This window comes from Novispirillum itersonii subsp. itersonii ATCC 12639 (assembly GCF_000381985.1).
GTDB classification, from domain to species: domain Bacteria; phylum Pseudomonadota; class Alphaproteobacteria; order Rhodospirillales; family Rhodospirillaceae; genus Novispirillum; species Novispirillum itersonii.
This window is the reverse complement of record NZ_KB907339.1, coordinates 173014-288356: the sequence shown is the minus strand read 5'-3', so window position 1 is coordinate 288356 and position 115343 is coordinate 173014. Positions and strand designations below refer to the sequence as shown.

At 63.3% G+C, this 115343-nt stretch carries 98 protein-coding genes and 1 pseudogene (2 of these 99 only partly in view); 49 read left to right on the top strand and 50 right to left on the bottom strand.

Translation table 11 applies throughout. The annotated features are described in order from the left end of the window. Both gatA and gatC read right to left on the bottom strand, forming a co-directional pair. Positions 1 to 410: the 5' portion of an Asp-tRNA(Asn)/Glu-tRNA(Gln) amidotransferase subunit GatA gene (gatA, locus tag G365_RS0106995; protein WP_019644797.1), read on the bottom strand. 1066 nt of this gene lie to the left of the window's left edge; only the first 410 of its 1476 coding nucleotides appear in the window; its start codon is at positions 408 to 410; its stop codon lies off the left edge, out of view. Next, the gene (gene gatC, locus G365_RS0106990) at positions 410 to 697 is read right to left on the bottom strand and encodes an Asp-tRNA(Asn)/Glu-tRNA(Gln) amidotransferase subunit GatC (RefSeq protein WP_019644796.1); all 288 of its coding nucleotides are present in this window, start codon (positions 695 to 697) and stop codon (positions 410 to 412) included. Before gatC ends, gatA begins: the two co-directional genes overlap by 1 nt. A gap of 202 nt (positions 698 to 899) precedes the next feature. Here gatC and ruvX point away from each other — a divergent pair, with 202 nt between their 5' ends. Then, the gene (gene ruvX, locus G365_RS0106985) at positions 900 to 1349 is read left to right on the top strand and encodes a Holliday junction resolvase RuvX (RefSeq protein ID WP_043741839.1); all 450 of its coding nucleotides are present in this window, start codon (positions 900 to 902) and stop codon (positions 1347 to 1349) included. A gap of 236 nt (positions 1350 to 1585) precedes the next feature. Here the strand turns inward: ruvX and G365_RS0106980 are convergent, their stop codons facing one another. From G365_RS0106980 to G365_RS0106960, 4 genes and pseudogenes are all read right to left on the bottom strand, one after another. Then, positions 1586 to 2650, bottom strand: a complete 1065-nt coding sequence (locus G365_RS0106980) for an LPO_1073/Vpar_1526 family protein (protein WP_019644794.1) — start codon at positions 2648 to 2650, stop codon at positions 1586 to 1588. Next, positions 2640 to 2864 carry a hypothetical protein gene (locus G365_RS0106975; protein ID WP_155976162.1) on the bottom strand — a complete coding sequence of 75 codons (225 nt, stop codon included), beginning with the start codon at positions 2862 to 2864 and terminating at the stop codon, positions 2640 to 2642. Before G365_RS0106975 ends, G365_RS0106980 begins: the two co-directional genes overlap by 11 nt. 59 nt (positions 2865 to 2923) lie before the next feature. Next, positions 2924 to 3866, bottom strand: a pseudogene (locus G365_RS23465) (winged helix-turn-helix domain-containing protein). Positions 3867 to 4026: 160 nt separating this feature from the next. Next, positions 4027 to 4233, bottom strand: a complete 207-nt coding sequence (locus tag G365_RS0106960; RefSeq protein ID WP_019644790.1) for a hypothetical protein — start codon at positions 4231 to 4233, stop codon at positions 4027 to 4029. A gap of 158 nt (positions 4234 to 4391) precedes the next feature. Here G365_RS0106960 and G365_RS23460 point away from each other — a divergent pair, with 158 nt between their 5' ends. Next, positions 4392 to 5024, top strand: a complete 633-nt coding sequence (locus G365_RS23460; protein WP_043741733.1) for a GIY-YIG nuclease family protein — start codon at positions 4392 to 4394, stop codon at positions 5022 to 5024. Positions 5025 to 5088: 64 nt separating this feature from the next. Here G365_RS23460 and G365_RS0106950 read toward each other — a convergent pair whose 3' ends face one another. Next, complete coding sequence (locus G365_RS0106950; protein ID WP_019644788.1) at positions 5089 to 5586, bottom strand: acyl-CoA thioesterase; 498 nt, start codon at positions 5584 to 5586, stop codon at positions 5089 to 5091. A gap of 232 nt (positions 5587 to 5818) precedes the next feature. On the opposite strand from G365_RS0106950, the gene G365_RS0106945 reads away from it, so the two are divergent. The 5 genes from G365_RS0106945 to G365_RS0106925 all read left to right on the top strand — a co-directional run bounded on the left by G365_RS0106945 (position 5819) and on the right by G365_RS0106925 (position 10357). Beyond that, positions 5819 to 6772, top strand: a complete 954-nt coding sequence (locus G365_RS0106945) for an aspartate carbamoyltransferase catalytic subunit (RefSeq protein WP_019644787.1) — start codon at positions 5819 to 5821, stop codon at positions 6770 to 6772. Then, positions 6772 to 8070 (top strand): dihydroorotase, encoded by a 1299-nt coding sequence (locus tag G365_RS0106940; RefSeq protein WP_019644786.1) that lies wholly within the window; start codon positions 6772 to 6774, stop codon positions 8068 to 8070. The genes G365_RS0106945 and G365_RS0106940 overlap by 1 nt, the downstream gene beginning before the upstream one ends. Then, a complete protein-coding gene (gene plsY / locus G365_RS0106935) occupies positions 8060 to 8668 on the top strand; it encodes a glycerol-3-phosphate 1-O-acyltransferase PlsY (protein WP_026345163.1) in 609 nt (202 codons plus the stop codon). The genes G365_RS0106940 and plsY overlap by 11 nt, the downstream gene beginning before the upstream one ends. Before the next feature lie 126 nt (positions 8669 to 8794). Next, on the top strand, positions 8795 to 9733 hold the full coding sequence (locus G365_RS20650; RefSeq protein WP_019644784.1) for a substrate-binding periplasmic protein: 939 nt from the start codon (positions 8795 to 8797) through the stop codon (positions 9731 to 9733). A gap of 162 nt (positions 9734 to 9895) precedes the next feature. Further along, positions 9896 to 10357, top strand: a complete 462-nt coding sequence (locus G365_RS0106925; RefSeq protein ID WP_026345162.1) for a GNAT family N-acetyltransferase — start codon at positions 9896 to 9898, stop codon at positions 10355 to 10357. A 50-nt stretch (positions 10358 to 10407) separates the two neighbouring features. Here G365_RS0106925 and pspF read toward each other — a convergent pair whose 3' ends face one another. After that, positions 10408 to 11427: a phage shock protein operon transcriptional activator gene (pspF, locus tag G365_RS0106920; protein WP_019644782.1), complete on the bottom strand. Its 1020-nt coding sequence runs from the start codon at positions 11425 to 11427 to the stop codon at positions 10408 to 10410. A 206-nt stretch (positions 11428 to 11633) separates the two neighbouring features. Between pspF and pspA the strand changes: the two genes are divergently transcribed. The 3 genes from pspA (at position 11634) to G365_RS0106905 (ending at position 13205) form a co-directional block, all read left to right on the top strand. Further along, positions 11634 to 12293 carry a phage shock protein PspA gene (gene pspA / locus G365_RS0106915; RefSeq protein WP_019644781.1) on the top strand — a complete coding sequence of 220 codons (660 nt, stop codon included), beginning with the start codon at positions 11634 to 11636 and terminating at the stop codon, positions 12291 to 12293. A 122-nt stretch (positions 12294 to 12415) separates the two neighbouring features. Further along, positions 12416 to 12649, top strand: a complete 234-nt coding sequence (gene pspB / locus G365_RS0106910; protein WP_019644780.1) for an envelope stress response membrane protein PspB — start codon at positions 12416 to 12418, stop codon at positions 12647 to 12649. A 1-nt stretch (position 12650) separates the two neighbouring features. Beyond that, a complete protein-coding gene (locus G365_RS0106905; protein WP_019644779.1) occupies positions 12651 to 13205 on the top strand; it encodes a PspC domain-containing protein in 555 nt (184 codons plus the stop codon). Between the two features lie 84 nt (positions 13206 to 13289). Here the strand turns inward: G365_RS0106905 and G365_RS0106900 are convergent, their stop codons facing one another. Beyond that, positions 13290 to 14522, bottom strand: a complete 1233-nt coding sequence (locus tag G365_RS0106900; protein WP_211217668.1) for a threonine ammonia-lyase — start codon at positions 14520 to 14522, stop codon at positions 13290 to 13292. Between the two features lie 367 nt (positions 14523 to 14889). On the opposite strand from G365_RS0106900, the gene G365_RS0106895 reads away from it, so the two are divergent. After that, entirely contained in the window at positions 14890 to 15225 is a 336-nt protein-coding gene (locus tag G365_RS0106895; protein WP_019644777.1) for a hypothetical protein, read from the top strand. Between the two features lie 498 nt (positions 15226 to 15723). On the opposite strand, the gene G365_RS0106890 is transcribed toward G365_RS0106895, so the two are convergent. Then, positions 15724 to 17637 (bottom strand): propionyl-CoA synthetase, encoded by a 1914-nt coding sequence (locus tag G365_RS0106890; protein ID WP_019644776.1) that lies wholly within the window; start codon positions 17635 to 17637, stop codon positions 15724 to 15726. A 953-nt stretch (positions 17638 to 18590) separates the two neighbouring features. Continuing rightward, positions 18591 to 18758: a YdcH family protein gene (locus G365_RS23455; protein ID WP_019644775.1), complete on the bottom strand. Its 168-nt coding sequence runs from the start codon at positions 18756 to 18758 to the stop codon at positions 18591 to 18593. Positions 18759 to 18910: 152 nt separating this feature from the next. On the opposite strand from G365_RS23455, the gene G365_RS0106880 reads away from it, so the two are divergent. Continuing rightward, positions 18911 to 19498, top strand: a complete 588-nt coding sequence (locus G365_RS0106880; RefSeq protein WP_019644774.1) for a UbiX family flavin prenyltransferase — start codon at positions 18911 to 18913, stop codon at positions 19496 to 19498. Between the two features lie 57 nt (positions 19499 to 19555). On the opposite strand, the gene G365_RS0106875 is transcribed toward G365_RS0106880, so the two are convergent. Next, positions 19556 to 20944, bottom strand: a complete 1389-nt coding sequence (locus tag G365_RS0106875; RefSeq protein ID WP_019644773.1) for an MFS transporter — start codon at positions 20942 to 20944, stop codon at positions 19556 to 19558. A 99-nt stretch (positions 20945 to 21043) separates the two neighbouring features. Between G365_RS0106875 and G365_RS0106870 the strand changes: the two genes are divergently transcribed. Beyond that, on the top strand, positions 21044 to 21949 hold the full coding sequence (locus tag G365_RS0106870) for a LysR family transcriptional regulator (protein ID WP_019644772.1): 906 nt from the start codon (positions 21044 to 21046) through the stop codon (positions 21947 to 21949). An 18-nt stretch (positions 21950 to 21967) separates the two neighbouring features. Here G365_RS0106870 and G365_RS0106865 read toward each other — a convergent pair whose 3' ends face one another. After that, positions 21968 to 23956, bottom strand: a complete 1989-nt coding sequence (locus tag G365_RS0106865) for a methyl-accepting chemotaxis protein (RefSeq protein WP_169545067.1) — start codon at positions 23954 to 23956, stop codon at positions 21968 to 21970. An 82-nt stretch (positions 23957 to 24038) separates the two neighbouring features. Then, a complete protein-coding gene (locus tag G365_RS0106860; RefSeq protein WP_019644770.1) occupies positions 24039 to 24818 on the bottom strand; it encodes a DODA-type extradiol aromatic ring-opening family dioxygenase in 780 nt (259 codons plus the stop codon). A gap of 207 nt (positions 24819 to 25025) precedes the next feature. Here G365_RS0106860 and G365_RS20645 point away from each other — a divergent pair, with 207 nt between their 5' ends. Beyond that, positions 25026 to 25925 (top strand): LysR family transcriptional regulator, encoded by a 900-nt coding sequence (locus tag G365_RS20645; protein ID WP_019644769.1) that lies wholly within the window; start codon positions 25026 to 25028, stop codon positions 25923 to 25925. Positions 25926 to 26223: 298 nt separating this feature from the next. On the opposite strand, the gene G365_RS0106850 is transcribed toward G365_RS20645, so the two are convergent. Together G365_RS0106850 and glgA are read right to left on the bottom strand one after the other, a co-directional pair. After that, positions 26224 to 28740 (bottom strand): glycogen/starch/alpha-glucan phosphorylase, encoded by a 2517-nt coding sequence (locus tag G365_RS0106850; RefSeq protein WP_019644768.1) that lies wholly within the window; start codon positions 28738 to 28740, stop codon positions 26224 to 26226. A gap of 39 nt (positions 28741 to 28779) precedes the next feature. Continuing rightward, a complete protein-coding gene (gene glgA / locus G365_RS0106845) occupies positions 28780 to 30249 on the bottom strand; it encodes a glycogen synthase GlgA (protein ID WP_019644767.1) in 1470 nt (489 codons plus the stop codon). 272 nt (positions 30250 to 30521) lie between these two features. Between glgA and glgC the strand changes: the two genes are divergently transcribed. Then, positions 30522 to 31805, top strand: a complete 1284-nt coding sequence (gene glgC / locus G365_RS0106840) for a glucose-1-phosphate adenylyltransferase (RefSeq protein WP_019644766.1) — start codon at positions 30522 to 30524, stop codon at positions 31803 to 31805. A 9-nt stretch (positions 31806 to 31814) separates the two neighbouring features. Next, complete coding sequence (locus G365_RS0106835) at positions 31815 to 32693, top strand: helix-turn-helix domain-containing protein (protein WP_019644765.1); 879 nt, start codon at positions 31815 to 31817, stop codon at positions 32691 to 32693. A gap of 74 nt (positions 32694 to 32767) precedes the next feature. Here the strand turns inward: G365_RS0106835 and G365_RS0106830 are convergent, their stop codons facing one another. The 3 genes from G365_RS0106830 to G365_RS0106820 form a co-directional block, all read right to left on the bottom strand. After that, complete coding sequence (locus G365_RS0106830) at positions 32768 to 34051, bottom strand: TRAP transporter large permease (RefSeq protein ID WP_019644764.1); 1284 nt, start codon at positions 34049 to 34051, stop codon at positions 32768 to 32770. Further along, positions 34051 to 34689 carry a TRAP transporter small permease gene (locus tag G365_RS0106825; protein WP_019644763.1) on the bottom strand — a complete coding sequence of 213 codons (639 nt, stop codon included), beginning with the start codon at positions 34687 to 34689 and terminating at the stop codon, positions 34051 to 34053. Before G365_RS0106825 ends, G365_RS0106830 begins: the two co-directional genes overlap by 1 nt. Positions 34690 to 34803: 114 nt before the next feature. Then, positions 34804 to 35793, bottom strand: a complete 990-nt coding sequence (locus G365_RS0106820; protein WP_019644762.1) for a TRAP transporter substrate-binding protein — start codon at positions 35791 to 35793, stop codon at positions 34804 to 34806. Between the two features lie 231 nt (positions 35794 to 36024). On the opposite strand from G365_RS0106820, the gene G365_RS20640 reads away from it, so the two are divergent. Both G365_RS20640 and G365_RS0106810 read left to right on the top strand, forming a co-directional pair. Beyond that, positions 36025 to 38052, top strand: a complete 2028-nt coding sequence (locus G365_RS20640; RefSeq protein WP_019644761.1) for an ATP-binding protein — start codon at positions 36025 to 36027, stop codon at positions 38050 to 38052. Then, positions 38049 to 38675, top strand: coding sequence for a response regulator transcription factor (locus tag G365_RS0106810; RefSeq protein WP_019644760.1), 627 nt, complete (start codon positions 38049 to 38051; stop codon positions 38673 to 38675). Before G365_RS20640 ends, G365_RS0106810 begins: the two co-directional genes overlap by 4 nt. 51 nt (positions 38676 to 38726) lie before the next feature. Here the strand turns inward: G365_RS0106810 and G365_RS0106805 are convergent, their stop codons facing one another. Next, positions 38727 to 39287, bottom strand: coding sequence for a hypothetical protein (locus G365_RS0106805; RefSeq protein WP_019644759.1), 561 nt, complete (start codon positions 39285 to 39287; stop codon positions 38727 to 38729). Between the two features lie 450 nt (positions 39288 to 39737). Beyond that, a complete protein-coding gene (gene prmB / locus G365_RS0106800; RefSeq protein WP_019644758.1) occupies positions 39738 to 40691 on the bottom strand; it encodes a 50S ribosomal protein L3 N(5)-glutamine methyltransferase in 954 nt (317 codons plus the stop codon). A gap of 353 nt (positions 40692 to 41044) precedes the next feature. On the opposite strand from prmB, the gene G365_RS0106795 reads away from it, so the two are divergent. From G365_RS0106795 to G365_RS0106785, 3 genes are all read left to right on the top strand, one after another. Then, positions 41045 to 42742, top strand: a complete 1698-nt coding sequence (locus tag G365_RS0106795; protein WP_051089855.1) for a methyl-accepting chemotaxis protein — start codon at positions 41045 to 41047, stop codon at positions 42740 to 42742. Positions 42743 to 43057: 315 nt separating this feature from the next. Continuing rightward, a complete protein-coding gene (locus G365_RS0106790; RefSeq protein WP_019644756.1) occupies positions 43058 to 44755 on the top strand; it encodes a methyl-accepting chemotaxis protein in 1698 nt (565 codons plus the stop codon). Positions 44756 to 44850: 95 nt separating this feature from the next. Next, on the top strand, positions 44851 to 45543 hold the full coding sequence (locus G365_RS0106785) for a hypothetical protein (protein ID WP_026345157.1): 693 nt from the start codon (positions 44851 to 44853) through the stop codon (positions 45541 to 45543). A gap of 34 nt (positions 45544 to 45577) precedes the next feature. On the opposite strand, the gene G365_RS0106780 is transcribed toward G365_RS0106785, so the two are convergent. Further along, positions 45578 to 46345 (bottom strand): substrate-binding periplasmic protein, encoded by a 768-nt coding sequence (locus G365_RS0106780; RefSeq protein ID WP_019644754.1) that lies wholly within the window; start codon positions 46343 to 46345, stop codon positions 45578 to 45580. A 243-nt stretch (positions 46346 to 46588) separates the two neighbouring features. Between G365_RS0106780 and folE the strand changes: the two genes are divergently transcribed. Continuing rightward, positions 46589 to 47071: a GTP cyclohydrolase I gene (gene folE, locus G365_RS20635; RefSeq protein WP_019644753.1), complete on the top strand. Its 483-nt coding sequence runs from the start codon at positions 46589 to 46591 to the stop codon at positions 47069 to 47071. Here folE and thiD read toward each other — a convergent pair whose 3' ends face one another. The 3 genes from thiD to corA all read right to left on the bottom strand — a co-directional run bounded on the left by thiD (position 47072) and on the right by corA (position 50374). Beyond that, a complete protein-coding gene (gene thiD / locus G365_RS0106770; protein WP_019644752.1) occupies positions 47072 to 47884 on the bottom strand; it encodes a bifunctional hydroxymethylpyrimidine kinase/phosphomethylpyrimidine kinase in 813 nt (270 codons plus the stop codon). A 4-nt stretch (positions 47885 to 47888) separates the two neighbouring features. Beyond that, positions 47889 to 49259: a phosphoglucosamine mutase gene (gene glmM / locus G365_RS0106765; protein WP_019644751.1), complete on the bottom strand. Its 1371-nt coding sequence runs from the start codon at positions 49257 to 49259 to the stop codon at positions 47889 to 47891. Positions 49260 to 49375: 116 nt separating this feature from the next. Further along, a complete protein-coding gene (gene corA / locus G365_RS0106760) occupies positions 49376 to 50374 on the bottom strand; it encodes a magnesium/cobalt transporter CorA (RefSeq protein WP_019644750.1) in 999 nt (332 codons plus the stop codon). Positions 50375 to 50710: 336 nt separating this feature from the next. Here corA and G365_RS24090 point away from each other — a divergent pair, with 336 nt between their 5' ends. Both G365_RS24090 and sppA read left to right on the top strand, forming a co-directional pair. After that, complete coding sequence (locus G365_RS24090; protein ID WP_019644748.1) at positions 50711 to 51037, top strand: rhodanese-like domain-containing protein; 327 nt, start codon at positions 50711 to 50713, stop codon at positions 51035 to 51037. Between the two features lie 47 nt (positions 51038 to 51084). After that, complete coding sequence (gene sppA / locus G365_RS20630; RefSeq protein WP_019644747.1) at positions 51085 to 52875, top strand: signal peptide peptidase SppA; 1791 nt, start codon at positions 51085 to 51087, stop codon at positions 52873 to 52875. An 81-nt stretch (positions 52876 to 52956) separates the two neighbouring features. Here the strand turns inward: sppA and G365_RS0106740 are convergent, their stop codons facing one another. Continuing rightward, a complete protein-coding gene (locus tag G365_RS0106740) occupies positions 52957 to 53472 on the bottom strand; it encodes a SixA phosphatase family protein (RefSeq protein ID WP_019644746.1) in 516 nt (171 codons plus the stop codon). Between the two features lie 443 nt (positions 53473 to 53915). Between G365_RS0106740 and G365_RS0106735 the strand changes: the two genes are divergently transcribed. Together G365_RS0106735 and G365_RS0106730 are read left to right on the top strand one after the other, a co-directional pair. After that, positions 53916 to 56069: an RNA degradosome polyphosphate kinase gene (locus G365_RS0106735; protein ID WP_026345156.1), complete on the top strand. Its 2154-nt coding sequence runs from the start codon at positions 53916 to 53918 to the stop codon at positions 56067 to 56069. Between the two features lie 180 nt (positions 56070 to 56249). Continuing rightward, the gene (locus tag G365_RS0106730) at positions 56250 to 57737 is read left to right on the top strand and encodes a Ppx/GppA family phosphatase (protein ID WP_019644744.1); all 1488 of its coding nucleotides are present in this window, start codon (positions 56250 to 56252) and stop codon (positions 57735 to 57737) included. Positions 57738 to 57850: 113 nt separating this feature from the next. On the opposite strand, the gene rnd is transcribed toward G365_RS0106730, so the two are convergent. Continuing rightward, on the bottom strand, positions 57851 to 59023 hold the full coding sequence (rnd, locus tag G365_RS0106725) for a ribonuclease D (protein WP_019644743.1): 1173 nt from the start codon (positions 59021 to 59023) through the stop codon (positions 57851 to 57853). Between the two features lie 566 nt (positions 59024 to 59589). On the opposite strand from rnd, the gene G365_RS0106720 reads away from it, so the two are divergent. The 6 genes from G365_RS0106720 to G365_RS0106695 all read left to right on the top strand — a co-directional run bounded on the left by G365_RS0106720 (position 59590) and on the right by G365_RS0106695 (position 67078). Then, a complete protein-coding gene (locus tag G365_RS0106720) occupies positions 59590 to 60615 on the top strand; it encodes an amino acid ABC transporter substrate-binding protein (protein ID WP_019644742.1) in 1026 nt (341 codons plus the stop codon). 79 nt (positions 60616 to 60694) lie between these two features. Continuing rightward, entirely contained in the window at positions 60695 to 61876 is a 1182-nt protein-coding gene (locus tag G365_RS0106715) for an amino acid ABC transporter permease (RefSeq protein ID WP_019644741.1), read from the top strand. A gap of 2 nt (positions 61877 to 61878) precedes the next feature. After that, on the top strand, positions 61879 to 63021 hold the full coding sequence (locus tag G365_RS0106710; protein WP_019644740.1) for an amino acid ABC transporter permease: 1143 nt from the start codon (positions 61879 to 61881) through the stop codon (positions 63019 to 63021). Then, positions 63018 to 63797, top strand: coding sequence for an amino acid ABC transporter ATP-binding protein (locus G365_RS0106705; RefSeq protein WP_019644739.1), 780 nt, complete (start codon positions 63018 to 63020; stop codon positions 63795 to 63797). The genes G365_RS0106710 and G365_RS0106705 overlap by 4 nt, the downstream gene beginning before the upstream one ends. A 254-nt stretch (positions 63798 to 64051) precedes the next feature. Next, positions 64052 to 65845, top strand: a complete 1794-nt coding sequence (aspS, locus tag G365_RS0106700) for an aspartate--tRNA ligase (protein WP_019644738.1) — start codon at positions 64052 to 64054, stop codon at positions 65843 to 65845. A 297-nt stretch (positions 65846 to 66142) separates the two neighbouring features. After that, positions 66143 to 67078 carry an EipB family protein gene (locus tag G365_RS0106695; protein ID WP_169545065.1) on the top strand — a complete coding sequence of 312 codons (936 nt, stop codon included), beginning with the start codon at positions 66143 to 66145 and terminating at the stop codon, positions 67076 to 67078. A 65-nt stretch (positions 67079 to 67143) separates the two neighbouring features. Here G365_RS0106695 and G365_RS0106690 read toward each other — a convergent pair whose 3' ends face one another. After that, on the bottom strand, positions 67144 to 67716 hold the full coding sequence (locus G365_RS0106690) for a peroxidase-related enzyme (RefSeq protein ID WP_019644736.1): 573 nt from the start codon (positions 67714 to 67716) through the stop codon (positions 67144 to 67146). 358 nt (positions 67717 to 68074) lie between these two features. Between G365_RS0106690 and G365_RS0106685 the strand changes: the two genes are divergently transcribed. Both G365_RS0106685 and G365_RS0106680 read left to right on the top strand, forming a co-directional pair. Continuing rightward, positions 68075 to 71560 (top strand): indolepyruvate ferredoxin oxidoreductase family protein, encoded by a 3486-nt coding sequence (locus G365_RS0106685; RefSeq protein ID WP_019644735.1) that lies wholly within the window; start codon positions 68075 to 68077, stop codon positions 71558 to 71560. Between the two features lie 434 nt (positions 71561 to 71994). Next, positions 71995 to 72960, top strand: coding sequence for a DUF808 domain-containing protein (locus tag G365_RS0106680; protein WP_043741828.1), 966 nt, complete (start codon positions 71995 to 71997; stop codon positions 72958 to 72960). A gap of 4 nt (positions 72961 to 72964) precedes the next feature. On the opposite strand, the gene G365_RS0106675 is transcribed toward G365_RS0106680, so the two are convergent. The 13 genes from G365_RS0106675 to G365_RS0106615 form a co-directional block, all read right to left on the bottom strand. Continuing rightward, positions 72965 to 73357 (bottom strand): RidA family protein, encoded by a 393-nt coding sequence (locus tag G365_RS0106675; RefSeq protein WP_019644733.1) that lies wholly within the window; start codon positions 73355 to 73357, stop codon positions 72965 to 72967. Positions 73358 to 73439: 82 nt separating this feature from the next. Further along, positions 73440 to 73844: an acyl-CoA thioesterase gene (locus G365_RS0106670; protein ID WP_019644732.1), complete on the bottom strand. Its 405-nt coding sequence runs from the start codon at positions 73842 to 73844 to the stop codon at positions 73440 to 73442. A 1-nt stretch (position 73845) separates the two neighbouring features. Then, positions 73846 to 74547 carry an ABC transporter ATP-binding protein gene (locus G365_RS0106665; protein ID WP_019644731.1) on the bottom strand — a complete coding sequence of 234 codons (702 nt, stop codon included), beginning with the start codon at positions 74545 to 74547 and terminating at the stop codon, positions 73846 to 73848. Then, a complete protein-coding gene (locus G365_RS0106660; protein ID WP_019644730.1) occupies positions 74547 to 75293 on the bottom strand; it encodes an ABC transporter ATP-binding protein in 747 nt (248 codons plus the stop codon). The genes G365_RS0106665 and G365_RS0106660 overlap by 1 nt, the downstream gene beginning before the upstream one ends. Further along, positions 75286 to 76287, bottom strand: coding sequence for a branched-chain amino acid ABC transporter permease (locus tag G365_RS0106655; protein ID WP_019644729.1), 1002 nt, complete (start codon positions 76285 to 76287; stop codon positions 75286 to 75288). The genes G365_RS0106660 and G365_RS0106655 overlap by 8 nt, the downstream gene beginning before the upstream one ends. After that, the gene (locus G365_RS0106650; RefSeq protein ID WP_019644728.1) at positions 76280 to 77200 is read right to left on the bottom strand and encodes a branched-chain amino acid ABC transporter permease; all 921 of its coding nucleotides are present in this window, start codon (positions 77198 to 77200) and stop codon (positions 76280 to 76282) included. Before G365_RS0106650 ends, G365_RS0106655 begins: the two co-directional genes overlap by 8 nt. A 95-nt stretch (positions 77201 to 77295) precedes the next feature. Continuing rightward, the gene (locus tag G365_RS0106645) at positions 77296 to 78459 is read right to left on the bottom strand and encodes an ABC transporter substrate-binding protein (protein ID WP_019644727.1); all 1164 of its coding nucleotides are present in this window, start codon (positions 78457 to 78459) and stop codon (positions 77296 to 77298) included. A gap of 125 nt (positions 78460 to 78584) precedes the next feature. Beyond that, a complete protein-coding gene (locus tag G365_RS0106640) occupies positions 78585 to 80219 on the bottom strand; it encodes a benzoate-CoA ligase family protein (protein WP_019644726.1) in 1635 nt (544 codons plus the stop codon). A gap of 147 nt (positions 80220 to 80366) precedes the next feature. Further along, a complete protein-coding gene (locus G365_RS0106635) occupies positions 80367 to 81524 on the bottom strand; it encodes an acyl-CoA dehydrogenase family protein (protein WP_019644725.1) in 1158 nt (385 codons plus the stop codon). Positions 81525 to 81529: 5 nt separating this feature from the next. Next, on the bottom strand, positions 81530 to 82360 hold the full coding sequence (locus G365_RS0106630) for an enoyl-CoA hydratase family protein (protein ID WP_019644724.1): 831 nt from the start codon (positions 82358 to 82360) through the stop codon (positions 81530 to 81532). A gap of 22 nt (positions 82361 to 82382) precedes the next feature. After that, on the bottom strand, positions 82383 to 82856 hold the full coding sequence (locus tag G365_RS0106625) for a MarR family winged helix-turn-helix transcriptional regulator (protein WP_019644723.1): 474 nt from the start codon (positions 82854 to 82856) through the stop codon (positions 82383 to 82385). Further along, a complete protein-coding gene (locus tag G365_RS0106620; protein WP_019644722.1) occupies positions 82853 to 83614 on the bottom strand; it encodes an SDR family NAD(P)-dependent oxidoreductase in 762 nt (253 codons plus the stop codon). The genes G365_RS0106625 and G365_RS0106620 overlap by 4 nt, the downstream gene beginning before the upstream one ends. Positions 83615 to 83618: 4 nt before the next feature. Beyond that, the gene (locus G365_RS0106615; protein WP_019644721.1) at positions 83619 to 85913 is read right to left on the bottom strand and encodes a bifunctional salicylyl-CoA 5-hydroxylase/oxidoreductase; all 2295 of its coding nucleotides are present in this window, start codon (positions 85911 to 85913) and stop codon (positions 83619 to 83621) included. 256 nt (positions 85914 to 86169) lie between these two features. On the opposite strand from G365_RS0106615, the gene G365_RS0106610 reads away from it, so the two are divergent. The 4 genes from G365_RS0106610 (at position 86170) to G365_RS0106595 (ending at position 89984) form a co-directional block, all read left to right on the top strand. Further along, the gene (locus G365_RS0106610) at positions 86170 to 87084 is read left to right on the top strand and encodes an alpha/beta hydrolase (RefSeq protein WP_019644720.1); all 915 of its coding nucleotides are present in this window, start codon (positions 86170 to 86172) and stop codon (positions 87082 to 87084) included. Between the two features lie 115 nt (positions 87085 to 87199). Further along, on the top strand, positions 87200 to 88171 hold the full coding sequence (locus G365_RS0106605) for an ABC transporter substrate-binding protein (RefSeq protein ID WP_019644719.1): 972 nt from the start codon (positions 87200 to 87202) through the stop codon (positions 88169 to 88171). 77 nt (positions 88172 to 88248) lie between these two features. After that, a complete protein-coding gene (locus G365_RS0106600; protein ID WP_019644718.1) occupies positions 88249 to 89193 on the top strand; it encodes an ABC transporter permease in 945 nt (314 codons plus the stop codon). Next, entirely contained in the window at positions 89190 to 89984 is a 795-nt protein-coding gene (locus G365_RS0106595) for an ABC transporter ATP-binding protein (RefSeq protein ID WP_019644717.1), read from the top strand. Before G365_RS0106600 ends, G365_RS0106595 begins: the two co-directional genes overlap by 4 nt. Before the next feature lie 100 nt (positions 89985 to 90084). On the opposite strand, the gene G365_RS0106590 is transcribed toward G365_RS0106595, so the two are convergent. Next, entirely contained in the window at positions 90085 to 90651 is a 567-nt protein-coding gene (locus G365_RS0106590; RefSeq protein WP_019644716.1) for a gamma-glutamylcyclotransferase, read from the bottom strand. Positions 90652 to 91023: 372 nt separating this feature from the next. Here G365_RS0106590 and G365_RS0106585 point away from each other — a divergent pair, with 372 nt between their 5' ends. Next, positions 91024 to 91908, top strand: coding sequence for a DMT family transporter (locus tag G365_RS0106585; protein WP_019644715.1), 885 nt, complete (start codon positions 91024 to 91026; stop codon positions 91906 to 91908). 47 nt (positions 91909 to 91955) lie between these two features. Further along, positions 91956 to 92840, top strand: coding sequence for a DMT family transporter (locus G365_RS0106580; RefSeq protein WP_019644714.1), 885 nt, complete (start codon positions 91956 to 91958; stop codon positions 92838 to 92840). Positions 92841 to 92876: 36 nt separating this feature from the next. Here G365_RS0106580 and G365_RS0106575 read toward each other — a convergent pair whose 3' ends face one another. Beyond that, positions 92877 to 94439 (bottom strand): thioredoxin-like domain-containing protein, encoded by a 1563-nt coding sequence (locus G365_RS0106575; protein WP_019644713.1) that lies wholly within the window; start codon positions 94437 to 94439, stop codon positions 92877 to 92879. Positions 94440 to 94646: 207 nt separating this feature from the next. Here G365_RS0106575 and G365_RS0106570 point away from each other — a divergent pair, with 207 nt between their 5' ends. Both G365_RS0106570 and G365_RS0106565 read left to right on the top strand, forming a co-directional pair. Then, positions 94647 to 95489, top strand: coding sequence for a universal stress protein (locus G365_RS0106570; protein ID WP_019644712.1), 843 nt, complete (start codon positions 94647 to 94649; stop codon positions 95487 to 95489). Between the two features lie 206 nt (positions 95490 to 95695). Further along, complete coding sequence (locus G365_RS0106565) at positions 95696 to 97684, top strand: PhoX family protein (RefSeq protein WP_019644711.1); 1989 nt, start codon at positions 95696 to 95698, stop codon at positions 97682 to 97684. Positions 97685 to 97804: 120 nt separating this feature from the next. Here the strand turns inward: G365_RS0106565 and G365_RS0106560 are convergent, their stop codons facing one another. Beyond that, positions 97805 to 99886 (bottom strand): methyl-accepting chemotaxis protein, encoded by a 2082-nt coding sequence (locus G365_RS0106560; protein WP_019644710.1) that lies wholly within the window; start codon positions 99884 to 99886, stop codon positions 97805 to 97807. A 240-nt stretch (positions 99887 to 100126) separates the two neighbouring features. Continuing rightward, complete coding sequence (locus tag G365_RS0106555) at positions 100127 to 100816, bottom strand: orotate phosphoribosyltransferase (RefSeq protein WP_019644709.1); 690 nt, start codon at positions 100814 to 100816, stop codon at positions 100127 to 100129. 273 nt (positions 100817 to 101089) lie between these two features. Between G365_RS0106555 and G365_RS0106550 the strand changes: the two genes are divergently transcribed. Together G365_RS0106550 and G365_RS0106545 are read left to right on the top strand one after the other, a co-directional pair. Further along, entirely contained in the window at positions 101090 to 101884 is a 795-nt protein-coding gene (locus G365_RS0106550; RefSeq protein ID WP_019644708.1) for an enoyl-CoA hydratase-related protein, read from the top strand. Next, complete coding sequence (locus G365_RS0106545; protein ID WP_245554711.1) at positions 101841 to 102935, top strand: mitochondrial fission ELM1 family protein; 1095 nt, start codon at positions 101841 to 101843, stop codon at positions 102933 to 102935. Before G365_RS0106550 ends, G365_RS0106545 begins: the two co-directional genes overlap by 44 nt. Positions 102936 to 102972: 37 nt before the next feature. Here the strand turns inward: G365_RS0106545 and G365_RS24320 are convergent, their stop codons facing one another. Continuing rightward, positions 102973 to 104673 (bottom strand): helicase HerA domain-containing protein, encoded by a 1701-nt coding sequence (locus tag G365_RS24320; protein WP_026345150.1) that lies wholly within the window; start codon positions 104671 to 104673, stop codon positions 102973 to 102975. Between the two features lie 586 nt (positions 104674 to 105259). On the opposite strand from G365_RS24320, the gene sdhC reads away from it, so the two are divergent. The 5 genes from sdhC to G365_RS0106515 all read left to right on the top strand — a co-directional run bounded on the left by sdhC (position 105260) and on the right by G365_RS0106515 (position 110628). Continuing rightward, a complete protein-coding gene (gene sdhC / locus G365_RS0106535) occupies positions 105260 to 105643 on the top strand; it encodes a succinate dehydrogenase, cytochrome b556 subunit (protein ID WP_019644705.1) in 384 nt (127 codons plus the stop codon). A gap of 22 nt (positions 105644 to 105665) precedes the next feature. Continuing rightward, a complete protein-coding gene (gene sdhD, locus G365_RS0106530; RefSeq protein ID WP_019644704.1) occupies positions 105666 to 106046 on the top strand; it encodes a succinate dehydrogenase, hydrophobic membrane anchor protein in 381 nt (126 codons plus the stop codon). A 5-nt stretch (positions 106047 to 106051) separates the two neighbouring features. Beyond that, complete coding sequence (sdhA, locus tag G365_RS0106525) at positions 106052 to 107842, top strand: succinate dehydrogenase flavoprotein subunit (protein ID WP_019644703.1); 1791 nt, start codon at positions 106052 to 106054, stop codon at positions 107840 to 107842. Between the two features lie 24 nt (positions 107843 to 107866). Continuing rightward, the gene (locus G365_RS0106520) at positions 107867 to 108649 is read left to right on the top strand and encodes a succinate dehydrogenase iron-sulfur subunit (protein WP_019644702.1); all 783 of its coding nucleotides are present in this window, start codon (positions 107867 to 107869) and stop codon (positions 108647 to 108649) included. 290 nt (positions 108650 to 108939) lie between these two features. Continuing rightward, positions 108940 to 110628, top strand: coding sequence for a methyl-accepting chemotaxis protein (locus G365_RS0106515; protein ID WP_019644701.1), 1689 nt, complete (start codon positions 108940 to 108942; stop codon positions 110626 to 110628). Between the two features lie 112 nt (positions 110629 to 110740). On the opposite strand, the gene G365_RS20625 is transcribed toward G365_RS0106515, so the two are convergent. The 4 genes in view from G365_RS20625 to G365_RS0106495 are tightly spaced (at most 39 nt apart) and all read right to left on the bottom strand, a layout consistent with a single transcriptional unit that may run on beyond the window. Further along, positions 110741 to 111364 (bottom strand): hypothetical protein, encoded by a 624-nt coding sequence (locus G365_RS20625; protein WP_155976160.1) that lies wholly within the window; start codon positions 111362 to 111364, stop codon positions 110741 to 110743. A 39-nt stretch (positions 111365 to 111403) separates the two neighbouring features. Beyond that, a complete protein-coding gene (locus G365_RS0106505) occupies positions 111404 to 112354 on the bottom strand; it encodes an L-threonylcarbamoyladenylate synthase (protein ID WP_019644699.1) in 951 nt (316 codons plus the stop codon). Then, positions 112354 to 113163, bottom strand: coding sequence for a 3'(2'),5'-bisphosphate nucleotidase CysQ (gene cysQ, locus G365_RS0106500; protein WP_019644698.1), 810 nt, complete (start codon positions 113161 to 113163; stop codon positions 112354 to 112356). Before cysQ ends, G365_RS0106505 begins: the two co-directional genes overlap by 1 nt. Next, a protein-coding gene (locus tag G365_RS0106495) for a xanthine dehydrogenase family protein molybdopterin-binding subunit (protein ID WP_019644697.1) crosses the window boundary here: on the bottom strand, positions 113163 to 115343 show its 3' portion. The gene runs 123 nt beyond the window's last position; 2181 of the gene's 2304 nt are visible here — the last part of the coding sequence; its start codon lies off the right edge, out of view — the gene reads right to left on this strand; it ends in the stop codon at positions 113163 to 113165. The genes cysQ and G365_RS0106495 overlap by 1 nt, the downstream gene beginning before the upstream one ends.

Here is a 115343-nt window from a genome sequence, read left to right as displayed (position 1 = left end):
TAATAGCTGGTCTGGTTCGATCCGCCCATGGCGAATTCATCAAGGTTCAGCTTGCCCAGCATCACCGCACCGGCCTTCTTCAGGTTGGCGGAGACGGTGCTTTCATAGGGCGGCTTAAAACCGTCCAGAATGTGGCTGGCGGCAGTGGTCAGCACGCCTTCGGTGCAGAACAGATCCTTGATGCCGACCGGAATCCCGGCCATTGCCCCGGCAGTGCCGGCGGCAAGGGCGGCATCGGCGGCCTTGGCCTGTTCCCGGGCCAGATCCGGGGTTTCGGTGATATAGGCGTTCAGGTCGCGGTGCTTTTCGACCATGCCCAGATAGGCATCGGTCAGTTCCACGGCAGTGAATTCCTTGGCGCGCAGCCCGTCGCGGGCTTCGGCCAGACTCAGATCCAGAAGCGACGTCATTACTCGACCACCTTCGGCACGGTGAAGAAGCCATCCATGGCTTCCGGGGCATTGGCGAGAATCTTTTCCGGGATGCCGCCATCGGTGATGACGTCATCGCGCCACCGCAGCACGGCATCGGTGACGCTCGACATCGGTTGGACGCCGTCGGTATCCACTTCCTTCAGCTGCTCGAACCAGTCGAGAATGCCGGAAAGCTGGCCCGCGAGGGGTTCGAGCTTTTCGTCGGCCACCTCGATGCGGGAAAGGAAGGCGATCTTCCTGACGGTGTCTCTGTCAAGCGACATTGAAAAGTGTCTCCTGGTGGGAGTAAGTGTCTGTACACACCCTGCGGGCCGGACGGCACCGCAGGAAAGAGAATACTGGAAAAACCGGCGGAAGGTAGCACCCGGCATGGACGACCGCAACCCTGAGAACCAGCCCCCCGCAGCCCTGCCGGAGAGCCCCGCCCCCCGCCCTGCCCGCCCTGCGGACCTGACCCCGGCGGAGATGAAGGCCCTGCTGCCCCGCCACGGCCGCCTGCTGGGGCTGGATCTGGGCACCAAAACCATCGGCCTTGCCCTGTCCGACGCCCTGCTGATGGTGGCAACACCCCTGCTGACCATCCGCCGCACCAAGTTCACGCAGGATGTGGACGAACTGGCCGCCGTGGTCAAAAAGCACGAGGTCGCCGGGCTGGTGCTGGGCCTGCCGCGCGAAATGGACGGCAGCGAAGGCAAACGCTGCCAGTCCACCCGCCAGTTCGCCCTGAACCTGCGGACCAAACAAACCCCGGTCGCCGCCCTGCCGGTGGCGTTCTGGGACGAACGCCTCTCCACCGTCGCCGTGCAGCGGATGATGATCGAGGAAATGGACCTCTCCCGCAAACGCCGCGCCGAAACCGTCGACCAGTCAGCGGCGGCCTATATCCTTCAGGGCTTTCTGGATGCGTTGGGGTGAGGGTGTGGGAGTTGGGAGCGTGAAGCGTGGGGATCTTATCCCCACACCCCTGCGTGAGAGGCTTAGCCTCTCACGCTCTCTGAGCTAACGGCAGTCAGCCAGATCAGACAGAATGTCTGATCTGACGTAGATAACGGAATAGCGGTTTTGGCTATCAATTTCTGCGCGGACCGTCAAGTCCGTGAACAATACTGTTGTTTGTCAAAGGTCATATGCTGCGGATTTTCCGCTGCGGCCTATTGAATCCAGATGCTCAGCGGAGGGCTAAGCTTGCTAAGGCGGTAGAAGTTTGTATGGCCGATGGCGATGCCTGTGGTCGTTAAGGTGAATTTATTGATCGGTGTGTCGTCCCAGGCCGCTTTTAGCTGCTCAAATTTCGGAAACACATCGGTCACGGCCTTGCGGAAATCCTCGACCGTCGGAAGCCCTTCCTCCACCAGAACTTTAATTTTGTTTTGGTCTTCTTGGTCAAGCGAGGTTGCCGCCAGCCTTTGAGCGAATTCTATATGGCTGCAGGCATCGAAGCGCACCTCGCTAACGTTCTCTGGATTGAACCTCTTGATCAGGTCGTTGGCGATCAAGAAATCCAGCAGTTGCTGTCCCAGTCGCTGTGCCACATTCTCGATCATATGAGGCGGGGAAAACACCAAACGGAACCTGTCATTAAATACATCACCGAAGGGAAGCGAGGTGATGTTGTTGAGGCTCCCACAGCCGAGCGACTGCATGTATGCATAGCTCGATGTCGTGTTTTCGATGAATGGAAGCAGTTCACCAGCCGTGTCAGACAGGAAGCGTCCAAGACTTTCAGGCGAAACCCAGTTTATAATACGGACATGATGGATGCTGAAGATCAGGGTAATCTCGGCGAACTCATTAACCGTAAGAAGCGCCGACTTTTCGACGGCATCGTTGAGCGACAACGAAAGCCGGGACCGCTTGCCGTGTTTTGACCGTTCGACAATTAGGTCCACGAGAGTCTCTTGGATCATCTCATCGCCAGACCGTGCATAAGCATGCTGGCCTCGTGTCAAGAGGGACTGGAAGTCAGGGTCTTTAAAGGCTTCACTGTTGGCATTTTCGTCTGTTGTGAAGCGCAGAATCAGCCTTTCCTCAAATTTTTCAAGGCGGTCGTCAACGATCTGTCGGGCTACTGCCGTATAGGCTGGAAGCTGCTTTGCCAAGGCTTCCAAAATCACCCCCATCTGTTCCGGCGAAAGACCGATATTTGTGTCTCGGCCAGACTGGATGGCGAAGGAGTTTTCACCGACTTCTTGGTCTTGGTCGTTCTTATCGGCCATCCTTACCCCCTCCCGCCCTGGGCGAAGCCGGATAGTTTGTGTCTCGGCCGGACTGAATGACGATTCCGCTGCCCTTGTTTTTCTGCGTCTGCTTGTTGATGTGCGTCTTTTTCATCAGAGTCTTTACAGTGAAGAACCCGGCAATCGTCACCCCAATAGAAATTAGTGTGACGACGATCCCCGTCACGTTTAGATAATCCCCTAAAGCTTCCACGCCCCTCTCTCCGAAAATCTCCATCCAAGGTAGTTAGTTGTATATTTTTTCACCTATCTCTAAAAGAGGGTAAAACTAGGTAATTGCACCATCTTGCGTTGATTAAAATTTATGTCCCACTGGTAGAATTCAATGGACACGATCTTCCATGGCTGGTCGATGAGCTTGTTCCAGGCATGGCAGCAGAGGGCGATGATTTGGTCGCAGGACTCGAATACGCGGTTAGACAGCCAGTTGTCGCGGATGAACTGCCAGATATTTTCCACCGGGTTGAGTTCCGGGGTCCGGGGCGGGAGAGGCAGGATGGTGATGTTGGCGGGCACGGCCAGTTTGTCGGTGGTGTGCCATCCGGCTTGATCCATCGTAAGCGCGCAGGGCGCCACGGGGCGGGTCCCGCACTTGGCCCAGCGTCGTGTGATCTTAACTTTTCTGACCGTCTCGGGCCTCGTCCTTCCACCACAGCTCTATGTGGGCTCCCGCCAGTAAGGCGGCCCGGACCACCGCCAGTTCGGCTTTTAAAATCCTCAATAGCTTCGCCGTTCTGGCCATGGCGGCGAGGGCGAGCCGACAGCTTTCGGAATCCCATCGCTTTCAATTCGCGCCCCATTGTCGTCTCGTCCAGCGAGATGCCGAATTCCTCGAAGATCCACTGTACCAGATCCTTCAGCCGCCAGCACACGACGCCGTCGACCGCCGCGATCGGCCCGTGATCCACCTTTTCGGCCAATGCCTGACGCTGAGCGGCATTCAGCTTCGGCGTTTGCCCCAGAGCCTTGCACTCAATCAGTCCGTCCGGCCCCTGCGCGTTGAAGCGCAGAACCCAGTCCCGAATAATTTGCAGGCCAACCCCACCTAATTTGGCGTCGATCTCCGGCTGCCACCATCGTAGATCGACGCCAGCACCAGCAACCGCCGTGCCTGGTCGGCGTCCTTCGAGTGTCGGGCAAGAGAGCGAAGGCTGGAGCCATCATAATCGAGGCGAAGGGGGATCGGTGCTGCCACGGTAAGTCTCCGGCTGTTTGCCTGAGTGACTCATATTCGGCAGATCTTGGGAATCCCCCTCAGTGAGTCAATCTCACCGCAGGCTGGTATCACACTCTCTCGCAAGTCAAGTTCAACTTGGACACCTCCCGGCATCGACACTCGAAAGCGAATCACACAGTCAACCGACAGGCCAGTTTTCGGAGGTATCCACATCGAAGCCCGGACGGCCACCCTTCGACGGATCAGACCGTTGGACAGCCTTGAGGAGGAGCGGACGGAACTGTTCGAACGGCACCGTCCGATCCAGCTTTTCCAGCGGATCACCCTCCGCGGAAAGCACTTCAAGGCTGTTCTCAAGATCCCAAAAACCCGCCTGACCTGTCATCTTTACCTCCCGCCATCGACGCCCGAAAGCGAATCACACATTCAGCCAAAACGTCAACTTCCGGAGGCGTCCAATTTTGAATATTGCAAACCCTCAAAAATCGTATTTAGATTGTAGAAGACCTTACTATATAACCTTTACTACCGTCGGAGATAAAAGTGTCTGAAGGAAGTATTTATATTCTCGTGAACCAGTCTATGCCGGGTTACATTAAAATTGGCATGACGAGCTCAACAGTGGCTGATCGTATGCGCTCTCTTGATGGAACTGGAATCCCGCTTCCATTTGAGTGTTTTTATGCTGTTACTGTTGAAAATATGGAGCTTGCTGAAAAGAAGATTCATGATGCGTTTGGAGATTATAGAGTTAGAAAAAATCGAGAATTTTTCACTGTAAGCCCCGACAGAGTGAAATCTATTCTGGAGCTTATTGGGAAGGACGACGTCACTCCAAAGTCGGATATTGTAGAGAATCTTGATGACCAGGGCGCCCTTGATGCAGCTAGGAAGAGAAAATCTATTTTTAGTTTTGATGTTGTCAATATCCCCGTAAATGCTGAATTGGTATCTATTTTCTCTGACACTGAAAAATGCGTTGTATCCGGAAGGCGGAAAGTTATTTTCCGAGATAAAGAAACCAGCTTGAGCGATGCTGCGATGATACTCGCCCGTGAGCATGGATACCAATGGAGGACAATCAACGGCCCCATGTACTGGACATATAATGGAAAGACACTTCCTGAAATACGTGAGGAGGTCGAGAGCGGGACAGGTGACGTCGAGGCTGATTGATCGCCACTTTGTGTTTTTGGGGGAGCAGCGCCCCGCGCTTCCCCTTCCCCAAATCCACTCCCCCTCACCCCTTCTGCGGCGGGAAGCCTTTGACGTGGGCTTCCATTTCCTCGCCGATCTGGCGGCGCATTTCGACCAATTTGATGGCGGAAGCGTGGAGGTATTTGTCTTCTTCCGTCACCGGCACCCATTCCGGCACCGGCGACGGTCGCCCGGCGTTGTCCACGGCGACCATGATGACGATGCAGTGGGTGGTCAGGTAGCGCTGGCGTTCCTTGGGGTCGCCGGCGTCAACGCGGATGCCGATGTGCATGGAGGTGCGGCCGGTGTAGATCACCTTGGCGGTGACCTCGACCAGACTGCCGACGTGGATCGGCTGCACGAAGCGGATGCCCCCGGCATAGGCGGTGATGCAGTATTTGCCGCTCCAGCCCGCCGCGCAGGCGTAGGCGGCAAGGTCGATCCACTTCATCACCGCGCCGCCGTGGACTTTGCCGCCGAAGTTCTGGTCGCCCGGCTCGGCCATAAAGCGCAGGGTGATTTCTCTTTGCATATCAGACATGCCTGATGGTTCCGCTGTGTACTGCCCCGGTCGGGGTGGGTCGGAAAGGGTACGGGAGCAGGCGGAAAACGTCCACGGCGATATCAGATCCGCCCACCGACCTGATGGAAAACTGGACGTCTGGCCGTGATGCTGTAAAAGAAGGGCCAGAAACGCCGTCCGGCGGGGGTGGCCGCACCCGGCCATGCCCCACCTTGCCCTTCAGTCCTGCTGAGGTCATAAGTCCGCGCCCATGAAAAACGAAGCCCCCAACTATTCCCACCGGCACCTCCTCGGCATCGAGGGGCTGTACCCGCACGAGATCAGCTATCTGCTGGATCTGGCCGATTCCTATGTCGAGACCAACCGCCGCCCGCTGCGGAAGTTCGATATTCTGAAGGGCCGCACGCAGGTCAATATGTTCTTCGAGGCATCGACCCGCACCCGCGCCTCGTTCGAGCTGGCCGGGCAGCGGCTGGGTGCCGATGTCATCAATATGCAGTCGTCGGGGTCGTCGGTGACCAAGGGCGAAACCCTGATCGACACCGCCGTCACCCTGAATGCCATGCACATTGATGCGCTGGTGGTCCGGCATCAGGATTCCGGGGCGGTGAAGCTGCTGGCTGACAAGGTCAACTGCGCCGTGGTCAACGGCGGCGACGGCGCGCACGAGCACCCGACGCAGGCGCTGCTGGATGCCCTGACCATCCGCCGCCGCCGGGGCCGTCTGGACGGGCTGCTGGTCGCCATCTGCGGCGACGTGCTGCATTCCCGCGTCGCGCGGTCAAACATCCACCTGCTGACCACCATGGGCGCGGTGGTGCGGGTGATCGGGCCGAAGCCGCTGATCCCCGGCGGCATCAGCGAAATGGGCGTGGAGGTGTTCCACGACATGCGCAAGGGCCTGAAGGATGTGGATATCGTGATGATGCTGCGCGTGCAGAACGAACGCATGCAGGGCAACTATATTCCGTCGGTGCGCGAATACTTCCACTTCTTCGGTCTGGATAAGGAAAAGCTGGCGCTGGCCAAGCCCAACGCCCTGATCATGCACCCCGGCCCGATGAACCGGGGGGTGGAAATCGACTCTGACGTCGCGGATGACGTCGAACGCTCCGTGATCCGTGAACAGGTGGAAATGGGCGTGGCGGTCCGCATGGCGGTGCTGGAAACGCTGGTCCGCAACACCACCGGAGGGAAGGTCTGATGCCCGTTTTCGATACCCCGACGCAGGTGGCCTATACCAACGCCCGCCTGATTGATCCGGCCACCGGGCTGGATACCCCCGGCACGCTGGTCACCACCGGCGAAGTGATCACCGCCTTCGGGCCGGATGTCACCCCGCCTGCCGGGGCGACGGTGGTGGACTGTGGCGGCAACGCCCTGATCCCCGGTCTGGTCGATATGCGCGCCCAGCTGCGCGAACCCGGCGAAGCGCATAAGGAAAGCATCAAGAGTGCGGGCAAGGCGGCGGTCTCCGCCGGGATCACCACGCTGGTGGCCCTGCCCAACACCGACCCGGTGATCGACGACGAAGCGGCGATTGAGTTTATGGCCCGCCGCGCCCGCCAGATCGGCCTGACCAAGGTCTACCCCTATGCCGCCGCCACCAAGGGCACGGACGGGAAAGAGCTGGCCGAGATGGGCCTGCTGTCGCTGGCCGGGGCGGTTGCCTTCACCGATGGCACCAAGCCGATTGCCCATGCCGGGCTGATGCGCCGCGCCCTGCAATACGCCGCCACCTATGACCTGCTGGTGATGCAGCACCCGGAAGAACCCGGCCTGTCCGGCGGGGTGATGAATGCCGGGGATCTGGCCACCCGCCTCGGCCTGTCGGGCATCCCGCGCGAAGCCGAGATCGTCATGCTGGAACGCGATATGCGTCTGGTGGAAATGACCGGGGCGCGGTACCACGCCGCCCATCTTTCCACCTCGGAAAGCGTGGAGATCATCCGCCGCGCCAAGGCGAAGGGCCTGCGGGTCACCTGCGACACCGCCCCGCCCTACTTCGCCCTGAACGAGCTGGAAGTGTCGGATTACCGCACCTTTGCCAAGCTGAACCCGCCGCTGCGGTCGGAAGAGGACCGTCAGGCGATTCTGGCCGGGCTGCGCGATGGGGTGATTGACGCCATCGGGTCGGACCATTCACCGCAGGATCAGGACACCAAGCGGGTGCCGTTCGCCGTTGCCGCCTTTGGCGGGATCGGGCTGGAAACCCTGCTGCCGCTGGTGCTGGAGCTGGTGCACACCGGCCAGTTGCCGCTGATGCAGGCGCTGAAGCTGATCACCTGTGGCCCGGCGGATCTGCTCGGCCTGCCCGCCGGGCGGCTGGCGGTCGGCGCTGCCGCTGATCTGGCGGTGGTCGATCTGGAAAAACCGTGGAAGTACGACGCCAAGAAGTCGCTGTCCAAGTCCAAGAACTCGCCGTTTGATGGCCGTCTGTTGCAGGGTCGGGTCCTGCGCACGGTGATTGATGGTCGCACGGTGTACCAGCATGACGCCTGAACTCCTGTTGGGCCTGTGCGCCCTTGGCGGTTATCTGCTCGGCTCGGTGCCGTTTGGCATCGTGCTGACCAAACCGTTCGGCTATGACCTGCGCAGCATCGGTTCCGGCAATATCGGGGCCACCAATGTGCTGCGCACGGGGCGGAAAGATCTGGCGCTGGCCACCCTGCTGCTGGATTCCGGCAAGGGCGGGATTGCCGCTGCCGTCGCCGCCCTGCTGGTGCCCGATCAGGCCGGGCTGGCCGGGCTGATTGCCGGGTGCTGCGCGGTGGTCGGCCACAACTTCCCGGTGTGGCTGGGGTTCAAGGGCGGTAAGGGCGTGGCGACCACGCTGGGCGTGCTGCTGGTCACGTCGTGGCCGGTCGGTCTGGCCGCCTGCGCCACGTGGCTGATTGTCGCCGCCCTCAGCCGCTATTCGTCGCTCTCCGCGCTGGTCTGTCTGGCGCTGGCCCCGGTGGATGCGTGGTTCCTGTCTGATCAGGACCATGTCATCGCCTATGCCCTGCTGGCGGTGCTGGCCTTTATCCGCCACCACGAGAACATCCGCCGCCTGCTGCGCGGCGAGGAAAGCAAGATCGGCAAAAAGAAGAAAGACTGATCAGTCTGTTTTTATTAATGCAGCCGCCCCGCCGCCGCTTTGGCGCGGGGCGGTTTTCTTTTGTCCCGTCTCTCCCGCTGCTCTGGCATACTGAAGGGCCGTACTGATCTTTCCGGGAGGCCCCAGATGCGCATCCTCCACCGGCTTACCGGGCTTGCGGCGGTGGCCCTCAGCGGCCTGCTGCTCTGGCTGCCCCCGGTATCAGCGGAAACCGTCGTCCGTATCCCTGCCGCTGGCAGCGCGGCGGATACCAGCCACCGCTTTTTCGCTGATCTTCTGGCGCAGGTGCTGGCGCGCACTGCCGCCACCGATGGCCCCGCCCGGGTGGAAATAACCGCCAGCAGCCCGGCGCAGGAACGGATCCTGCGCGATCTTGAAACCGGCGGACTGGATGTTTACTGGGTCGGCACCAACCCAACGCGGGAACAGCGGCTGTTGGCGGTGCGGGTTCCGCTGACCGGGGGCATGCTCGGTCTGCGGGTTCCGGTGATCCGGGCCGACCGCGTCGCTGATTTTGACCGCATCACCGGCCTTAATGATCTGCGCGGACTGACCGCCTGTCAGGGGGACCAGTGGCCGGACAGTGATATTCTGGAAGCAAACGGCCTGACCGTGGCCCGTATCAATCACTTCCGGCTGATGTATGACATGCTGAAGGCCGGACGGTGCGATTACTTCCCCCGGGGCCTGCAGGAAGTCTACGCCGAGGTCGCGGGCCAGCCGCCCGGCACCGTCGTTGCCTATGACCGGCTGGTGATCGCCTACCGCTACCCGATGTATTTCTTTACCGGGCCGAACAATGGGGCGCTGGCGCAGCGCCTGACTGCCGGGCTGACCGCGATGGCCCATGACGGCAGCCTGCGCCGCTTCTGGGAGAGCCATCCGGTGACGCAGGGTGTCTTTCCGCTCACCCGGTTCAACGACAGCCGGGTGCTGCTGCTGACCAATCCGATGCTGCCGAAAGAAACCCCGGTGCAGGATCAGGCCCTGTGGCTGCCCTTCCCCGGCCTGCCGCCGGGGGCTGACTTCCGGGGTAACGCCCCGCTGCGGGATGGGGCTTTTTAGCGGTCATCAGCCGAGAACGACGCGCAATCCGGCTGACCTTCAGGGGATCTGTCTTAATAATTCTCACAAATGAAGAAACTCTCTTTTACGGTCGCCCCACCCCGGTAGACTGAACTCCAGCCCTTCCCGCCGCGTGATGCCGCCGCACAAGAGTGTCCGCCAATGCCTTTGATCCGTCCCGTAAAACCCGAGGATTACGCCCAGTGGCTTCCTCTGTGGACTGGTTACAACACATTTTATGGTCGCTCCGGACCCAGCGCCCTGCCCGCAGACATCACCGCGATGACGTGGCAACGCTTTTTCGATGACGCCGAACCGATGCACGCCCTTGTCGCAGAACAGGACGGAACGCTGATCGGTCTGGTGCATTATCTGTATCATCGCAGCACCATAAGCATCGGCCCGACCTGTTACTTACAGGATCTGTTCACCCTTGAGGCCGCGCGCGGGACCGGGATCGGCACAGCCCTGATACACGAAGTGTACAGACAGGCCGCCGCTGCCGGGGCCGGGCGTGTTTATTGGCAAACCCACGAAACCAACCTGACCGCGATGAAACTTTACGACAGGATTGCCGACCGGTCCGGCTTTCTGGTCTACCGCAAAACCCTCCCCCCGCTTTAAAGCGGGCCAACACAGGCCGGAAGGGTCTGCGCCAAGGGGGCTGGCGGGCCTTAACCGACCCCGTGCTTTTTCAGCAGCCGCCGGAACTGGTGATACCCCAGCCCCAGCCACTCCGCCCCCTTGGTCTGCTGATTGTCACAGGCCCGCAGCGCAGCTTCCAGCAACTGCCGTTCATAGGCCGCCACCGCATCGGTGAACGGCAGCGGCCCGGCGGGCGCTGCCGGGGCCGGTTGCGGCACTGTTCCTGCCGGGTCCGCTTCCGCCGGGGGCGGATCGCCCAGCGTCTCCCCCGGGCGGCCTTCGGCGGCGAAGGGGTCAAACACCACCGCCGCCACCGGCTGCTCTTCCGGTGTTTGATAGACGGCCCGTTCCACCACGTTTTTAAGCTCGCGCACATTGCCCGGCCACGGGTGCCCCCGCAGCAGCGCCAGCACCGCCGGATCAAAACCGGCAAACACCGACCGCCCCAGTTCCTGCGTCATCCGCAGGGCAAAATGATGCGCCAGTACGGGAATATCTTCCGGGCGCTGCCGCAGGGCAGGCACCGTCACCACATCAAACGCCAGCCGGTCGAGCAGATCCGCCCGGAACCGGCCCTGCCGGGCCAGCGCCGGAAGATCAACGTTGGCACAGGCAATCACCCGCACATCGACCGACACCTGCTCGACCCCGCCGACCCGCTCAAAATCGCCGTATTCAATCGCCCGCAGCAGTTTTTCCTGCACCTGTAACGAGGCAGAGGCGATTTCATCAAGGATCAGCGTCCCCCGGTGGGCCCGCTCAAACCGCCCGGCCCGGCGCTTCTGTGCCCCGGTGAAGGCCCCGGCCTCGTGGCCGAACAGCTCGCTTTCCAGCAGTGTTTCCGGCAGGGCGGCGCAGTTGACCTTCACCACCGGCCCATCCCACCGCCCGGACAGATAATGCAGGCGTTCCGACGCCAGTTCCTTCCCCACGCCACGCTCCCCCACCACCAGCACCGGGCGGTTGAGCGGGGCCAGCCGCCGCACTTTGTCGAGCATGGCCAGAAAGGCCGGATCTTCACCGATCGGGGCGGATAACGGGGCGCGCATCAGTCAGACTCCTGCGGGGATAGATCCGGGGTGACAGTTTCCGACACTCTGGCGAAAACCGCCACCATTATCCGCCAAACAGCTGAATCCTCTCTGAACACCCAGCAGACAACGCTTTGAAAAACAATGAAACCTCAGTCTGGCACGGGTCTTGATAAGAGAGAGGCAAACCAACCGTTCCCCCCACTGCCTACAGGAGTAGCATCATGGGTATTTTCTCCCGCCTCGGCGACATCCTGAACGCCAACATTTCTGCCCTGCTCGACCGCGCCGAAGACCCGGAAAAGATGATCCGGCTGGTGATTCAGGAAATGGAAGACACGCTGATTGAAGTGCGCTCTTCCGCCGTCAAGGCCCTTGCCGACCGCAAGGATCTGGAACGCCGGGTCGCCGACCACCGCCGCGCGCAGGAAGACTGGAACCAGAAGGCCGAATTCGCCCTCAGCCGTGACCGCGAGGATCTGGCCCGCGGTGCCCTGATGGCCCGCCAGAAACTTGGCGAAGACATCGCCCTGCTGGAAGCGGAACTGGCCGGTGTCAATGAAGCCATCGCCAAGTTTGACGAAGACCTCGGCAATCTGCAGAAGCGTCTGGAAGAAGCGAAGACCCGCCAGAAGGCGCTGGAAATCCGCATGAACACTGCCAGCCGCCGGGTGCAGGTGCGCCAGACCCTGTATGATGGCCGGATTGATGCCGCCCTTGGCCGCTATGACAGCATCGAACGCCGTATTGCCGAGCTGGAAGGCAAGGCCGATGCCTATGATCTGGGCCGTGGCAAGGATCTGGCCGGGGAATTCGCCGAACTGGAGGCCTCTTCCGCGGTCGAGGACGAACTGGCAGCCCTGAAGCGCAAGCTGGGCCGCTGATCCGTCCCTGTCACAGGGCGGGACCATAATGCTACACTGGCCCGGTCATACGGGCCGGCACGCGCCCCGCGCCTGCGGGATGGCCCGCCCCTCCCCCCTTCCTTACCCGGTAGAGACGGATCATGGTTGAAATGCTCGCTTTCCTGAAGGTTCCGCTGATCCTGTTCATGGCGGTGGTTGCGCCGCTGTGGATCATTCAGCACTACCGCCACAAGAGCAAAGCAGCCGCCCGCGCCGATGCGGTCACCGGCAGCGATCTGGCCCGCATGGCCGAGACCGCCCGCCGTCTGGAAGACCGCATCACCGTGCTGGAACAGATCCTGGACCGGGAGGCCCCCGGCTGGAGGACCCGATAACATGGCCTTTCACACCTGCCGCCCCGGCGGCTTTGCATCCGGCAGCAGGCCGGGCCGCCGCCACCGCTGCGGCACCGCCAGCCCCCTGCGCGATGCCTTTGACAGACTGGAGCAGTCCATGCACCGCTCGCCTTTCCATCGTACAGGCCACAGCAGAAGCATCGGCGGCCTGAAAACCGACAAGGCCAACGGCAAGCTGATGGGCGTCTGCGCCGGGCTTGCCCGCCGCCTTGGCATCACCCCGACCACGGCACGGGTGCTGTTCATCATCGCCGCCATCCCGATGGGGATGCTGTGGTTTCTGGTGCCGCTGTATGTCATCCTTGGCTTTGTGCTGGATGATTACGGCGACAGCGCGGAAACCGTGACCGCCACGGCGCAGCCACAGCAGGCGACCCATGACATTCCGCCCGACCTGCGCTTCGCCGATCTGCGCCGCAAGTTCGACGATCTGGAGCGCCGGACCGGATCAATGGAACGCGAGGTCAGCAGCCCGGATTTTGACCTGAAGCGCGCCTTCCGTGATCTGGGCGCCAAAGACAGCCCGCGCGGCTGATGCCAATAAAAAAACCCCCGGATTGCTCCGGGGGTTTTTATGCTTATGACGCCGGTGGGCGCTACCCGTATGGCGGCACGCCGGTCACGGCTGGCCGCGCAACGGCCCGTCCAGCACCTCCACCACATACCCGGCATCCCGCAGACCGGCAATCAGCAGGCCCATGCGGCGGGCATCGATGGTTTCCAGCGCCACTTCCAGCGTCGTATCCTTGGCGGGCAGCGAGCTGAAAATACGCTGGTGCGATACATCAATAATGTTGCCGCCCAACTGGCCGATCAGGGCGGTGACCTTGGCAAGCTGCCCCGGCATATCCATCAGCGCAATGCGCAGGCGGCCCATACGGCCCGACCGCACCTGATGGCGCATGATGACCCCGGCCAGCAGACGCTGGTCGATGTTGCCACCGGACAGCACCACGCCGACAGTCTTGCCGTTGAACTTATCCGGGTGGGCCAGCACCGCCGCCAGCGCCGCCGCCCCGGCCCCTTCCACCACCGTTTTTTCGATCGACAGCAGATGGGTGATCGCCGTTTCCAGCGCATCTTCATCAACCGTCAGGATCTCATCAACGGTTTTGGCAACAATCTGCCGGGTCAGGTGCCCCGGCTCTTTCACCGCGATCCCTTCGGCAATGGTATCGCCCCCACCTGCCGGGGGTTCGCCACGGATGACACGGTCCATGCCCGGATACAGCGCCGCCTGCACCCCGACCACGCGGATATGCGGAGCCAGCGCCTTGATGGCCGTCGCCATGCCGGAAATCATGCCGCCGCCCCCGATCGGGACAACGACGATATCCAGCGGCAGCGGAGTATCTTCCAGCATTTCCAGCGCGATGGTCCCCTGACCGGCGACCACGTAAGGATCGTCGTAGGGATGGACGAACACCAGATTCCGCTCTTTCTGCAGTTGAGAGGCGTACTCGCTGGCTTCAGAGAAATTAGCCCCTTCCAGCACCACCTCAGCCCCGAAGACGGCGGTATTCTCCACCTTCACGAACGGGGTCGACTTCGGCATGACGATGGTGGCGGGAATGCCGAGGCGGCTGGCGTTGTAAGCCACCCCCTGCGCATGGTTGCCCGCCGACACCGCGATCACGCCGCGCATTCGTTCTTCCGCCGTCAGGGACATCAGCTTGTTGAGAGCCCCGCGCTCCTTGAAGGAGGCGGTGAACTGCAAATTCTCAAACTTCAGCACGATGCGCGCCCCGGTGACACGGCCGAGTGTCAGGGACTCGGTCGTCCACGTCCGCTCCACCGCATCATGGATGCGGGCGGCGGCAGCGCGGATATCCTCCAGCGTAGGCAAAGTCACGAACTGGGTCTCCTGCAAGACAGCACCCCGGCCACACGGGCAACGGGGCCCCCGCCCGGAAAAGCGGGGTCAACATCATGCCGGGAACCGCTGGCCCTTCCAACTGTTTAACGCGACACATTTTTCTGATCATAATCAGAAATAAAGAAGCATATACATCCTCATACATCTGCCTTCAGATCGGCAAATCGCCTTGAGAAACGGCCATAAATCATTCTTTAGCCATAAACACGCAACAAAATTACCGATACATTTATGAGTCTCACTTGCCATTTTTATGTGTCATATTAGCCCCATGCGGCCACACCAAGAGCCGCAGTCCACCCACAGAGGAAACAGGCCCACCGCCACCGGAAAGGGGAGTCTCATGTTTTTTGACGCCTGTGACGCTGACAAGATCGCCACCTGGAAAGGGGAGATCGAAAGCTATATCCGCACGCTGGATACTCTGGAAGAGGAGATCCGCGACTATTTCCGCACCAACGGGGAACACGACCCGGCAGCGGTGATCGCCCGCTGGAATGACATTCAGACCATCAATCAGGGGGATGCCCTGTGGGCAGCCTTTGCCGATGACGGCGTCACCGTCGCCAGAGCCCGGGCGGAAGAGGCTGGCATGACCCTGCATCACGGCACGCCGCCCGACGGATACGGCAATGCCAACTGGTATGGCATGAGCCTGTGGTACGTACAGGAGAGCTGACCGTCGCCCGCACTGCCCCGTCCGGCAGGGCTGTGGCCTTTTTCACATACCGGGATGATAATCTTCGCGAAATGCGGAATCCCCCGTTGAGCAGGCTTCCCCTGACCGTCAAATCATGGCAATGTGATCAGGCGTTTCTGGACGGGACAGAACGCAACGAGTGACCCGAAAGCCCTGTCAGCGCCGTGCAAACGCTGCCGACAGACGGCCAAGGGTCCCGCCCCCGACTTTTGTGGAGGACGTCGGGGTCTCGGATCGCACCTCCCATCCCGGGTATCCGATGCCGGTTTTCCGGCGGCGGTATCCGGTTCTTCATCCGCACACACCCTCACCTTCAGGCGGCCAGAAACGGCCGCCTTCTTTTTTCTGCCTTCTTTTTCTGAAGCGGCGGAAAGACCCGGCACGGGCGAGAAGCCTGCGGGGGTATCCCCACAGGCTTCCTGTTCTGCGTGTGCTTTCCCTGACGGGTTATACAGTTTCAGGTTACACGGTCTCAGATTACACGGTCTCAGGGCGCTTTCCGGCCAGACCGATCTCTTCCAGCGCCTCTTCAATTTCCGGCAGGATATCCGGGTCGTCGATCGTGGCGGGCATCTTGTAGTCCTGATGATCGGCAATCTTCTGCATGGTGCCACGCAGAATTTTACCGGACCGGGTCTTGGGCAGACGCTTGACCACCACAGCCTGCTTGAAGGCCGCCACCGGGCCGATTTCGTCACGGACCAGCCTGACCAGTTCCTTAACGATCTGATCGCTCTCACGGTCAACGCCGACCTTCAGGCAGACAAAGCCCAGCGGCACCTGCCCCTTCAGGTCATCGGCGACACCGATCACCGCGCATTCCGCCACATCCGGGTGTTTGGCCAGCACCTCTTCCATCGCCCCGGTGGACAGGCGATGCCCGGCAACGTTGATCACGTCGTCGGTACGGGTCATGACGTAGACATAGCCGTCATCATCAACAAACCCGGCGTCGCCGGTCTGATAATAACCGGGGAACTCGTTGAGATAGCTCTTGCGGAAGCGCTCTTCCGCATTCCACAGGGTCGGCAGCGCGCCGGGGGGCAGCGGCAGCTTACACACCAGCGCCCCGATCTGGCCCGGCTCGACCTGATGACGCCCTTCATCCAGCACCTGCACGTCCCACCCCGGCATCGCCTTAGTCGGAGAGCCGTGTTTGACGGGAAACTTCTCCAGCCCCATCGGGTTGCCGCAGATCGCCCAGCCGGTTTCAGTCTGCCACCAGTGGTCGATCACCGGCACCTTCAGCTGCTCTTCCGCCCACTTCAGGGTTTCCGGGTCCGACCGCTCCCCGGCGAGGAACAGGTATTTGAGGCTGGAACGGTCATACTTGCGCACCAGCTCGCCGTTGGGGTCCTCGCGGCGGATTGCCCGGAACGCGGTGGGGGCAGTGAACAGCACCCGCACCTTATGCTCCTCGATCACCCGCCAGAACGTTCCGGCATCCGGGGTGCCGACCGGCTTGCCCTCAAACACCACAGTGGTGCAACCGGCAAGCAGCGGCGCATAGCAGATGTAGGAATGGCCGACCACCCAGCCCACATCAGACGCCGCCCAGAAGACGTCGCCCGGCTCCACGTCATACAGGGTGGTCATGGTCTGGCGCAGGGCAACCGCATGACCGCCATTGTCGCGCACCACGCCTTTCGGCTGGCCGGTGGTGCCGGAGGTGTACAGAATATACAGCGGATCGGTGGCCGCCACCGGCACACAGGCCTGCGGTTCTGCCACGGCCATTTCAGCAGCCCAGTCAACATCACGCCCGGCGATCAGGCTGGCGGTTTCCTGCTCCCGCTGGAACACCACCACGCTGGGAATCTTGTGGCTGGCGGCGTCAATCGCCGCGTCAATGTTCGGCTTGTACCGGACGATCCGGCCCGGCTCCAGCCCGCAGGAGGCACAGACCAGCGCCTTCGGGGTGGCATCGTCAATACGGGTCGCCAGCTCATGCGGGGCAAACCCGCCGAACACCACCGAATGCACGGCACCGATGCGGGCGCAGGCCAGCATGGCCACCAGCGCTTCCGGGATCATCGGCATGTAAATGATGACGCGGTCGCCCTTTTCCACCCCTTGCCGGGTCAGCACCCCGGCAAAGCGCGACACCTGATCGAGCAGGTCAGCATAGGTGATGGTGCGCTTGGCCCCGGTGATCGGGCTGTCATAGATAATCGCCGCCTGATCCGCCCGGCCCGCGGCCACGTGACGGTCGAGCGCATTATGGCAGGTGTTCAGCACCCCGCCGGTAAACCAGCGGTACAGCGGCGCGGCGCTGTCATCGAGAACCTTATCCGCCGGTTTGATCCAGTCGATCTGCCGGGCAGCCTCGCCCCAATACCCTTCGGGATCTTTCAGGGACCGCTCGTACGCGCTGGCATATGCTGAAGTCATGGCCGCAAACCCTCCGCTTATCCGTCACACGGCCGCAGTGTCAGGCAGCCGGATGCGGGTGTTGATCTGTTCTTCTCTGGCCGGAGATGCCCGCTGTTGTTGTTCCGGGGGCCTTCCGTCTTTCCGCAGCCGGTTTCGCCGGGAAAGGGTGGGGAAAACCTACCCGGTCGGGTCAGTCATTCCGGTATCCGCCTGCGCAGTGTGCGGAAATTTTCAGAAAATGCAAATGGCCGACTTCGCAACTTCGCAAAAGCTGCATTCCCCTGCGGAAATATGACTTAGAATTTTGAATTAAATCGCAAATTTCAAAAGGTCGGGCAGGCTGAAAATTCCTATGCCCCCGCTGGCACTGATGCCATTCCTTCGCAAGCGCCAGAGACTCGTGGCCCCCATGCAGCCTGCCCCTTCCGGCAGGGGTACCCCACCCCCAAAAACCAAAAGCCCCGCTGGTACGCTAATCCAGCGGGGCCCCTCTGACGAGATCTGGGTTCAGAACCTTTGGTCGGTGCAGCGGCTGCGGTCAACGGCCACCTCTGTCAATCGGCACGGCGACCACACGCTGCAGTCAACGCAGGTGTGTAAGGGAACGTCAGAATTACCGTCTCCATCTCTGGCGGCAGTCAACGGCGACACAGACTTATCCTTTACAGGGAATAGTGCCCGGCGTGACGTGCCGGTGTTGTGTCCAACATAAAGCGATTGTTCAGCATCAGCGCCACAGGTCAGCGGATATATATCCGGCAGTCCCTCCGGCGATCTACGGAACCCGTTCCCGTCTTCGGCCCCCAAGCCATCATCCTTGGCGGTTACGCGACCCCCGTGGTGATCGTGTTTAAAGATCAACCGTGGCGGACAAGCCCCTTAAGAGGGACACCGCAGGCCATCTCTGACCTCTGGAAGCTGTTGCGGTACGGTACGATCAGATCTGCTTTGGTTCAGAAAACAGCGGACCGTCAATGCATCGTGATGCGTTGGATTTCGTCCTTAATCCGAAGCTTCTGACGCTTCATATCAGCGATCGCTTTCGCGTCCGGCTGCGGACGGCGCTTCTCCATTTCCAGCGCGCTATCCAGTTGGGCATGTTTGGTACGCAGGGACTCAATCCGAGCATCAAGGCTCATTGCATTTTCTCCCTTTATTGCCTCTAGGACACAGTGTAATAGTACGCGTTTTTTTTGAGTCCGCCAGCCTTTTTATGAAGGTTCTGTGTCTGCTGGCTTTTTTCCGGCGGACCCCAGACGGCGGGGAGCCCCCTTGAACGGAAGGACAGTCCATGACGGCCCCCAAGCGTCTTGTCGTTGGCATCAGCGGTGCCACGGGTGTGGTGTACGGAATCAGAATTCTTCAGGTTTTACGCACCCTTGGCATTGAAAGCCATCTGGTGATGACCAAGACGGCAGAGATTACCCTGGCATACGAATCGGACCTGAAGGTGGCGGATGTCCATGCGCTGGCTGACGTGGTGCACCGGGTGGATGATCTGGCCGCGCCGCCGTCCTCAGGCAGTTTCCGCACCATGGGCATGATCGTCGCCCCGTGCAGCGTGCGGGCACTGGCGGAAATTGCCACCGGCACCGGGGCCAATCTGCTGACCCGCGCCGCCGATGTCACCCTGAAGGAGCGCCGCCGTCTGGTGCTGATGGTCCGCGAGACCCCACTGCACCTCGGCCATCTGCGCAATATGACCGCCGTGACGGAAATGGGCGGCGTCATCGCCCCGCCTGCCCCGGCCTTCTATACCCGCCCGAAAAGTCTGGATGAGATTGTCGATCAGGGCATCGGGCGGGTGCTTGACCTGTTTGACATTGATACCGACGCCTTCCCCCGCTGGGGGGAAGACTGCGGCCCCAACCGCCGCTGACCCGCCTTTTGCTTCCCCCCTTCAGGCATCAGGAAACCCACCCCATGTACTCACGCCCTATCCCCGCCCGGTCCGGCGGAGCAGGACCAGTATCCCGATCACCCCCGTCGCCAGCATCAACAGCACCGTTCCCGCCGCAAAGACCGCGCCGATCCGCTGCGCCAGCGCCGTGTGTCCCGTCGCTTCCGGCGGCAGCGCATGAGAAAACACCACCACCAGCACCGCCAGCCCCAATGTTCCGCCCAGCTGGTGTGCCGCATTGACCAACCCGGAGGCGGCACCGGCCCGTTCTGCCGGCACCCCTGCCACGCTCACCACGGTCAGCGGGCTCAGCGTCAGCCCCTGCCCGATCCCCAGCCCAACCATCGGGGCAGCAATACTCCAGATACCGGCATCGGCGCTGACTGCCATCATCATTCCTGCCATTGCCATCAGCGTCAGCCCCATGCCCGCCAACAGCACCGGCCACGACCCAAAACGGCGGCTGATCCGTGGCACCACCATCGCCGCTGCAAACTGGGGAACTGCCGTCAGCAGAAAGCTGATCCCGGTTGCCGAAGCGCTGAAGCCCAGACTCCCCTGTAAAAACTGGCTGGTGAAAAACCAGAATCCCACCATCGCCCCCAGATAAAACATCCGGGCCAGCAGCGCCCCGCTCCGGCTGCGGTCGGCAAACAGCGCCAACGGCATGATGGGCTGGGCCGCCCGCCGCTCGTGCCACAGCAGCACCGACAGCAGCAGCACCCCGGATGCCAGTGCAGCAATCGTCAGGCTCTGCATCCAGCCAGCCTCTGCCGCGTGTACCAGCCCAAAAACCAGCCCCCCCATCCCCAGCGTTGAACACACAGCGCCCGGCAGATCGAACTGCCCGCGATGGCGGTCCGTTTCCGCCACATACCGCCGCGCCCCGGCGATCAGGGCCAGCCCGACCGGGAGGTTGAGAAAGAAACCGGCCCGCCACGAAACCCAGTCAGCCAGAAGCCCGCCCAGAACCAGACCGATGCTGGCTGCGACCCCCGCAGTTGCGCCATACAGACTTAAGGCCTGTGTCCGCTCTGCCCCCTCGGGAAAATGGACCGTCAGCAGGGCCAGCGTCGCCGGAGCCAGAATAGCCGCGCCCAGCCCCTGCACCGCCCGCCCGGCCACCATGACCCCCGCTGTCGGTGCCAATGCAATCACCACCGATGTCAGCGTAAAAATCCATAATCCTGTGATGAAAATCCGCCGCCGCCCCAGCAGATCACCGGCCCGCGCCCCAATCAGCAGAAACCCCCCGAACGTCAGGGTATACGCACTGTGAACCCACGACAGTCCCGCTGCGGAAAACCCGAGACTGTCCTGTATCCGCGGCAGGCCGGTGATGACGATTGAGACATCAATCACCAGCATCAGATAGCTGGCCAGCACCAGATACAGAATTGGCAGACGGTCTTTGGCGATTGGCATCGTAAAAATCCCGGAATGGAGAGGTGCGGGACAATACGTCTTGTCTGTTTTGACGATTAGGCAGAAAAATAAGTATGCACTTATCGAAATGGCTCATGAATGCAGCGCCTGCCCCTGAATGACCTGTCAGCTTTTCTGATCGTCGCCGAAGAACGCAGCTTCACCCGGGCCGCCGCAAGGCTGGGGGTTTCGCAATCTGCCCTCAGCCATACCATCAACACGCTGGAACAGCGCCTGGGGCTGCGCCTGCTGACCCGCACCACCCGCAGCGTCGCCGTGACGGAAGCCGGAGAACGCCTGTGCCTGTCCGTCGGGCCCAAGCTGGCTGGCATTGAGGCCGATTTAACAGCCCTGACCGCCCTGCGCGATAAACCGGCAGGCACCATCCGTATCACTGTCGCCGAACATGCGGCCAATACGGTCTTATGGCCGGTTCTCGACAGTCTGCTGCCTGAATATCCGGACATTCATGTTGAAGTGATGATCGAAGCTGTTCTGCGCGATATCGTCGCGGAACGTTTTGATGCCGGTATCCGGCTGGGGGAAGCCGTCGACCGGGATATGATCGCGATCCCGTTAAGCCCACCCCTGAAAATGGCCGTGGTCGGCTCTGCCTCCTATTTTGCCGTCCATCCGGCACCGCACACCCCGCAGGATCTGACCGGCCACCGCTGCATCAATCTGCGCATGCCCACGTCAGGCGGTCTGTACGCGTGGGAGTTTGAAAAGAACGGGCGCAGTCTGCGGGTGCGGGTTGACGGCAGCCTGACCGTCAACAATTCCGCCCTCGCCCGCCGCGCCTGTCTCGCCGGGCATGGTCTGGCCTATGTTCTGGCCGATACGGTTGCACCGGCCATCGCAGACGGCAGCCTGATTCAGGTTCTGGAAGACTGGTGCCAGCCCTTTTCCGGTTACCATCTGTACTACCCCGGCCGCCGCCAGCCGACGCCCGCCTTTTCGGTGCTGCTTAACGCTCTGCGGCGCCGGGCCCCGTCACCCCCTTAAGCCATCCGGACAGAAACCTTACTGGCGGACATCGCCGATAAAGCGGTCGATCAGCTGGCGCAGGACCTTTTCCTCTTCGGCCATCATCTCAGCCGCCTGCTTAACGGTCGCGGCGGCGGTCCGGGCTTCTCCGGCCGCCAGCTCCACATCCGCCACCATCTGCGTCACCTCTGCCGTGCGGTCTGATGTCTCGGTGATGTTACGGGTGATCTCTTTGGTGGCGACCGTCTCTTCATCCATAATCTGCGACACGGAGCGGGCAATTTCGCCGCTCTCGATAATCACCTGACGCACCGCCTCGATGGTGCGCAGCACATCCTGCGTGCTGGTCCGCACATCGCGGATGTGGGCGTTGATCTGCACCGTCGCCTGTGCCGTCTGCGAGGCCAGCGTCTTCACCTCGCCCGCCACCACGGCAAATCCCTTTCCGGCATCCCCGGCGCGGGCAGCCTCGATGGTGGCGTTCAGGGCCAGCAGATTGGTCTGGCTGGCAATGGCGCTGATCAGGTCGGTCACATCGCCGATCCGCCCGACGGTTTCCGCCAGACTGACCGCCGCAGCCCCGGCGCGGGCCGCCTCGGCATCGGCACCGGCGGCTTTTTCCGCCGAGGAGTCGATCTGCGCCGTGATCCCGGCAATGGCACTGCACAGCTCTTCCGCCGCCGCGCTGATCACTGTGGAGCGGGACGAAACATCCTGCACCGCCGCCGAGACCGCAACAGCCTCTGTCCCGGTCCGGGCCGCCACATCGGCCATCACCGCCGCCGCCGTACTCAACGCCTCCGACGCGGTGGCAACCCGCCCCATCGACTCTGCCACCGCCTGATCGAAGGCGGCAATCACTGCCTGAACCTGCGCCGCCCGCCGGATCTTTTCCTGCTGTTCCGCCGCCAGACGGTCCTGATTGCGCCGGTCCTGCTGCAAGGCAAGCCGCAGATCGGCCACAGCCGCCGCCGCCCTGCCGATTTCGTCAGAGCGGGCGGTATCCGTCACCGGGTCTTCCAGATTGCCACCGGCCAGATCCGTCAGACGCCCGGTCAGCCGCAGGATTGGCCGGGACAGGGCCCGTGCCAGCCAGACAGCCACCAGACCACCGGAAACCGCAGCGACTGCAAACGACAGAATCGCCTGCACCAGCGCCGCCCGCTCTTCCGCCGCGAACCGTGCCCGGTCTGCCGACACTTCCAGCACCGCCACCGTGCGACCGGAATAATCGGCCACCGGTGCCAGCAGAATATCCGTGTTGCCGTCCGGCCCGGTGGACAGGACCGTCTGCCGCTCTCCGCCATCAAGCACGGCGGCGACAGCCGGGGCGGCGCTGCCGTCAGCCAGCGACGGATCAGAGGCGGCCAGCCGCTGCACACCCTTTTCACGGCGGGCATACAGGGCAAAGTCGATGCCGTCGTGACGCAGCCGGGACAGGAAGGCATCCTGAATCAGAAATCCGGCCTCCAGCGAGCCGACATGCCTGCCATCCGGCCCGGTCACCGGCACCGCGCCCCGCACCGCCAGACCGGAAACCCCGTCTTCCAGCCCCTGCAAACTGACACGGTCCCGGTTAACCTGCACCAGCATATGACGGAATGAGCTGAGATCATCCCCGAACTGATCCGGCTTGTTCACCCGCAGGAAGGAATGAACATCGGGGGTATGCACCTGCATCTGGCTGATCCCGGTGCGGGCCTGCAGGGATTTGAACACCGGCCCCAGCACCTGCAGCATCTGCGCACGGTCGCCTTCGGCCAAAGAGGCTCGCACCCGGATCAGCGAGCCCAGCGTTTCCGCCACCGACCGCACTTCCCGCGCATGCACATCCAGCGTGGAGCGGAAAGTGGTTTCCGCCTGACTCAGGGCTTCACGCTCTGCCCGGTTGATCACGCCGTGTATCAGGCGGCCCTGTACCAGAGACTGCGCCAGCGACACCGCCGCCACCAGCAGGGCAATCGCCACCGACAGACGCCCGGCGAGAGACCGCCCCGTAAACAGACGGAAAGATAAAGCGCTCATCACCCCAAAGCTCCCCCGCAGCCGGATCACCATAAGCCGCGGGAGAGTACAGGATTGCTAATTCAGTGGTCCATAATATTCATTATGCGAAGCGGTAGGCATCCAGCGACAGCACACCGTATTCCATCGCCCGGTGAATCCGCTGCCCGGCCCCGCCTGCCCCCATCGCGACAAACAGCGGCAGCAGATGTTCCGGGGTCGGGTGATTCCGCCGCGCATTGGGGGCCTGCGCCGCCCAGTCCAGCAGAGCTGCCGTATCATCCCGCTGGAAGGCATCGGCAAACCATTCGGCGAAATCATCGGCCCAGCCTTCCGGTGTGGCATCAAAGGCTGCGCGGCGCATCATCCATTCCCGCAGGTTATGGGTCATCGCCCCCGAGGCCAGAATCATCACCCCTTCCTCCCGCAGCCCTTTCAGGGCCTGCCCGACCCGATAGGCATGGGCCGCGCCCAGATGCGGCTGAACAGAAAGCTGGAATACCGGCAGATCAGCCTGCGGATACATCAGCCGCATCGGCACCCAGGCACCGTGATCCAGACCATACTCAGGGTCAGCCGCCACCGGCAGACCGGCATCGCGCAGCAGCCCCTGTACCCGCAGCGCCAGATCCGGCGCCCCCGGGGCAGGATAGGTCATGCGGTACAGCTCCTGCGGGAAACCGTAGAAATCGTGAATGGTCTCCGGCCGGGCCGCCGTGCTGACTGCCACGTCCTCGGTGCACCAGTGCGCCGAGACTGCGATCACCGCCGCCGGGCGCGGCAGGGCCCCGCCCAGCGCATCAAGGAAAAACCGGGTCGGAGACTGCTCCAACGGCATGGTCGGCGCACCGTGCGACACAAAAACACTGGCAGCGGTCTGCATGGGAAAATCCTCCTTCGGCGGAAGCAAGTGTGCCCGGTCCATCCCCGGAGGGCATCTGAAAAAAGCAGGCCCGGTTCCGGGGCGGTTCAGGCCGCGTCAGGCCGGGGGCCGCTGATCACGGCCCGGTCGACAGACAGACCTTACCCCCTCGCCACATCCTTCCGAACTTTGTTATAGTGAGTGATACTATTCATCCGGTGAATGCCCATGTTGCCTGACCTGAACCTGCTGCGGGTGTTTGATGCCATCTGGCACGAACGGTCGCTGACCCGTGCCGCCACCCGGCTGAACCTGACCCAGCCTGCGGTCAGCAATGCCCTGCGCCGCCTGCGTGATCATCTGGGCGATGATCTGTTTCAGCGTGGTCCCGACGGCATGACCCCCACCGCCACCGCTGCCGCAATGGCCCCGCATGTGCGGTCGGCGCTGGAAGCGGTCGGCACCGCCTTTGCAGCAGGAAAACCTTTTGATCCCTGCACCGCCACCGACCGGCTGGTGCTGGCGGTTTCCGATCAGGCGGAAATCGCCCTCGGCACCCCCCTGCTGTCGGCGCTGCGGCGGCAGGCCCCCGGCATGCAGGTGCTGTTCCGGCATGTCGGGCGCGATGATATGACCGAAGAGCTGGACAACCAGCGGGCCATTCTGGCCCTTGGCGTCCTGCCGGAACCACCACCACGGATGACCCGCATCCGCCTGTACCGGGATCCGCTGATGATGCTGGTGCGCCCCGGCCACCCTTTGCTGGCCGCCGAAGACAGACTGAAAGCCTATCTGGAGATGCCGCACATCCTGTTATCTCCGGTCGGAGATCTGCGCGGAGCGGTGGACCGGATGCTGGACCAGATGGGGTATCAGCGCCATGTGGCGGTGGTGGTGGCCCATATGGCCTCTGCCGCGATCATGACCGCCCAGGATGATCTGATCTGGTCAATCCCGGACCGGGCCGCCCGCCTGTGGGAACAGCATATGGGGCTGATCCGTCTGCCGGTGCCGTTTGAGCCGGAAGCCGCGCCGCTGTCGCTGGTTTTCCACCGCCGGTTTGAAACGCACCCCCCGCACCAGTGGCTGCGTCGGCTGATTGTGGAGGTTGCAGGCAAAAAAACCTGACCGCAGAGGGGCCGGGCACGGAGGCGGCCCCGGAAACGGACACCGCGCTTCTGACAAAAAAGAAGGCGGCCAGACAGGCCGCCAAGTGCGCTCTTGAGGGAAAGAGGATACCGATATCCCTGATCATCTCAGGGCCGGTGCCCACAGGGCCCGATACGGGCTGTGGAGGATGCAGTGTGCCAGCCCCCGCCAGCACACCGCAGTGATTTACATCACGCCCCCAAGACTGCACCCCTGATGCAATCAGGGCAAGGAAAAACCATCCCTGATTGCAAAACTTCTCTTCTCCACGCTGTTTTTATGCCGGCGACTGCAGCGGAGAAATCCGCCAGATCTTCCGGGCGTAGTCATGGATCGAACGGTCAGAGGAGAACCCCCCCATATTGGCGACATTGATCACCGCCTTGCGCATCCAGTCCGCCGGGTGGCGGTAGGTCTGTTCCACCTCGGCCTGTCCGCGCAGATAATCAGCGTAATCGGCCATCACGAAGAAATGGTCGCCGTGGGTCAGGATTGCATCGAAAATGCACCGGTAGCGGCCCGGATCATCCGGGGTGAAGTAGCCGTTGCCGATCATATCCACCGCCTGCCGCAGCCCGTCATCGGCGTGGTAAAGATCCCACGGGCGGTAGCCCTGCATCCGCATCTCCGTCACCTCGGCAGCGGTTTTGCCAAAGATGAAGATATTGTCGTCGCCGACCGCATCCTTGATTTCAATATTGGCACCATCCAGCGTGCCGATGGTCAGCGCCCCGTTCAGGGCAAACTTCATGTTGCCGGTGCCCGATGCTTCCATCCCGGCGGTGGAAATCTGCTCTGACAGATCGGTGCCGGGAATGATCACCTCCGCCGCCGACACGTTGTAATTGGGCAGGAAGGCCAGCGACAGCCGCCCCTTACAGGCCGGATCGTTGTTGATGACCATCGCCGCGTCGTTGATCAGGCGGATGATCTGCTTGGCGAGGAAGTAGCCCGGTGCCGACTTGCCGGCAATCAGCACGCAGCGCGGCAGAATGCTGTCGCCCTGCCCGGCGCGGATACGGTTGTACAGGGTGATGACGTGCAGCAGGTTGAGAAGCTGCCGCTTGTATTCGTGGATGCGCTTGACCTGACTGTCAAACAGCGCCGCCGGATCGAACCGGACCCCGGTCCGGGCCTCAACCAGTGCGGCCAGCCGCTGCTTGTTGGCCTGCTTGATGGCGGCAAAGCGGTCGCGCACCCCGGCGTCATCGGCAAACCGCTCAAAGGCTTTCAGCTCGGTCAGATCGGTTTTCCAGCGTGGCCCGATGCACTCGTCGATCAGCGCGGTCAGGGCCGGGTTGGATTGCACCACCCAACGCCGCTGGGTGACGCCGTTGGTGACGTTGACGATCTTGTCAGCATCCAGCCGCTGAAAGTCCGCGAAGACATGGCGGCGCATCAGATCGGTATGCAGGGCGGCCACCCCGTTGACATGGCCGGACCCGACCACGGCCAGATGCGCCATCCGTACCCGCCGCGCCGCATCGTCAATCAGCGACAGCCGCCCGAGGATATCCGGCTGCCCGGGGAACGACACTTTCACCTGCTGCAGGAACTGGTAGTTGATCTTGTAAATGATATCCAGATGGCGGGGCAGAATCTGCTCCAGCATGGCGATCGGCCAGGTTTCCAGCGCTTCCGGCAGCAGGGTATGGTTGGTGTAGTTGAAGATGCCGCGGGTCATCGTCCACGCCACATCCCAGTCATAGCCATACTGATCGACCAGCAGGCGCATCATTTCCGGCACCGCCAGCGCCGGGTGGGTGTCGTTCAGCTGAATGCACACCTTTTCCGGCAGCGCCGACAGGTCGCCATAGGTGCGGGTGTGGCGGGCCAGAATATCCTGCAGCGAGGCGGAGACGAAGAAGTACTCCTGCATCAGCCGCAGTTCCTGCCCCATCAGGGTGGTGTCGGCGGGATAGAGCACCTTCGACAGGTTTTCCGACAGGGTCTTGGCCTTCACCGCGTCGATATAGTTGCCCTGATTGAAGGTCTTCAGGTCAAAATCGCGGGTCGCCCGGGCCGACCACAGCCGCAGCTTGGTCACCACGCCGGAGCCAAAGCCCGACACCGGCACGTCATAGGCCATGGCGATCACGTCTTCGGTATCAATCCAGCGGCAGACCTCGCGCCCGTCCTCGCCCCGGAAAGTCATCATCCGGCCACGGAAGCGCACCGGATAGATGATCGACGGGCGCTCGAATTCCCACGGATTGCCGTGACGCAGCCAGGTCTCCGGGTGTTCCACCTGCTCACCATGCTCAATGCGCTGGGTGAACATGCCGAACTCATAGCGGATACCGTAGCCGAAACCGGGGTAGGAATGGGTGGCGAGGGAATCTAGGAAGCACGCCGCCAGACGGCCAAGACCGCCGTTGCCAAGCGCGGCGTCGTACTCATGCTCCTGAATATCTTCCAGCTCCTGCCCCAGTTCGGTCAGGGCGGCTTCCACCCGCTCCAGCAGGCCGATATCCAGCAGGGTTTTACGCAGGGACCGGCCCATCAGATATTCCAGCGACAGGTAATAAACCCGCCGCGCCTGCTGCTCCCGCTCCCGCACCGCAGTGTCAAGGTACTGCTCTGACAGCACGCCGCGCACCAGTGTCGCCACCGCCACCATCCAGTCCCGCGGCGAGGCATACTGCGGCGCCACCCCGACACCGTGCACCAGATGACTGAGCAGGTGACGCTTGATCGCCGCAACGGTGGACACGTCGATCAGGTCCACCCCGGCCATCCCTTCTGCGGCCATCCCTTCGGCGGTCATCGGTTCCACGGAAACTGTCTTCTGCATTGGTCTTATCCCCTTAAGACGGCATCAGATCGGTCAGGGTCAGGCGCTGTGGCCCAGACCCTGATAGAGATCGAAATAGCGGCGGGCGGCGCGCTCCCACCCGAAATCCTGCGCCATCGCCCGGCGACGGGCCGCGGCCCAGTCCTGCGGACGACGGTAAACGCCCAGAGCATGATAAAAGGCCCCCAGCAGCCCTTCGACCGTGGGGGAATCAAACAGAAAGCCGGTGCCCCGGTCATCGCCCAGCTCGCTGACCGTATCCGCCAGCCCGCCGGTGCGGCGCACCAGCGGCAGGGCCCCATAGCGCAGGGCATACATCTGGGTCAGACCACAGGGCTCAAACCGCGACGGCACCAGAAACACATCGCTGGCCGCCTGAATGCGGTGAGACAGGTCTTCATCATACCCGATCCGCACGCTGACCTGCCCGGGGAACCCGTGCGGCAGGGCCGTCAGGGCCTGTTCCAGCCCGGCATCCCCCGAACCGAGGATCACCAGCTGCGCACCGGAATCGACCATATGGCGGGCGGCATGCAGCACCAGATCCACCCCTTTCTGGTCAGTAAACCGGCTGACCAGCCCCAGCAGCGGGGCTTCGGGGCGGGCATCCAGCCCGACCTCGGCCTGAAGGGCGGCCTTATTGGCGGCCTTCCCCGCCCCGACTGTGGCGGCATCATAATGATGCGGCAGAGCCGGATCGGTGGCAGCATTCCACTGGGCGTAATCAACCCCGTTCAGAATACCGGTCAGGTGACCGGCATGGGCCCGCCCGGCCAGCAGACCTTCAAAGCCGCGCCCGCCTTCCGGCGTGGTGATTTCCCACGCATAGGTCGGGCTGACGGTGGTGATCCGGTCGCTGTAAAACAGACCGGCCTTCAGCATCGACAGACGGCCATAAAACTCTAGGCCGTTGATGCCATAAAACGGTGACGGCAGGCCGATCTCGCCCAGCACTGCCGGATCGAACACCCCGCCGAAATGCAGATTGTGAATGGTGAAGACAGTCCCCGGCCCTTGCGCCGCGCCGCCCTGCTGTTCCGCCAGTCGCAGATACGCCGGAACCAGCCCGGTCTGCCAGTCATTACAGTGCACCACGTCAGCCCGCCAGCCGGGGCCGATATCGCCCCGGGCCAGCAGGGCGGCAACTTTCGCCAGCAGGGCAAAGCGGCGGTGATTGTCGGGGTGATCATGCCCGTCAGGCCCGACATAGGGGCCACCGGGGCGCTGATACAGCCCGGGATGATCCAGCAGCCATACCGGGCACGGTGTGCCGGGCAGAATCCCTTCCAGCAGCCGGGCCGGGCCATACCCCAGCGGATCCCCGATTTCGGTCGCGGTCAGCGGGCCCGCAGCCTCCATGGCTTTCAGGGCCGCCGGATAGGCAGGCAACAGCACACGGGCATCACACCCCAGCGCCGCCAGCGCAGGCGGCAGGGCCCCGGCGACATCAGCCAGCCCCCCGGTTTTGATCAGGGGGTAGACTTCAGATGACACCAACAGAACACGCATGATCAGGCTGATACCCCATTCCGGACCGCACAGATCCCCTACAGTCGCGCACTTATGCTGCAAAGCGCAATGCAGAATCCTACACTCTTTCCGCCGGATCTGCGGTCAGCGTTTTATGACAGGCTTTGCGCTGCCTGCACACGGGGGATGCCGGTAAAAATTTCGCAAAATTCATGGGGATAAATCCCGAAAAGGTGGCATGCTGTCGTGTGGGAGTTAACCGGGGGCACCGCATCTGGCCGGTCCGCCGACGTCATAAGGGGATGGTGTACATGTCCATGGCTGCCGCGAAAGTCGATCTCAACCGCGCCCTGAAGGGCACGCTGGCGCTGGTGCTGGCCGGGGGACGCGGATCCCGCCTGAAAAGCCTGACCGATGACGAAGCCAAACCGGCGGTCCCCTTCGGCGGCAAGTTCCGCATCATCGACTTTCCCCTGTCCAATTGCCTGAACTCCGGGATCCGCCGCATGGCGGTGCCGACCCAGTACAAGGCCCACACGCTGATCCACCACATCCAGCGCGGCTGGGGGTTTCTGCGGGCCGAAGTGAACGAATTCGTCGAGCTGTGGCCCGCCCAGCAGCAGACCAGTGATGAAAGCTGGTACCGGGGCACCGCCGATGCCGTGTATCAGAACCTTGATCTGGTCCGCCGTCACGACCCCGACTACATCCTGATTCTCGCCGGGGATCACATCTACCGGCAGGATTATTCCAAGCTGCTGGCCGACCACATCCAGAAAGGGGCCGACCTGACCATTTCCTGCGTCGAGGTGCCGCTGGAAAAGGCGAAGGAATTTGGCGTGGTGGCGGTGGATGACACCGACAGCATCACCGGCTTCCTTGAAAAACCGGCTAACCCGCCCAGCATCCCCGGCCAGCCGCATCTGGCCTTTGCCTCAATGGGCATCTACATCTTCAATGCCCGGTTTCTGATTGACCTGCTGGAGCAGGACGCCGCCAACCCGTCCTCCTCCCACGATTTCGGCAAGGATATCATTCCGTCGCTGCTGGGCTCGGCCCGTCTGTTCGCCCACCGCTTCGCCGACAGCGCCGTCACCCCGGAGGGGGCGACCGAACCGTACTGGCGCGACGTCGGCACCGTCGATGCCTATTGGGAAGCCAACCTTGACCTGACAACGGTGACGCCGGAACTGGACCTGTACGACGACCTGTGGCCGATCTGGACCTATCAGCTGCAGAAACCCCCGGCCAAGTTTGTGTTCGACGACGACAGCCGCCGGGGCATGGCGGTGGACTCTCTGGTGTCGGCGGGCTGCATCATCTCCGGTGCGTCTGTCCGCCGCAGCATGCTGTTCAGCAATGTCCGGGTAAACAGCTATGGCGTGGTTGAGGATACCGTCATCCTGCCGGATGCCGACATCGGCCGGTCCTGCCGGATCCGCAAGGCCATCATCGGCAGCGGCTGCCGGGTGCCGGAAGGGCTGGTGATCGGGGAAGACCCGGAGCTGGACGCCCGACGCTTCCACCGCACTGAGGGCGGCGTGGTGCTGGTGACACAGGCCATGCTGAATGCCCTGCCGCAGCAGGCTGACTGACCGGCGGCAATGAGCCCGTCCCCCCTGCTGACAGCCGTACAGGCGCTGGCGGTCCGGCTGGACCGTCAGACGCCCGACGGTGCCGGAATCAACTGGCTGTCCGTACCCTTTGCCCGCTTCGGCGGCTATTTCCGGCGACAGCGGGAACGGCTGGTGGATGCCAGCCTGTCCCGGCCCATTCTGTTCATCGTCGTCAGCGGCACCAAACATGTCACCACCGGCAACACCACGCTGGATTACCGGCCCGGTGACATGGCCGTGCTGCCCGCCGGTCTGCCGCTGACGGTGCTGAACCTGCCAGACGACAGCGGCCCCTACCGGTCGGTGATGCTGGAATTCACCGATACCGTCCGCGACCGCTGCCGCCAGAGTCTGGCCGATGCCCCGCCGGTCCCCGCTGCCGCCAGCCTGAGCCTGCCGCCGGATCTGGCCCACGGCCCGGCCCTGCAACAGGCGATGACCCACCTGCTGGCCGGGGTCGATACCGTCGATGCCGCCCTGATGGAACACCGCCTGCTGGAAGTGCTGCTGATCCTGTGCCGGGGCGGCTACGCCGACCATCTGCTGCCCGCCGCCGCACAGGCGCTGTCGGCCCGGCTGCGGGCAATGGTGCGGCAGGCACCGGATGGCGACTGGTCCGCCGGGGCTGTTGCCCGGCTGCTGGCGGTCAGCGTGCCGACCCTGCACCGCCGCCTGCGCGCCGAAGGCACCACCCTGCGGGCAGAAGTGGAATCAGCCCGGCTGGAACACGGTCATACCCTGCTGACCAGCCGACAGGTCAGCACCGTGACCGAAGCGGCGCTGCGCAGCGGTTATGGATCCCCGTCGCGCTTCGCCAGCCGGTTCCGGCAACGCTTCGGGGCCAATCCCTCGGCACTGTCGGCCTGATACCCCGCCTTAGCCCAAAAAAGAACCCCGCCGGTTTTCCGGCGGGGTTTTCAGTCTGCTCAGGAATGATGGTATCAGCGCATGCCCAGCACGTGCGGCAGCCACAGGCTGATTTCCGGGATGTAAGTCACCAGCATCAGGAAGCCGAGCATGGTGAACAGCCACGGTGCCACTGCCACGGTCAGCTCGGTAATCCCCATTTTGGTGATCCCCGATGCCACGTAGAGGTTAAGGCCCACCGGCGGGTGGCACATACCCACTTCCATGTTCACCACGATCAGAATGCCAAAGTGCACCGGGTCAATCCCCAGGCTGACCGCCACCGGGAACAGGATCGGCGCCATGATCAGCACGATCGACGACGGCTCCATGAAGTTACCGGCCAGCAGCAGCAGCACGTTGACCACCAGCAGGAACACCCACGGCGCCAGATTGTGGCCCTGAATCCACGCCGCCATGGTCTGCGGAATGTTTTCAGAGGTCATCAGGAAGGAGAACAGCACCGCATTGGTGATGATGTACAGCAGCATCGCCGACATGTTGGCCGAAGACAGCAGCACCTGCGGCACCTGCTTCAGGGTCATGTCCTTATACACAAACACGGCGATGATGAAGGCGTAGACGGCGCTCATCGCGGCGGCTTCGGTCGGGGTAAACACCCCGGAATAAATCCCGCCGATGACGATGACGATCAGCAGCAGACCCCAGATGCTTTCCTTCAGCGCCTTCAGACGGTCACCGAAGCTGGCCTTGGCCATACGCGGGTAGCCGAACTTCCAGGCCCGGTACCAGGTGGTGATCCCCAGCAGGGTCGCCAGCATCAGACCCGGCACCACACCGGCCATAAACAGCTGCCCGACCGAGGTATTGGTGGACACCGAATACATCACCATCACGATCGACGGCGGGATCAGGATGCCCAGCGCGCCGGAGGTGGTGATGACCCCCGCCCCGAAGCGGTTGGGAAAGCCCTGTTTGACCATCGCCGGAAGCAGGATCGACCCGATGGCGACCACCGTGGCCGGGCTGGAGCCCGACACAGCGGCGAACAGGGCGCAGGCCAGCACCCCGGCCAGACCCAGACCACCATGCCAGTGCCCGACCATCGAGGTGGCAAAGTTGATCATCCGGCGGGCAACCCCGCCATGGGTCAGGAAATTCCCGGCAAGAATGAAGAACGGGATCGCCATGATCTCGAACTTTTCAATCCCGGTGAACAGCTTCAGCGCCACAGCCTCAATCGGCACATGGGTCATGGTGAACAGGAAGGTCAGAACGGTCAGGCCGAGCGAGATGGAGATCGGCATGCCGGTCAGCATCAGGGCCAGCAGCAGCCCGAAAATGATGGCGGCGTTCATCAGTGCTTCTCCCCGTTCTTGTCTTTCGCGCCTTCGTTATGGGCGACATCCTTCGGGTGCAGACCGTCCTGCATCTGGAACCAGTTGATATCCTGCCCCTCTTCTTCTTCCATGCCCGCAACGTGTGCATGGTCGTGGGTCGGCAGGGCCCCGGTCCGGACAAAGTTGACGGCAACCTGAAGGAAGCGGAAGCACATCAGGTAAGACCCGCAGGGGATGGCGAGGTACACCCACCACATCGGGATTTCCATATCGGCCGACACCTGATCGGTATGACCGATTTTCCAGACGAACTCAGCGCCCAGCGTGCCGACGGTGCCGGTGAACAGCGCCCCGGCCAGCAGGCCGAACAGGATGAAGCGGCCCCGGTTAACCGGGTTCATCCGGTTGATCAGCACGTCAACGCCGACGTGGATGCCGGTGCGCACCCCGTAGGCAGCGCCGAATTTAGCCATCCACACGAACATGTAGATGCACAATTCCTGCGCCCAGGCCATGTGGATGTGTCGGGTGATCGGGAAAAGGAATGACACGCCGGAGGCGTAGCGGTGCATGACCGCCGCAAAAATGACGAGCGTCGCCGCCGCCATCAGGGTGGCGATCAGCCACTCCTCAAGATGGTCGAGGAATTTCAGCATGATTGATGTCCGGTATGGCAGGGGGCCGATACAGTCCGGCCCGGCTTTTTCCACCGCACCCCGCAGCAGCGGGGGGATATCAGGAAAACAACCGGGCCGGAAACGATAAGCGAATTACTTCGCTTCGGCTTCAAAGGCTTCAATCAGGTCCTTGCCGACGCGGCCGGCCATTTCTTCGCGGACCGGCTGCAGAGCCTTCTTCCATTCAGCCGCTTCTTCAGCGGTCTGAACGTGGATCTGGGTCTTGCCGGAAGCCTTGATGCCTTCCAGCGACTTCACGTTTTCTTCTTCAGCGATCATGTTGGCGTAGGCGGTGGATTCAGACATCGCCTTTTCCAGATTGGTGCGCACCTCACCCGGCAGGCCATCCCAGAATGCCTTGTTCACGATCACCGCATAGCCGAGATAGCCATGGTTGGAGACGGTGGCATACTTCTGCACTTCGTGCATCTTCTGGGTGAACATGTTCGACGGCGGGTTTTCAGTGCCGTCAACCACGCCGGTCTGCAGCGCCTGATAGACTTCAGAGAAGGCCATCACCTGCGGCAGGGCGCCAAGGGCGCGCATCTGGGCGTCCAGCACCTTGGAAGACTGGATGCGCATCTTCTGGCCCTGGAAGTCGGCAACCTTGATCAGCGGCTTGTTAGAGCTCATGATCTTGAAGCCGTTATCCCAGTAGGCAAGGCCCTTAATGCCCTTGCTTTCCAGCTTGTCCAGCAGCTTGCGGCCGACCGGGCCGTTGGTGACCTTCCGCAGAACGGTCTTGTCCGGCAGAATGTAGGGGATATCGAAGGCTTCGAATTCCTTCACGCCCAGCGGGCCGAACTTGGCCAGCGACGGGGCCAGCATCTGCACGGCACCCAGCTGCAGGGCTTCCAGCTCTTCCTTATCCTTGTAAAGCTGGCTGTTCGGATAAACTTCCACCTTCACGGCATTGTTGGTGTAGCGCTCCGCCAGTTCCTTGAACTTGTCGGCGGCCTTGCCCTTCGGGGTATCGGTGGCAACGACGTGGCTGAACTTGATCACGATCGGATCGGCGGCCAGCGCCGGGGCAGACAGCAGCATACCGGCCACCAGACCGTACACAAGGCGGGACATTTTCATGGACCTACTCCCGTTGTCTCAGGGATACCGCACCGGCTGATGGCACAGCGCCGCATCCTGACGTTTTGTTGTGTCACATCGTTGCACCCGGCACCTGAAGGCCACTTTTGCGCACGATGCTCCAGTGATAGAACGATGTTTCCGCACCGTTGCCCAACGTTCTGCGCCGGTCCGTCCCCCGATGCAATGTGTGGATATCCGCAGGTGACATAACAGGGCTGCATATTTGTCATGTCTTCGCACCGCACACTTTGGCAGGGCCGCCCCCTGACCCGCCAAATTCTGCCGTTTTTTCCCGCATTGCTGGTGCTGTTGACCGCCGGCCTTGTTGCAGTGCTGATGTCGCTGGTCCATTCCGCCGAAACCCAGTCGGAGCAGGAACGGACCATCAAAGATGTGCTGTGGGTGGAACAGGACCTCCGATTCCTTCTGACCACCACGCAGGAACGGATGTCCGGCCTGTCGAATCTGGCCGCCGCCGGTGACATGGATAAACTGCAGCGGCAGGCCGTCGCCCTGCTGAATGCCCAGAGTGAACTCAGCCGGATCAGGGTGCTGGACGCCCACGGGGCAACCACCCTGAGTATACCGCCGATCGGCAACCCGGCAGCGATGGCCCGCGGTGAATCACAGCGCCAGAAAGCGATTTCCACCGCCCGCGCCCTGGGCCGCGCCACCTTCAGCGCCCCGTTTTTGACCCCGACGGGGGAAATGGGGCTGGAAGTGCTGGCCCCGGTGTTTGACGGTCAGGTCTTCAGCGGGGCCATCAGCGCCACCCTGTCGCTCGACGCCCTGCTGACGCGGCATATCCCGTGGTGGTTCGCTGAAAACTACCGGCTGGAAATTCTGGACACCGACGGGGTGCCGATTGTCCCCACCTCGCGGATCGGCAGCGACACGGTCAGTCTGGCCGCCGCCCATACCATGGTGTTTGATCCCCCCGGCGGCGGCCTGTATCTGCGCGCCACCCCCTATCCGGCTCAGGGCAAACGCAGCCGCTGGCTGATCCTGACCGCCATTGGCGTGCTGACCGCCTCCACCGTCGGCAGTCTGGTTGCGCTGGCCCGCCACATCCGCCGCCGCCTGAAGGCTGAACAGGCCCTGCGGGAAGAAATCGCCTTCCGCCGTGCCATGGAAAACAGCCTGACGGTCGGGATGCGGGCCCGCGATATGGACGGGCGGATCACCTACGTCAATCAGGCCTTCTGCTCGATGGTCGGGTACACGCCGGAAGACCTGCTCGGCATGAAGCCGCCGATGGCCTACTGGGATCCCGCCGGTGTGGAACGGGCACAGGCCCTGCACGACGCCGTTCTGGCCGGAAACGGCCCCAGCGAAGGCTTTGAGCTGAGCTTCCTGCGGCGGGACGGATCGCGGTTTGATGTGCTGGTCCACGAGACGCCGCTGATTGACGCCAGCGGCCACCAGACCGGCGGGATGGGATCCTTCCTTGATATCAGTGACCGCAAACAGATGGAGGATCTGGCCCGCCGTCAGGATCAGCGCCTGCAGCACACCTCGCGCCTGATCACCATGGGGGAGATGGCCTCGTCGCTGGCACATGAAATCAATCAGCCGCTCGCCGCCGTTGCCAGCTATGCCACCGGCTGCCTGAACCGCCTGAGATCAGGCCGCTATACGGTGCCGGAGCTGACAGACGCGCTGGATAAACTCGACCGGCAGGCTAAGCGCGCCGGTAAGATCGTCCGGCACATGCACGATTTCGCCCGAAAAAGCAGCCCCAACTTTTCGCCGCTGGATATGACGACACTGGTGCGCGAGGCGGTGGGCTTTATCAGCCGTGACGCCGTGCAGCGCGGTGTACGGCTGACGATTGAGCCTGCGGCCCCGACCCCGCCGGTCATCGCTGACCGGGTGCAGATCGAACAGGTGCTGCTGAACCTGATCCGCAACGCCATTGACGCCTCGCCCGCGTCAGGGGGGCGGGGCAGCGGCCATGCCCGGGTGACGATCGGCATCCGGCTGGACAGCGGCGGGGTACAGGTACGGGTGCGGGATTACGGCGACGGCATCCCCGAAGAGACCGCGGCCCAGCTTTTCACCCCGTTTTTTACCACCAAACCCGATGGCATGGGCATGGGGCTGAGCATCTGCCGGTCCATCATTGAAGCACACCATGGACATCTGTGGTATGAACAGGCAGAACCGGACGGGGGCGGAACCGTGTTCTGCTTTACCCTGCCCTGCCAGACCCAACCCGCACCAAAAACCGGCGGACTCCCCGAGGAAACCCAGTGACCACACAGCCAGAACATCCGGCAGGGGCCGGCTGCGTCTATATCATTGATGATGACGAAGCGATCCGTGATTCGCTGGGCTGGCTGCTCCAGTCCCGCGATGTCGAAACCCGGGCCTTTGCCTCCGCCGAGGCCTTTCTGGCCGTCTGGTCAGCCGATCTGGCCGGGTGCGTCCTGCTCGATATCCGGATGGACGGCATGAGCGGGCTGGCCCTGTTCGACCGCCTGCGCGATGCCGGAAACCGCATGCCGGTGATCTTCCTGACCGGGCACGGCGATGTGCCGATCGCCGTGGCATCGCTGAAAAAAGGCGCGCACGACTTTGTCGAGAAACCGTTCAACGACAACGAACTGGTTGACCGCATCATCGAAGCGCTGACACTGGATGCCACCACCCGCAGCCAGAACAGCGCACGGCAGGATGCCGCCGCCCGCCTTGCCTCGCTGAGCCCGCGGGAGCGGCAGGTGATGGACAAAATCATCGAAGGCAAGCTGAACAAGATCATTGCTGACGAGCTTGCAATCTCGATGCGGACGGTGGAAATGCACCGCGCCCACGTTTTCGAGAAAATGGGGGTCAAAAACTCTGTCGAGCTGGCGCGGATGCTGGCCCTGCTCGACTGACACCCCCGCCCCTGACCGGCGGATGAGGCGGCCACCGAATAAGCCCGGCTTTTAAAGCGGGGCATCCCCGTCACGCGGGGCCCGCAGCAGATCGAGGCCGTCATCCAGCATGCGGGTCACCACTGCCGTCTGCCCGGCGGCCGACATTGCCCCCAGATCGGGGGCATCCATCAGGGCACGGAAAGATTTGGCAATCAGCCGCGCCAGCATCGGCCCGGTCAGATCAATATCGTTTTCCTCCAGCCACGCCAGTGTGGTCGCCACCGCCAGTTCCGCCAGCCGGGCACAGTCGCCGCTGATGTGTGGCATACTTTCCCTTGGCTCCCCCGGTTCATCCGGCCCCTCCGGCCTTGCCCCCTCCCCCCCGAAGGCCAGCCAGTCCAGCGACACCCCGGCCTCAGCCGCCACGGCGGCAAGGGCAAGAAACTGCGCCAGTCCCTCTCCCCGGCTCCAGGCGGTGATGGTTTCCTGCGTCTTTCCGGCGGCAATGGCTGCGGCTTTGCGAGACGGAAACAGCGCGAGCATCGCCGCAATCCGTTGGGCCAGCCCATCCCGGTCTTCCAGAATTTTTTCCCGGTCCACAGACGGGATGTTCGATTTAAACCGGATCATACCACTCCTTTGGCGACGAAGTTTTCCGTTATCTGGAAAATTTTCGTTCAGAAGCACGGTCACAACTTGCCGACTAAAGATTTTTTTCGTAGTCTCAGAACAACCGATGCCCACTCAGGTCGTATGACCACGGAAAATTTCGATGACAGTTCATCGCAGTTGTTCCCGGTCCGGCCAGAACCGTATGCCGGAATGCCCCGCTTTACCGGCCGGAAAACCACTCAGGCCTGCCCGGATCACCCCCGGGCAGGCTCCAGCGGTCTGCCATTTCCGCAGGCCAGAAAAGCACTGAGCCAAGAACGCACGCGTGATCTTCCCCTGTGCGGCAACTGCCGTTGCGGCACAGGAATCTTTTTAATTTATCACAAAGATACGGTTATACCGATGACGGCCATCACCACAGGCCCCCGGCGGCGGCGGGCGGCGCCACACAGGGGCGGCGCCTTTGCCTCAGCGGATATCAGCCAGCTGATCACGGGTCAGCCAGAACACCTCGCCAAAGCTGTTGGCTGTCTCCAGCCACAGGAAATCGACGTCAGGATATTCTTCTTCCAGCACCTCGCGGCCAGTGCCGAACTCGCAGATCATCCCGCCTTCCGGCGTCAGGTGTTTCGCCGCCGTTTTCAAAATCCGGCGGACAATGTCAAACCCATCGTCGCCCGACCCCAGCGCCATCGCGGGTTCATGACGGAATTCCGGCGGCAGGGCCTCCATCGCCTCGGCATCGACATAGGGGGGATTGGTGATGATCAGGTCGTACTTCCGGCCTTTCAGCGGCGCGAACAGATCCCCCTCCAGCAGGGTGATCCGGTCCTCAAGGCCATGATCGGCGACATTCCGCCGTGCGACCTCCAGTGCTGCCGGGGACAGGTCAACCGCATCAATCTGCGCATCGGGGAAAATCTGACTGGCCAGAATGGCCAGACAGCCCGACCCGGTGCAGAGATCAAGCACCCGGGTGACCTCGGTCGGGTCCTCAACCAGCGTGAACTCTTCACCGCCGAACATCTCGGAGAACAGCAGCTCCCCGATGTAAGAGCGCGGCACGATCACCCGCTCATCCACGTAAAACGGCACACCCTGAATATAGGCGCTGTTGGTCAGGTACGACGCCGGTTTGCGGGTGGTCACCCGCGCATCGATGATTGCCGCCACCGCCTGCCGTTCCGACAGGGTCAGGCGGGCATCCAGATAGGGATCAAGCTGATCAATCGGCAGCTTCAGGGTCTCCAGCACCATAAAGACCGCCTCGTCATAGGCGTTGGTGGTGCCGTGCCCATAGGTCAGGTCCGCCCGGGTAAAGCGGCTGACCCCGTAGCGGATGAAATCCCGCACCGTTTTCAGCACCGCCGCATCGGCAGCGGGATCATGGACCACGGCAAAGGGGCTGTCTGAAAGGGTCATCACTGGCAACTCCGCATATTCCCTGTTTCCGCCTTCTATCGCGTTTCCCCGGAAAGGGAAAGCACAGCGCAACCGGCCGGGCTCTTCCGGCCCCGGCTTTTTACCACCGCTTCAGGCCCACCGTCAGTACGGCGGGCAACCTGCCGGACACAAAAACCCACAGACCACAAGATTGTATACTTTTTCCTTCCAAATCAAGCCATTGAGCGCCCGCCAAAAGATGCACATCTAAAGACGGATACCCCTGCCGGAAAATCCCCCGCCGCGCCCTGCGCCCGGGTGGACCGGAAAGGGGAGCAGATGGTTTGAGGCACTTCAAAATTAGGTCTGCAACATATTATGGAGTCATGGATATGGCCTCTCTCGCCTCCATGCGCATCCTGACAAAGGTGTCGCTTCTGGTCGGCATCCTGCTGACGATTTTGCTGGGTGTCAGCGCCATAGGCCTGACCGCCCTGTCGTCAATCAGGACCAAAACAGAAGGGCTGACTGTCAGCGCCAGCCTGACCGATGCGGTCAACGGGCTGGAAAAATCCGTCCTCCGCCTGACCCGCAGCGAAGTCCAGATCGCGGCGGATGTCAGCGTGCTTGAGGCCGCCAAAAAGGATATCGCCCGCAACCGCACCGCGGCTGAAACCGCCTTTACCGAGGCACTGGCCGTCGCCCGTCCCGAGCAGAAAGCGACCCTGCAGGACATCCACGAAAAATTTCAGGTCTACGAAAAAAATCTTGAATCGACCCTGACTCTGGCCGCAGGCCTTGGCAGCATTGAGCTGGCCGAGGGGCAGCGCCGCCTGCTGGCCGAAGCCCGCAGCAGTCAGGCCGATGCCACGGCAATGCGTCAGGCGCTGGAAAAGTTCTCCGCCGACATCACCGCCGAGGCTGACAGCATTGCCCTGTCGACCAAGCAGACCGCTGACCGGGTGCAGATGGTTCTGATCCTCTCCACCGCCGCCGGTCTGCTGATCGGGGTGATTCTTGGCGTGTATATTGCCCGCTATGGCATTGCCCTGCCATTGGGGCGCGGCGTGACCGCCCTGAATGAACTGGCCGCGGGCAATCTGGATGTCACCATCCCCGGGGCCGACCGGAAAGATGAAGTCGGCGATATTGCCCGGGGTCTGGCCGTTTTCCGCGAGAATGCCATTGCCCGGCGCGACGCCGATGCGCGGGAGCGGGCCGCGGTGGAGGAGCGGGCCGCCCGCGCCCGCCGGATTGAAGACCTGACCAACAACTTTGACCATCAGGCCAGCGCGCTGGTCGAGCACCTGCACGAGCAGGCGTCCGAGCTGCAGGGCAGCGCCGAAAACATGGCGGCCATCGCCGAGGAAACATCCCGTCAGTCCAACGGGGTTGCCGCCGCCTCCGGGCAGCTGACCGCCAATGTGCAGACGGTCGCCGCCGCCACCGAAGAGCTGGCCGCCTCCATCACCGAAATCAGCCGCCAGATCACCACCTCGTCACAACAGGCGGAACAGGCGACGGTAACGGCGGAAAACGTCAGCCGTCAGGTCCAGTCTCTGGCGGAAGCGGCAGAGCAGATCAGCTCCGTCGTCGGGCTGATCACCTCCATCGCCGGGCAGACCAACCTGCTGGCCCTGAATGCCACCATCGAGGCCGCCCGCGCCGGGGATGCCGGAAAGGGGTTTGCCGTGGTGGCCAACGAGGTCAAATCCCTCGCCACCCAGACCGCCAAAGCGACGGAACAGATCGGTGTGCAGATCGGGCGGGTACAGGCCGAAACGCAGGGGGCGGTCAGTGCCATTGCCGAAATGGCCGCCACCATCCGCGCCCTGAGCGACCAGTCCGTCAGCATTGCCGCCGCCATCGAGCAGCAGGACAGCGCCACCAACGAAATTGCCCGCACGGTCGAAGAGGCGGCCACCGGCACCCAGACTGTTTCCGACACCATTGCCGGGGTTAATCAGGCCTCGCAGGAAACCGGCGCCTGCGCCACACAGGTGCTGACCGCCGCCAACACCTTAAGCGACCGCAGCACCGAAATGCGGAGTCTGATTAACGGGTTCCTGCAACAGGTCAAAGCCGTCTGATCCCCTTTTCTGCCACCGGCAGCCCGGAGTTCTCCCTCCGGGCTGCGATGCAGCTTTAAAGAGTATTCATAAACAAACGGATGCCGCACTTTCTCCCCCCTCATATTTTCCGTGCACCGCAAGAAAAGGGAGGCGCCTTAAAAAGAGTTTTGAAGATTCAATTATGTATTAACAGAAACAAAAATGACATTTTCCGCCTCATGAGATGACAGACAACCTGCCGTAGCACCCTAATGGCTATGGCAGTTGCCGCAAAACAGCCTGAACGCGACGAAGCCGCTCCCTCCCCTCTTACCCGGGATGAGGCCTACGATCATGCTCCATCTGTCATCCATGCGTATTCTGACCAAGGTTACCCTGCTGGTGGGGATCCTGCTGGCCTTGCTGCTGCTGATCAGCGGTGTGGCTTTGCAGGCCCTGACCACTGTCGAAGACAAAACCGGCAGCTTAAGCACCGGAATTGCCATGCTGAAAGCCAGCGCAGCCCTCGAAAAGGCCTCTCTGCGGCTAACCCGGAGTGAATATCAGCTGGCGGCAGACAGCAGCCAGTACGAGACCGTTTCCAAACAGATTGAAGCCCAGAAGAAAGTCATCCGGCAGGCTTTCTCTACGGCGGAACTCTCGGCACGGCCAGAGCAGAAGACCTTGCTGAGAGAGATCAACAGCCATTACGACACCTACGAAAAAAGCCTGAATGACACGCTGCAGACAGCGTTTAGCAATCAGGGAACCGACATCAGCGCAGCGCAGCGGGCGGTTCTCGACATGGCCCGCCGCAGCCAGGGCAATCAGTCGCAGATGCGGCAACGGCTGGATACCTTCGTCACAGCCATTGATGACGAGGGCACCGCACTGGTGCAGTCAACACAGCAGACAATGACATCAATCCGCCTGATCCTGATCATCACGGCGGGCGGCGGGCTGGTGATCGGTATCGTCTTCGGCATCTACATTGCCCGCAACGGCATTGCCCTGCCGATCAGCCGCAGCGTCAGAACCCTGAATGCCCTTGCCGCAGGCGATCTGACCGTCAGGGTCGAAGGGGCTGACCGCAAAGACGAGGTCGGCGACATCGCCCGCGGGCTGGCCGTTTTCCGCGAAAACGCCATCGCCCGGCGGGATGCCGAAGCCCGGGACCGGGCCATCGCCGAAGAACGGGCCGCCCGTGCCAGCAGGATTGAAACCCTGACGCATGATTTTGACTCACAGGCCAGTGAACTGGTCAGGCACCTGTACGAACAGGCATCGGAGTTGCAGGGCAGCGCCCAGAGCATGGCAGCAATTGCCGAAGAAACATCCCGCCAGTCAAGCGGTGTGGCTGCCGCTTCCGGGCAGTTAAGCGCCAATGTACAGACGGTCGCCGCTGCCACCGAAGAGCTGTCTTCCTCGATTGCGGAAATCAGCCGTCAGGTTGCAGCCTCCTCACAGCAGGCGGAACACGCGACAGAAGCGGCGGAACGGGTCAGCCGACAGGTTGAGGCCCTGGCGCAGGCTGCGGGGCAGATCAGTTCCGTCGTCGGGCTGATCGCCGCCATTGCCGGGCAGACCAACCTGCTGGCCCTGAATGCCACCATCGAGGCTGCCCGCGCCGGGGATGCCGGAAAAGGGTTTGCCGTTGTCGCCAACGAAGTGAAAAACCTTGCCAGCCAGACCGCCAAAGCAACCGGTGAGATCAGCATCCAGATCAGCCACGTACAGACGGAAACACAGACAGCCGTCACCGCTATCAGCAGTATGGCTGACGCCATCCGCTCCCTCAGCCATCAGTCTGTGGCAATCGCGACCGCCGTCGGTCAGCAGGATACCGCCACCAAGGAGATTGCCCGCACGGTCGAAGACGCTTTTACCGGAACCCAGACCGTGTCTGACACCATCATCGGGGTCAATCAGGCCTCGCAGGAGACCGGGGCCTGCGCCACACAGGTGCTGACCGCCGCCACGGAACTGAACGAACGCAGCACGGAAATGCGCCGCCTGATCAACGGGTTCCTGCAACAGGTCAAAGCAGTCTGAAATCAGTCTATTTCCATGTTTTTCATACGGTCTTGTCATCACCGGGCATTTGCGGTAGCACAGCCCCTTCCTCGCCAATGCCCGGTGCGACCGCCATGATGCTGACCCCCGTCACCCTGTCTGAACTGCCCGACCTTCTGGCCCGGTTTGACCGGAATCTGGCGGCAGATCCGTCACCGCTGGTGCCGATGGCCCGCCGCGTTCTCGACCGGATCGGCGCCACCATGCGTCACGCCGCAGACGAGGCATTGACCCTGTCGCAGGACCGCCGCCATCAGGAACAGGCGGTGGCGCTGGTGGAAAGCTTCGGGATGGGCGTGCTATGGGAGCCGCCGACCGGGGGCTACACCTGGGACGGCTCTCTGCTGCGGGTCGAGATGGAACCGTCGGTGATTGTCCACGATGTTGCCCATCTTCAGGTCTGCGCCCCGGAACGGCGCACTGCCCCTGACTTCGGGCTCGGGGCAGGGCCGGAAACCGGCCTGCGCCGCGAGGCTGATGCCGCGATGACCGTCTTCGGTGTGGAGCGGGAGATGGAGGAAGCGCTGGCGTCTCTGCTGGGCATCCTCTGGGAAGTCGAGCTGGATCAGCCCGCCATCTGCGCCTTTGCTGAACAGAACTGGCTGGAAGGGGTCGATACCCCGCAGGCGCGCTCCCATTACCTGAAAATTCTCGGGCACCTGCACCGCTTCGGGCTGGTTGATGACAGCGGCCGCCCGACCCGGGCCCTGCGGGAAGAGGATGACCACACTTTCCTGTCGCCGCTGGTCATCCCGATGGCGGCATAGATCTGCCCCCTGCCCGCCTTAAAGCCCCGCACAATCAGGGCTGCGCACCGTAACTCTGCCAGATCCGGTCATAGGTGCCGTCGGCCCGCACCGTCGCCAGACCACGGTTGATCCGGCCCAGAAGAGCCTCTGCCCCCGGTGCCGCCCGCGACAGGCAGACAAAATAGGGCTCCCGCCCGACCGGGGTGTAAACAAACGTTTCCCCCAGTCCTTCCGCCTTTTCATAAAAGCGCAGCACATCACGGAACGCATAGACCGCGTCAACCCGGTTATTGGCCAGAACGCGGACCAGCTGCGCATCATCCACCACGTTCAGTACCGCCACCCCTGCCCCGGACAGCTGATTTTCCAGAGTATAGCCGCGCACCACGCCCACCGGGCGCCCGTCAGGCCTTGCCGCCAGATCAGCCAACCGGGTCCCCGGCGGCAACGGCGCTTCCGCCGGGCTGAACAATCCCTGATGATGGTAGCCAAGCTTATCGGAAAACAGGAATTCATTCTCCCGCTCCGGCAGATAAGAGCATCCGCACAGCCCGTCTACCCGCCCCGCCCTTGCCTGCTCCAGCGCCCGCTTCCATGGCATCGGCAAAAATGTCACCGGCTCACCGATCCGGCTGAACACCGCCTGCAGAACCTCGATATCAATTCCCGGGCGCTGACCGGCCATTCCCGCCATCTTAAACGGGGCGAAATCAGGACAGGCAAGCTGGGCCGCCCGCACCGGCGCGGCAGTACAGGCCATGATCAGCAGCAGGGCAACGGCGCTCTGGCACAACGCCACAAGGGCATGTTTCTGCACCATTCCTGACCACTCCATACCAGACCACACGACCATAACGGCCACCGTCCGCGCTTGCGGCCTGACGGCACATCCCTGATGTCCGTCGGCTGCCTGCCGGGGCGTATTCCGTTCACAGTAGTCTGGCCGGGCCGGTCTGCGAATAGTCCTTCTTGCCCGGATAGAGCCCTGTTTCTGTTGATTCCGGTCCTTGCCAGAGTCGCACGATGCCGTTAATGATATGTTATAACATAACGGAACCTCATCATGCCCAGCCCCCAGCTCCCCCCCGATGCGTACCGCGCCCTGCTTGACGCCAGCGGCGACGACCCCCAGCGCCGTGATCTCCGCGACACCCCGGAGCGGGCGGCGCGCGCTCACGCCAGCTTCTTATCAGGATACAGTGACAACCCCCTGTCGCTGCTGCACTCCGCGATGGAACCCAACACCCCGCGCCATACCGGGCCGGTGCTGCTGCGGAACCTGACGCTGTACAGTCACTGTGAACATCACATGTTGCCGATGGAAGGGGTGATCCACGTCGCATACCGCCCCGGTGACTGGATTCTCGGATTGTCAAAAATCGCCCGTGCGGTACAGGCCCTGTCAGCCCAGCTGCAAAGTCAGGAGCGGTTAACGCGGGAAATCGCCGACGCACTGGAGGCCGACACCATCACCCTTGAGGCACGCGGGATCTACCAGACCGACAGCGCCGCCCGTCAGGAAATTCTGTCTCTGTTCCGTCTGTGATCAGCCTGCCGGGGCCACCACCGTATGGGCATGGTTCAGAGGGCCATGCCCGGTCCCCAGACCCGGCGCGGTCTCAATCGCCACCCGCACATAGGCCCGGGCGCGGGCCACCGCCCGCTCCAGCGGCAGGCCCTGTGCCACCCCGGCGGCAATCGCCGAGGCCAGCGTGCAGCCGGTCCCGTGGGTGTGGGCCGTGTGCAGGCGGCTGTCGCGGTATTCGGTCTGGCCGGATGGCTCCACCAGCAGATCCAGCAGGGCTTCGCCGTCCAGATGGCCGCCCTTCAGCAGCACCGCCTGCGCCCCCAGCGCCCGCAGCGGGGCCACGGCTGCCCGCATATCGGGCTCGGTCGACAGGGTCAGGCCGGTCAGCACCCCGGCCTCCGGCAGATTGGGGGTGATGACGGTCGCCCGGGGCGCGAGACAGGCCTTCAGGGCGTCAACAGCGTCCGGCTCCAGCAGCGGATGGCCCCCCTTGGCGACCATAACCGGATCAAGCACCAGCGGCACTGTGGGGGCAAAATCGTCAATCGCCTGCCGGACACAGCGGATGATCCCCGCTGTTGCCAGCATCCCGATCTTCAGGCAATCCGCCCCCAGATCCTGCATCACCACACGGATCTGCTCCCGCACGAACTCTTCCGGCACCGCATGGATACCAAAGACCCCCTGCGTATTCTGGGCCGTCAGGGCGGTGATTGCCGTCATCGCAAAGCCACCCAGGCAGGTCACCGCCTTGATATCGGCCTGAATCCCCGCCCCACCGCCGGAATCCGACCCGGCGATGATCAACACCCGTCCGCGAGTCTGCGTCATGGCTTTACCCCTGTGCTGCGGCGATGCCTTCGATGGTGGCGCACAGATCCTCGACAATCGCATCGACCATCGCCGGATCAGTGGCTTCCGCCATCACCCGCACCAGCGGCTCGGTGCCGGACTTACGCAGCAGAATCCGCCCCTGCCCCTTCAGCCGGTTCTCCCACTCTGCCACCGCATCGGTCACGGCGGGCAGAGTCAGCAGGGCCGTCGCCAGTGCCTTATCCTTTACCCGCACATTTTTAAGACGCTGCGGGCACGGGGTGAACACGGTCAGGATGTCACTGGCCGGTTTGCCACTCTGCACCAGTTCGGCCAGCACCTGCAGAGCAGCAACCAGACCGTCACCGGTGGTCGCGTGATCCCCGATCACCACATGGCCGGACTGTTCACCGCCAAGATTGAAGCCACCTTCCCGCATCCGCTCAACCACATAGCGGTCACCGACCGCCGTGCGTTCCAGCGCGATGCCCTCGCGGCGCAGGAAAGTTTCAAGGCCAAGGTTAGACATCACAGTGGCAACCACCGTATTGCCGGCCAGCTGCCCCCGGCGCTTCAGGGCGCGGGCAATCAGCCCCAGCACCTGATCGCCATCGACCAGATTGCCACGCTCATCACACAGCACCACCCGGTCAGCATCCCCGTCCAGCGCAATGCCGATATCGGCCTTATTGGCGAGAACGGCGGCCTTCAGGGCCTCGGGGTGCTGCGAGCCGACACCGGCGTTGATGTTGGTACCATCCGGGGTGACGCCGATCTTGACGACATCGGCCCCCAGCTCCCACAGGACTGCCGGTGCCACCTTATAGGCAGCGCCGTTGGCACAATCGAGCACCACTTTCAGCCCGTCCAGACGCAGCCCCCGCGGGAAGGTCTGCTTGGCGGCCTCGACATAGCGGCCGGACGCATCATCAATGCGCCGGGCCCGGCCCAGATGCGACGGATCAGCCAGCGCCGCCTTCAGGCCATTGTCCATCAGGTGTTCGATCTCGGCCTCGACCTCGTCCGACAGCTTAAAGCCATCCGGGCCGAACAGTTTGATGCCATTATCCTGATATGGATTGTGCGAGGCGGAAATCATCACCCCCAGATCAGCCCGCAGCGACCGGGTCAGCATCGCCACCGCCGGGGTCGGCAGCGGCCCGACCAGCACCACATCCATCCCGACAGAGATAAAGCCCGCCACCAGAGCCGGTTCAATCATATAGCCCGACAGCCGGGTATCCTTGCCGATCACCACGGTATGGCGGTGGGTCCCCCGGGTGAACACCCGTCCGGCGGCCATCCCCACCTTCAGGGCGGTCTCTGCGGTCATCGGGTCAGTGTTGGCGGTGCCGCGCACCCCATCGGTGCCGAAATACTTGCGTCCGCTCATGCTCGGGTAAACTCCGTCAAACTCTGTCAGCTATATTGTGCCGGGGTTCCGGCGCGGTCAGGGGGCGGACAATACCAGAGGCACCGCCCCGGACGGGACAGAAAAAATCAGCCCCGTCACAGCCAGCCCCGGCGCTTGAAATACAGGAACGGTGCCACCGCCGACACCACCATCAGGCACAGCGCCCATGGATAGCCGAAGGTCCATTCCAGTTCCGGGATGATTTTGAAGTTCATCCCGTACATGCTGGCAACCAGTGTCGGCGGCAGGAACACCACCGACACCACCGAGAAAATCTTAATGATGGCGTTCTGTTCAATGTTGACCATGCCAAGGGTCGCATCCAGCAGAAAGGTGATCTTTCCGGCGACGAAATTGGCGTGGTCGAGCAGGCTCTGCACGTCCCGCCACAGCACCTTGACCTGTGCCTTGGGGTCTTTCGCCTGCTTGGGCAGCCCCTGACCGAGGAACGCCAGCAGACGACCGATGGACATCAGACTTTCCCGCGCGCGGGAGGCGACATCGCCGGTCTTCCCCACTTCCGACAGGATTTCCTGAAAATCGCGGAACTCCTTCACGGTCTTCCCCGACACGGCCTTGCCAGACGCCGCAGAGCCGGAACGCATGAACACTTCCATCGACAGGGCATCAACCCGGGTGGTGACCCGTTCCAGAATATCGGCGGCCCGCTCGATCACCGCCTCCAGCAGGCCATTGAGCACCTGATCCCCGCGCTTCAGGGCGCTGTGACGGCTGGCGCGGGTGATAAACTGCCGGAACGGCTTGGGCTCGGCATGGCGGACCGTCACCAGATGGTCCCCCTTCAGCACAAAGGTCACCGCCGTGGTTTCCGGGTGTTCGGTATCGGACTGCACCAGCACCACCGCTGTCATGAACAGGGCGCCGTCTTCCTGATACAGGCGGCTGGAGACCTCGATCTCCTGCATCTCTTCCCGTGTCGGCAGGGCCAGATCAAGGGCCTGCTCCACCCGCTGCACTTCGGCCAGCGCAGGCTGGTACAGGTCAATCCATACCGCTTCCGGCGGCACCGGGGTGCCGGGTACCGGAGCATAGGGCAACAGTCCGTTCGGACCGGGCACGTAAACCGTCAGCATGCCGTCTCCCCGCTGTCTGTCGGTCAACCATCTCTGCGGCCCCTCGGGCCGCCGCACCGCCGCCGGGGTCAGCGGCTGTGTGCTGCCCCTCATATACCGCGCCTTGCCGCGCCTGAATACCCATCCTGATGTGGCAGAATGATGACGGCGACGTCATTCCCGTTTTTTCAGCAGAGAGCAGAGATAAGGTCGATTCCGGCAGGAAAAGCCCGCAAAACACCGGAAGGCGCTTGCGCCCCCCGCCGCCTCCCCTTATCAGTCATTGAAACTCAGATCCGGGGAAACCCCCAATCCGCCCCGCCCACCCGGGGCCAGATTTTTCGGAAAGGTGCCGAGATGTCCCTTCCTTCCGTCGAAGAAATCAGCGTCGAGCAGCTGCACCAGTGGCTGGCTGACGGTAAGTCCTTCCATCTGATCGACGTGCGCGAACAGAATGAGTGGGATCAGGGCCATGTTGCCGAAGCGGTGCTGAACCCGATGTCGGCCTTTGATGTCACCGCCCTGCCGGAAGAGCCCGATGCCACCGTGGTGTTCATGTGCCGGTCGGGCAAGCGGTCGATGACCGTCGCGTCCCATCTGGCCAATGACGGGATTGTCACCGGCTACAATCTGGCCGGTGGTATTCTGGCGTGGGCTGACGCCGGTTACCCCGTGGTACGCTGACCCCAGATCCGTTCCGTACCCCCGTTCCGTAGCGGAGACGCTTTGTTATGCGCCTGTTTGGCAAAATCATTCTCGCTGTCCTGTCCGTGCTGGGGGCTCTGGCTCTGGCGCTGGCGGTGGTGGCGTGGAATGTCGTGACCTCCTTTGGCCCGTCCCACCCGGATGTGCCGGATTCCACCGTTCTGGTGGTGGACTTCACCACTGCGTTCCGGGACGGGGGCCACGGCAGCAGCGGCGGCCCGCTGCAGTCGCAGCCGACCCTGCGGTCCGTGATCGAGGCACTGGATGCCGCCGCGGCGGATGACAGCATCAAAGGGGTGATCGGCCGTTTCGGCTCCGGCGACCGGCCGATGGCACAGGCGCAGGAGCTGCGGTCCGCCGTCGCCCGGCTGCGGGCGGCTGGCAAGCCGACCTTTGCCTATGCGGATTCCCTTGGTGACATGGGTGGCAGCCCGTCCAACTATTATCTGGCGTCCGCCTTTGAGAAAATCTGGATCCAGCCGTCCGGCATGCTGGGCCTGAACGGTTTTCAGGCGGAAATCCCCTTCGCCCACAAGGCACTGACCGATCTTGGCATCACGGCTGAATTCGGGCAGCGGTGGGAATACAAGAATGCGATGGACAGCCTGATCCGCAATGACATGAGCGCGCCGCAGCGGGCTTCGTTCGAGCGGCTGTTCCAGTCGTGGCAGATGCAGGTGATTGAGGCGGTCGCCGCCGACCGCAAACTCGACAAAGCCAAGATCAACGCCATGATGCAGCACCCGCCGATGTTTGCGGCGGAAGCCCGGACCGCCGGTCTGGTCGATGCCACCGGCTATTGGGATGAACTGCTGACCGCCGTGGAAGAAGCCGCCGGGACCCGGTCGCACACCACGCTGGAGGATTATGCCGCCGCCCAGCCGAAACCCGGCAAACCGAATGGCACCGTGATCGCCGTGATCGAAGCTGAGGGCAACGTGCACCGGGGCCCGAGCGATATCGACGGCAGCGGCCTGTACTCCTCCATCGGGTCCGATACCACGGCAGAAGCAATCCGCGATGCCATCAACGATCCCAAGGTCAAGGCCATCGTGCTGCGGGTCAACAGCCCCGGCGGTGATTACATTGCCGCTGACAGTATCTGGCGGGAACTGATGCGCGCCCGTGACAAGCGCCTGCCGGTGATTGCCACGCTGGGCGATGTCGCTGCCTCCGGCGGATATTTCATCGCCATGCCAGCCCGCAAAATTGTCGCCCAGCCGGGCACCATCACCGGGTCCATCGGGGTGTTTGCCGGTAAGCCGGTGCTGACGGATCTGTGGGCAAAACTCGGCATCCATTGGGAAACGGTGCAGACCAGCCCCAATGCAACCCTGTGGAGCCCCAACCGCACCTTCACCCCGGCGGAACGGCAGTGGTTTGACCGTATGCTCGACACCATCTATGCCGACTTCACCGGCAAGGCCGCCGCCAACCGCAGCCTGACCGCTGCCCAGATGGATCAGGTCGCCCGTGGCCGCATCTGGACCGGCAGCGATGCCAAAGCCATCGGGCTGGTGGACGAACTGGGCGATTTCTCCACCGCGGTCACACTGGCGCGGTCAGAAGCCGGGATCGCCGAAGATGCCCCCGTTTCTCTGGTTGCCTACCCGACCCCGCCGAGCGGGCTGGAAGCCCTGTTGCAAACCCTGCTGGGCGGTAAACTGCCGGGCCTGCTGTCCTCCCTCAGCCGCCTTCAGGCGGTGCTGGCGCCGGTCCTCGGCGTGGCGGAACAGATCAGCGCCACCGCTGACCCGCGCGGCAACAGCGTGCTGGCCCCTGGCCTGCCCGGAATCAGCACCGCCCCCCGGCCCTGACCGGGGGAGTGCGGTTCTACAAAAATGGGGGGAAGGCCACAGGGCCCTCCCCCCCTTTCTTTATGCTGCGCGCCTGACCGCTCAGGCCAGATCACGGGGCCGGGTGAAATGGGCCAGACGCCCGCAGCCGGTAGCCAGATCCCGCCAGCTGCCGATATCCAGATCCAGCTCGGCATAGGCCGCTGTCGGGAACTTATCCTCCAGCGCCGTACGGGCGGCGGTCACCGTCTGCCCTTCCGTCAGCATCAGGGTCAGATCCTGCAGGGCCGGATTATGGCCGACCACCATCACCGCTTTCAGGCTGTCATCCAGCAGGCGCAGGCGGTCAAACAGGCTGTCGGGATTAAAGGTGTAGACCTGCCGCTCAAACTGTACCGGCACCCCATCCAGCGCCGGGGTCAGAAACCCGAGGGTCTCGCGGGTCCGCCGGGCGGTGGAGCAGAGAATCAGCCCCGGCTGAATCGACCGGCTTTTCAGATGACCGGCCATCAGCGGCGCGGCCCGTTCCCCCCGCGGGGACAGCGGGCGGTCATGGTCATCCAGATCCGGGTCATCCCATTCGGATTTCGCATGACGCATCAGGTACAGCTGCTTCATCGGGCCGGGCTCCTGCCTTGAGCTTGATGGGGTACGGGAAAACCGGGTGCCTGCCCCCGGTCGGCGCTGCGGGCAAACCGCAGGGGCACCGAATTCCCCTGCCCGCCGTAAGTGTTCCCTGTGGACGGGCCGGGGAAGCCGTAGTTTATTGATAGAGCTGTGCCAGCGCGACCCCGCGTTGAACTGACACGGAAATTTCATGATATTCCGACCGTGGTTTGCGGCATCACCTCTTACGCGGAGCAGGTTCAATGACCGACACCCCTTCGACCCGATCCCCCCGGCAGTCCGGCGCCAAGCCCGGCCCCCGGTCCCGGACCCACTCCGGGCGCGCCGTCGCCCGGACCAAGGCCGGAGCCGCCGCCGGAACCACCGGTGGGACCGTGACCACGAAGGCGGCAGAAGAGCCCCGTTCCACACCCCCTTTACAGCAGGATTCCGTCATGACCGCCGCCGTCGCCCCTTCTTCCGCACCGCCGATCACCGCCACCAGCCCCGACCGGTTCATCAACCGGGAACAGTCGTGGCTGGCGTTCAACACCCGCGTGCTGGAAGAATCGGAGAACCGCCGCCACCCGCTGCTGGAGCGTCTGCGCTTTCTGTCGATCTCGGCATCGAACCTTGATGAATTCTACATGGTGCGTGTCGCCGGGCTGAAGGGGCAGGTCCACGCCGGTGTGACCAGCCGCAGCCATGACGGCCTGACCCCGGCCCAGCAGCTGGACGCCATCAACAAGCAGGCCCGCCAGCTGATTGAACAGCAGAGCCGGGTATGGAACGATCTGTGTAAGGAACTGGATGCCAACGGCATCCATGTGGTGACGGTACCGCAGCTGACCGAACAGGATAAGGCGTGGCTGGAACGCCACTTCATGGACCTGATCTTCCCGGTGCTGACCCCGCTGGCGATTGACCCGGCCCACCCGTTCCCCTTCATCCCCAATCTGGCCCACGCGCTGATCCTGCATCTGACCCGCCGCACTGATCAGGAGCCGCTGCAGGCCCTGGTGCCGCTGCCGCCGGGGCTGGACCGCTTCCTGCGTCTGCCGGGGGATGACCTGCGGTTCCTGCCGCTGGAAGAATCGGTCAAGCTGTTCCTCGATCACCTGTTCCCCGGTTTTGATGTGGTCAAGACCGGTCACTTCCGCGTCATCCGCGACTCCGAAATGGAAATCGACGAAGAGGCGCAGGATCTGGTGCAGTCGTTTGAAAGCGCACTGAAGCGCCGCCGCCGCGGCCACTGCATCCGCCTGACCCTGAATGCCGACATGCCGGATGACCTGTTCAAGATCATCTGTGATGAGATGCATGTCGCCCCGGAAGACGTGTTCCGCATTGAAGGGCTGATCGGCATGGCCGACACCCGCAAGCTGATCACCGACGAACGGCCGGACCTGCAGTTCGTGCCGTTTAACATCCGCTTCCCGGAACGTATCCGCGATTTCGGCGGTGACTGCTTCGCCGCGATCCGCCAGAAGGACATCATCGTCCATCACCCCTATGAATCGTTCGACGTGGTGGTGCAGTTCCTGCGACAGGCCGCCCGTGACCCGCAGGTGATGTCGATCAAACAGACCCTGTACCGGACCTCGAAAGGCAGCCCGATTGTCGCCGCCCTGATCGAAGCGGCGGAAAACGGCAAATCCGTCACCGCCATGGTGGAACTGAAGGCCCGCTTTGATGAAGAGGCCAACATCCAGTGGGCCCGGGATCTGGAACGGGCCGGGGTGAATGTGGTCTATGGCTTCATTGACCTGAAAACCCATGCCAAGATCAGTCTGGTCACCCGGCGGGAAGGAGCCGAGCTGCGGTCTTACGTGCATTTCGGCACCGGCAACTATCACCCGATCACCGCCAAGATCTACACCGATCTCAGCTTCTTCTCGGCCGACCGTCAGCTGTGTCTGGATGCCCTGAAGGCCTTCAACTTCATGACCGGCTATGCCAAGCCGGAACATATGGACAAGCTGGCGATCGCTCCGCTGGGCCTGCGCGACCGCCTGCTGGGCCTGATTGACGACGAAATCGCCAACGCCAAGGCCGGTAAACCCGCCGCCATCTGGGCAAAGATGAATTCGCTGGTGGATGAGGTGGTGATCGACAAGCTGTACGTCGCGTCGTGCGCCGGGGTGCAGATTGATCTGGTGATCCGGGGCATCTGCTGCCTGCGGCCCGGCGTGCCGGGGCTGAGCGAGAACATCCGCGTCAAGTCGGTGATCGGGCGCTTCCTTGAGCATTCCCGCATCATCGTATTTGCCAACGGCGGCAAGTTGCCGGGCCGTCAGGCCAAGGTCTACATGTCTTCCGCTGACTGGATGCCGCGCAACCTGATCCACCGCGTCGAACATCTGGTGCCGATCGAAAACCCGACCGTGCACGCTCAGGTGCTGGACCAGATCATGGTCGCCAACATGAAGGACGAGGCACAGAGCTGGTACCTGCAGCCTGACGGCACCTTCCGGCGGGTACAGTGCGATGAGCGGGCTTTCTCCGCCCATGTCTACTTCATGACCAATCCGTCGCTGTCGGGCCGGGGCAGCGCCCTGCAGCATCAGCTGAAGAAAGTGCCGAAACTGGCCTATCTGCTGCGCGACTGACCCCCGCGCCACCGACCCCGGACAACCGGCGGCGGGACTGCCTTCCCGCAGATCCGCCGCCGGTACCGTTTAAAGCGACTCCAGAGACCGCTGCTTCTGCTGGCGGCACGGCGCTGAAATCTGATAAGACTTTAGGCCAATTCGCTTTCTGCTGCTTTCTGCCGGAGAGATCCCTCGGCCATGACCCTTCTATCCCCCAACCACCGCAAACCGATCGGCGTTCTCGATATCGGGTCCAACACCATCCGTCTGGTTGTCTATGACGGCCTGCACCGGACACCGCTGGCCCTGTTTAACGAAAAAGCCACCTGCGCGCTGGGGGCGGGGCTGGAAAGCACCGGCCGCCTGAATCCCGACGGGGTCCCGATGGCACTGGCGGCGATTGAGCGCTTCGTCCATCTGGCCCGGGCAATGAAGGTGGAACGGCTGGACGTGCTGGCAACCGCAGCCTGCCGCGATGCCGAGGACGGCCCCGCCTTCCTGCAGGAAGTGGAACGCCGCACCGGCATCACCATCGCCCTGCTGTCCGGCGAGGAAGAAGCCCGCCGCGCCGCCTTCGGGGTGCTGTGCTCCATGCCCGACGCCGACGGGATCGTCTGCGATCTGGGCGGCGGATCGCTGGAGCTGGTGATGGTATCCGGGATGGAGATCGGTGATTTCACCACCGTCCCGCTGGGCGTGCTGCGCCTGCTGGAAAACTCCCACGGTCTGCGGCAGCGGGCACAGGACATGATGGAAGACCGCCTGAAGAAGGTGACCTTCCTGCCCAAAGCCCGGGGGCGGCACCTGTACGCGGTCGGCGGGTCGTGGCGCACCCTGGCGCAGGCGATTATCGCCCAGCTTGATTACCCGATTCATGTGCTGGACAACTTTACCCTGCCCTACGCGCAGGCCCTGAAGCTGATCGGCCAGATCAGCCGCCAGCCGGTGCGCAGCCTGGAGAAGATGAAAGGCGTTTCCCGCCGCCGTGCCCCACAGCTTCCGCTGGCTGCCCAGCTGCTGGAAGTGCTGCTGCGCAAGGCCGAACCGGAAGCGCTGGTGTTCTCGGTCTACGGGATGCGGGAAGGACAGTTTTATCTGTCCCTGCCGGAAGCGATGCGGGATGGCGACCCGCTGCTGTCAGCCGCCACCGAATGGGCCCGGGCTGCCGGGCGCTTCCCCGAACACGGGCGGGAGCTGATGGAATGGATGAGCCCGCTGTTCCCCGACGAAACCCCGCATCTGGCCCGCCTGCGCAGCGCCGCCTGTCTGCTCGGTGATATTTTCTGGGATGAACACCCCGACTACCGGGCCGAACAGGCTTTCCTGAAAGTGCTGCGACTCCCGTTCATGGGGCTGAACCATACCGACCGCGCCGGTCTGGCGCTGGCCGTCTATCACCGCTACAGCAGCGAAGAAGAAGTGCCGCTGGTTGGCAAAGCCTCCGCCCTGCTGACCGCCGACCGCATCCGCCGGGTCAGAACCATCGGCGCCGCCCTGCGCCTCGGTCATACCATCAGCGGCGGGGCACCCGGCCTGCTGGCGCGCACCCGGCTGGAACGCGGCGAGACCACCCTGATGCTCGGCCTGCCTGCCGGAGACCCGATTTATTACCCCGAGCTGTTCGGCAAGCGCTTTGAGCGGCTGGCATCTGAACTGGGGCTGACCCCGAAAATCGTCACCGTCTGATCCGGTCAACGCCCTGCCCGCGCCAAACTCGCGGGCGGGGCACAAAACAAACAGGCCGCTGCCCAAAGGGATCAGCGGCCTGTTTGTTGTTTCAGAAGCGAAGAAGCCCCGGCTCAGTCTTCAATCTCGACCGCTTCGACCCGCTTGCCATCCTTCGACAGGCATAGGGCAAGACGGCCATATTTCAGGGCAATGGCATCATCACCGAAAATCTCACGCCGCCAGCCCTTCATCGCCATCACGTCGGCGTTGTCGTCCATGGCGATCGCTTCCAGATCCTCGCTGGAGGCCACCAGCTTCTGCGCCACGTCATGCTCTTCGCAGCGCATCTTCAGCAGCACTTTCAGCAGATCGGTGATCGGGCCGACACCGGCCGGAATTTCCTTCCGGTCCTGCGGTTCCGGCAGGTCTTCCATCGGCATCTGCTTGCCACGGGCCACCGCGTCAAGGATAGCCTGCCCCATCCGGCCTTCCGCCTGCCCCTTGGAGAAGCCCCGGGTCCGCTCCAGCTGCTCCGCCGTGGTCGGGGCGTGGGCGGCGATTTCCAGCAGGGTCTCGTCGCGCAGCATCCGCTGCCGGGGAATATCCCGGGTCTGGGCTTCCACCTCGCGCCACTCCGCCAGCGCCTTGACGATGCCAAGGAAGCGCGGAGTCTTGGTGCGGGTCTTGATCCGGCGCCATGCCTCCATCGGGTCAACCCGGTAGTTGGCGGTGTCGGTCAGGAAGGCCATTTCCTCGTTCAGCCAGTCGGCCCGGCCGGTGCTTTCCAGACGGCGCGCCAGCTTTTCATAGACCAGCCGCAGATGGGTCACATCTGACAGGGCATAGCGCACCTGCTGATCGCTCAGCGGGCGGCGGGCCCAGTCCGTAAAGCGCATCGACTTGTCGATATGCGCCTTGGCCAGCTTGTTGACCAGCGTCTCATAGCCGACGGAGTCGCCAAACCCGCACACCATCGCCGCGACCTGTGTGTCGAACAGCGGGGCGGGAATATCCCCCATCAGGTTATGAAAAATCTCAAGATCCTGCCGGGCGGCATGGAAAACCTTGAGAATCGACCGGTCACGCATCAGGCCAAACAGCGGGGTCAGGTCCAGCCCTTCCGCCAGCGGATCAATGCAAACCGCTTCCTGCGGGCCGCCGACCTGAATCAGGCACACCTGAGGCCAGAACGTCTTTTCCCGCAGAAACTCGGTATCGACGGTGACAAACGGCACCCCCTTCTGGCGGTCGCAGAAGGCCTTCAGGGCGTCGGTGTCGGTGATGAGAAGATCGGACAGAGTCATGGCGTTGATATACCGCGACTGTGAAAACCACGCAAGCCGGGCTGAAGGCCGACCACAGAAAAGCCATGGTGCTACAGCCAGCCCTCAAATTAAGTCATCAGCCCCGCGACGGAAGATTTCGCGGAGCACAAAAGCAGTACGGCAGGATACCTGACCTATATGATCGACACGCAATATTCTGTCCGGCCCCACCACAGGACAGAACCCCAGCCATTCTGCGGCATTCAGGGGACAAACCAGCATAAAGCTGACCGTTTGATCAAATTCGCATGTGCAACAGAAGGGGAGTTGTAATTTTATTACAAAATATAAGAGATTATTCGATTTTTATACGAATGTTGTAATTATATTTCAGAAAAAAACATGCAATCGAGATTTCATAACGCCTCATCCCGGGTTAGTATCCACTTCACCTACCCTGCGTAACCCGGTCGTATAGTGACGGCAGCAACGGCCAGACCGTTGCGAACGTAACAAAATAACCGGCAAAGCCGGAGCAACCGGTGCAGGGAAGAGGGGAACCAAAAACGACCTTATCACGTCCGTATAGCTCGGAGGCTAACCTAATGAAACGTTTCCTGCTGGCAGCGACCGCCGTCGCCACCGTCTCTTTTGCCGCCACTTCCGCTTTCGCTGGCCCGACCCTCGACGCGGTGAAGAAGCGCGGTGAGGTGATCTGCGGCGTTCACACCGGCCTGGCGGGCTTCTCCGCCCCCGACGAAAAAGGCAACTGGAAGGGCATCGACGTTGATGTCTGCCGTGCCGTTGCCGCCGCCGTTTTCGGCGACGACAAGAAGGTTAAGTTCGTTCCGCTGTCCGCCCAGCAGCGTCTGACCGCCCTGCAGTCCGGTGAAGTGGACATCCTGTCCCGTAACACCACCTGGACCCTGACCCGCGACACCGCGAACGGCCTGAACTTCACCACCCCGAACTACTACGACGGTCAGGGCTTCCTGGTCACCAAGAAGCTCGGCGTGAAGAGCGCCAAGGAACTGAACGGCGCCACCGTCTGCGTGCAGACCGGCACCACCACCGAACAGAACCTGGCTGACTACTTCCGCGCCAACAACATGAAGCTGAACGCGGTCACCATCGAGAAGCTGGAAGAAGTCAACGCCGCCTACGTCGCCGGCCGTTGCGACGCCTACACCTCCGATGCCTCTCAGCTGGCCTCGATCCGCGCCAACGACGTGCCGAACCCGGATGACCACATCATCCTGCCGGAAATCATCTCCAAGGAGCCGCTGGCCCCGTCCGTGCGTCATGGCGATGACCAGTGGTTCGACATCGTCAAGTGGACCCAGTACGCCATGATCTCCGGTGAAGAATACGGCGTCACCTCCGCCAACGTCGATGACGTCGCCAAGACCGCGACCGACCCGAACGTGAAGCGTCTGCTGGGCGTCACCCCGGGCATGGGCGCTGCCCTCGGCCTTGACGAAAAGTGGGGCTACAACATCATTAAGCAGGTCGGTAACTACGCCGAAACCTTCGAAGCCAACGTCGGTCCGAAGACCCCGCTCAAGCTCGAGCGTGGCCTGAACGCGCAGTGGAACAAGGGCGGCCTGATGTACGCCCCGCCGGTCCGCTAAGACTCACTCCTGATCACACGATCGCCGGTTCCGGACTTTGCTCTGGACCGGCGGTTATGTTTCTGAGGGAAAGCAAGACATGACCGAACCGAAAAAAGGACGGTCTGGCGCGTCGTTCTTGAATGATGTCCGTGTCCGCGGCATCATTGCACAGATCGTGGTTCTGGGGCTTTTCGTGGGGCTGATCGGCTATCTGGTCAGCAATACCATCCATAACCTTGAAGTCCGCCAAATCGCCACCGGCCTTGGTTTCTTAAGCCGCGAAGCCGGCTTCGACGTCTCTGAGAGCGTCATCCCCTACTCCCCCGCCGACACGTTCGGCCGCGTGATCCTCGTCGGCCTGCTCAACACCCTGAAAGTTGCGGTGTTCGGCGTGCTGATCGCCACCGTGCTCGGCACTGTCGTCGGCGTTTCGCGCCTGTCTTCCAACTGGCTGGTCGCCCGTCTGGCGACTGTCTACGTCGAAGGCCTGCGCAACATTCCGCTGCTGCTGCAGCTGTTTTTCTGGTACGCGCTGATCACCGTGTCCCTGCCCAACCCCCGTCAGGCCCACAAGCTGGCGGAAGGCTGGTTCCTGTCCAACCGCGGGTTCAAATTCCCGTGGCCGGTCTGGGAACACGGGCACACGCTGGGGGCCATCGGCCTGCTGGTTGCCGTGGCTGCCATTTACCTGCTTGGCCGCCGTGCCAGCCGCGTGCAGGCCGAAACCGGCAGGCGCCCGAATGTGCTGATCCCCGGTCTGGCCGCCCTGATCGGCCTGCCGACCATCGGCTGGCTGCTGGGCGGTGCGCCGACCGCGTTTGACGTTCCGGCCCTGACCGGGTTCAACTTCTCCGGCGGGGCGCTGGTTTCTCCGGAATTCGCGGCCCTGCTGCTGGGTCTCAGCCTTTACACCTCCTCATTCATTGCTGAAATCGTCCGCGGCGGCATCATTGCCGTGCCGTGGGGCCAGACCGAAGCAGCTGTCGCCCTTGGCCTGCGCCGTGGCATGGTGGTGCGTCTGATCCTGCTGCCGCAGGCCCTGCGCGTCGTCATCCCGCCGCTGACCAGCCAGTATCTCAATCTGGTGAAGAACTCGTCGCTGGCGGTTGCCATCGGCTACCCGGATCTGGTCGGCACCGCCAACACCACCATCAACCAGACCGGTCAGGCGGTTGAGGGCGTTGCCATTATCATGCTGGCCTATCTGACGGTCTCGCTGACCATCTCCGGCTTCATGAACTGGTACAACGGGTATATCTCGCTGCGGGGAGGCCGGTAAGTATGAGCACCGAATACAAACCGCATCCCGAAGATGCACTGTCGCACGTTGAAGAGCCTGCGACCGTTTACCCGGTCAATCCGCCGACCAAGTCGCTGGATCTGCTCGGCTGGGCCCGGTCTAACCTGTTCGGGTCCATTCCCAACACCATTCTGACGCTGGTCGCCCTGTTCCTGCTGGTGGAGACCCTTCCGCCGCTGATCAACTGGGCCTTCATCAGCTCCGTCTGGTCTTCCGCCACCCCGGATGCCTGCCGTGCTGACGGCGTCGGCGCCTGCTGGGCGGTGGTGCAGAACAAGTACCGTTTCATCCTGTTCGGCCTGTATCCTTACGAGGAACAGTGGCGTCCGGTGGTTTCCACCCTGCTGTACATCTTTGCCGTCGCTGTCAGCTGCAATCCGCGTTTCTGGTCGCGCAGACTGCTGGTTGTGTGGGCTGTTGTGGTGTTCGGCAGCGGCATTCTGATGTGGGGCGGCATTCTTGGCCTGCCGTATGTCGAGAATGAAAAGTGGGGCGGCCTGCCGCTGACCCTGATGCTGTCGGTACTCGGCATTGCGCTGGCCTTCCCGCTCGGCATTCTTGCCGCGCTCGGCCGCCGCTCCGACCTGCCGGTCATCCGCAGCGTCAGCGTGGTGTACATTGAACTGGTGCGTGGCGTTCCGCTGATCTCGGTCCTGTTCATGGCCTCGGTCATGATTCCGCTGTTCCTGCCGGAAGGCGTGACCATCAACAAGCTGCTGCGTGCCTTCATCGGTATCGTGCTGTTTACCGGCGCTTATATCGCCGAAGCCGTCCGCGGTGGCCTGCAGGCCCTGCCGCGCGGCCAGTACGAAGCGGCTGACGCCCTTGGCCTCGGCTATTGGCAGAAGACCCGTCTGATCATCCTGCCGCAGGCGATCCGTCTGGTCATTCCGCCGCTGGTGAACCAGTTCATTTCCATGTTCAAGGATACGTCCCTGGTGTTCATCGTCGGCCTGTTCGACCTGCTGAACACCGTGAAGACCGCCCTGACGGACCCGCTGTGGCGCCCGTATTACGTGGAAGCCTATGTCTTCACCGCCCTGATCTACTTCCTCTTCTGCTACTTCATGGCGCGTTACAGCCAGTATCTTGAGCGCCACCTGAACACGGGAGTTCGCCGATGAGCGACCAAGCCTCTGCCAAGGTGCACAAGCCGGGCGATGAAGCCGTCATTAAGCTGACCAACGTCAACAAGTGGTACGGCAAGTTCCATGTGCTGAAAGACATCAACCTGACCATCCGTAAGGGTGAGCGCGTTGTGGTCTGCGGCCCGTCGGGCTCCGGCAAGTCCACCATGATCCGCTGCATCAACCGTCTGGAAGAACATCAGGCCGGTTCGATCGTGGTGAACGGCACCGAACTGACCAACGACGTGAAGGCGATTGAAGCCATCCGCCGTGACGTCGGCATGGTGTTCCAGTCCTTCAACCTGTTCCCGCATCTGACCGTGCTGGAAAACCTGATCCTCGCCCCGACCTGGGTGAAGAAGGTGCCCCGCAAGGAAGCGATCGACACCGCCATGTACTATCTTGGCCGCGTGAAGATCCCGGATCAGGCCAGCAAGTACCCGGGGCAGCTGTCCGGCGGCCAGCAGCAGCGCGTGGCGATTGCCCGCTCGCTGTGCATGAAGCCTGACATCATGCTGTTTGACGAACCGACCTCTGCCCTTGACCCGGAAATGATCAAGGAAGTGCTCGACGTGATGTCCGAGCTGGCGCAGGAAGGCATGACCATGGTCTGCGTGACCCACGAAATGGGCTTTGCCCGGTCCGTGGCCGATACCGTGGTGTTCATGGCTGACGGCTCAGTGGTGGAAAAGAACACCCCGCACGAACTGTTCAGCAACCCGCAGGAAGAGCGGACCAAGAAGTTCCTCAGCCAGATCATTCAGCATCATTAAAATATCCCCCTGAAAATACCCCCTGCCCCTGACCGGACACGCTCCGGCCAGACAGGGGGAACAGACAGGGCGGCACAGACTGCGGCACCGGAGAGGCCTTCTCCGGTGCCGTTTTCTTTTGTCCCGCAGCCGGGCCGGGCACACTCAATCACCACTATTGACAAGCAGGCCCGAACCGTGTGTTTTTCGGCGGTTCGGGCTGCCGCAGCGCGGCCCCCTGCCCTTTTCATATCGGAACCGAAGAGGAATTCCTCATGCACGCTTACCGCACCCACACCTGTGGCGAACTCCGCAAGGAGCATGTGGGCCAGCAGGTGCGGCTGTCCGGCTGGGTTCACCGCAAGCGCGACCACGGGAACCTGCTGTTTGTCGATCTGCGCGACCACTACGGCCTGACCCAGTGCGTGACGGACGTCTCTTCTGATCTGTTCAAGATTCTGGAAGGTGTCCGCGTTGAAAGCGTGGTGACTATCACCGGCGAGGTGGTGGCCCGTACCGCTGACACCGTCAACCCCAACCTGCCGAGCGGCGAGATCGAGCTACGCGTGCGTGACGTTGCCGTGCAATCGCGCGCCGATGTGCTGCCGCTGCAGGTGGCCGGGGTGCAGGATGCCGGGGAAGACACCCGCCTGCGCTACCGCTTCCTTGATCTGCGCCGCGACAAGGTGCATTCCAACATGATCCTGCGCTCGCAGGTCATTTCCACCCTGCGCAAGCGGATGCTGGATCAGGGCTTCACCGAATTCCAGACCCCGATCCTCACCGCCTCCAGCCCGGAAGGGGCGCGCGACTTCCTCGTGCCCAGCCGCCTGAATCCCGGCACCTTCTACGCGCTGCCGCAGGCACCGCAGCAGTTCAAGCAGCTGCTGATGGTGGCGGGCTTCGACCGCTACTTCCAGATTGCCCCCTGCTTCCGCGACGAAGACAGCCGCGCCGACCGCTCCCCGGGTGAATTCTACCAGCTCGACTTTGAGATGAGCTTTGTCACTCAGGAAGACGTGTTCCAGACCATCGAGCCGGTGCTGCATGGCCTGTTCACCGAATTCGCCAACGGCAAGACCGTCTCGCCGATGCCGTTCGTGCGGATCCCCTATGATGAGTCGATGCTCAAGTACGGCTCTGACAAGCCGGATCTGCGCAACCCGCTGATTATTGCCGACGTCACCGAAGCCTTCCGTGCCTCCGGGTTCGGTATCTTCGCCCGCGGCGTCGAGGCCGGGTCGGTGGTCCGCGCCATTCCGGCGCCGGGTGCCGCCGGTCGTCCGCGTGGCTGGTATGACAAGCTGAATGAATGGGCCCGTGAAGAAGGTCAGGGCGGTCTGGGCTACATCCAGTTCGCCGAAGACGGCCCGAAAGGCCCGATCGCCAAGAATCTGGAAGCCGACCGCGTGCAGGCGATCAAGGACGCCTGCGGCCTGAAGGACGGCGATTCCGTGATGTTCGTCTGCGATAAGGAACTGAAGGCCGCCAAGTTTGCCGGTAAGGTCCGCGAGCGGGTCTGCGACGATCTCGACCTGCGCGAAAAGAATGTCTTCAAGTTCTGCTGGACCGTCGATTTCCCGATGTACGAGCTGAACGAAGACACCGGGCAGGTGGAATTTAGCCACAACCCGTTCTCGATGCCGCAGGGCGGCATGGACGCGCTGCTGAATCAGGACCCGCTGACCATCAAGGCCTATCAGTACGATATCGTCTGTAACGGTATTGAGCTGTCTTCCGGCGCGATCCGTAACCATCTGCCGGAAATCATGTACAAGGCGTTTGAAATCGCCGGGTACGGGCCGGAAGTGGTCGAGGAAAAGTTCGGCGGCATGCTGAACGCCTTCAAGTTCGGGGCACCGCCGCACGGTGGTGCTGCCCCGGGGATCGACCGCATGGTGATGCTGCTGGCTGACGAGCCGAACATCCGCGAAGTGATCCTGTTCCCGATGAACGGTCAGGCGCAGGACCTGATGATGGGCGCGCCGGGCCATGTGACCGACCGCCAGCTGAAAGAACTGCACATTAAGCTGGATCTGCCGAAGAAGGTGGAAGTCAGCAAGGGCTAAAGCCGGTCCCGGCTTTGCGCCTGAAACTGCGCTGACCCTGACAGTTCCCGTTGTGAAACCGCCCGCCATCCGCGCGGGCGGTTTTGCTTTAACGGCCTGTCTCCGCCTGAAAAGTGCGCCCTTTCATCGCCTGCCCCGAACAAATGACCCCCAATGCCCTGAAAGCGGGGCTTTTTTGCCACAGTGTGAGAGGAAACTGTGCGGCACTGCGGGATGCTGCTTCCCAAATGCCTTGATCTTCTTCATTTTAATTCCCAAATCCAGCCTGCTGATCCTGTGTTCTCGTTGGGGGGCGTCGTGTGCCATATTGGCAACATCGCTAAAGTTTCCGAAGAGTTTCAGGGCGTTGTCGCCCTTAACTCCACCTTTGGGGAACAGTCGGCTTATCCTTTTGCGGGGCTGAAACGCCATCTGCTGGGGGCAGCCCGACGTCTGGTCATCATTCTGCCTGCGCTGCTGTTACCGCTGCCTGCCATGGCCGCCGACAGTGCCGGGCCGCTGGCCCCCCATGAGGCGGAATACAGCATGCGCCTGAACAGCGCCAAGCCGTCCTCCGGCATTGTCGGGGCCAACGGGGTTATGCGCTATTCCTTCTCCGACAGCTGCGACGGCTGGACCGTCGAGACCCATACCGAGCTGACCCTGTGGCAGACCGCCGGCGGGGCCACCAGCACGGTGTGGGACTTTGTGTCGTGGGAAGCCAAGGATGGCAGCGCTTACCGCTTTAAGGTCCGCAATCACCGCGACGGCGATATCATTGATTCTTACGAAGGGGATGCCCGGATCGGGCCTGACGGCGTCGGCTCCGCCACGTTCCGCGATGAAGGCGAAGGCGGGGAATCCGTGGTGTTTGATCTGTCCCCCGGCACCCTGTTCCCGACCTCGCATACGGAATCGCTGATCCGGCAGGCCCGGGATGGCAAACGCTTCTTTGCCCGCAAGGTCTTTGACGGTTCCGCCATCGGCGAAGCGATCAATGTCAGTGCCGCGATCGGGGCCCGCTTCCCCGGCGATTCCAACTCTGCGCTGCCCAACCTGCTGCTGAACACCCCCGGCTGGCCGGTTGTGCTGGCCTTCTTCAGCCCGGACAATGCCTCCGGCACCCCCGACTTTGAAGTGACTCTGCGCTACCATGACAATGGCGTCGCGGAAAGCATTCTGCAGGACTTCGGTGATTTCACCCTCAGGGGCACGTTGACGGATCTTCGATCGCCCCTTGCCCCTAAGTGCTGAACAGCAACGCCGCCCCAAAGAGGCGGCGTTTTTTATTGCCCGGTAATACGGACAGAAGGCAGATCTCAGCGGTCCATCCGGTGGTATTCGGCGTTTGGCATCATATCCAGACCATGCGCCATCCGGTTGGTGTAGTTGAAAAAAGCCGCCGTATCGACAATGTCGAAGATATCCTGCTCGCCGAAGCCGACATCCCGCAGGCGGTCACGGTCCATGTCGTTGATGTCATGGGGTGTCGCCGTCAGCTTCCAGGCAAAGTCCAGCATCGCACGCTGACGGTCCGGCAGATCGGCGACGCGGTAATTCATCACCATCATTTCCCCCAGCTGCGGGTCGCCCGACAGCTGCCGCACTGCCTGCCCGTGGGCCACCAGACAATAATAGCAGCGGTTGGCTGAGCTGACGGCAACCGCGATCAGCTCCCGCTCCAGCTTGCTCAGGCCGGATGGTGCCAGCATCAGCTGGTTATAAAACTGGGCAAAAACCCGCAGTTTGTCCGGGTTGCCGGTGTAAGCGGCCAATACATTGGGCACCATGCCCAGCTTCTCCCGGCATTTATCGAAATAAGCCTGCATATCCTCCGGCAGGGCCGGGGCATCCGGCAGATCAATACGCACAATGTGATCGGGCTGTGGCATCGGAAAAACCTCCGGGAGCGAGAGGGGGAGTCGGGGCGATCCATACTCCCGGCGCGGCACTGCCATGCGCCGGAAGACGGGCTGAGTAAGGAATGATCAGAACAGCCCACCCCTTCCGCAAGCTTGTTTCACGTTTTCCGGAAACGCAAGAATATTGCTGCGAAATGTAGGTCAATAAAACTGACCTATTGGCAGCCCTCTTGCCCGGGCGTATGGTCGGCCCCATGATCAATAGTGGCGCTGTAAAAATAAGCAGACCTTAAAAACTGCACAGCCCCAGAACCAACGCTGCACCGGCCCTGCATCATATTGCCCTGCACCATATCTTGCGCGCTGCAGCATCAGGGAGAGAGTTACAATGACCGTCGATGTCAACGTGACACTGGAAGACAAATTCACCCTATCCTCCGGGCGGATTTACTTGTCGGGCATTCAGGCCCTTGCCCGCCTGCCACTGATGCAGCGTGATCATGACCTTGCCAACGGTCTGAACACCGCCGGGTTTGTCTCCGGCTACCGTGGATCCCCGATCGGGGGTCTGGATCAGACCCTGTGGAAAGCCAAGAAGCACCTTAAGTCTCACCACATCGAATTCCAGCCGGGCATCAACGAAGATCTGGCTGCCACCGCCGTCTGGGGCACCCAGCAGGTCAACCTGTTCAAGGGTGCAAAGTACGACGGCGTGTTTGCTTACTGGTACGGCAAGGGCCCGGGTGTTGACCGGTCCTGCGATGTGCTCCGTCACGGCAACATGGCCGGTACGTCGAAGCACGGCGGGGTGGTGCTGTTCTCCGGCGATGACCACGCCGCCAAATCGTCCACCGTCGCCTACCAGACCGATTACGCCTATATGGATCTGCAGATCCCGGTGCTGCACCCTGCCAACGTGCAGGAAGTGCTGGATTACGGCATGCTGGCCACCGCCATGAGCCGTTATTCCGGCTGCTGGGTGGCGCTGAAGTGTCTGGCCGAGGTGATGGACAGCTCCGCCAATGTTGATGTTGATCCGGCCCGCCACCAGTTTGTGATCCCCACCGATTTCGAGATGCCCGCCGACGGCCTGCATATCCGCTGGCCGGACACCCCGCTGGATCAGGAACTGCGCCTGATGCGGCATAAGCTGTACGCGGCGCTGGCGTTCGCCCGGGCCAACAAGCTGAACAAGGTGGTGATCGACACCCCCAACCCCCGCCTTGGCATCGTCACCACCGGCAAAAGCTATCTCGATGTCCGGCAGGCGCTGGACGATCTGGGGATCGACGATGAGATGGCCGCCCGTATCGGCATCCGTCTGTACAAGATCGGGATGCCGTGGCCACTGGAACGGCAGGGCGTGCGCGACTTCGCCGAAGGTCTGGAAGAGATCGTCGTCATCGAGGAAAAGCGCGCCATCATCGAAAACCAGCTGAAAGAACAGCTGTATAACTGGCGTGAGGATGTCCGCCCCCGCGTGGTCGGCAAGTTCGACGAACAGGGCACCTGGACCCTGCCCTCCGCCGGGGAGCTGACCCCGGCCCGCATCGCCCGTGTGCTGGCCGAGCGGATGAGCCGTTTTGTCACCGCCCCGTCAATCCAGCAGCGGCTGGACTTTCTGGAAGCCAAGGAACGCTCTCTGGAAGCCCCGAAGGTGGCAGCCAAGCGCATTCCGCACTTCTGCGCCGGGTGCCCGCACAACACCTCGACCAATGTCCCGGAAGGCTCCCGCGCGGTCGGTGGCATCGGCTGCCATTACATGGTGACGTGGATGGACCGTTCCACCGCCACCTTCACCCAGATGGGCGGCGAAGGCGTGCCCTGGGTCGGTCAGGCCCCGTTCACCGACGAAACCCACATTTTCGCCAATCTCGGGGATGGCACCTATTACCACTCCGGCCTGCTGGCGATCCGGCAGTCGGTGGCCGCCAAGGTCAATATCACCTACAAGATCCTGTTCAACGATGCCGTTGCGATGACCGGCGGCCAGCCGCATGACGGCCCGCTGACCGTACCGCAGATCGCGCAGCAGGTGCTGGGGGAAGGCGTGGTCAAGGTGGTGGTCGTTTCTGACGAGCCCAACAAGTACCCCATCAACTACGGCTTCCCGGCCGGGATCAAATTCTATCACCGCGATGAGCTGGACGCCGTGCAGAAGGAACTGCGCGACATCCCCGGCGTGACCGTGATGATCTATGACCAGACCTGTGCCGCCGAAAAGCGCCGCCGCCGCAAGCGCGGTAAGATGGTTGACCCGGATAAGCGCGTGTTCGTCAACGATCTGGTCTGTGAAGGCTGCGGCGACTGTGGGGTGAAATCCAACTGTGTCGCCGTCGAACCGGTGGAAACCGAGTTTGGCCGCAAGCGCGCCATTGATCAGTCGTCGTGCAATAAAGATCTGTCCTGCGTCAACGGCTTCTGTCCGTCGTTTGTCACCGTCGAAGGCGGTAAGGTCCGTAAACAGGGTGGCAACGCCGGAAACGGCGCAGACTTTGGCGCCCTGCCCGCCCCCGCCGTGCCGATGATCGGCAAAGACCCGTATGACATCGTCATCACCGGCATCGGCGGTACCGGCGTCGTCACCATCTCTGCCCTGATCGGCATGGCCGCCCATCTGGAAGGCAAGGGGGTTTCTGCCCTTGATCAGGCCGGTCTGGCCCAGAAAAACGGCGCGGTGGTCAGCCATCTGCGCATTGGCCGCACCCCGGATGATATTCACGCCGTCCGCGTCGCCGCCGGCAATGCCCGGCTGGTACTGGGCTGTGACAGCCTGACCGCCGGGGGCTATGACACCCTTGGCAAGATGCAGCAGGGCAAGACCCACGCGGTGATCAACAGCCACCGCACCATGACCGCCGACTTCACCCGTAAGCCGGACGTCAAGTTCCCGGCCCGGGAGATTGAGGACGTGATCGTTGACGCGGTCGGCCGCGACGCCGCCCACTTCATCGACGCCACCCGGCTGGCCACCGGCCTGCTTGGGGACTCTCTTGCCGCCAACCTGTTTCTGGTCGGTTACGCCTGGCAGAAAGGTCTGCTGCCGCTGTCGGAAGAGGCCCTGATGCGCGCGGTTGAACTGAATGGCACCGCCGTTGACTTCAACCGTCAGGCTTTCCTGTGGGGCCGCCGTGCCGCCGTGGATGTAGCCCGGGTCGATGCGCTGCTGAAGCCGGTGTCGGGTGCGGTTGCCGCCCATCACCGCCTGTCGGAAACCGTGGACGAGATGATCGCCCGCCGCACCGAGTTCCTGACCGCCTATCAGGACAGCGCCTATGCCGCCCGTTACACCGCCCTGATCAGCGCCGTCCGCAGCGCTGAACAGGCCGCGATGCCCGGCAAGACCACCCTGACCGAAGCGGTGGCGAAAGCATGGTTCAAGCTGCTGGCTTATAAGGACGAATACGAAGTGGCGCGTCTGTATACCGACGGCACCTTCGAAACCGCCCTGAAAAAGCAGTTTGAAGGCACCCTGAAGCTGACCTTCCATCTGGCACCGCCGCTGCTGGGCAACCGCGACCCGCAGACCGGCCGCCTGAAGAAATCCACCTTCGGCCCCTGGGTGATGACCGCGTTTAAGGTTCTGGCAAAGATGAAGGGCCTGCGCGGCACCGCCTTCGACATCTTCGGCTACACCGGCGAACGCAAGATGCAGCGCCGCCTGATCGCCGAATACGAAGCGATGATCTCCGGTCTGCTGCCGTCGCTGTCCGCCGCCAACCATGCCATCGCCGTGGATCTGGCGGCCCTGCCGATGACCATGCGCGGCTACGGCCACGTACTGGATAAAAACGTGGAGGAAGCCAAACACAAGGAAGCCCAGCTTCTCGCCGCCTTCCGCTCTCCGCCAACCCTGAAAGCGGCGGCTGAATAACCTCCTGACAGACAGGGCCGGTTGCAAAGACCGGCCCTGTTTTCTTTTGCCTCTCTGACCCGTGGGGCTTGGCCCCGAACCCCACCCTTCGGGGCTTTGCCCCGGACCCCACCCGTCGGGGCTTTGCCCCGGACACCACAAGGAGCCTCGGGCTCCTTGACCTGATTAATGGGCGCCTAGATGGATCCCTCACCATAGGTTGACGGCAAAGACCCTGCGGGCCTTGCCCGCACCAAAAAATCAAATCGACAGTGCCTTCTTTCCAAAAGAAAGGGCCAATGGCCCTTACCGGGTACGGGCAGCGCCCGCATTTTCCGCTCCCCAAAACGTCCCAGCCCTGTTTCCGCCTGTCCGTTTTCTTCAAACCACACCTTGCATCCCGGCCCCGGCTTCCGTTAACTGACGCCGACAGGATTTCAGGAAGGATGTATCGGATGTCGCAGGGGCTTCTGGCGCTGCTGGATGATGTGGTTTCTCTGGCCAAGGTTGCCGCTGCCAGTCTGGATGACGCGGCGGCGCAGGCGGGCAAGGCCGGGGCCAAGGCCGCCGGGGTGGTGGTCGATGATGCCGCCGTCACCCCGCGCTATGTGGTCGGCTTCACCGCCGACCGCGAACTGCCGATCATCGCCCGTATCACGGTCGGATCACTGCGCAACAAGCTGTTGATCCTGCTGCCTGCCGCCCTGCTGCTCAGCCTGTTTGCCCCGTGGGCGATCACCCCGCTGCTGATGGCGGGCGGGCTGTTCCTGTGTTACGAAGGCGCGGAAAAGGTCCTTGAAGCCGTGCTTCACCATGATACGGGCGAGACCTCGGAAGGGGGCTCTTCGGCCAAAAATGCCAAGGAACTGGAAGATGAGAAGGTCCGCAGTGCGGTACGCACAGACCTGATTCTGTCCGGCGAGATCATGGCGATCACCCTGTCCACCGTAGCGGCGGAAACCTCTTCGTTCTGGCTTCAGGCCGTCATTCTGGCGGTGGTCGGTATCGGTATCACCATCGTCGTGTATGGCGCGGTGGCGGTGATCGTCAAGGCTGACGACGTCGGGCTGGTACTGGCCCAGACCCGCAGCCGCCTGCTGCAAACCATCGGACGCGGACTGGTCAACGGGATGCCGAAGTTCCTGAAACTGCTGAGCGTGGTCGGTACCGCCGCCATGCTGTGGGTCGGCGGCGGTATTCTGGTCCATGGTCTGGAACAGTACGGGGTCAACGCCCCCGGCCACGGGATTGCCGGTCTGGCCGCTCTGGCGGCGCAGACGGTTCCGGCAATCGGTGGCGTCCTCAACTGGCTGACGTCAGCCGGGGCCGCAGGGGTTGGCGGCCTTGCCGTCGGGCTGGGGGTGGTCGGGGCAATTCACTACGGCATCGCCCCGGTGGCCGCCCGGTTCCGCAAAGGGTAAAAACTTAAGGCAGAACGGCGGTGGCTTCGATTTCCACCTTCGCGCGGTCTTCGACCAGCGCCGCCACCTGCACCATGGTCATTGCCGGAAAGTGCCGCCCCAGCACGGTGCGGTAGGCCTGCCCGACATCTTTCAGGCGGTCGAGGTATTCCCGCTTGTCGGTGACATACCAGGTCAGGCGCACCAGATGTTCCGGCCCTGCACCGCCTTCTTCCAGAATGGCGACAATATTGCGTAGGGCCTGTTCAACCTGGCCGACAAAGTCATCGGTCTCAAACTCCTGCTGACCGTTCCAGCCGATCTGACCACCCAGATACAGGGTGGTGCCGCTGGCCTTGATGCCATTGGCATAACCGATGGCGGGCTTCCAGTTCTTGGGGTGCAGAAGATCGTGCATGATTGTAACTCTCTCATCAGGCGCCCGGCGCAGACGCCACAGGCAGTCCACGGGCAGGCGACGGGTAAAATCCGACAGTCCGTCAGGGCTGTTCAATCCGCGCCGCCAATGCGGCGGGCAGGGTTTCCGACTTCAGGGTGACACCATCGACATAGACCAGCGTCAGCGCCCCTTCCAGCCGCAGCTGTTCACCGCCGTGAGCTTCAATCCGGCAGGGAATCCGCGACCGCCCGAGCGGGCCGGGGGTCAGGGTAAAGGTCAGCACCTCTCCCAGACGGCTGGGGGCGCGAAAATCCACTGAGATCCCGGCGGTCGGGACCCCCTTTTTCTGGTCCATGTGCAGGCTGGCGAAAGAATGGCCGAGAACATCCTCGAACCATTCCTCAACCACCGAATTAATCATCTCGAAATAGCGGGGATAGAACACGATCCCCGCCGGATCACAGTGCTGGAACAGCACTTTGCGGGTGGTGACAAAAGCCGCCATCTCATACCCCCAGATAACGGTGCTGCAACGCGGCATCCGCCTGCAGGGCCTGCGGGCTGCCTGCCCAGACCGAACGGCCTTTCTCCAGCACCACGCAGGCATCGGCCAGCGGCAGCAGGTCTTTCAGATGTTTATCGACCACCAGAATCGACAGCCCCTCCGCCTTCAGGGCGGCAATCGCGGACCAGATCTCGGCCCGGATCAGCGGTGCCAGCCCCTCGGTGGCTTCGTCAAGGATCAGCAGGCGCGGATTGGTCATCAGCGCCCGGCCGACCGCCAGCATCTGCTGTTCCCCGCCCGACAGGGTCCGGGCGGCCTGCCCGGCGCGCTCCCGCAGGCGGGGGAACAGGGCATAGACCCGCTTCAGGCTCCAGCCTCCGGCCGTGTCGTCCGCATCGCGGGCGGTGGCCCGCAGGTTTTCTTCCACCGACAGCGGGGCGAACACCCGCCGCCCCTCCGGCACCAGCCCCAGCCCCAGCCGGGCCACCCGGAACGCCTGTAACCCGGCCAGATCCTGCCCGGAAAAGTGGACGGTGCCACGTTTCGGCGGGGTCAGCCGCATGATGGAGCGGATGGTGGTGGTCTTGCCCATGCCATTGCGCCCCATCAGGGCCAGCACCTGCCCCTGCTGCAAGGACAGATCAACCCCGAACAGGGCCTGACTGGGGCCGTAAAAGGTTTCCAGACCGCTGACGGTCAGCATCATGCGTCCTCCCCCAGATAGGCTTCCCGCACAGCGGCAGAGGTACGGATTTCCGCCACCGGGCCATTGGCGATCACCCGCCCGTAAACCAGCACCGAGACCTCATCCGCCAGTGAAAACACCGCGTCCATATCGTGTTCGACCAGCAGCATTGCGGTTTCCCGCTTCAGGGTGTGCAGCAGGTCCGTCATTTTGCGGGACTCCTCCGGCCCCAGACCGGCCATCGGCTCGTCCAGCAGCAGCAACACCGGCTCCAGCGCCAGCGCCACCGCCAGTTCAAGCTGGCGTCGCTCGCCGTGCGACAGGTCGCTGACCGGCACCCGCGCCCGGTCGGCCAGACCGACCCGCTCCAGACAGGCCATGGCCGGTCCGGTCAGGCTGCGGTCAGCCATCACCCGGCCCCAGAACCGGAAGCTGCTGCCCTGCCGGGCCTGTACCGCCAGCATAACGTTGCGCAGGGCGGAAAACTCCGGGATCAGGGACGATATCTGAAAGGTGCGGCCCAGCCCTTTCCGGGCCCGCTGCGGCAGGGTCAGGGGGGTAACATCCTCCCCCCGGAAGGTGATGCTGCCCCGGTCCGGGGTGATGGTGCCGGCGATCTGACCGATCAGGGTGGATTTTCCCGCCCCGTTGGGGCCGATCAGCGCATGCAGGGTGCCGGGGCGGACCGACAGCGACACATCATCGGTGGCACGCAGCGCCCCGAAGTGCTTCTGCAGGCCGTTCAGAACCAGAAGATCAGTCATGGCGCGCCCTCCCCGCCAGCAGGCCGACCAGACCGCCCCGCGCAAACAGCACGATGCCCAGCAGCACCAGCCCCAGCACCAGCTGCCAGCGGTCGGTATAGCCGCCGATCACCGTTTCCAGCAGAATGAACACCGCCGCCCCCAGCACCGGGCCGATCAGCCGCCCGACCCCGCCGAGAATGACGAAGATCATGATTTCGCCGGACCGGTGCCACGACAGCAGCGACGGGCTGGCAAAGCCGTTCTGTTCCACCAGCAGCACCCCGGCCAGCGCGGTGATCATCGCCGAAATCACAAAGCCGGTGAGCTTGACCGGAAACGGGTTGATGCCAACGGTGGCAAGCCGTGTTTCGTTCTGCCGCGCCGTCATCAGCGCCGCCCCGAAGCGGGACCCGGTCAGCCGGGAACACAGCAGCAGGGCCAGCAGCAGCACCCCGAAGCAGACGAAGAAAAACGGCAGGTCGCCTGACACCGACAGTCCGCCCAGCGTTGACCGTTCGTACAGGGTCATCCCGTCTTCCCCGCCATAGGTCGGGAATGACAGCGCGAGATAATAAAACATCTGGGCAAAAGCCAGCGTGATCATGATGAAGTAAACGCCACTGGTCCGCAGGCTGATCACCCCGATAAACAGGGCGGCAATGCCCGCCACCGCCAGCGCCAGCGGCCATGACAGCAGGGCCTGCTGTGTCCCCGCCAGCAGGCCGAGAAACTGCCCGCCTTCCTGCGCATGGAACACCATCGCCCCGGCGACATAGCCGCCCAGCCCGAAGAAGGCGGCATGACCGAAGCTGATCATCCCGCCGGAGCCCAGCGCCAGATTCAGCCCGACCCCGGCCAACGCCAGAATCGCCACCCGGGATGCCAGAGAGATGAAGTACGTCTGCCCCGCCGCCTGCGCCACCAGCGGCGCAGCCAGCAGAACCGCCAGCGCCACCACGGTCAGCACGCCTTCGCGGCTGCGGAGGAATGAATTGCTGCGTGAATTATCCATGGGCCGGAAACAGTCCCTTGGGCCGCCATGCCAGAATGGCCGCCATGACCAGATAAATCGCCATCGACGCCAGCGCCGATCCGGTGGTGCCCGCATCCGACGCCGGCATTACCAGCGTCAGCAGGCGCGGCAGAAAAGCCCGCCCCAGCGTATCGACCAGCCCGACCAGCAGAGCCGCCACCAGCGCCCCTTTGATGGAGCCGATACCGCCGATGACAATCACGACAAAGGCGAGGATCAGGACGGATTCCCCCATCCCCACCTGCACCGACTGCAACGCCCCGACCAGGGCCCCGGCCGCCCCGGCCAGCATCGCCCCCAGCGCGAACACTACGGTGTAGAGGGTTTTGATATCCACCCCCAGCGCGCCGATCATCTCGCGGTCCGCTTCCCCGGCACGGATCTGCATGCCCAGCCGGGTGCGGGAAATCAGCAGGTACAGCCCGATGGCCACCACGATACCAACCGCGATAATCGCCACCCGGTACAGCGGATAGCCCCCGTCGCCGGGCAGCGGGATCACCCCCGACAGCAGCGGCGGAATATTCAGGTACAGCGGCTGGTTGCCAAAAATCCAGCGGGTGCCTTCCGAGAAAATCAGGATCAGGCTGAAGGTCGCCAGCACCTGATCAAGGTGATCACGGTCATACAGGCGACGCATCACCAGAATTTCCACGGCGGCCCCGGCAGCGGCAGCGGCGGCCAGCCCGGCGGGCAGCCCCAGCCAGAAGGATCCGGTCGCCCCGGACACCCACGCGCAGACAAAGGCCCCGACCATATAAAGCGAGCCGTGCGCCAGATTGATCAGTCCCATCACGCCGAACACCAGCGTCAGCCCGGCTGACATCAGGAACAGCATGACCCCGAACTGAACACCATTGAGAAGCTGCTCCAGCAGGAACGCAGCCGACATGTCGGTATCCCCGGTTGTCTGAGAGGAAAGCGGGCGGCGGATCGCGGCGGCGGAAGGAACATCCCCTTCCGCCGCCGGATCAGCGGCAGGGTGCCTTACTGCATCTTGCAGAGATCGACGTAGGCATCCTGATGGTTGCGGAAGGCGACACCGATGACCTTGTTGGTCAGCACGTCCCCTTCCTTCACCACTTCACGGACATAAATGTCCTGCACCGGGTGATTGTTCGGGCCGAAGACAAATGCCCCGCGGACGGAGGCAAAATCAGCCTTCTTCACCGCAGCCTGAAACGTCTTGGCATCCGCCGGGTCGGCCACCTTCAGCGCAGACCCGATCAGGTGCGCGGCATCATACCCCTGCGAGGCATACAGCGACGGCAGACGGCCATATTCCTTCTGGAAAGCGGCAACAAAGGTCTTGTTGGCCGGGTTATCCAGATCCTTCGACCACTGCGAGGCATTCTTCACGCCCAGCGCCGCGTCGCCGATGGCGGGCAGCACATCCTGATCGAAGGAGAACGCCGGACCGAACACCGGCACCTTCAGACCCGCCTGCTGAAGCTGCTTCATGAAGGCGATGCCCATGCCGCCGGGCAGGAAGAAGTAAATGGCATCCGGCTTGGCATCGCGGATGGCGGCGATTTCGGCGGCGTAATCCGTCTGGCCGACCTTGGTGAACAGCGACCCGGCCACCCCGCCCTTGTAATAGCGCTGGAAGCCGGAAATGGCATCCTTGCCCGCCGGATAGTTGGGGGCCAGCAGGAAGACATTTTTGAACCCGGCATCATTCACATATTTGCCGGTGCCTTCATGCAGGTTGTCGTTCTGCCACGCCACGTTGAAATAGCCGGGGTCACACTTTTCCCCCGCCAGCTGGCTGGGCCCGGCGTTGGTGGAGACGTAGGTGACGCCGTCCTTCAGCACTCCCGGCACCACGGCAAGGGCAAGGTTGGACCAGATGATGCCGGTCATCACCTTGACCTCATCCTTTTTCACAAATTTCTCGGCGATCTGCTTGGCCTTATCCGGGGCCTGCGCATCATCTTCGATCAGCACGTCGACGGCTTTGCCTCCCAGCTTGCCGCCGCCCTGCTTGACCGCCAGCATAAAGCCGTCGCGCACGTCGATACCCAGACCGGCACCGCTGCCGGAGAGGGTGGTGATCATGCCGATCTTGGTCCCTTCCGCCAGAGCAGCGCCGGACACCAGTGCCAGTGTGGTCGCAGCCGCCGCACCCAGAAGGATCTTCCGCAAGGTCATGGTTCTGTTCTCCCTGTTTCGCCGCCCACAGCTTTGTGTTCGTGGCGCGGCGTCGCTGCCATTATTGGCGTGCATCATTCTGAAACGAGAACACTTTTTTTGTTATGTGTTTAGAATACGCAGGCTTATACCGCCTCGCGCAGACGGAACCGCTGGATCTTGCCGGTGGCGGTTTTCGGCAGCGCATCGGTGAAAATGACGGAGCGGGGATATTTATACGGCGCGATCCGGCTTTTCACATAATCCTGCAATTCCTTCACCTTCTCCGGTCCGGCCCCGGCCCCGTCCTTCAGGACCACATGGGCCTGCACGATCTGGCCCCGGTCTTCATCCTCAACACCGATCACCGCGCATTCGGCAACATCGGGGTGGGTCAGCAGGGCGTCTTCCACCTCCGGCCCGGCGATGTTGTACCCGGCTGAGACGATCATGTCGTCGGTGCGGGCGGCAAACCAGAAGTAACCGTCCTCATCCATGCGGAAGGCATCGCCGGTCAGGTTCCAGCCATCCCGGACATACGTGCCCTGACGGTCATCGGCCATGTACCGGCAGCCGGTGGGGCCACGCACCGCCAGTTTGCCGACCGAGCCCGGCGGCAGCGGGGTCATGCTGTCATCCACAATCATCGCCGTGTACCCCGGCACCGCCCGCCCGGTCGAGCCGGGGCGGATCTCTCCGAAGCGGTTGGAGATGAAGATATGCAGCATTTCCGTCGCCCCGATACCGTCAAGGATCGGTTTGCCGGTGCGCTCCATCCACATCTGGCAGATCGACGGCGGCAGGGTTTCCCCCGCTGACACCGCCGCCCGCAGGCTGGCGACCGCATCCGTGCTGCCCTGCTGTTGCAGGGTGGCAAGCATCACCCGGTACGCGGTGGGGGCGGTGAAAACCAGCGTTGCCTGATGCCGCTGAATTGAGGCCAGCAGACTGGCCGGGCGGGCATCCTCCACCAGACAGGCGGTGGCCCCGAACCGCAGCGGAAATACCACCAGACCACCCAGCCCGAAGGTGAACGCCAGCGGCGGGGACCCGATAAACACGTCTTCCGGCTGCGGATCCAGCACCTCTTTCGCATACCCGTCGGCAATGATCAGGATGTCGCGGTGGAAGTGCATGGTGGCCTTCGGTGCCCCGGTGGTGCCGGAGGTAAAGCCCAGCAGCGCCACATCATCCCGCCCGGTGCGGACGGCCGCAAAAGCCGGGTCCTTCCCGGTCAGTCGCCGTTCCAGATCATCGGCGGCAGTGCCGGTGCCATCAAAATGCAGCACTGTTTTCAGGAACGGACTGGCAGCGGCGCAGAGGTGCATTTCCTCTTCCAGACGGCGGTCGCACAGAGCAACGCGGATTTCCGCCTTATCGACCACCTTCGCCAGTTCAACCGCCCGCAGCAGCGGCATGGTGTTGACCGCAACCGCCCCGGCCTTCATCACCGCCAGCCAGCAGGCAACCATGCGCGGAGAGTTGGCGGAACGGATCAGCACCCGCTCGCCCGGCACCACCTTAAGATCTTCGACCAGCACCTGCGCAATGCGGTTGGTCAGCGCCGCCAGGTCGCGGTAGGTGATGGCCTCGGTATCACTCTTCAGGGCAATCCGGTCGCCGAAGCCCTGTTCAACCAGCCGGTCGGTCAGTTCGACCCCGGCATTCAGATACTCCGGGTACTGATACGCTTCCCGGCTCAGATCAAGGTGCGGCCAGCTGTGCTGCGGCGGCAGATTGTCCCGGGTAAAGGTATCGACATGCGCGGTGGGACCCAGCATGTCCGCCTCCTTATGGTCAAGCCTCTGTTCATCATCGTTTTTGTTTTTTTGGACGGTTCCGCCCGTTTATTCCCGCTTTGACCTGACTCTTGTTCCGGGCCGGTTGATTTTTGATAGGTCCCGGTTTTCAGCAAACAACCGGACACATCAGCCCATCAGGGCCTGCCGGGCAATCACCACTTTCTGCACCTCCGACGCCCCTTCGTAGATGCGCAGGGCCCGGATCTCGCGGTACAGCTTTTCCACCGGATGGCCGGAGCGCACCCCGTCACCGCCATGAATCTGCACCGCCTTATCAATCACCTCCTGCGCCGCCTCGGTGGCGTACAGTTTGGCCATTGCCGCTTCCCGCGTGACCCGGGGGGCGCCGCTGTCCTTGGTCCACGCCGCCCGGTAGATCAGCAGGGCTGCCGCATCGACGGCCAGCGCCATGTCTGCCAGCATGCCCTGCACCAGTTGCAGGTCGGCCAGCGGATTGCCGAACAGATGACGCTGACTGGCCCGCGACAGGCTTTCGTCCAGCGCCCGGCGGGCAAAACCCAGCGCCGCCGCCCCGACGGTGGAACGGAACACATCCAGCGTCGCCATGGCGATTTTAAAGCCCTGCCCTTCCGCCCCCAGCAGGGCCGAGGCAGGAATCCGGCACTCCGTGAAGGCCAGCCGGGCCAGCGGATGCGGCGAGATGGTCTCCAGCCGCTCCGCCACCGTCAGGCCCGGCGTATCGGCGGGCACGATAAAGGCCGACAGCCCTTTCGCCCCGTCAGCCGCCGCCCCGGTCCGCGCGAACACCACATAAACGTCAGCGATCCCGCCGTTGGAGATCCACGTTTTTTCCCCGGTCAGCACATAGCTGTCGCCGTCGCGCACCGCTGCCATCTCCATGGTGGCAACGTCTGATCCTGATTTCGGCTCGGTCAGGGCGAAGGCTGCAATCGCCTGACCGGACCGGGTCAGCGACAGCCAGCGGCGCCGTTGCTCCGGGGTGCCGAACAGAGAAATCGGCCCCGCCCCCAGCCCCTGCATGGCAAAGGCGAAATCCGCCAGCGCATCATGACGGCCCAGCGTCTCGCGGATCAGGCACAGGGCGCGGACATCCAGCCGGGCTTCGGTGGCCTCCGGGTCGGGGGCAGACTGCAGCAGCCAGCCATCCTGCCCCAGCCGCCGCACCAGATCGCGGCAGGCGGCATCGGTATCGCTGTGGTCAACCGCCGCCAGATTGTCCGCTGCCCAGCGGTCAAGATCCGCCGCCAGCGCGCGGTGACGGTCCTCAAAAAACGGCCAGTGCAGGAATGTGGTATCGGCCATCGCGGTCAGTCCCCTTTAAACACCGGCTGCTGCTTGGCGACAAAGGCCTCGTAGGCGCGGCCAAAGTCACGGGTCTGCATGCAGATCGCCTGCGCCTGTGCCTCGGCCTCAATCGCCTGATCCAGCGTCATCGACCATTCCTGATTCAGCATGGTCTTGGTCATCATGTGACCGAAGGTCGGCCCGGCGGCGAGGCTGCGGGCCAGTGTCAGCGCCTCGTCCAGCAGGGCATCAGGATCAGCCATGCGGTTGAAAAAGCCCCAGCTTTCCCCTTCCGCCGCCGTCATCACCCGCCCGGTGTACAGCAGGTCCGCCGCCCGGCCCTGCCCGATCACCCGTGGCAGCATGGCGCAGGCCCCCATGTCGCACCCGGCCAGACCGACACGGGTGAACAGAAAGGCGGTCTTGGCGCGCGGCGTGCCGATCCGCAGATCAGAAAACAGCGCCACCATCGCCCCGGCCCCGACGCAGATGCCATCGACCGCCGCGATCACCGGCTGCGGGCATGACCGGATCGCCTTGACCAGATCACCGGTCATGCGGGTGAACTCCAGCAGGCCGCGCATGTCGCGGTCCAGCAGCGGGCCGATGATGTCATGCACATCGCCGCCGGAACAGAAGTTGCCACCGTTAGAGGCAAACACCACCGCCTTGACCGCATCGGCATAGACCAGCGTGCGGAACAGGTCGCGCAGCTCGGCATAAGACTCAAAGGTCAGCGGGTTTTTACGGTCGGGACGGTCCAGCATCACCACGGCGACGCCATCGTCGCCAAAGCTCCAGCGGAAATGTTCCGGGGTATAGGTGACGGGATCAAACTCTGTCGCGCGGCTCATGGAGAGGGGAACTCCTTAATGTTTATTCGCTGGAGGTGCGCGCCGCCCGGTGGGCGTCCAGCACCTCAATCAGGTGATCGACCTCAGCCGGGGCCAGCGGCGACAGCAGGTCGTTGACCCAGCCTTCATGTGCCTGCGCCATGCCCTGAAAGGCGGTCTTTCCGGCCTCGGTCAGCTGCACGAAGGTGGTGCGGCGGTCCGTCTCATCCGGGCGGCGCTGCACAAACCCGTCTTCCACCAGCCGCTCGATGATGCCGGTGACGTTACCGTTCGACACCATCAGGGCACGGGACAGTTCCGTCATCGTCAGACCGTGATCCGCCCGGGCCTCGTCAGCGCGGAACAGCGCCGCCATCACGTCAAAGCGCGGCAGCGTAGCCCCATACTCCACCCGCAGCCGTTCCCGCAGGTCAGCTTCCACGCCCCGGGTCAGCCGCAGCAGCTTCAGCCACAGCCGCAGGCGCTGCTTGCTGGGGGTCAGTTCCGTCCGGCTCATATCTCGCCTCCCGACACAGAAATCGCCTGCCCGGTCACGGCGGCGGCCCCGTCGCTGCACAGCCACAGCACGGTGGCGGCGACCTCATCGGGCTGCACAAACCGCCCCATCGGGTTGCTGGCGGCCAGCTCGGCCCGGGCCTCGGCCTCGGTGCGGCCGGTTTTGGCAACAATCGTCTGCACCGCCTCGGCCAACAGCGGGGTTTCGGTAAAGCCGGGACAGACCGCATTAACGGTGACACCGCTGCGCACGGTTTCCTGCGCCAAGGCCCGGGTCAGGCCGATCACCCCATGCTTGGCGGCAACATAGGCGCTGACATAGGGATAGCCCTTCAGCCCGGCGGTGGAGGCAACCATCACCAGCCGCCCCCAGCCCGCCGCCTGCATCGCCGGCAGGGCGGCCCGGCAGGTCAGGAAGCTGCCGGTCAGGTTGACGGTCAGCATCCGGGTCCACAGATCCAGCGAGGTTTTACCGAACGGGCGGCTTTCCGCCGCACCGGCATTCGCCACCACAATATCGGCCTTGCCATGACGCTGGTCGACAGTGGCAAACAGGGCGTTCACCGCCGCCTCATCGGTGCTGTCGGCACAGACCCAGTCAATGCCCGGCACTGCCGCCGCCAGATCGCGCAACGGCTGATCCCGCCGCCCGGTGACGGTGACGGTCGCCCCGGCTGCCGCCAGAGACCGGGCGATTGCCGCCCCGACCCCGGTGCCGCCGCCGGTCACCACCGCATGTTTTCCCGCCAGACCTGTCATCGCCTCAGACCTTTCCGGTCATCTGTTCCGGCCCGCGCGCGGCCAGCCGGTACGCCTGATCCCGCCCGGCGCGGTACTGCCGGGGCCACGGCATCGCCTCGTACCCCAGTTTCACCGCCGCATGCAGGCCCCAGTAGGGGTCCGCCAGATGCGGGCGGGCCAGACAGCACAGGTCAGCCCGGCCTGCCATCAGGATAGAATTCAGATGATCGGGCTCAAAAATATTGCCGACCGCCATGGTTGCCACCTGCGCCTCGTTGCGCACCCGGTCGGCGAAGGGGGTCTGGAACATCCGGCCATAGACCGGGCGGGCCTTGATGCTGGTCTGCCCGGCGGAGACATCAACGATATCCACCCCGGCCTCTTTCAGCATCGCCGCCACCGCCACCGCATCCTCCGGCTGGATGCCGTCATCGCCGACCCAGTCACTGGCGGAAATGCGCACGCTGATCGGGCGGTCATCCGGCCACACCGCCCGCACGGCGTGGAACACCTCCAGCGGGAACCGCATGCGGTTCTCCAGTGATCCGCCATACTCGTCATCGCGCCGGTTGGTCAGCGGGGTGATAAAGGCCGACATCAGGTAGCCGTGGGCGTAGTGCAGCTCCAGCACGTCAAACCCGGCCCGGGCGGCGCGGCGGGCCGCCGCGACAAAGTCATCACGCACCCGGTCCATATCAGCGCGGGTCATCGCCCGCGGGGTCTGGTTGCCATCGGACCATGCCACCGCCGACGGGGCGATCAGGCCCCAGTTCCCTTCGGCCAGCGGGGCATCCATCGTCTCCCACCCCAGCTGGGTGGAGCCCTTCGGCCCGGCGTGACCAAGCTGGATAGCAGCCTTGGCCGGTGTTTCAGCGTGGATGAAATCGACAATCCGCTTCCATCCGGCTTCCTGCGCATCGGTATACAGGCCGGTACAGCCCGGCGTAATGCGGGCATCGGCGGAAATGCAGGTCATCTCGGTGGTGACCAGTCCGGCACCGCCCAACGCCCGGCTGGTATAATGCACAAAGTGCCAGTCCCCCGGCAGGCCGTCGGTGGCGGAGTACTGGGCCATCGGCGACACCACGATGCGGTTGGGCAGGGTGACGCCGCGCAGGGTCAGCGGGGTGAACATCGGCGGGCGGGCCGTGGCCGGGGCGGTGCCGGTGGCCTGCTGTTCAAACCACTTTTCCGCCCCGTCCAGCCAGGCTGCATCACGCAGGCGCAGATTTTCATGGCTGACCCGCTGCGACCTGGTCAGCAGAGAATAGGTGAACTGCACCGGATCAAGGTGCAGATAGCGTTCCACGTCCTCAAACCACTCGGTCGAATTGCGGGCGGCGCTCTGCAGTTTCAGCACCTCAACCCGGCGGTCAGCCTCGTAACGGTCAAAGGCGGCCTGTAGCGTCGGTTCGGAATGCAGATACTCCGCCAGCGCAATCGCGCTTTCCACCGCCAGCTTCGACCCCGACCCAATGGAGAAATGCGCGGTGGCGGCGGCATCGCCCATCAGCACCACATTGCCGTGCGACCACTTTTCACACAGAACCCGCTGGAAATTCAGCCATGCCGAGCCGCGCAGATGGCGGGCGTTGGACATCAGGCTGTGGCCGCCCAGATATTTGGCGAACAGCTTTTCGCAGGCGGCAATGGTCTGCGGGCCATCCATCCGGTCAAAGCCAAGGCCACGCCAGGTTGCCTCGGAACACTCAACGATGAAGGTCGCCGTCTCGGGATCAAACTGGTAGGCATGCACCCACACCCAGCCGTGTTCGGTTTCTTCAAAGATGAAGCTGAAGGCATCATCAAACTTCTGGTGCGTTCCCAGCCAGATGTACTTGTTGGCGCGCTGCTCGATATCCGGCCTGAAAACATCGGCGTGCTGGCTGCGGATTTTAGAATTGATGCCGTCGCAGGCCACCACCAGATCATATCCGGCAAAGTCTTCCGCGCCGTTGATCTCGGTCTCAAAGCGCAGTTCGACCCCCAGCTCCGTGCAGCGGTCCTGCAGCACGTTCAGCAGCTTTTTACGGCCAATCCCGCAGAACCCATGCCCGCCGGAGCGCACCACCTGCCCCCGGTAATGGACGGCGATATCATCCCAGTACGCAAAGGCCTCGCGGATCATCTCCGCGCTGCGCGGATCATTCTTTTCCAGATGGCCGAGGGTCTCATCCGACAGCACCACCCCCCAGCCGAAGGTGTCGTAAGGGCGGTTCCGCTCCACCACCACAATCTCGTGGGAGGGATCGCGCCGCTTCATGCTGATGGCGAAATACAATCCGGCAGGACCACCGCCAAGACAGGCTACTTTCATGGGTGCCTCCGCTCGTCACCTGCCCGGCAGGCCATCGGCGGGCCGGGTCTGGACAGTCAATTTCTGTACCCATGACACCGCAGCCCGAAAACTATTTCAAGCCTAAAATTTCATACTTAAAATTTTTGCGGCGCACACCACTCTCCGCCGGCCCCCTCCCCGTCACCGCATTGCCGCAGCCTTGAATTGCTGGCAGACTGCCCCCAAACAGAGGTGACCCCACATCAGGCCACCCGCCGGAAACAGGAGCCCGACCATGAGCCGTTCCCCCGCTGCATCTGCCAGAAAATCCGGGAACGGTGGCAGCCCTGATCCCCGGAAACCACCCTATTCCGTCAGTGCTTTCTGGCCGGTGGTACAGGATTGGGACGCCGCCTATTCCAACCGCGCCGCCGTACCGGACCATGCCGCGCTGTTTGACGGCTGGGCCCGCGACGCCGCCGCGTTCCGGGACAGCTGCGGCAGCCGCGCCCGGCTGGATCTGCCCTATGGCCCCGGCCAGCGCCACCGCTTTGACCTGTTTCTGCCGGAAGGGACACCGAAGGGCCTGATCCTCTTCATTCACGGCGGATATTGGGTGTCGTTTGATAAATCGACATCAAGCCATCTGGCTGCCGGGCCGCTGGCGCACGGCTGGGCGGTGGCCATGCCGAGTTATGACCTGTGCCCGGCGGTGACGATCGAGCAGATCGCCAGCCAGACCGCCGCCGCCATTGCCGCTGCCGCGCGGGAAGTGGATGGCCCGCTGATCCTGACCGGGCATTCGGCAGGCGGGCATCTGGTCAGCCTGATGATGTGCGACGAAGGCCCCCTGGCAGCGGCGGAACGGGCCCGGCTGGCGCGGGTTGTTTCGATCAGCGGCCTGCATGACCTGCGCCCGCTGCTGGGCACCAGACTGAACGATTCTCTCCGGCTGACCCCGGAATCGGCGGCCAATCTCAGTCCGGCCCTGCTGACCCCGCTGCCGGAGGTGCCCGCCGTGGCGTGGTGCGGCGGCGGAGAGCTGCCGGAATTCCGCCGCCAGAACCTGCTGCTGGCGCAGCTGTGGGCCGGGTTCGGGCAGGCCGTTCTGGCGCTGGAGTCGGACGGCGACAACCACTTTACCGTCATTGCCCCGCTGGCCGACCCCGGCAGCGCCCTGACCGCTGTTCTGCTGGGTCTTCCGGCGTGACCGTTTCGGCATAGGGGAATAGCACGACAGGCTGGACCCCGCCGGATGAACCCTCTACAACCGGAAAGCCAACTGGATTTCGCCCCAAACCGGGGCAGTTGCCTTCGGAGGCTCCATGTCGATGTTCCGTTTCGGGCGCCCTGCCGCCCTGCTGTCCGCCGCCCTGCTGTCGGCGTCCGTCCTCGCCGCGCCGGCGCTGGCTGAATCCAAGTATGTCGCCGTCACCGCCATTGTCGAACATCCGGCGCTGAACGCCATCCGCGACGGCGTGAAGGACGGCCTGAAGGCCCAGGGCTTCCCGGATATTAAGTTCACCTACGAAAGCGCGCAGGGCAGCCCGGCCACCGCCGCCCAGATCGCCCGCAAGCTGGTGGGGGAAAAGCCGGACGCCATCGTGGCCATCGCCACCCCGTCAGCGCAGGCCGTGGCCACTGCCACCCGCGACATTCCGCTGATCTTCTCTGCCGTCACTGATCCGGTCAGCGCCAAGCTGGTGCCGTCGCTTGACCCGTCAGGCACCAACGTCACCGGCCTGTCTGACATGCTGCCGCTGGACGAGCATCTCGACCTGATCCGCGCGTTCATGCCCAATGCCAAGAAGATCGGCGTGCCGTACAACCCGGGTGAATCCAACGCCGTGTCGCTGGTCAATGCCCTGAAGAAGGCCGGTCCGGCCGCCGGGTTCGAGATTGTCACCGCCGCCGCCAACAAGTCGTCGGATGTGCTGGCCGCCACCCAGAGTCTGGTCGGCAAGGTCGATGCCATCTACACCCTGACCGACAACACCATCGTCTCGGCGCTGGAAAGCGTGGTCAAGGTCGGCAACGACAACAAGATCCCGGTGTTTGCCGCCGATATCGACTCGGTCGAGCGTGGTGCCGTCGCCGCCGTCGGTTTCGACTACTACGACCTTGGCATCCAGACCGCCTCGATGGTCGCTGCGGTGCTGAAGGGCGAAAAGGCCGGGGCGATTGCCACCCGCACCGCGTCTTCGTCCAAGCTGTCGGTCAATAAAAAGGCCGCTGCCGCGCAGGGCGTCACCATTCCTGACGCCGTGCTGAAGCGCGCCACCAAGGTGGTCGAATAACCCTTCCGCCGTGATCTGTCCGGCCTCCGGTCCCCGCCGGAGGCCGGCTGTTTTATCCCCTGCCCCGAGAGACCCCCATGTCTGTGATTGCCCTGCTGGGCTCGGTCGAAATCGGCCTTGTCTATGCCTTGGTCGCCTTTGGCGTCTACCTGTCGTTCCGGGTTCTGAACTTCCCTGACCTGACCGTGGACGGCAGCTTCCCGCTGGGGGCCGCCGTGGCCGCCACCCTGATCACCAAGGGGGTTGATCCCTACCTCGCCAGCTTTGCCGCCATTCTGGCCGGGGCTGCCGCCGGTCTGGTCACCGCCGTGCTGAACCTGCGCTTCGGCATCCTGCACCTGCTCGCCAGCATTCTGACCATGACCGCACTGTACACCGTCAGCCTGCGGGTGATGGGCGGGCCGAACGTGCCGCTGCTGATGGTCGATACGGTGCTGACGCCGTTTCAGGGGCTCGGGCTGCAGGATTACTGGCTGAAGCCGATTGTCTTTGCCGTCATCACCCTGCTGGTCGCCCTGCTGCTGGCCCGTTATCTGAACAGCGCATCCGGTCTGGCCCTGCGTGCCACCGGCAGCAACCCGCGCATGGCCCGGGCCAACGGCATTTCCACCGATGCCACCACCTATCTGGGAATGGGCCTGTCCAACGGTCTGGTGGCGCTGGCCGGGGCACTGTTTGCGCAGGCCAACGGCTTTGCCGACGTCACCATGGGGATCGGCACCATCGTTATCGGCCTTGCCGCCGTGATCATCGGGGAAACCCTGCTGCCCGCGCGGTCGGTGCTGTGGATGCTGCTGGCCTGTCTGGCCGGGTCGGTGATGTACCGCCTTGCCATCGGCTTCGCACTGAATGCCGATACGCTGGGGCTGACCGCCTCGGACCTTAACCTGATGACCGCCATTCTGGTCGGGCTGGCGCTGATCCTGCCCCGTCTGAAGCGCGAGGCCGCCAGCCGCCGCGCCAGACGGGCCCGGACGGCCCAACCGACCGCTGCCCGCCCGACTGCCGGAGATGCCCCGTGATCCGCTGTTCTGACCTGCATCTGACCTTCAACCGTGGCGCCCCGACTGAACGGCTGGCCCTGCGGGGCGTGACCCTTGACATCCCCGCCGGGGAATTCGTCACCGTCATCGGCTCCAACGGGGCAGGCAAATCGACCCTGCTGAATGCGCTCGCCGGGGACTATCAGCCGGAAAGCGGTGCCATCACCATCGACGAGCAGGACGTGACCGCATGGCCGTCACACCGCCGCGCCGGTCTGGTCGCCCGGGTGTTTCAGGATCCGCTGGCCGGAACCTGCGGTGACATGACGGTCGAAGAGAATCTGGCCCTTGCCGCCGGGCGCGGCACCCGCCGGGGGTTCTCGCTGGCACTGGACTCCGGGCGGCGGGACCGTTTCCGCGAGACCCTGCGCGATCTGGGGCTGGGGCTGGAAAACCGGCTGGGCGCACAGATGGGCCTGCTGTCCGGCGGCCAGCGTCAGTCTGTCAGCCTGCTGATGGCGGCCCTGCAACCGTCACGCATTCTGCTGCTGGACGAACACACCGCCGCGCTGGACCCCAAGACCGCTGCCATGGTGATGGCCCTGACCGACCGCATCGTGCAGGACCAGAAGCTGACCACCCTGATGGTCACCCATTCCATGCGTCATGCGCTGGACCACGGCGACCGCACCATCATGCTGCATGAAGGGCGGATCGTGCTGGATATTGCCGGGGATCAGCGTAAGGGGCTGACGGTGCAGGATCTGCTCGATCAGTTTGCCAAGGTGCGCAACGAAGCGCTGGACGACGACAAACTGCTGCTGGGCTGACCCGGTGCCGACCGGCTGAAACGGCTGCGGCAGACACACAAAAGGCGGGAGGTCTCTTCCCGCCTTTTTCGTATCCTGTGTCTTTTCGTATTCTGTACCGTCAGATCCCGCTTCCCGCCTCGATGGCACCGGTCCGTACCTCCACCTCGCGCAGCAGAGCGAACAGGTGAGGATCGTGGAATCCGTGCGCCTCCAGCCGTCGCACCGTCTGGATCAGGTAATCGCGGTTAAGACCGGCGCAGCCGACCGCATCCATGATCAGCTCCGCCGACCGTTCCAGCCCCAGTTCCCCGGCATACTGACCATGGGTGGGATCGGCAACAAACGTATAGGCATCACAGGTGCGGCCATCACGCAGGGCCAGCGGCAGGGTCGCTTCGCGGTAGGCATAGCCGATCAGCTCCCGCTCCCGCAGGTAATCCTGCACCGTGCCAACCTGATCCGGTGCGATACGGAAGCCAAGGCCGGAACACTGACCGCCCTCGTTCAGGCCCAGCACCAGCCCCGGCCGGGCCGGGGTGCCCCGGTAATGATGGGAATAAATGCAGAAACTGCGGTAGTATCCGTCCAGCACTGCCGGAACGGCTTCCTCGAAGGTGAAGCCGGGGTTCCACATCAGGGACCCATAGCCGAAAACCCAGAAATCAGTGCAGTGACGTGTCATCATGCCGTCACCATTGCACGGCCTTCCGGTGGTTGCAACGGGGGGAAAAGGCAGCAGCGGCAGTTTTCCACATCCGGGGCGTAGATTATCGCTTTCTTGCCGACCCGGCAGGACCAGCCGCACAAGCATGACTTTTGGTTACCCTCGCCCTGAGAGATTTGCTCTCACGGGAAAAGAAAAACTCCCCGCATACTGGATCCCACGGGCTCCCCAGCCTTTACCGCATCATCTGAGGGACAGAGGTTGTAAGACCTTTGCCCGATGATGCGATAAAACCGGCCCCGGGGCGGCAGACTGCATCCGGCATCTGCCGCCCCGGGGTTTTCCCTGACCGGATCCATCCCTGACCCGGCCTTTCCCTGCCGAAGGTCTGCCATGACGGCCCGCCTGCCCAGTGCCATTCTGCTGTACCTGCTTGCCACGCTGCTGTTCAGCCTGCTGAGCGCCTGTGTCCGGCTGCTGTCGCGGGATGTCCCGGTGGGGGAAATCGTCTTCTTCCGCAGCACCCTTGCCCTGTTACCGCTGACGCTGTATCTGGCGGCAAAGGGTCAGTTTCCCTCGGGCATTGTCACCCGCCACCCCCGCTCCCACCTGCTGCGCGGGGTGTTCAGCGTCGGCAGCATGTATCTGTCGTTTCTGACCCTGTCGCTGCTGCCGCAGGCCAATGCCACGGCCCTGTCCTTCGTTGCCCCGCTGCTGGTGATGGGGCTCGCCCCGCTGATCCTGCGGGAACGCCCCCATACCATGGTCTTTGTCGGCGCGGTCCTCGGCTTTGCCGGAATTCTGGTCATGGTGCTGCCTGCCCTGCAGGGCTCGGCAGATACGACAGTCATTTATGGCACCCTCAGCGGGCTCGGCTGCGCCGCCTGCACCGCAGCGGCGATGACCCAGATCAAACGCCTGACCGCCACGGAAAATCCCGGCGCAATCGTTCTGTATTTCTGCCTCTCCTGTGGCACCGCCGGGTTGCTGTCATCCCTGTTCACCCCGTGGGTCATGCCCGGACTGGCAACCGTGGGCCTGTTGTTCGCCGCCGGACTGGCCGGGGGACTGGCCCATATCGCGATGACAGAGTCCCTCGCCCGCGCCCCGGCGACGGTGGTCGCCCCGCTGGAATACACCTCCATGCTCTGGGCCGTCGGCTTTGATCTGGTGCTGTTTGATCTGTTCCCCGGCCCGATGACCCTGCTGGGATCGGGCGTCATCATCGCCTCTGCCGTGCTGGTGACCGTTTACAGCCGTCGCCCGCGCACCGCCTGATTCCCCCGTGTCTCCCACCCTTTCTCTGGCCGGACAGACTCCCCACCATGACCGCCATCGCCTACCGGCATGCCATCATCCTGAAGATTGCCTCCACCCTGCTGTTCGCCGTGATGTCGACCTGCGTGCGTCTGTCATCGGCTGAGGCCCCGGTCGGGCAGATCGTCTTTTTCCGCAGTATTTTCGCGCTGCTGCCGCTGGTGGTGTACCTCAGCCTGCGCGGCCAGTTTCCGTCCGGGCTGGCCACCCGCCGCCCGGGTACCCATGCCATGCGCAGCCTGTTCGGCTGCGCGGCAATGTTCCTGTCGTTCACCGCACTGGCGTATCTGCCGCAGGCCAATGCCACGGTGCTGTCGTTCCTTTCCCCGCTGATGCTGATGATCGCCGGGGGCCTGTTCCTGCGGGAACGGCCGCATCCGCTGGTGTACGCAGGGGGGGCTGTCGGCTTCGGCGGGATCATCCTGACGGTCCTGCCTGCCCTGCAAGGACCGGAAATCAACCATTCCACCCTGATCGGCACCGCCGCCGGGATGATCGGCGCCGCCTTTACCGCCAGCGCCATGTCCCAGCTCAAGCGCCTGACCCATACCGAGCAGCCCGGTGCCATTGCCCTGTATTTTACCCTCACCAGCAGCGTTCTCGGCGCCGCCAGCTACTTTCTTGGCGACTGGGTGATGCCGTCCCTGTCCGTGATGATCCTGCTGATCTGTACCGGCCTGCTGGGCGGTGCGGCGCAGATTGCCATGACCGAAGCCTTCGCCCGGGCACCGGCCTCGGTGGTCGCCCCGCTGGAATACACCACCATGCTGTGGGCCCTGACCCTTGACGCGCTGGTCTTCCGGCTGCTGCCCGATCCCGTCGCCTTTGCCGGGGTTGTGCTGATTGTCGTCTCAGCCATTCTGGCCACCGTTTATGGCCGTCGCGGACAGTAGGGGCGGCACCGCCTGCCCCTTCCCACCCTCTTTCTGTCATTCCATCCAGGTGCGGGACGTCATCCGGCTCAGGTCAATCTCGACAATGCGGTGATTGCCGCTGTCACTGACCAGCAGCCGGTTGTCCCCCGCATCCCACACCCCTGCCGGATCGCGGAAGGGGCGGCACAGCGGGTCAAGACAGACAAGGGTGCTGTCTTCCAGCGCGGACAGGGTGCCATGGGCCTGATCCAGCAGCCGCAGGGTACCGTTATAGGTATCGGCTATCATCAACGCTCCGTCATAGGCGCACAGGCCAAGCGGATGCTGCAACAGGGCCTGATCCAGCGGCCCGTCACGCAGACCGAACACGAACAGATCCTGCCCGCACAGGGTGGTCACCGTATCCGTCTTCAGATCAAGGCAACGGATGGCCGAGCTTTCGGCGTCGGCAAAAAACAGATGTCCGGCGGTGGCATCCAGATACAGTCCGCTCGGCTGGGCCAGCAGGGCCTCTTCCCCCGGACCATCGACCAGATTCTCTCCGCCGGTCCCGGCCAGCGCACGGACTTTCCCGCGCGCCAGATCCAGACCGACAAGCTGGTGGGTTCCCGCATTGGCGGCGATCAGAAAGCCACGGTGGATCTCAACATCCCACGGCGAGGCCAGAGCCGTCCTTTCCCCGTCTTTGGGATCAAACAGCAACGGGCCACCGCGCTTACCCGTACCGGCGACGGTGGTGACGATGCCGGTGACGCGGTCAATACGCCGCAGGGCATGGTTACCGGTGTCTGCCACATACAGGGCCGCCGCATCTGCCGCCACCCCCTGCGGAGCATTGAAACGGGCACGGTGAGCCGGGCCGTCAATCAACCCCGCGCTGCCATGGCCGAAGCGGGTCAGCTCCTGCCCGTCCTCATCGGTCAGAACAATCTGATGATGGCCGGTGTCGGCAATCGCCCAGTGGCGGTTGGTTTCGGGGGCCACCAGCGGCAGGGGGCGAATTTTCCCCGGAAAGCGCAGCCGCCCGCCCTGTGGATCCGGCACCGTCAGCGGCAGTGAGGCCGGGGCCAGCTGCCCGCGCCCGGAGAGCGTCGCCAGAAGATCATGGAACCCCTGCATCATCCGGTCGGGGTCAGGCTCGCCCGACATCTGGCCGATGATCCGTCCCTCCGGGGTAATCACCACCAGTGTCGGCCACGCCCGGACCGCATACTGATCCCACAGAATCCGGCGTGGATCATGCACCACCGGATGACGGATGCCGTAGCGGGCAATGGTGTCAGCCACCAGCCCGGGGTCCTTCTCCGCCGTAAATTTGGGAGAATGGACACCGATGACCGTCACCCGGTCAGAGAACACATCCTCAATCCGCCGCAGGGTCGGCAAAATCTGCAGACAGTTGATGCAACCGCTGGTCCAGAAATCCAGCAGGGTGACCCGCCCGCGCAGATCCGCCAGCGTCAACGGTGCAGGCACGTTGAACCATGTCAGTCCGGGATGGTCGAAACCGGGGGCACGGGTGGGGCCAAACATGGGCGGGGCGTCAGACTCCGAGGCAGACAGAAAACGATTGCCACAGCACTGTACCATATCCGGGGTGGCATACCCGGTCTGCATTTGTGGATACTTCTTCCCCTACGGGGTGTGCGGTATTATCATCCTCTAATGGTGCGGGACCAAAAGGCAACCGGTTCTTTCCGGCTACGGGCGCGGCCCTGCCGGAATTCGGTCCGCACCCGGCGATCCCCGGCAGGCGGACGCTCCGTCCGGACTGCGGACATGGGGCGCCGGGTGCCGGACGGCAACGGCAGTTAGGAGGAAATCATGGCGTTCCGGGATATTGTGGTGCTGGTGGACTCTGGCGAAAAGAGTGAAAAGGCCCTGGATCAGGCCGTGCGGCTGGCCCAGCGCCATGATGCACATCTAATCGGCCTGCACATCCGTCCCCTGCCGCAGCTGCCCAACTATGTGGTGACCCAGCTGGGCCCGGATGTGCTGGACATGCAGCGCCAGTGGAATGACGAGGCTGCCATTGCTGCCAAAACCCTGTTCACCCGCAAGACCGCCGGTATGGATGCCCGCTGCGAATGGCGGGATGTGGAAGGCCCGCTGCTGGAGCAGGTGATCCTGCATGCCAAGTACGCTGATCTGGTGGTGGTCTCGCAGTATGAGCCGGGATCTGACAGCGTGGACGGTCAGGCAGAAGTGGTTGACCAGCTGGTGCTCGGCAGTGGCCGCCCGGTGCTGGTGGTGCCCTACGCCGGGACCTTCGGCGAAATCGGGCGCCGGGTGATGGTGGCATGGAACGGCACCCGCGAAGCAACCCGTGCCGTGGCCGATGCCCTGCCGTTCCTGAAAGCGGCGGATAAGGTCGAAGTGGTGTCGGTCAATGGCGGAAACGGCAGTGGCCGTGACGGTCATGGCGACGTACCCTCGGCTGATATCTGCCTGCATCTGGCACGTCATGGCGTGAAGGCCGAAGCCGAACATATCATGGCGGTTGATCTGGCGGTCGGTGATGCCCTGCTGTCGCGCTGCACGGATGAAAGCATCGATCTGCTGGTGATGGGGGCCTATGGCCGCTCCCGCCTGCGGGAGCTGATCCTTGGCGGGGCCACCCGCGAAATCCTGAAGCAGATGACCGTTCCGGTGCTGATGTCCCACTAAGGCCGACAGGGCCGGACGCCCTTCTTCTTCAGCAATACGTGTGCAGGCGCCCCGGCCCCCGGTGGCGCCTGTCGCGTTTTCACCCCCGCATCCGGTCTGTAACGGAAGTGCCGTATTAGTTTTACCGAGGTTTCATGATGACAACGGCGTGCCGCAGGTAAAGTCCGGCCAGTTTCCACCACACCCGACCCTGGGGGTAAAGAGCCGTGACCGCTGACACCACACGTACCGATTTCACCTGTGAAACCGCCTGTGCCGACCAGACCCCGGCACTGAACACCCTGATCGATGCCCGCCTGTCCCGCCGTGCGGCCCTGCGCGGCCTGTTCGTCTCTTCCGCTGCGGTCGTTGGCGGCTCGATGGTGTCACACTTTGCCATGATGCAGGATGCCGCTGCGGCGACCGCCATGGTCAGCCCCGGCGTTGCCGGTGGCAAGTCCACCCTCGGTTTCACCGAAATCGACAAGACCATCACCGACAACCACCGTGTGGCCCCGGGCTATACGGCGCAGGTGCTGATCCGCTGGGGCGACAAGGTCGAACCGCGCGCCGAAGCCTTCGACCCGCTCAACCAGAGTGCCTGGGCCCAGTCCAAGCAGTTTGGCTATAACAACGACTACGTCGGCTATCTGCCGCTGCCCGCCGGGTCCGACAATTCCGAGCACGGCCTGCTGTTCGTCAACCACGAATACACCAACACCGAGCTGATGTTCCCCGGCCTGACCGAGAAAGACGCTCAGGACAAGGTGACCAAGGCGCAGGTGGAAACCGAGATGGCCGCCCATGGCAACTCGGTGGTCGAAGTGAAGAAGGAAAACGGCAAATGGCGCGTGGTGCAGAACAGCATCTATGCCCGCCGCATTTCCTTCCTGACCACCGAAATGCTGCTCAGCGGCCCGGTGGCCGGTCATGACCGTGTCAAGACCAAGGCTGACCGGACCGGCACCCGCGTGCTGGGCACCCTGAACAACTGTGCCGGCGGCAAGACCCCGTGGGGCACCGTGCTGACGGCGGAAGAAAACTTCCATCAGTACTTCTCGGGCACCGCCGCAGGCACCAAGGAAGCCGAGAATCACAAGATGTACGGCATTGAAGGCAAGCCCGCCTACGGCTGGGGCAAGCACTTCGACCGCATGAACGTCGATAAGGAACCGAACGAGCCGAACCGCTTCGGCTGGCTGGTTGAAGTTGACCCCTATGACCCGACCCTGATGCCGCGCAAGCGCACCGCCCTGGGCCGCTTCAAGCACGAAGCCGCCGGCTGTGCGGTCAACCCCGACGGCACCGTCACCGTCTATTCCGGCGATGACGAGCGCTTCCAGTACCTGTACCGCTTTGTCACCAAGGGTAAGTACCACCCGGAAGACCGTCAGGCCAATCTGGGCCTGCTGGATGACGGCACCCTGTACGTCGCCCGGTTTGATGCCGACGGCACCCTGCACTGGCTGCCGATGATCTTCGGTCAGGGTCCGCTGACCCCGGCCAACGGCTTCAACTCTCTGGCTGATGTGCTGATCGAGACCCGCCGGGCCGCCAAACTGGTCGGCGCGACCTCGATGGACCGCCCGGAAGACGTGGAAGTCAACCCGGTCACCGGCGCTGTCTATGCCATGCTGACCAACAACACCAAGCGCACCGCCGAGCAGACCGACGCGGCCAACCCGCGCGGCAACAACGCCTATGGCCACGTGATGGAAATGATCCCCCCGGCGAAGAACGGTAAGGCGGATCATGCCGCTGACACCTATCACTGGGATATCTTCCTGCTGGCCGGTGACCCGTCCAAGCCGGAACATGGTGCCAAGTATCACCCCGATGTGTCGAAAAACGGCTGGCTGGCCTGCCCGGATAACTGCGCCTTTGACCCGAAGGGCCGCCTGTGGATTTCGACCGATCAGGGCTCTGAACAGGCGAAGAACAAGATCTCCGACGGCATTTATGCCGCCGATGTCTCCGGCCCGGGCCGCGCCCTGACCAAGTTCTTCTACGCCACCCCGAAGGACGCCGAAATGTGCGGCCCGGAATTCACCCCCGACGGCAAGACCCTGTTCGTCGCGGTCCAGCACCCGGGGGAAGGTAAGGACTCCACCTTCGATAAGCCCAGCACCCGCTTCCCGGACTTCAACGAGGCGATGCCGCCGCGTCCGTCCATCGTCGCCATCACCCGCAATGACGGCGGCGAAATCGGCGGCTGACCGGGCTGAGGGCAGAACACCTGCCCGCCTGTAACGATCATGCAACGATGCGGAAAAGGCGACCCGGACCGGGCCGCCTTTTTCGCTGTCCCCTACAACATCTCTCTGGGGCAACGAGCCTTAACGGCCCGCACGGAGGTAGCCGATAAAATCGCTGACCTCCTGCTGGAGTTTGCCGGACTGATCCGACAGCCCGTGCGACAGTGACTTCAGGCTACCGGCGGCCTGCCCGGTATCCTGCGCCGCCTGAGAGACCGAACCGATGTGGTCAGTGACCGAGGTGGTCGCCTCGGATGCCCGTTGTGTGTTCAGCGCGATTTCCCCGGTGGCGGCGCCCTGCTCCTCAACCGCACCGGCGATCGAGGCCGTCACTTCGCGGATGGTGTCGATGGTGTTAACGATCCGCCCGATTGATTCCACCGTCTGGGTCGTTGCGCCCTGAATTTCAGCGATCTTCAGGCTGATCTCATCGGTGGCATGGGCGGTCTGCGAGGCAAGCTGCTTCACCTCAGACGCCACCACGGCAAACCCTTTACCGGCATCCCCGGCCCGGGCCGCTTCAATGGTCGCATTCAGGGCCAGCAGATTGGTCTGCCCGGCAATCGCACGGATCAGACCGACCACCGCACCGATCGACTGGGCGGCGGCAGACAGGTTGAGGATGGTGCTGTTGGTCTGACGGGCCTCTTCCGCCGCATCGGCGGCAATGGTGGCAGACCGGGCGACCTGCGCATTGATTTCACGGATTGAGGCAGACAGCTCTTCTGCACCGGCGGCGACGGTCTGCACATTGGCAGCGGCATTCCCTGCCGCATCCGATACCGACACCGCCCGGCCAGACGCAGCCTCCGCCGTTCCCGCCAGCTGATCCGCCGCAGAGGCGACATCATGGGCGGTCTGGGCGAAGTGGTCGGTCAGCGCCCCCATCTGATTCTGGAACTGAGCGGCAAGCCGGTCCCGCTCCTGCTGCAGGCGGGTGGCCTCTTCCTGCTGGCGGGCAATCGCCTGACGGGCCTCGCCTTCCGCTTTGGCTTTCAGGCCATCGCGCAGACGCACCACCTCCTGACCGATGCTGCCGATTTCGTCGCTGCGGGCCGCTTCCGGCACATCGGCCTCATAATCGCCCCCGGACATGGTTGCCAGAGTCCGGCCCATCGCTTTCAGCGGGCGTCCGACACCGGTCTGCAGCAGCACCAGCAGCAGCAGGGCTGCCATCACCACGATGGCACCGCCGATCACCAGCATACGGGCGCGGATGGTGTCGGCGGTGGCGGTGATCACCGCTGTCGGCACCGTGGCCATCACCACCCAGTGTTCCTGCGTTCCGTCAGCGCTGATCGCCCGCGCAATGTGACGGAGGGGCCCTTGATCCCCCGCGCTCTCGCCGCTGACCATCCCGTCTGATTTCAGGGCTGCGGCAAAGGTTTCCGCCAGTTCCGGCGCGGCCTGCGCCACCGGTTTGCCGATCTTGGCGGGATCAGGGTACGCCACCAGCAGCCCCCCGCCGGAGATCACCGCCACCGAACCGACACCAAAAGGCTTTTCCTGCTGAATTTCCCGCGAGATCACCGCCAGATCGAGATCAACGCCGATGGTCCCGGCGTAACGGCCATCAATCTTCAGGGGCATGCTGATGGTGGTGATCAGCAGTTCTTTTCCGGCTACCGGATAAGGGTATGGTTCGATGGCGATTTTGCGGCCGGTCTGCTTCGGCAGCAGATAATAATCCCCGGCCCCGGGCTTGTCATAATCGACCAGAACCTCCCGCAGGATAGTGCCGCTGCCCCGGTTCCAGTACGGCATGAACCGCCCGCTGGCGTCATACCCTTCCTTTCCGGCAAAAGCGGCATCCTTCCCGTCGAAAGCATTCGGCTCCCACCCCATCCACGCGGCCAGAATATTATCGTTGTGGGCAATCCCGGCCTTCAGAAGTTGATCATAGGCAGCCCGGTCGGTGATGCCGCTGACCTGCAGGGCCTCGGTGGCGGCAGCCAGAGTCTCGGGGACTTTCGCGGCCAGAGACAGACGGATCTCAACACGGCTGGCATAGGCATCAAGGGTGCTTTTCTCAAAGTCCTGCGTCAACGCCTCAAGCGAATGGTCCGCATGGCTGATAATACTGTACGCTCCGATGGAAAAAACAGCGGTCAGGACACCCACCGCGAGCAATGAGACTTTCAGTGATATTGATTTAATGGCCATTCAGCAGCCCCCCTCCGCCTTTGTGGAACATTTTTCAGTGGGTAAACATCCATTCAGACATGACCCGCCAAAAGGATGGCGACTTTTTACACAAAGGGGAAACAAAAGATGGGGGATTAATATGATTAAAATTAAATATAAAAATCCCGCCCAACCGGAACGGCGGGCGGGATTTTCAGAACAGGCCTGCCACAAGGGAAAGCCGGGTGGGGAAAACCGGGCGGGGAAAGCCGGAAGGCTTTATTCCGCGCGGCCGCCATGGCTGGCCGACCAGCTGATCGGGTCGTGCAGGAAGGCGCGCACTTCGTTGATGGTGTTCTTATCGAAGGTGCCCGAGGTTTCGGCCACTTCCAGAACATCCCACCAGGTGGCGAGGAAGTGCAGTTCCAGACCTTCTTCTTCCAGCGCCTTCAGGGCACCGGGGAAGACACCGTAATAGAACATCACCAGCGCGTGTTCGCACTTGGCCCCGGCATTGCGGATGGCGTTCATGAAGTTCAGCTTGGATCCGCCGTCGGTGGCAAGATCTTCCACCAGCAGAACGTTCTGGCCTTCCTTCAGGTCGCCTTCGATCTGGGCCATCCGGCCAAAGCCCTTCGGCTTCTTGCGCACGTACTGCATCGGCAGATCAAGGCAATCCGACACCCAGGCGGCGTAGGGGATCCCGGCGGTTTCGCCACCGGCAACGGCGTCGATCACCTCGAAGCCGATGTCACGCTGCACCTGCTGCACGGCCAGATCAATGATCTTCCGGCGGGCACGCGGGAAAGAGATGATCTTGCGGCAGTCGATGTAGACCGGGCTGGCCCAGCCGGCGGTCAGGGTATAGGGCTCTTCCGGACGGAAATTGACAGCCTTCAGTTCAAGCAGAATACGGGCAACGGTCAGGCCAGCCTGCTTTTGTTCGGGGCTGCGGGAAGCGGTCTGCATCGGCGCGGGTCCTATTGAGTTCTGTGCCAGAGGGACGGGCGGCACGGGGGCTGCCCGGGCCGGAAATCAGGCTGCGCAGAACCGCCGGGTCCGTTAGGCGGACCTGATATTGCACTGCACAGTCAGCTTGAATGCGATTGGCCGTTTCTTTACGGTCTATCGGCGGCTGGCACAACACTAAACAGCATGACCGGACCAACAGCGGATCAGCGGCAGGGCATCAGCCTGCACCGTCTGCGGCCAGTCCCGCCCCGGCCCGGCAGGAGGAACCCGATGTCCACGCCTGAAAGCGCCCCGATTCTGCTCACCCGCGACGGGGCTATCGCCACCGTTACCCTCAACCGTCCGGAAAAGCTGAATGCCATGGATCTGCCGATGTGGCAGGGTCTGGCCGATGCTTTTGCCGCCCTGAATGCCGACTCCGGGGTGCGGGCGGTGGTCCTGCGCGGGGCCGGGGGCAAGGCATTCGCAGCCGGGGCCGATATCGCCGAATTCGACACCGTGCGGGCCACGGCAGAACAGGCCAAGGACTATGACCGTATCATGCGCGGGGCCCTGACCCTGGTGCGGGATTGCCCCCATCCGGTGATTGCCCGCATTGACGGGGCCTGTGTCGGCGGCGGGCTGGAGCTGGCGTGCATGGCCGATCTGCGCATCTGCGGCGAAAGCAGCCGTTTCGGCGTGCCGATCAACCGGATCAGCGTGGTGATGGCCTACCCGGAGCTGGCGGGAATCCTCAACCACATCAACCCGGCATCGGTGCTGGAAATCCTGCTGGAAGGAAAAATTATCGGTGCAGCCCATGCGGAACGCATTGGACTGGTGAACCGCGTCGTCGCAGACGATATGCTGGAGCAGGACGTGGCCGACACCGTCCGGCGGATCACCGCCGGTGCACCGCTGGTCAACCGCTGGCACAAGGCCTTTGTGCGGCGGCTGACCGGCACCCCGGCCCCGATTTCTGACCGCGAGCTGGACGAATGCTATGAGTTTCTGGCGACAGAAGACTACACCGAAGGCCTCAGTGCCTTCAGGGACAAGCGGAAAGCCGCCTTCACGGGCCGCTGACGGGGCCGGAAAAGGGCCGGAGGGGGCAACGGCAACGCCCCCTGCCGCCACGCCGCGCCTTGGGCAGATGCCGGAAGACCGCGACCCGCTGGTCTGGGTGCTGTCCGATGACCGCGCCGGAAACACCAGTCAGGCCCTTGGCGTGGCCGAGGCCCTTGGCTGGGAGTTTGTGACCAAGGACATCCGGTATACCTGGGCCGGACGGCTGCCAAACGTACTGCGCCGGGCCTCGCTGATCGGGGTTGATGCCAGCACCGGCAGCGCCATGGTCTCGCCATGGCCGGATCTGGTGATTGCCGCCGGGCGGCGCACTGCCCCGGTCGCCCGCTGGATCAAGCGCCGCAATCCAGCGGCCTACCTGTGCCAGATCATGTGGCCGGGGGCCAGCGGCCTGAACGACTTCGACCTGATCGCCGTGCCGTCCCATGACCATCTGCCCGGCGTGCGGGACAATGTGATGCGCATTACCGGCGCCCCGCACCGGGTGACCGAAACCCGTCTGGCGATTGAGGCGGCCCGCTGGCATACCCGGCTGGGCAGCCTGAAGCGGCCGCTGTTTGCCCTGATCGTCGGCGGATCGACCAAAAACCGCACGTTCACCCCGGCCATGGCCCGTGATCTGGCGGAGCAGGTCGGCACGATGGTCCGCGCCACCGGCGGCTCTCTGGTCGTCACGACCTCCCGCCGGACCGGACGGGAAGCCGAAACCGCGCTGATGAAAGCCCTGCCCGCCCCGGCACACCTGTTCCGGTGGGGCGATACCGGCGAAAACCCCTATTTCGGTTATCTGGCCCATGCCAGCGCGGTGATCGTCACCGGTGATTCCGTCAGCATGGTCTCAGAGGCCTGCGCGACACAGGCCCCGGTTTACATCTATGCGCCCCCGGCGCTGATCACGCCCAAGCATGCCCGCCTGCACCAGAACCTGTATGCGCTGGGTCTGGCGGAACCCCTGTCCGGCCTGTACCGCCCATGGGTCCACCCGGCGCTGAACGCCGCCACCGATATCGCCGCCAGCATCCGGCGAGCTCTGGTCGGCGACCGGCTGTAAAAGACCCGGGGCCTTTCGGGGACTGTGGCCCCCCGGTTCAGCAGGCCTCAGCCGTGAGGTCTGCTTCCGGATTGCCCGGGGCGGTTTCCCAGTTCAGGGCCGTCAGCAGAATGCAGCGGTTGCCATAGACATCATCGCGGATGCGGATCATGTCGCGCTGCTCCAGATAGCTCAGCAGGCCCCGGGCCCGGCGGGCGGAGCGGCTGCCCCGGGCCTTGGCGATGGCAGCGTCTGACGGGCACGGCTCACCGGCCAGCGCCGACCGGGCCAGCAGCAGATACAGGGCCTGCAGATCTTCCGGCAATCCGGCGGCCACCTGCTCGGCCTCGCCCCATTCTGGGGTCTGGGCCAGCGCGTCATCCACCCCGGCCCGGGCCGTGGCCAGCCGCCGCCGGAACCCGTTGAGATCAATCCCCCGGCCACTGACGCCGTAGGACTTACAGCGGGTGATGAAGTCCTGATACAGCACCTGCACCGAACGGTACGGCGCATCGGGATCCAGCAGCAGATCGCGCAGGATGGCATCATAAAAGGCGCTGGTCCCCACCTGTGGCAGGGTCTGATCCGCCGGGATCATCACCCCCGGAAGCGCGGGCTGGGCAACCGGCGGAGCAACAGCCGGAGAAACCGGAGGCAGCGCCGGGCGGACAGCCGCGCCCTCCTCCCCGTCAGTCCCGGCCCCTTCCTCTTCCACCGGGTCTTCGGCCCCGCCGAGAGACAGCAGATCGTCATCGCGGTCATCGCCGTCATCCCCGTCCGGCGCGGGTGGCACCGCAGCCAGTGCCGGGGCCTGCGCCGCCGCCGACAGGGCCGCCGCCAGCGACCGCAGGGTCTCGTCGGTGGCGGTCGGTGACGGGCGCACCACGGCAAGACGCGGCGTTTCCGGCGCGTCGGTGGCCATCAGCAGGTCGCGGGCATCTTCCAGCGACGGCGGCGGCGGCACCAGCTTGGGGCTGGAAGAGCGGCCCGAGGTTTCCACCGTACCGATACGGATCGGCAGCGGACGGCGTGACAGGGCCGGACCAAGGGCGATGAACTGCCCGCGCTGAAGATCCCGGAAGGCTTCGGCCTGCCGCCGTTCCATACCCAGAAGATCGGCGGCACGGGCCATGTCGATATCGAGAAACGTGCGCCCCATCAGAAAATTAGAGGCTTCCGCCGCCACGTTTTTCGCCAGCTTGGCAAGGCGCTGGGTGGCGATCACCCCGGCCAGACCGCGTTTCCGGCCACGGCACATCAGGTTGGTCATCGCGCCGAGGGAAACCTTGCGGGCTTCATCAGAAACCTCGCCCGCCGCCGCCGGGGCAAACAGCTGCGCCTCATCAACCACCACCAGCACCGGATACCAGAATTCCCGCGCGGCATCGAACAGGCCGTTCAGAAACGCGGCGGCAGCCCGCATCTGGCGGTCCATCTCCAGATTTTCCAGCGACAGCACCACCGAGATCCGGTGCTGTCGCACCCGTCCGGCAACCTGCACCAGACCGCTTTCGGTGTGCTCCGCCGCGTCAATGGCGACATGGCCATAGCGTTCGGCCAGCGTCACAAAGTCACCTTCCGGGTCGATCAGCACCTGCTGGACCTGACTCGCGCTCTGCTCCACCAGCCGCCGCAGCAGATGCGACTTGCCGGACCCGGAATTGCCCTGCACCAGCAGGCGCGTCGCCAGCAGCTCCTCCAGATCGAGCAACGCCGGAGTCCCGCTCTGCGTCTTCCCCATCTCGATCATTACCGTCATGCGTCTGCGCCTGCCTTAAGCCATGATAGAGCTGCAAATCCCGCGCGCCCCCCGGGGGCAACGCCCCGGAAAGCCGTACCGGACAGACAGCATGGAAGGTGCCACCGGTCACGGGCGGCAGTGATGACTCGGGCATCTGTGGGGGGGAAGTCAAGGGCCTATGTCACACCTGCCCCGCCATGGCTGTGGATTATTCCCCCGCCCCGGGCGGCAAAGGGGGGAGGCAGAGGCGGGGGTACACGACTCCTGATCCAATCCCGGCGGCGCACCGTAAAAATACGGTATCCCTCCCCGTTCGGGGGAGGCTCCGGCAATGTTTCCCCAACTATTCGGGCAGTCTGCGGGACGGTGATTATTATGACTTGCAAAGAGAACCCGTTCATTTTGAAAGAGTCCAGCCAAAGACCCACCCGAGAGGGTAGGAAAAACCGCTTTTTCGTGGCATCGCAACGTTGACAACCCCGGCGGTCAGGGGCTAAACCAAGCCCGCATCGCCATTTTATGGACCCATCGTGCCCCCGGACCAACCCCGAGATAACAAGGGATCCGCACCGGGTGATCGGAAAGCTGTCGAGAGGCCCGCGCCATGAAACCTGACTCCAGGCCCCTGTCCCCCCATCTCCAGATTTATTCCTTCAAGCTGCACATGGCGATGTCGATCAGCCATCGCATCACCGGTGTGGCCCTTGTGGTCGGCACCCTGGTGCTGCTGTACTGGCTGGGGTCGGCTGCCGCCGGTCCGCAGGCCTATGAGACCGCCTCGTCCCTGATCGGGTCGTGGTTCGGTCGCCTGCTGCTGCTGGGCTGGAGCTTTGCCCTGTTCTACCACCTCTGCAACGGCATCCGTCACCTGTTCTGGGACGCGGGCAAGCTGTTCGAGAAGGAAGAGATCTACAAGTCCGGCATCATCGTGCTGGCAGCCGCCGCGGTCCTGACCGTGCTGGCGTGGATCCTCGGCCTGGCCATCTGATAACGACTGCGGGAGAGAGAGAATGAGCCTGCGTACTCCGCTTGGCCGCGCCCGCGGCCTCGGTTCCGCCAAGGAAGGTGTCCATCACTGGTGGCAGCAGCGCCTGACCGCCGTGGCGATGGTGCCGCTGGTGTTCTGGTTTGTGGTGTCGATCGCCGCCAACGTCGGCGCCGACTATGCTTCCATGCATGCCTGGCTGAAGAACCCCCTGAATGCCTCCCTTCTGGTCCTGCTGCTGGCGGCGGTGTTCCACCATGCCCAGCTCGGCCTGCAGGTGGTGATTGAAGACTATGTGCACTGTCACGCCGTGAAGACCGCCAGCATCGTGGCGATCAAGCTGCTGAGCATCGCCCTGGGCGTGTTCGGCGTGGTGTCGGTGCTGTTCGTTGCGATTGGAGGCTGAGACAGATGGCCGCTTATACGTTTGTCGACCACAAGTATGATGTGGTTGTCGTCGGGGCCGGCGGTGCCGGTCTGCGCGCCACCTTCGGCATGGTCGCCGCCGGTCTGAAGACCGCCTGTATCACCAAGGTGTTCCCCACCCGCTCCCACACCGTGGCGGCGCAGGGCGGCATCGGTGCCGCACTGGGCAACATGGCCGAAGACAAGTGGCAGTGGCACATGTACGACACCGTCAAGGGGTCGGACTGGCTGGGTGACCAGGACGCCATCGAATACATGTGCCGCGAAGCCATCCCCGCCGTGCACGAGCTGGAACACTACGGCGTTCCGTTCTCCCGCACCCCGGACGGCAAGATCTATCAGCGCCCGTTCGGCGGCCACATGCGCGATTACGGCAAGGCCCCGGTGCAGCGCGCCTGCGCCGCCGCTGACCGTACCGGCCACGCCATCCTGCACACCCTGTATCAGCAGAGCCTGAAGCATAAGGCGGAATTTTTCGTCGAATACTTCGCGCTGGACCTGATGATGGATCCGCAGACCGGCGAATGCCTCGGCGTTGTCGCACTGGATATGGCCACCGGCACCATCCACCGCTTCCAGGCTCATCAGACCGTCCTCGCCACCGGCGGGTATGGCCGCGCCTACTTCTCCTGCACCTCGGCCCATACCTGCACCGGCGACGGTAACGGCATGGTCGCCCGCGCCGGGCTGCCGCTGCAGGATCATGAATTCGTGCAGTTCCACCCCACCGGTATCTACGGCTCCGGCTGTCTGATCACCGAAGGGGCGCGCGGCGAAGGCGGCTACCTGACCAACTCGGCGGGTGAACGCTTCATGGAACGCTATGCCCCGACCGCCAAGGATCTGGCCTCCCGCGATGTCGTCTCGCGCGCCATGACCATGGAAATCCGCGAAGGGCGCGGCGTCGGCAAGGGTGCGGACCATATCTTCCTGCATATGGAACATCTGGGTGCCGAAATCCTGCACAGCCGTCTGCCCGGCATCACCGAAACCTCGAAGATTTTCGCGGGCGTCGATGCCACCAAGGAACCGATCCCGGTTCTGCCGACCGTGCATTACAACATGGGCGGTATTCCGACCATCTACACCGGTGAAGTGGTCCGTCCGACCAAGGACAGCCCGGATAACCTGTGCGGCGGCCTGATGGCCGTCGGCGAAGCGGCCTGCGTGTCGGTGCACGGTGCCAACCGTCTGGGCACCAACTCCCTGCTCGACCTCGTGGTGTTTGGCCGTGCCGCCGCCCACCGCGCTGCCGAGCTGGTGAAGCCGAACACCAAGCATCGGGCTCTGCCCGGCGATGCCGGTCAGAACGCGCTGGACCGTCTGGACCGCGTGCGCAATGCCAAGGGCGAGCGCCGTGTTGCCGAAATCCGTCTGGACATGCAGAAGGCGATGCAGCTGGATGCGGCCGTGTACCGCACCTCCAAGTCGCTGTCCGAAGGCGTCGAGAATCTGAAGAAGATCGCCGCCACCATGCCGGATATGGGCATCACCGACCGCTCGCTGGTGTTCAACACCGACCTGATCGAAGGTCTGGAGCTGGAAAACCTGATGGCCTGCGCCAACGCCACCATGGTGTCGGCGGAAGCCCGTAAGGAATCCCGTGGCGCCCATGCCCACGAAGATTATCCGGATCGTGACGACGCCGAATGGATGAAGCACACCCTGGCTTATGTGGATGACAAGTACAACGTCTCCCTCGATTACCGTGCGGTTCACACCTACACGCTGACCGACGAAGTCGAGTACATCAAGCCGCAGAAGCGCGTGTACTAATCCGGACGCCGAGAGGATAAACCCATGGCTGAATTCAACCTTCCCGCCAATAGCCGGGTGACCGAAGGCAAGACCTTTAAGGCTCCGGCCGGCGCCAAGCGCGTCAAGAAGTTCAAGATCTACCGCTATGATCCGGACAGCGGGCAGAACCCGCGCGTCGACACCTTCGAGGTGGATCTCGACGCCTGCGGCCCGATGGTGCTGGACGCCCTGCTGAAGATCAAAAACGAGGTGGATTCCACCCTCACCCTGCGCCGCTCCTGCCGTGAAGGCATCTGCGGTTCCTGCTCGATGAACATCGACGGCACCAACACCCTGGCCTGCCTGAAGCCCATCGACGACGTGAAGGGTGACGTCAAGATCTACCCGCTGCCGCACATGCCGGTGATCAAGGATCTGGTCCCCGACCTGACCCACGTGTACGCCCAGTATGCGTCGATCGAGCCGTGGATGCAGGCTGACACCCCGTTCCCGCCCAGCGGCGAACGGCTGCAGTCCCCCGAAGACCGCGCCAAGCTGGACGGCCTGTGGGAATGCATTCTGTGCTTCTGCTGCTCCACCTCCTGCCCCAGCTACTGGTGGAACGGTGACCGTTACCTCGGCCCGGCGATCCTGCTGCAGGCTGCCCGCTGGATCAATGACTCCCGCGACGAAGCCACCGGCAAGCGTCTGGATGATCTGGAAGATCCGTTCAAGCTGTATCGGTGCCATACCATCATGAACTGCACCAATACCTGCCCGAAGGGTCTGAATCCGGCCAAGGCCATTGCCGACATCAAGAAGAAGATGATCGAGCGCGTGGTCTGATACCGTTCCGGTCAGCCGGATCACGGATTTGTGAAAACCGCCGGACTGTAAAGCCCGGCGGTTTTTTCTATGCTGTCAGCGCTAACGGGTTTTCCCCTGATACCAAAGGACTTTCTTCTTTTTCTTTCGTATACCGTGGTTTGCTTACGTCAGATCCGGTGATCGGGCTTTCCGATCAGACCGTAAGACAGTTGTTGTTGGACGTGCGGCGGAACGACCGCGTACTGTTGCCGTAGGAAGAGGACTGCCCTACCTGTGGGCTGGTGGGCAGTGCCTGAGCGGAGGGAATTATGAAAAACGCAAGAATCACCACCCGACTTGTTCTTGGCTTCGGGGTGATCCTGCTGCTGATGATCATCACCACGCTGGTCGGCATCACTGAGGTGCGCAAGATTGATACCAGTCTGACCACCATCAACGACCTGAACAGCGTCAAGCAGCGTTTTGCCATCAATTTCCGGGGCAGTGTCCATGACCGTGCCATCGCCGTGCGGGATTACATCCTGACCGGCTCCGCCACGGATCACCAGAAGCTGAAAGCCGAGATTGACCGCCTCGCCGCCGCCTACAGCGCATCGGCCAAGGGGATGAGCGACATCCTCGCCAAGACCCCCGCTGACGCTGAGGAAAAGAAGATCCTCGATGACATCAACGCCATTGAGGCCCGGACCCTGAAGGTGGTGGAACAGATCATCGCCGATACCGATTCCGGTCGGCAGGATGCGGGAAAATCAAACCTGATGACCAGCGCGGCCCCGGCGTTTGTCGACTGGCTTGCCGCGATCAACCGCTTTATCGACCTTCAGGAAGCCCGTAACAAAGCCATTACCGATCAGACCCGGATGGTTGCCGCCCGCTTTGAAATCCTGATGGAAGTGGTGACCGGCCTGTCGGTGCTGCTTGGCGGCTGCTTTGCCTTCTGGATTATCCGCTCCGTCCGCCCGCTGAAGCCGCTGACCGCGACAATGCTCGATCTGGCGAAGGGCGATCTGTCGGTTCAGATCCCCGACATTAAAACCCGGGATGAAGTCGGTGAAATTGCCGGGGCAATGCAGGTCTTCCTGCACAACGCCAAGGAAGCCCGCCGTCTGGAGGATGCTCAGAAAGCCGAACAGGAAGAACGCCTGCGCCGCTCGGAGGCTGTCGCCGCAGCCGTGCGTGACTTTGAACAGCGGATTGAGGGGATCGTCAGCAGCCTGTCAGCCTCTGCCGGCACCATGAACGGCATGGCCTCTGACCTTGCCGGATCTCTCGGAGCAGCAGCAGATCAGAGCGCTTCGGTCGCCAGTGCCGCCGAGGTGGCGTCGGGCAATGTGCAGACCGTCGCCGCAGCCGCAGAGGAAATGTCTGCCTCGCTCCAGACCATCACCACCAATGTCAGCGATACGGCCAGCACCGCCAAAGCCTGCGCCGCCGCTGCCCAGCAGTCCGCCGAGAAACTGGAGGATCTGCAGCAGGCGGTCGATGATATTGACGCTGTCATTCAGGCGATCGACACCGTTGCCCGCCAGACCAACCTGCTGGCCCTGAACGCCACCATCGAAGCGTCGCGCGCCGGGGATGCCGGTAAAGGCTTTGCGGTTGTCGCCAGCGAAGTCAAAACGCTGGCCAGCCGGACCCACGACATGACGGAAGAGATTGCCAAGCGGGTTGAGCACATCAAGGACAGTGCCCGCGACACCATTCTGTCGGTCAACGATATTCTGGACCAGATTGGTCTGGTCGATGCCAAAACCGCCAGTGTCGCTGAAGCGGTGGAACAGCAGAATGCCGCCACCGCTGAAATCAGCCGGAATGTTCAGCATGCCGCCACCGGGACCGGCGATGTCACCCGCACCATTGTCGGGGTGCGCGAAACCGCGATTTCCAGCGCGGAGTCCACCAAAGGGCTGACAACCTCGGCGGAAGATCTGTCCCGGCAGGCCGATATCCTGCGCAGCGCGGTTCAGGCTTTTCTGCGTGAAGTCCGGAATGGTTAAAGACACCTGCCCCCATTAAGGACAGGGCCTTCTCTGAAGGTTAAGGCTTATCAGGCCTGCGGACTTTAAAACAGAATGGCGCGGCCCCACCGGGATCCGCGCCATCTTTGTTTCAGATCTCACTCCACCGGAAAGCCGGAAGATCGAGAATCCGCCCGCTGCCGGGACCGGTCAGTGTAATCCGCAGTGCAGGGGCTGGCCCTTGCCGCAGGCGGATTCCGGCCGGGGCCAGCAGGGCGGTCAGATCAGGGGCAGGCACCCCAGCCACTGTCAGCTCGGCTCCGGCGATATCCGTCAGTCCTGCCGTCTGCTGGCGCTGCCCGGAACGGCCATCGCTCCACTGATCCGGGCGGGTGCCCCCCGGCGAAAGAAACACGAATGGCTGACACAGGTCATCACTGGCCCGGGCCACCGGAATCGTCAGTCCGAGCGGCAGATAAGGCGGCGCAAAGTCCCATGTCGGCACAGTCAGTCCGCCCTGCCCCCGCCGTAGCCCCACCCCGAACGGTGAGGCCCCGCCAGACCGCCACGCGGCCCGCTGTGACAGGCCGGTCGGGGCAATCACCGCAGACCGCAGAGCCTGCGGGTCAGTGACCCACAACAGTTCCAGATAGGCATTCTCGAAGCAGTAACAGACGTTACAGGTCCCCTGCCCCGGATGCTCCCGGCGGAATGACTCCCGCAGGCCGACAGCCTCCAGCGCCAGCCGTTCCGGCGCTCCGGGGGAAACCATCATGAACAGGTGGCACAACTCCGTCGCTTCCGCCGTCATCCCTTATCCCCGGGGTGCAGCGGCCCGGCGCAGACGGTCGTTGATCGCCAGCCCCAGCCCGATATCGGGGATCGGGGCAACGGCAATCCCGGCCCAGCCTTCCGCATCCAGCCGGTGCAGCATGGCAAACAGATTGGCCGCCGCCTCCAGAAGATTACCCGAGGGGGAAAGATCCAGCACTGCCCCCGGCGTTCCGCCAAAGCCCAGCAGCGCCTCTCCCTCTGCCGCCGCAGTCGCCAGCAGCCGCACCGGGCAGGACGGGGCATAATGGGATAACAGCTGCCCCGGACTTTTCGGGGCATCTTCGGCATCGGTGGACAGCACCAGCGGCCCCAGAACGGCCTCAAGATCTTCCCGCGCGATCCCACCGGGGCGCAGCAGCGCCGCCTGCGGCGTGGTCAGATCAATCACCGTGCTTTCAACCCCGACCGCACAGGCACCGCCATCAATAATCAGGTCCACCCGGTCACCAAGGCTGGCCGACACATGCGCTGCCTGCGTCGGGCTGATGCTGCCGGATCGGTTGGCCGACGGTGCCGCCACCGGGCACCCGGCACGGTGCAGCAGATCCTGCGCCAGCGGGTGGGCGGGCATCCGCAGTGCCACCGACGGCAACCCGGCGGAGACAAGATGCGACAGGCCGCTGTCGGCCCGGCGTGGCAACACCAGCGTCAGCGGGCCCGGCCAGAACCGTTCCGCCACCTGCCGGGCCCGATCGTCGAAGTCAGCCAGCCGCAACGCCGCAGGCATATCCGGCACATGCACAATCAACGGATTGAAATGCGGGCGGCCCTTGGCGGCAAAAATACCGGCAACAGCGGTATCAATGCAGGCATTGGCCCCCAGTCCGTACACCGTTTCGGTCGGGAAAGCCACCAGCCGCCCGTCCCGCAGCAGGGCGGCTGCCTCGTCCAGAACCGCCGGGGTCACCGCCTTCACCACTGCCGCCCCCATCACACGCCCTCCGCCCCACGGGCAATAAAGTGCGGGTTGAGAAAGGCCGGAGCCTTGCCATACAGAAACAGACTTCCATCCACCTGGGTCAGACTGCCCCCCGCTGCCCGCAGCACCGCATGGGCTGCGGCGGTGTCCCATTCGCAGGTCGGCCCGAAACGCGGATACAGATCCGCCTGCCCTTCGGCAATCCGGCAGAACTTCAGCGAACTTCCGGCATTGGTGATCGACGCCACCGTCTTATCAGCCAGATAGGCCTGTAAAGCATCTGACGTCGCATGTGAACGGCTGGACAGGACCGTCAACCCATCGGGACCGGGGGCCCGGCAGCGGATCTCTTCCCGCCCTGAGGCCGTTTCACGGAAACCGGTGCGGCTGCCGTCCGCAGCCACCCACCCGGCATAGAGAATGCCCTGAGCCGGGGCCTGAACCAACCCCAGCACCGGCTGACCGTCAACAATCAGGCCGATATTGACGGTAAACTCACCGTTGCGGCGAACGAATTCCTTGGTGCCGTCCAGCGGATCCACCAGCCAGAACGGACCGCTGCCGATCTCGGGGATCTGCCCGGCTGCCGCCGCTTCCTCCGCCACCACCGGCAGATCCGGCGTCAGGCGCGACAGGGCGGCAACAATGATCTTTTCACCGGCGGCATCCGCCGCCGTCACCGGCGAGTGATCGCCTTTCCGCTCGACCGCGAAGTCAGAGGCGTAAATCTCCATGATCGCCGCCCCGGCCTCATACACCACAGGGATCAGGGCTTCGGTCAGGGCCGACAGGGTGGCGGCAGTGGGGGAGAAGGCAGACATCAGGGTCGGGTTTCCGCAGTTTGAAGGGCAGTCCACACCGCCAGCGGCGTGGCGGGCATATCGAGATGAGTGATACCACAGGGAGCCAGCGCGTCCAGCACCGCACTCATCACCGCCGGGGTCGAGCCGATGGTGCCGGCCTCCCCGGCGCCCTTGACCCCCAGAAGATTGGTGGTACAGGGGATTTCGACGGTTGAAAAATCAATGTCCGGCAGGCTGTCCGCCCGGGGCAGGGCGTAATCCATCAGGCTGCCGGTCAGCAGCTGCCCGCTGTCGGCCTCGTAGACCACCCCCTCACACAGGGCCTGTCCCAGCCCCTGCGCCACCCCGCCGACCACCTGCCCCTTCAGCAGCAGCGGATTGATCACCACCCCGACATCATCAACGATGGTGTACCGCACCACCTCTGTCGCCCCGGTGTCAGGGTCGATCTCCACCTCAACAAGGTGGCATCCGTTGGGATAAGTCCCGGCGGGCGGCTTCCAGGCCGAGGTTGCCTTCAGGGCTCCTGCCGGGGCATCCGCCGCCAGATCGGTCAGGCGGACCCCTTCATTCGAGGCCGGGGCCAGAAACACCCCATCCTCAAAGCGGACGGTGTCTTCAGCCGCCCCCAGCCGGGCTGCCGCCAGCGGACGGGCCAGCGCAATCACCGCATCCACCGCCTGCGACAGCGACGCCCCGCCGACAGGCAGGGACCGGGATCCGCCGGTGCCCTTCCCGGTCGGCACCTCCGCCGTATCGCCCTGCCTTACCCGTACGGCCTGCGGGCTGATGCCAAACTCTGCCGCCACCATCTGGGCATAGGCGGTTTCATGCCCCTGCCCGGTGGACTGGGTGCCGATCAGCACCGTTGCGGTGCCATCGCCATGCAGCTCGACATGCGCGGTTTCATCGCCGCCACCGCCGCAGACCTCGACATAATAGCTGATCCCCAGCCCCCGCAGGCGGCCCCGGCCCCGGGCGTCCGCCCGCCGGGCCTCAAACCCGGCCCAGTCGGCCCGTGCCTGCGCCGTTTCCAGCAGGCGGGGGAAGTCACCGCTGTCATAGGCATGGCCGAATGCCGTCTTATACGGCAGGGCCACCGGAAAATTACGGCGGCGGATTTCATCCCGTGACAGGCCAAGCTGGCGGGCTGCCGCATCCATCAGGCGTTCAATCACATAGGCTGCCTCAGGCCGCCCGGCCCCGCGATAGGCATCGACCGGCGCCGTATTGGTCACCACCACCTGCGCATGGGCATAGGCCACCGGCACATGATACACCCCGGTCAGCATCGAGGTGCCCGCCATAGTCGGCACAAAGGCCCCCATCTGCGACAGATAGGCCCCGACATTGCCCAGTGACCGCACCCGCAGCGCCAGAATCCGCCCGTCCGCATCCAATGCCAGCTCGGCATGATTGCGCTGATCCCGGCCATGGGTGTCGGACTGAAAGCCCTCGCCCCGGTCAGCAATCCACTTTACCGCGCGACCGGTCAGGCGGGATGCCGCCAGCACCAGCACCTGCTCGTTATATAAAAACAGCCGCATGCCAAAGCCGCCACCGACATCCCCGGCGACCACCCGCAGTTTTTCCGGTGGCAGGGACAGCACCAGCCGGCACAGCCAGTCACGCAGGGTGTGCGACCCCTGACTGCCGGTATAAAGGGTATAGCTGCCCTCCGCCGGATCATAGGCCGCCAGCGCGCCCCGTGGCTCCAGCGGGGTCGGGGCCAGACGGTTATTGATCAGATCCAGCGAGACATGATGGGCGGCACCGGCAAAAGCCGCCTCCACCGCCGCAGCATCGCCCAACGCGAAATCCGTCAGCACATTGCCGGGGGCATGGTCCGGCCACAGGATTTCAGCACCGGGGGCAACCGCCGCCGCCAGATCAGCCACTGCGGGCAGGATATCAACATCAAGAAGAATCTGTTCCGCTGCGTCACGGGCCTGTTCCAGCGTTTCCGCCACCACAAAGGCCACCGGCTCACCGACGTACCGCACCCGGCCCCGGGCCAGAACCGGCCGCTCCGGCACCGGCATCTTCTGACCGTTGGTGCCGGTCGGCCGGACCACACAGGGCAGGCCGCCGATCCCCGCTGCCGTCAGGTCAGCGTCGGTCAGCACCGCCAGAACCCCCGGCATCTCCCGCGCGGCGGAAACATCCAGAACGGTGATGTCGCCATGGGCATACGGGCT

Excerpts from the sequence above, each read along its gene's own strand:
- gatC (WP_019644796.1), bottom strand. The coding sequence starts at position 697 with ATGTCGCTTGACAGAGACACCGTCAGGAAGATCGCCTTCCTTTCCCGC.
- ruvX (WP_043741839.1), top strand. The coding sequence starts at position 900 with ATGAAGGCCCTGCTGCCCCGCCACGGCCGCCTGCTGGGGCTGGATCTG.
- G365_RS0106980 (WP_019644794.1), bottom strand. The coding sequence starts at position 2,650 with ATGGCCGATAAGAACGACCAAGACCAAGAAGTCGGTGAAAACTCCTTC.
- G365_RS0106960 (WP_019644790.1), bottom strand. The coding sequence starts at position 4,233 with ATGACAGGTCAGGCGGGTTTTTGGGATCTTGAGAACAGCCTTGAAGTG.
- G365_RS0106950 (WP_019644788.1), bottom strand. The coding sequence starts at position 5,586 with ATGTCTGATATGCAAAGAGAAATCACCCTGCGCTTTATGGCCGAGCCG.
- G365_RS0106945 (WP_019644787.1), top strand. The coding sequence starts at position 5,819 with ATGAAAAACGAAGCCCCCAACTATTCCCACCGGCACCTCCTCGGCATC.
- G365_RS0106940 (WP_019644786.1), top strand. The coding sequence starts at position 6,772 with ATGCCCGTTTTCGATACCCCGACGCAGGTGGCCTATACCAACGCCCGC.
- plsY (WP_026345163.1), top strand. The coding sequence starts at position 8,060 with ATGACGCCTGAACTCCTGTTGGGCCTGTGCGCCCTTGGCGGTTATCTG.
- G365_RS20650 (WP_019644784.1), top strand. The coding sequence starts at position 8,795 with ATGCGCATCCTCCACCGGCTTACCGGGCTTGCGGCGGTGGCCCTCAGC.
- G365_RS0106925 (WP_026345162.1), top strand. The coding sequence starts at position 9,896 with ATGCCTTTGATCCGTCCCGTAAAACCCGAGGATTACGCCCAGTGGCTT.
- pspF (WP_019644782.1), bottom strand. The coding sequence starts at position 11,427 with ATGCGCGCCCCGTTATCCGCCCCGATCGGTGAAGATCCGGCCTTTCTG.
- pspA (WP_019644781.1), top strand. The coding sequence starts at position 11,634 with ATGGGTATTTTCTCCCGCCTCGGCGACATCCTGAACGCCAACATTTCT.
- pspB (WP_019644780.1), top strand. The coding sequence starts at position 12,416 with ATGGTTGAAATGCTCGCTTTCCTGAAGGTTCCGCTGATCCTGTTCATG.
- G365_RS0106905 (WP_019644779.1), top strand. The coding sequence starts at position 12,651 with ATGGCCTTTCACACCTGCCGCCCCGGCGGCTTTGCATCCGGCAGCAGG.
- G365_RS0106895 (WP_019644777.1), top strand. The coding sequence starts at position 14,890 with ATGTTTTTTGACGCCTGTGACGCTGACAAGATCGCCACCTGGAAAGGG.
- G365_RS0106890 (WP_019644776.1), bottom strand. The coding sequence starts at position 17,637 with ATGACTTCAGCATATGCCAGCGCGTACGAGCGGTCCCTGAAAGATCCC.
- G365_RS23455 (WP_019644775.1), bottom strand. The coding sequence starts at position 18,758 with ATGAGCCTTGATGCTCGGATTGAGTCCCTGCGTACCAAACATGCCCAA.
- G365_RS0106880 (WP_019644774.1), top strand. The coding sequence starts at position 18,911 with ATGACGGCCCCCAAGCGTCTTGTCGTTGGCATCAGCGGTGCCACGGGT.
- G365_RS0106875 (WP_019644773.1), bottom strand. The coding sequence starts at position 20,944 with ATGCCAATCGCCAAAGACCGTCTGCCAATTCTGTATCTGGTGCTGGCC.
- G365_RS0106870 (WP_019644772.1), top strand. The coding sequence starts at position 21,044 with ATGCAGCGCCTGCCCCTGAATGACCTGTCAGCTTTTCTGATCGTCGCC.
- G365_RS0106865 (WP_169545067.1), bottom strand. The coding sequence starts at position 23,956 with ATGAGCGCTTTATCTTTCCGTCTGTTTACGGGGCGGTCTCTCGCCGGG.
- G365_RS0106860 (WP_019644770.1), bottom strand. The coding sequence starts at position 24,818 with ATGCAGACCGCTGCCAGTGTTTTTGTGTCGCACGGTGCGCCGACCATG.
- G365_RS20645 (WP_019644769.1), top strand. The coding sequence starts at position 25,026 with ATGTTGCCTGACCTGAACCTGCTGCGGGTGTTTGATGCCATCTGGCAC.
- G365_RS0106850 (WP_019644768.1), bottom strand. The coding sequence starts at position 28,740 with ATGCAGAAGACAGTTTCCGTGGAACCGATGACCGCCGAAGGGATGGCC.
- glgA (WP_019644767.1), bottom strand. The coding sequence starts at position 30,249 with ATGCGTGTTCTGTTGGTGTCATCTGAAGTCTACCCCCTGATCAAAACC.
- glgC (WP_019644766.1), top strand. The coding sequence starts at position 30,522 with ATGTCCATGGCTGCCGCGAAAGTCGATCTCAACCGCGCCCTGAAGGGC.
- G365_RS0106835 (WP_019644765.1), top strand. The coding sequence starts at position 31,815 with ATGAGCCCGTCCCCCCTGCTGACAGCCGTACAGGCGCTGGCGGTCCGG.
- G365_RS0106830 (WP_019644764.1), bottom strand. The coding sequence starts at position 34,051 with ATGAACGCCGCCATCATTTTCGGGCTGCTGCTGGCCCTGATGCTGACC.
- G365_RS0106825 (WP_019644763.1), bottom strand. The coding sequence starts at position 34,689 with ATGCTGAAATTCCTCGACCATCTTGAGGAGTGGCTGATCGCCACCCTG.
- G365_RS0106820 (WP_019644762.1), bottom strand. The coding sequence starts at position 35,793 with ATGAAAATGTCCCGCCTTGTGTACGGTCTGGTGGCCGGTATGCTGCTG.
- G365_RS20640 (WP_019644761.1), top strand. The coding sequence starts at position 36,025 with ATGTCTTCGCACCGCACACTTTGGCAGGGCCGCCCCCTGACCCGCCAA.
- G365_RS0106805 (WP_019644759.1), bottom strand. The coding sequence starts at position 39,287 with ATGATCCGGTTTAAATCGAACATCCCGTCTGTGGACCGGGAAAAAATT.
- prmB (WP_019644758.1), bottom strand. The coding sequence starts at position 40,691 with ATGACCCTTTCAGACAGCCCCTTTGCCGTGGTCCATGATCCCGCTGCC.
- G365_RS0106795 (WP_051089855.1), top strand. The coding sequence starts at position 41,045 with ATGGCCTCTCTCGCCTCCATGCGCATCCTGACAAAGGTGTCGCTTCTG.
- G365_RS0106790 (WP_019644756.1), top strand. The coding sequence starts at position 43,058 with ATGCTCCATCTGTCATCCATGCGTATTCTGACCAAGGTTACCCTGCTG.
- G365_RS0106785 (WP_026345157.1), top strand. The coding sequence starts at position 44,851 with ATGATGCTGACCCCCGTCACCCTGTCTGAACTGCCCGACCTTCTGGCC.
- G365_RS0106780 (WP_019644754.1), bottom strand. The coding sequence starts at position 46,345 with ATGGTGCAGAAACATGCCCTTGTGGCGTTGTGCCAGAGCGCCGTTGCC.
- folE (WP_019644753.1), top strand. The coding sequence starts at position 46,589 with ATGCCCAGCCCCCAGCTCCCCCCCGATGCGTACCGCGCCCTGCTTGAC.
- thiD (WP_019644752.1), bottom strand. The coding sequence starts at position 47,884 with ATGACGCAGACTCGCGGACGGGTGTTGATCATCGCCGGGTCGGATTCC.
- glmM (WP_019644751.1), bottom strand. The coding sequence starts at position 49,259 with ATGAGCGGACGCAAGTATTTCGGCACCGATGGGGTGCGCGGCACCGCC.
- corA (WP_019644750.1), bottom strand. The coding sequence starts at position 50,374 with ATGCTGACGGTTTACGTGCCCGGTCCGAACGGACTGTTGCCCTATGCT.
- G365_RS24090 (WP_019644748.1), top strand. The coding sequence starts at position 50,711 with ATGTCCCTTCCTTCCGTCGAAGAAATCAGCGTCGAGCAGCTGCACCAG.
- sppA (WP_019644747.1), top strand. The coding sequence starts at position 51,085 with ATGCGCCTGTTTGGCAAAATCATTCTCGCTGTCCTGTCCGTGCTGGGG.
- G365_RS0106740 (WP_019644746.1), bottom strand. The coding sequence starts at position 53,472 with ATGAAGCAGCTGTACCTGATGCGTCATGCGAAATCCGAATGGGATGAC.
- G365_RS0106735 (WP_026345156.1), top strand. The coding sequence starts at position 53,916 with ATGACCGCCGCCGTCGCCCCTTCTTCCGCACCGCCGATCACCGCCACC.
- G365_RS0106730 (WP_019644744.1), top strand. The coding sequence starts at position 56,250 with ATGACCCTTCTATCCCCCAACCACCGCAAACCGATCGGCGTTCTCGAT.
- rnd (WP_019644743.1), bottom strand. The coding sequence starts at position 59,023 with ATGACTCTGTCCGATCTTCTCATCACCGACACCGACGCCCTGAAGGCC.
- G365_RS0106720 (WP_019644742.1), top strand. The coding sequence starts at position 59,590 with ATGAAACGTTTCCTGCTGGCAGCGACCGCCGTCGCCACCGTCTCTTTT.
- G365_RS0106715 (WP_019644741.1), top strand. The coding sequence starts at position 60,695 with ATGACCGAACCGAAAAAAGGACGGTCTGGCGCGTCGTTCTTGAATGAT.
- G365_RS0106710 (WP_019644740.1), top strand. The coding sequence starts at position 61,879 with ATGAGCACCGAATACAAACCGCATCCCGAAGATGCACTGTCGCACGTT.
- G365_RS0106705 (WP_019644739.1), top strand. The coding sequence starts at position 63,018 with ATGAGCGACCAAGCCTCTGCCAAGGTGCACAAGCCGGGCGATGAAGCC.
- aspS (WP_019644738.1), top strand. The coding sequence starts at position 64,052 with ATGCACGCTTACCGCACCCACACCTGTGGCGAACTCCGCAAGGAGCAT.
- G365_RS0106690 (WP_019644736.1), bottom strand. The coding sequence starts at position 67,716 with ATGCCACAGCCCGATCACATTGTGCGTATTGATCTGCCGGATGCCCCG.
- G365_RS0106685 (WP_019644735.1), top strand. The coding sequence starts at position 68,075 with ATGACCGTCGATGTCAACGTGACACTGGAAGACAAATTCACCCTATCC.
- G365_RS0106680 (WP_043741828.1), top strand. The coding sequence starts at position 71,995 with ATGTCGCAGGGGCTTCTGGCGCTGCTGGATGATGTGGTTTCTCTGGCC.
- G365_RS0106675 (WP_019644733.1), bottom strand. The coding sequence starts at position 73,357 with ATGCACGATCTTCTGCACCCCAAGAACTGGAAGCCCGCCATCGGTTAT.
- G365_RS0106670 (WP_019644732.1), bottom strand. The coding sequence starts at position 73,844 with ATGGCGGCTTTTGTCACCACCCGCAAAGTGCTGTTCCAGCACTGTGAT.
- G365_RS0106665 (WP_019644731.1), bottom strand. The coding sequence starts at position 74,547 with ATGCTGACCGTCAGCGGTCTGGAAACCTTTTACGGCCCCAGTCAGGCC.
- G365_RS0106660 (WP_019644730.1), bottom strand. The coding sequence starts at position 75,293 with ATGACTGATCTTCTGGTTCTGAACGGCCTGCAGAAGCACTTCGGGGCG.
- G365_RS0106655 (WP_019644729.1), bottom strand. The coding sequence starts at position 76,287 with ATGGATAATTCACGCAGCAATTCATTCCTCCGCAGCCGCGAAGGCGTG.
- G365_RS0106650 (WP_019644728.1), bottom strand. The coding sequence starts at position 77,200 with ATGTCGGCTGCGTTCCTGCTGGAGCAGCTTCTCAATGGTGTTCAGTTC.
- G365_RS0106645 (WP_019644727.1), bottom strand. The coding sequence starts at position 78,459 with ATGACCTTGCGGAAGATCCTTCTGGGTGCGGCGGCTGCGACCACACTG.
- G365_RS0106640 (WP_019644726.1), bottom strand. The coding sequence starts at position 80,219 with ATGCTGGGTCCCACCGCGCATGTCGATACCTTTACCCGGGACAATCTG.
- G365_RS0106635 (WP_019644725.1), bottom strand. The coding sequence starts at position 81,524 with ATGGCCGATACCACATTCCTGCACTGGCCGTTTTTTGAGGACCGTCAC.
- G365_RS0106630 (WP_019644724.1), bottom strand. The coding sequence starts at position 82,360 with ATGAGCCGCGCGACAGAGTTTGATCCCGTCACCTATACCCCGGAACAT.
- G365_RS0106625 (WP_019644723.1), bottom strand. The coding sequence starts at position 82,856 with ATGAGCCGGACGGAACTGACCCCCAGCAAGCAGCGCCTGCGGCTGTGG.
- G365_RS0106620 (WP_019644722.1), bottom strand. The coding sequence starts at position 83,614 with ATGACAGGTCTGGCGGGAAAACATGCGGTGGTGACCGGCGGCGGCACC.
- G365_RS0106615 (WP_019644721.1), bottom strand. The coding sequence starts at position 85,913 with ATGAAAGTAGCCTGTCTTGGCGGTGGTCCTGCCGGATTGTATTTCGCC.
- G365_RS0106610 (WP_019644720.1), top strand. The coding sequence starts at position 86,170 with ATGAGCCGTTCCCCCGCTGCATCTGCCAGAAAATCCGGGAACGGTGGC.
- G365_RS0106605 (WP_019644719.1), top strand. The coding sequence starts at position 87,200 with ATGTCGATGTTCCGTTTCGGGCGCCCTGCCGCCCTGCTGTCCGCCGCC.
- G365_RS0106600 (WP_019644718.1), top strand. The coding sequence starts at position 88,249 with ATGTCTGTGATTGCCCTGCTGGGCTCGGTCGAAATCGGCCTTGTCTAT.
- G365_RS0106590 (WP_019644716.1), bottom strand. The coding sequence starts at position 90,651 with ATGATGACACGTCACTGCACTGATTTCTGGGTTTTCGGCTATGGGTCC.
- G365_RS0106585 (WP_019644715.1), top strand. The coding sequence starts at position 91,024 with ATGACGGCCCGCCTGCCCAGTGCCATTCTGCTGTACCTGCTTGCCACG.
- G365_RS0106580 (WP_019644714.1), top strand. The coding sequence starts at position 91,956 with ATGACCGCCATCGCCTACCGGCATGCCATCATCCTGAAGATTGCCTCC.
- G365_RS0106575 (WP_019644713.1), bottom strand. The coding sequence starts at position 94,439 with ATGCAGACCGGGTATGCCACCCCGGATATGGTACAGTGCTGTGGCAAT.
- G365_RS0106570 (WP_019644712.1), top strand. The coding sequence starts at position 94,647 with ATGGCGTTCCGGGATATTGTGGTGCTGGTGGACTCTGGCGAAAAGAGT.
- G365_RS0106560 (WP_019644710.1), bottom strand. The coding sequence starts at position 99,886 with ATGGCCATTAAATCAATATCACTGAAAGTCTCATTGCTCGCGGTGGGT.
- G365_RS0106555 (WP_019644709.1), bottom strand. The coding sequence starts at position 100,816 with ATGCAGACCGCTTCCCGCAGCCCCGAACAAAAGCAGGCTGGCCTGACC.
- G365_RS0106550 (WP_019644708.1), top strand. The coding sequence starts at position 101,090 with ATGTCCACGCCTGAAAGCGCCCCGATTCTGCTCACCCGCGACGGGGCT.
- G365_RS24320 (WP_026345150.1), bottom strand. The coding sequence starts at position 104,673 with ATGACGGTAATGATCGAGATGGGGAAGACGCAGAGCGGGACTCCGGCG.
- sdhC (WP_019644705.1), top strand. The coding sequence starts at position 105,260 with ATGAAACCTGACTCCAGGCCCCTGTCCCCCCATCTCCAGATTTATTCC.
- sdhD (WP_019644704.1), top strand. The coding sequence starts at position 105,666 with ATGAGCCTGCGTACTCCGCTTGGCCGCGCCCGCGGCCTCGGTTCCGCC.
- sdhA (WP_019644703.1), top strand. The coding sequence starts at position 106,052 with ATGGCCGCTTATACGTTTGTCGACCACAAGTATGATGTGGTTGTCGTC.
- G365_RS0106520 (WP_019644702.1), top strand. The coding sequence starts at position 107,867 with ATGGCTGAATTCAACCTTCCCGCCAATAGCCGGGTGACCGAAGGCAAG.
- G365_RS0106515 (WP_019644701.1), top strand. The coding sequence starts at position 108,940 with ATGAAAAACGCAAGAATCACCACCCGACTTGTTCTTGGCTTCGGGGTG.
- G365_RS20625 (WP_155976160.1), bottom strand. The coding sequence starts at position 111,364 with ATGATGGTTTCCCCCGGAGCGCCGGAACGGCTGGCGCTGGAGGCTGTC.
- G365_RS0106505 (WP_019644699.1), bottom strand. The coding sequence starts at position 112,354 with ATGGGGGCGGCAGTGGTGAAGGCGGTGACCCCGGCGGTTCTGGACGAG.
- cysQ (WP_019644698.1), bottom strand. The coding sequence starts at position 113,163 with ATGTCTGCCTTCTCCCCCACTGCCGCCACCCTGTCGGCCCTGACCGAA.